At 37.0% G+C, this 115,343-nt stretch carries 104 protein-coding genes (1 of these 104 running past the window's edge); 26 read left to right on the top strand and 78 right to left on the bottom strand.

Annotation, left to right across the window (positions count from 1 at the left end; all coding sequences use genetic code 11):
- The 21 genes from prfB to VIG73_RS12440 all read right to left on the bottom strand — a co-directional run.
- Nucleotides 1–537, bottom strand: a protein-coding gene (gene prfB, locus VIG73_RS12540) for a peptide chain release factor 2 (protein WP_331642506.1) whose coding sequence is annotated in 2 segments (ribosomal slippage) — nt 1–464 and nt 466–537 — 1,101 coding nt in all (it extends 565 nt beyond the left edge of the window). Because the reading frame shifts where the segments join, the coding sequence is not laid out codon by codon here.
- Between the two features lie 113 nt (nt 538–650).
- Nucleotides 651–3,161, bottom strand: a complete 2,511-nt coding sequence (gene secA, locus VIG73_RS12535) for a preprotein translocase subunit SecA (protein WP_331642504.1) — start codon at nt 3,159–3,161, stop codon at nt 651–653.
- Between the two features lie 267 nt (nt 3,162–3,428).
- Entirely contained in the window at nt 3,429–3,578 is a 150-nt protein-coding gene (locus tag VIG73_RS12530; protein ID WP_331642502.1) for a hypothetical protein, read from the bottom strand.
- Between the two features lie 351 nt (nt 3,579–3,929).
- Nucleotides 3,930–4,478: a ribosome hibernation-promoting factor, HPF/YfiA family gene (gene hpf, locus VIG73_RS12525; RefSeq protein WP_331642501.1), complete on the bottom strand. Its 549-nt coding sequence runs from the start codon at nt 4,476–4,478 to the stop codon at nt 3,930–3,932.
- A gap of 107 nt (nt 4,479–4,585) precedes the next feature.
- Nucleotides 4,586–4,936 carry a flagellar protein FliT gene (locus tag VIG73_RS12520; RefSeq protein ID WP_331642499.1) on the bottom strand — a complete coding sequence of 117 codons (351 nt, stop codon included), beginning with the start codon at nt 4,934–4,936 and terminating at the stop codon, nt 4,586–4,588.
- Complete coding sequence (gene fliS, locus VIG73_RS12515; protein WP_331642497.1) at nt 4,936–5,337, bottom strand: flagellar export chaperone FliS; 402 nt, start codon at nt 5,335–5,337, stop codon at nt 4,936–4,938. Before fliS ends, VIG73_RS12520 begins: the two co-directional genes overlap by 1 nt.
- A 29-nt stretch (nt 5,338–5,366) precedes the next feature.
- Entirely contained in the window at nt 5,367–6,842 is a 1,476-nt protein-coding gene (locus VIG73_RS12510) for a flagellar hook-associated protein 2 (RefSeq protein ID WP_331642495.1), read from the bottom strand.
- A 12-nt stretch (nt 6,843–6,854) separates the two neighbouring features.
- Nucleotides 6,855–7,205: a flagellar protein FlaG gene (gene flaG, locus VIG73_RS12505; RefSeq protein WP_331642493.1), complete on the bottom strand. Its 351-nt coding sequence runs from the start codon at nt 7,203–7,205 to the stop codon at nt 6,855–6,857.
- Nucleotides 7,206–7,263: 58 nt separating this feature from the next.
- Entirely contained in the window at nt 7,264–7,515 is a 252-nt protein-coding gene (gene csrA, locus VIG73_RS12500) for a carbon storage regulator CsrA (protein ID WP_331642492.1), read from the bottom strand.
- Between the two features lie 4 nt (nt 7,516–7,519).
- Entirely contained in the window at nt 7,520–7,963 is a 444-nt protein-coding gene (gene fliW, locus VIG73_RS12495) for a flagellar assembly protein FliW (protein ID WP_331642491.1), read from the bottom strand.
- A gap of 15 nt (nt 7,964–7,978) precedes the next feature.
- Nucleotides 7,979–8,551, bottom strand: a complete 573-nt coding sequence (locus VIG73_RS12490; RefSeq protein WP_331642490.1) for a DUF6470 family protein — start codon at nt 8,549–8,551, stop codon at nt 7,979–7,981.
- A 64-nt stretch (nt 8,552–8,615) separates the two neighbouring features.
- Nucleotides 8,616–9,500 carry a flagellar hook-associated protein FlgL gene (gene flgL, locus VIG73_RS12485; RefSeq protein ID WP_331642488.1) on the bottom strand — a complete coding sequence of 295 codons (885 nt, stop codon included), beginning with the start codon at nt 9,498–9,500 and terminating at the stop codon, nt 8,616–8,618.
- A gap of 8 nt (nt 9,501–9,508) precedes the next feature.
- Nucleotides 9,509–10,999: a flagellar hook-associated protein FlgK gene (gene flgK, locus VIG73_RS12480; RefSeq protein ID WP_331642486.1), complete on the bottom strand. Its 1,491-nt coding sequence runs from the start codon at nt 10,997–10,999 to the stop codon at nt 9,509–9,511.
- A 14-nt stretch (nt 11,000–11,013) separates the two neighbouring features.
- Entirely contained in the window at nt 11,014–11,502 is a 489-nt protein-coding gene (locus VIG73_RS12475) for a flagellar protein FlgN (RefSeq protein WP_331642484.1), read from the bottom strand.
- A gap of 29 nt (nt 11,503–11,531) precedes the next feature.
- Nucleotides 11,532–11,795, bottom strand: coding sequence for a flagellar biosynthesis anti-sigma factor FlgM (flgM, locus tag VIG73_RS12470; RefSeq protein ID WP_331642482.1), 264 nt, complete (start codon nt 11,793–11,795; stop codon nt 11,532–11,534).
- A gap of 391 nt (nt 11,796–12,186) precedes the next feature.
- On the bottom strand, nt 12,187–12,615 hold the full coding sequence (locus VIG73_RS12465; RefSeq protein ID WP_331642480.1) for a TIGR03826 family flagellar region protein: 429 nt from the start codon (nt 12,613–12,615) through the stop codon (nt 12,187–12,189).
- A 38-nt stretch (nt 12,616–12,653) separates the two neighbouring features.
- On the bottom strand, nt 12,654–13,337 hold the full coding sequence (locus VIG73_RS12460; protein WP_331642478.1) for a ComF family protein: 684 nt from the start codon (nt 13,335–13,337) through the stop codon (nt 12,654–12,656).
- Nucleotides 13,334–14,719 carry a DEAD/DEAH box helicase gene (locus tag VIG73_RS12455; RefSeq protein WP_331642475.1) on the bottom strand — a complete coding sequence of 462 codons (1,386 nt, stop codon included), beginning with the start codon at nt 14,717–14,719 and terminating at the stop codon, nt 13,334–13,336. The genes VIG73_RS12460 and VIG73_RS12455 overlap by 4 nt, the downstream gene beginning before the upstream one ends.
- Nucleotides 14,720–14,806: 87 nt before the next feature.
- Nucleotides 14,807–15,649, bottom strand: coding sequence for a DegV family protein (locus VIG73_RS12450; RefSeq protein ID WP_331642473.1), 843 nt, complete (start codon nt 15,647–15,649; stop codon nt 14,807–14,809).
- A 109-nt stretch (nt 15,650–15,758) separates the two neighbouring features.
- Complete coding sequence (locus VIG73_RS12445; protein ID WP_331642471.1) at nt 15,759–16,451, bottom strand: response regulator transcription factor; 693 nt, start codon at nt 16,449–16,451, stop codon at nt 15,759–15,761.
- A gap of 58 nt (nt 16,452–16,509) precedes the next feature.
- Entirely contained in the window at nt 16,510–17,649 is a 1,140-nt protein-coding gene (locus tag VIG73_RS12440; protein WP_414648412.1) for a sensor histidine kinase, read from the bottom strand.
- A gap of 246 nt (nt 17,650–17,895) precedes the next feature.
- Here VIG73_RS12440 and VIG73_RS12435 point away from each other — a divergent pair, with 246 nt between their 5' ends.
- Nucleotides 17,896–18,543, top strand: coding sequence for a YigZ family protein (locus tag VIG73_RS12435; RefSeq protein WP_331642467.1), 648 nt, complete (start codon nt 17,896–17,898; stop codon nt 18,541–18,543).
- A gap of 45 nt (nt 18,544–18,588) precedes the next feature.
- Here VIG73_RS12435 and nagB read toward each other — a convergent pair whose 3' ends face one another.
- The 4 genes from nagB to VIG73_RS12415 all read right to left on the bottom strand — a co-directional run bounded on the left by nagB (nt 18,589) and on the right by VIG73_RS12415 (nt 21,408).
- Nucleotides 18,589–19,323 (bottom strand): glucosamine-6-phosphate deaminase, encoded by a 735-nt coding sequence (nagB, locus tag VIG73_RS12430; RefSeq protein ID WP_331642465.1) that lies wholly within the window; start codon nt 19,321–19,323, stop codon nt 18,589–18,591.
- A complete protein-coding gene (gene nagA, locus VIG73_RS12425; RefSeq protein WP_331642463.1) occupies nt 19,323–20,507 on the bottom strand; it encodes an N-acetylglucosamine-6-phosphate deacetylase in 1,185 nt (394 codons plus the stop codon). Before nagA ends, nagB begins: the two co-directional genes overlap by 1 nt.
- Nucleotides 20,508–20,605: 98 nt before the next feature.
- Nucleotides 20,606–20,782, bottom strand: a complete 177-nt coding sequence (locus VIG73_RS12420) for a hypothetical protein (protein ID WP_331642461.1) — start codon at nt 20,780–20,782, stop codon at nt 20,606–20,608.
- A 128-nt stretch (nt 20,783–20,910) separates the two neighbouring features.
- The gene (locus VIG73_RS12415; RefSeq protein WP_331642459.1) at nt 20,911–21,408 is read right to left on the bottom strand and encodes a VanZ family protein; all 498 of its coding nucleotides are present in this window, start codon (nt 21,406–21,408) and stop codon (nt 20,911–20,913) included.
- Between the two features lie 144 nt (nt 21,409–21,552).
- On the opposite strand from VIG73_RS12415, the gene VIG73_RS12410 reads away from it, so the two are divergent.
- The 3 genes from VIG73_RS12410 to VIG73_RS12400 are packed head-to-tail and all read left to right on the top strand — an operon-like array spanning nt 21,553 to nt 25,223.
- Nucleotides 21,553–22,200, top strand: coding sequence for a class D sortase (locus VIG73_RS12410; RefSeq protein WP_331642457.1), 648 nt, complete (start codon nt 21,553–21,555; stop codon nt 22,198–22,200).
- A gap of 12 nt (nt 22,201–22,212) precedes the next feature.
- Nucleotides 22,213–23,154 (top strand): LCP family protein, encoded by a 942-nt coding sequence (locus VIG73_RS12405; protein WP_331642455.1) that lies wholly within the window; start codon nt 22,213–22,215, stop codon nt 23,152–23,154.
- A gap of 32 nt (nt 23,155–23,186) precedes the next feature.
- Nucleotides 23,187–25,223, top strand: a complete 2,037-nt coding sequence (locus tag VIG73_RS12400; RefSeq protein WP_331642453.1) for a penicillin-binding transpeptidase domain-containing protein — start codon at nt 23,187–23,189, stop codon at nt 25,221–25,223.
- Nucleotides 25,224–25,518: 295 nt separating this feature from the next.
- Here the strand turns inward: VIG73_RS12400 and VIG73_RS12395 are convergent, their stop codons facing one another.
- The 7 genes from VIG73_RS12395 to VIG73_RS12365 form a co-directional block, all read right to left on the bottom strand.
- Entirely contained in the window at nt 25,519–25,956 is a 438-nt protein-coding gene (locus tag VIG73_RS12395) for an IDEAL domain-containing protein (protein ID WP_331642451.1), read from the bottom strand.
- Nucleotides 25,957–26,231: 275 nt separating this feature from the next.
- Nucleotides 26,232–27,302: a hypothetical protein gene (locus VIG73_RS12390; RefSeq protein ID WP_331642449.1), complete on the bottom strand. Its 1,071-nt coding sequence runs from the start codon at nt 27,300–27,302 to the stop codon at nt 26,232–26,234.
- A gap of 264 nt (nt 27,303–27,566) precedes the next feature.
- Nucleotides 27,567–28,025 (bottom strand): hypothetical protein, encoded by a 459-nt coding sequence (locus VIG73_RS12385; protein WP_331642448.1) that lies wholly within the window; start codon nt 28,023–28,025, stop codon nt 27,567–27,569.
- A 281-nt stretch (nt 28,026–28,306) separates the two neighbouring features.
- On the bottom strand, nt 28,307–29,086 hold the full coding sequence (locus VIG73_RS12380; protein ID WP_331642447.1) for a hypothetical protein: 780 nt from the start codon (nt 29,084–29,086) through the stop codon (nt 28,307–28,309).
- 19 nt (nt 29,087–29,105) lie between these two features.
- Nucleotides 29,106–29,534: a hypothetical protein gene (locus VIG73_RS12375; protein ID WP_331642445.1), complete on the bottom strand. Its 429-nt coding sequence runs from the start codon at nt 29,532–29,534 to the stop codon at nt 29,106–29,108.
- Nucleotides 29,535–29,880: 346 nt separating this feature from the next.
- On the bottom strand, nt 29,881–30,063 hold the full coding sequence (locus VIG73_RS12370; RefSeq protein WP_331642443.1) for a cold-shock protein: 183 nt from the start codon (nt 30,061–30,063) through the stop codon (nt 29,881–29,883).
- 70 nt (nt 30,064–30,133) lie between these two features.
- Nucleotides 30,134–31,312 (bottom strand): MFS transporter, encoded by a 1,179-nt coding sequence (locus tag VIG73_RS12365; RefSeq protein WP_331642441.1) that lies wholly within the window; start codon nt 31,310–31,312, stop codon nt 30,134–30,136.
- A gap of 231 nt (nt 31,313–31,543) precedes the next feature.
- Here VIG73_RS12365 and VIG73_RS12360 point away from each other — a divergent pair, with 231 nt between their 5' ends.
- Complete coding sequence (locus VIG73_RS12360; RefSeq protein WP_331642439.1) at nt 31,544–33,190, top strand: DASS family sodium-coupled anion symporter; 1,647 nt, start codon at nt 31,544–31,546, stop codon at nt 33,188–33,190.
- Nucleotides 33,191–33,303: 113 nt separating this feature from the next.
- Here VIG73_RS12360 and VIG73_RS12355 read toward each other — a convergent pair whose 3' ends face one another.
- Both VIG73_RS12355 and VIG73_RS12350 read right to left on the bottom strand, forming a co-directional pair.
- Complete coding sequence (locus tag VIG73_RS12355) at nt 33,304–34,500, bottom strand: MFS transporter (RefSeq protein ID WP_331642436.1); 1,197 nt, start codon at nt 34,498–34,500, stop codon at nt 33,304–33,306.
- A gap of 94 nt (nt 34,501–34,594) precedes the next feature.
- Nucleotides 34,595–35,209, bottom strand: coding sequence for a response regulator transcription factor (locus VIG73_RS12350; protein WP_331642434.1), 615 nt, complete (start codon nt 35,207–35,209; stop codon nt 34,595–34,597).
- A 395-nt stretch (nt 35,210–35,604) separates the two neighbouring features.
- Between VIG73_RS12350 and VIG73_RS12345 the strand changes: the two genes are divergently transcribed.
- Nucleotides 35,605–35,847 (top strand): helix-turn-helix transcriptional regulator, encoded by a 243-nt coding sequence (locus tag VIG73_RS12345; protein ID WP_331642432.1) that lies wholly within the window; start codon nt 35,605–35,607, stop codon nt 35,845–35,847.
- Nucleotides 35,848–35,869: 22 nt separating this feature from the next.
- Entirely contained in the window at nt 35,870–37,600 is a 1,731-nt protein-coding gene (locus VIG73_RS12340) for an HD-GYP domain-containing protein (RefSeq protein WP_331642430.1), read from the top strand.
- A gap of 8 nt (nt 37,601–37,608) precedes the next feature.
- Here the strand turns inward: VIG73_RS12340 and VIG73_RS12335 are convergent, their stop codons facing one another.
- The 11 genes from VIG73_RS12335 to VIG73_RS12285 form a co-directional block, all read right to left on the bottom strand.
- Nucleotides 37,609–38,472 carry a MurR/RpiR family transcriptional regulator gene (locus tag VIG73_RS12335; protein WP_331642428.1) on the bottom strand — a complete coding sequence of 288 codons (864 nt, stop codon included), beginning with the start codon at nt 38,470–38,472 and terminating at the stop codon, nt 37,609–37,611.
- Nucleotides 38,460–39,458 carry an N-acetylglucosamine kinase gene (locus tag VIG73_RS12330; protein WP_331642426.1) on the bottom strand — a complete coding sequence of 333 codons (999 nt, stop codon included), beginning with the start codon at nt 39,456–39,458 and terminating at the stop codon, nt 38,460–38,462. Before VIG73_RS12330 ends, VIG73_RS12335 begins: the two co-directional genes overlap by 13 nt.
- Before the next feature lie 31 nt (nt 39,459–39,489).
- Nucleotides 39,490–40,353, bottom strand: coding sequence for an N-acetylmuramic acid 6-phosphate etherase (gene murQ, locus VIG73_RS12325; protein WP_331642424.1), 864 nt, complete (start codon nt 40,351–40,353; stop codon nt 39,490–39,492).
- A 30-nt stretch (nt 40,354–40,383) separates the two neighbouring features.
- Entirely contained in the window at nt 40,384–41,538 is a 1,155-nt protein-coding gene (locus tag VIG73_RS12320) for a DUF1343 domain-containing protein (protein WP_331642422.1), read from the bottom strand.
- 14 nt (nt 41,539–41,552) lie between these two features.
- Nucleotides 41,553–42,392 (bottom strand): carbohydrate ABC transporter permease, encoded by an 840-nt coding sequence (locus VIG73_RS12315; RefSeq protein WP_331642420.1) that lies wholly within the window; start codon nt 42,390–42,392, stop codon nt 41,553–41,555.
- A gap of 12 nt (nt 42,393–42,404) precedes the next feature.
- Nucleotides 42,405–43,280, bottom strand: a complete 876-nt coding sequence (locus tag VIG73_RS12310; protein WP_331642418.1) for a sugar ABC transporter permease — start codon at nt 43,278–43,280, stop codon at nt 42,405–42,407.
- 63 nt (nt 43,281–43,343) lie between these two features.
- The gene (locus VIG73_RS12305) at nt 43,344–44,651 is read right to left on the bottom strand and encodes a sugar ABC transporter substrate-binding protein (protein WP_331642416.1); all 1,308 of its coding nucleotides are present in this window, start codon (nt 44,649–44,651) and stop codon (nt 43,344–43,346) included.
- Nucleotides 44,652–44,734: 83 nt separating this feature from the next.
- A complete protein-coding gene (nagZ, locus tag VIG73_RS12300) occupies nt 44,735–46,267 on the bottom strand; it encodes a beta-N-acetylhexosaminidase (protein WP_331642414.1) in 1,533 nt (510 codons plus the stop codon).
- 279 nt (nt 46,268–46,546) lie between these two features.
- Nucleotides 46,547–47,500, bottom strand: coding sequence for a GNAT family N-acetyltransferase (locus VIG73_RS12295; protein WP_331642412.1), 954 nt, complete (start codon nt 47,498–47,500; stop codon nt 46,547–46,549).
- A gap of 99 nt (nt 47,501–47,599) precedes the next feature.
- A complete protein-coding gene (locus VIG73_RS12290) occupies nt 47,600–49,567 on the bottom strand; it encodes a TRAP transporter permease (protein WP_331642410.1) in 1,968 nt (655 codons plus the stop codon).
- Between the two features lie 74 nt (nt 49,568–49,641).
- The gene (locus tag VIG73_RS12285) at nt 49,642–50,637 is read right to left on the bottom strand and encodes a TAXI family TRAP transporter solute-binding subunit (protein WP_331642408.1); all 996 of its coding nucleotides are present in this window, start codon (nt 50,635–50,637) and stop codon (nt 49,642–49,644) included.
- A 319-nt stretch (nt 50,638–50,956) separates the two neighbouring features.
- Between VIG73_RS12285 and VIG73_RS12280 the strand changes: the two genes are divergently transcribed.
- Nucleotides 50,957–52,954: a methyl-accepting chemotaxis protein gene (locus VIG73_RS12280; protein WP_331642406.1), complete on the top strand. Its 1,998-nt coding sequence runs from the start codon at nt 50,957–50,959 to the stop codon at nt 52,952–52,954.
- 82 nt (nt 52,955–53,036) lie between these two features.
- On the opposite strand, the gene VIG73_RS12275 is transcribed toward VIG73_RS12280, so the two are convergent.
- From VIG73_RS12275 to VIG73_RS12265, 3 genes are all read right to left on the bottom strand, one after another.
- Nucleotides 53,037–54,089, bottom strand: a complete 1,053-nt coding sequence (locus VIG73_RS12275) for a serine hydrolase domain-containing protein (protein ID WP_331642404.1) — start codon at nt 54,087–54,089, stop codon at nt 53,037–53,039.
- A gap of 113 nt (nt 54,090–54,202) precedes the next feature.
- On the bottom strand, nt 54,203–55,291 hold the full coding sequence (locus VIG73_RS12270; RefSeq protein ID WP_331642402.1) for a DUF871 domain-containing protein: 1,089 nt from the start codon (nt 55,289–55,291) through the stop codon (nt 54,203–54,205).
- A 4-nt stretch (nt 55,292–55,295) separates the two neighbouring features.
- Nucleotides 55,296–55,634 (bottom strand): PTS lactose/cellobiose transporter subunit IIA, encoded by a 339-nt coding sequence (locus VIG73_RS12265; protein WP_331642400.1) that lies wholly within the window; start codon nt 55,632–55,634, stop codon nt 55,296–55,298.
- 193 nt (nt 55,635–55,827) lie between these two features.
- Between VIG73_RS12265 and VIG73_RS12260 the strand changes: the two genes are divergently transcribed.
- The 4 genes from VIG73_RS12260 (at nt 55,828) to VIG73_RS12245 (ending at nt 59,207) form a co-directional block, all read left to right on the top strand.
- Nucleotides 55,828–56,133: a PTS sugar transporter subunit IIB gene (locus tag VIG73_RS12260; RefSeq protein WP_331642398.1), complete on the top strand. Its 306-nt coding sequence runs from the start codon at nt 55,828–55,830 to the stop codon at nt 56,131–56,133.
- Between the two features lie 27 nt (nt 56,134–56,160).
- Nucleotides 56,161–57,438: a PTS sugar transporter subunit IIC gene (locus VIG73_RS12255; protein WP_331642396.1), complete on the top strand. Its 1,278-nt coding sequence runs from the start codon at nt 56,161–56,163 to the stop codon at nt 57,436–57,438.
- Nucleotides 57,439–57,562: 124 nt separating this feature from the next.
- The gene (locus tag VIG73_RS12250; protein WP_331642394.1) at nt 57,563–57,871 is read left to right on the top strand and encodes a hypothetical protein; all 309 of its coding nucleotides are present in this window, start codon (nt 57,563–57,565) and stop codon (nt 57,869–57,871) included.
- Nucleotides 57,864–59,207, top strand: coding sequence for a 6-phospho-beta-glucosidase (locus VIG73_RS12245; protein WP_331642392.1), 1,344 nt, complete (start codon nt 57,864–57,866; stop codon nt 59,205–59,207). The genes VIG73_RS12250 and VIG73_RS12245 overlap by 8 nt, the downstream gene beginning before the upstream one ends.
- A 257-nt stretch (nt 59,208–59,464) precedes the next feature.
- Here the strand turns inward: VIG73_RS12245 and VIG73_RS12240 are convergent, their stop codons facing one another.
- The 6 genes from VIG73_RS12240 to VIG73_RS12215 all read right to left on the bottom strand — a co-directional run bounded on the left by VIG73_RS12240 (nt 59,465) and on the right by VIG73_RS12215 (nt 68,301).
- Nucleotides 59,465–61,027 carry a glycoside hydrolase family 10 protein gene (locus VIG73_RS12240; RefSeq protein ID WP_414648411.1) on the bottom strand — a complete coding sequence of 521 codons (1,563 nt, stop codon included), beginning with the start codon at nt 61,025–61,027 and terminating at the stop codon, nt 59,465–59,467.
- A 285-nt stretch (nt 61,028–61,312) separates the two neighbouring features.
- Nucleotides 61,313–61,945, bottom strand: coding sequence for a response regulator transcription factor (locus VIG73_RS12235; RefSeq protein WP_331642388.1), 633 nt, complete (start codon nt 61,943–61,945; stop codon nt 61,313–61,315).
- Nucleotides 61,923–62,972, bottom strand: a complete 1,050-nt coding sequence (locus VIG73_RS12230) for a PAS domain-containing sensor histidine kinase (RefSeq protein WP_331642386.1) — start codon at nt 62,970–62,972, stop codon at nt 61,923–61,925. The genes VIG73_RS12235 and VIG73_RS12230 overlap by 23 nt, the downstream gene beginning before the upstream one ends.
- 102 nt (nt 62,973–63,074) lie before the next feature.
- Nucleotides 63,075–63,632 (bottom strand): DUF1641 domain-containing protein, encoded by a 558-nt coding sequence (locus VIG73_RS12225; protein WP_331642384.1) that lies wholly within the window; start codon nt 63,630–63,632, stop codon nt 63,075–63,077.
- Between the two features lie 33 nt (nt 63,633–63,665).
- Nucleotides 63,666–64,865, bottom strand: a complete 1,200-nt coding sequence (locus tag VIG73_RS12220; protein WP_331642382.1) for an FAD/NAD(P)-binding oxidoreductase — start codon at nt 64,863–64,865, stop codon at nt 63,666–63,668.
- A gap of 382 nt (nt 64,866–65,247) precedes the next feature.
- Nucleotides 65,248–68,301: an efflux RND transporter permease subunit gene (locus VIG73_RS12215; RefSeq protein ID WP_414648410.1), complete on the bottom strand. Its 3,054-nt coding sequence runs from the start codon at nt 68,299–68,301 to the stop codon at nt 65,248–65,250.
- A 209-nt stretch (nt 68,302–68,510) separates the two neighbouring features.
- Between VIG73_RS12215 and VIG73_RS12210 the strand changes: the two genes are divergently transcribed.
- On the top strand, nt 68,511–68,927 hold the full coding sequence (locus VIG73_RS12210; protein WP_331642378.1) for a YmaF family protein: 417 nt from the start codon (nt 68,511–68,513) through the stop codon (nt 68,925–68,927).
- A 111-nt stretch (nt 68,928–69,038) separates the two neighbouring features.
- Here the strand turns inward: VIG73_RS12210 and motB are convergent, their stop codons facing one another.
- From motB to VIG73_RS12195, 3 genes are all read right to left on the bottom strand, one after another.
- A complete protein-coding gene (gene motB, locus VIG73_RS12205; RefSeq protein ID WP_331642376.1) occupies nt 69,039–69,827 on the bottom strand; it encodes a flagellar motor protein MotB in 789 nt (262 codons plus the stop codon).
- Nucleotides 69,790–70,602, bottom strand: a complete 813-nt coding sequence (motA, locus tag VIG73_RS12200; protein WP_331642374.1) for a flagellar motor stator protein MotA — start codon at nt 70,600–70,602, stop codon at nt 69,790–69,792. Before motA ends, motB begins: the two co-directional genes overlap by 38 nt.
- Before the next feature lie 311 nt (nt 70,603–70,913).
- Entirely contained in the window at nt 70,914–72,254 is a 1,341-nt protein-coding gene (locus tag VIG73_RS12195) for a cyclic 2,3-diphosphoglycerate synthase (RefSeq protein ID WP_331642372.1), read from the bottom strand.
- A 195-nt stretch (nt 72,255–72,449) separates the two neighbouring features.
- On the opposite strand from VIG73_RS12195, the gene VIG73_RS12190 reads away from it, so the two are divergent.
- From VIG73_RS12190 to VIG73_RS12180, 3 genes are all read left to right on the top strand, one after another.
- On the top strand, nt 72,450–73,424 hold the full coding sequence (locus tag VIG73_RS12190) for an ABC transporter ATP-binding protein (protein ID WP_331642370.1): 975 nt from the start codon (nt 72,450–72,452) through the stop codon (nt 73,422–73,424).
- Entirely contained in the window at nt 73,417–74,934 is a 1,518-nt protein-coding gene (gene opuFB, locus VIG73_RS12185) for an osmoprotectant update ABC transporter permease/substrate-binding subunit OpuFB (protein WP_331642368.1), read from the top strand. Before VIG73_RS12190 ends, opuFB begins: the two co-directional genes overlap by 8 nt.
- Before the next feature lie 114 nt (nt 74,935–75,048).
- Nucleotides 75,049–75,534, top strand: coding sequence for a nucleoside 2-deoxyribosyltransferase (locus tag VIG73_RS12180; RefSeq protein WP_331642366.1), 486 nt, complete (start codon nt 75,049–75,051; stop codon nt 75,532–75,534).
- A gap of 57 nt (nt 75,535–75,591) precedes the next feature.
- Here VIG73_RS12180 and VIG73_RS12175 read toward each other — a convergent pair whose 3' ends face one another.
- From VIG73_RS12175 to VIG73_RS12160, 4 genes are all read right to left on the bottom strand, one after another.
- Nucleotides 75,592–75,864 carry a DUF1871 family protein gene (locus VIG73_RS12175; RefSeq protein WP_331642365.1) on the bottom strand — a complete coding sequence of 91 codons (273 nt, stop codon included), beginning with the start codon at nt 75,862–75,864 and terminating at the stop codon, nt 75,592–75,594.
- Between the two features lie 80 nt (nt 75,865–75,944).
- Nucleotides 75,945–76,136, bottom strand: coding sequence for a YjfB family protein (locus VIG73_RS12170; protein WP_331642363.1), 192 nt, complete (start codon nt 76,134–76,136; stop codon nt 75,945–75,947).
- A gap of 134 nt (nt 76,137–76,270) precedes the next feature.
- Entirely contained in the window at nt 76,271–77,746 is a 1,476-nt protein-coding gene (locus VIG73_RS12165) for a protein adenylyltransferase SelO (RefSeq protein WP_414648416.1), read from the bottom strand.
- Nucleotides 77,747–77,924: 178 nt separating this feature from the next.
- The gene (locus VIG73_RS12160; RefSeq protein ID WP_331642359.1) at nt 77,925–82,172 is read right to left on the bottom strand and encodes a S8 family serine peptidase; all 4,248 of its coding nucleotides are present in this window, start codon (nt 82,170–82,172) and stop codon (nt 77,925–77,927) included.
- Nucleotides 82,173–82,600: 428 nt separating this feature from the next.
- On the opposite strand from VIG73_RS12160, the gene VIG73_RS12155 reads away from it, so the two are divergent.
- Nucleotides 82,601–83,671 (top strand): SDR family oxidoreductase, encoded by a 1,071-nt coding sequence (locus tag VIG73_RS12155; protein WP_331642356.1) that lies wholly within the window; start codon nt 82,601–82,603, stop codon nt 83,669–83,671.
- Between the two features lie 70 nt (nt 83,672–83,741).
- Here the strand turns inward: VIG73_RS12155 and VIG73_RS12150 are convergent, their stop codons facing one another.
- The 4 genes from VIG73_RS12150 to VIG73_RS12135 form a co-directional block, all read right to left on the bottom strand.
- Nucleotides 83,742–84,800, bottom strand: a complete 1,059-nt coding sequence (locus VIG73_RS12150) for a hypothetical protein (protein WP_331642354.1) — start codon at nt 84,798–84,800, stop codon at nt 83,742–83,744.
- A 174-nt stretch (nt 84,801–84,974) separates the two neighbouring features.
- Nucleotides 84,975–85,796 (bottom strand): DUF2935 domain-containing protein, encoded by an 822-nt coding sequence (locus tag VIG73_RS12145; protein ID WP_331642353.1) that lies wholly within the window; start codon nt 85,794–85,796, stop codon nt 84,975–84,977.
- A gap of 568 nt (nt 85,797–86,364) precedes the next feature.
- Nucleotides 86,365–88,044: an AarF/ABC1/UbiB kinase family protein gene (locus tag VIG73_RS12140; RefSeq protein WP_331642803.1), complete on the bottom strand. Its 1,680-nt coding sequence runs from the start codon at nt 88,042–88,044 to the stop codon at nt 86,365–86,367.
- 84 nt (nt 88,045–88,128) lie between these two features.
- On the bottom strand, nt 88,129–88,437 hold the full coding sequence (locus VIG73_RS12135) for a phasin family protein (protein WP_331642351.1): 309 nt from the start codon (nt 88,435–88,437) through the stop codon (nt 88,129–88,131).
- Between the two features lie 259 nt (nt 88,438–88,696).
- Here VIG73_RS12135 and trpB point away from each other — a divergent pair, with 259 nt between their 5' ends.
- The 3 genes from trpB to VIG73_RS12120 all read left to right on the top strand — a co-directional run bounded on the left by trpB (nt 88,697) and on the right by VIG73_RS12120 (nt 91,841).
- On the top strand, nt 88,697–89,869 hold the full coding sequence (gene trpB, locus VIG73_RS12130) for a tryptophan synthase subunit beta (RefSeq protein ID WP_331642349.1): 1,173 nt from the start codon (nt 88,697–88,699) through the stop codon (nt 89,867–89,869).
- 78 nt (nt 89,870–89,947) lie between these two features.
- On the top strand, nt 89,948–90,151 hold the full coding sequence (locus VIG73_RS12125; RefSeq protein WP_331642347.1) for a hypothetical protein: 204 nt from the start codon (nt 89,948–89,950) through the stop codon (nt 90,149–90,151).
- A 94-nt stretch (nt 90,152–90,245) separates the two neighbouring features.
- Nucleotides 90,246–91,841 carry an aspartate:alanine exchanger family transporter gene (locus VIG73_RS12120; RefSeq protein WP_331642345.1) on the top strand — a complete coding sequence of 532 codons (1,596 nt, stop codon included), beginning with the start codon at nt 90,246–90,248 and terminating at the stop codon, nt 91,839–91,841.
- Between the two features lie 367 nt (nt 91,842–92,208).
- Here the strand turns inward: VIG73_RS12120 and VIG73_RS12115 are convergent, their stop codons facing one another.
- Entirely contained in the window at nt 92,209–93,171 is a 963-nt protein-coding gene (locus VIG73_RS12115) for a P1 family peptidase (RefSeq protein ID WP_331642343.1), read from the bottom strand.
- Between the two features lie 213 nt (nt 93,172–93,384).
- On the opposite strand from VIG73_RS12115, the gene VIG73_RS12110 reads away from it, so the two are divergent.
- Nucleotides 93,385–93,525, top strand: coding sequence for a hypothetical protein (locus tag VIG73_RS12110; protein WP_331642341.1), 141 nt, complete (start codon nt 93,385–93,387; stop codon nt 93,523–93,525).
- A gap of 89 nt (nt 93,526–93,614) precedes the next feature.
- Here the strand turns inward: VIG73_RS12110 and VIG73_RS12105 are convergent, their stop codons facing one another.
- Both VIG73_RS12105 and VIG73_RS12100 read right to left on the bottom strand, forming a co-directional pair.
- Nucleotides 93,615–93,854, bottom strand: coding sequence for an indolepyruvate ferredoxin oxidoreductase subunit alpha (locus VIG73_RS12105; RefSeq protein WP_331642339.1), 240 nt, complete (start codon nt 93,852–93,854; stop codon nt 93,615–93,617).
- 111 nt (nt 93,855–93,965) lie between these two features.
- The gene (locus VIG73_RS12100) at nt 93,966–96,140 is read right to left on the bottom strand and encodes a DNA topoisomerase III (RefSeq protein WP_331642337.1); all 2,175 of its coding nucleotides are present in this window, start codon (nt 96,138–96,140) and stop codon (nt 93,966–93,968) included.
- 454 nt (nt 96,141–96,594) lie between these two features.
- On the opposite strand from VIG73_RS12100, the gene VIG73_RS12095 reads away from it, so the two are divergent.
- Both VIG73_RS12095 and ytaF read left to right on the top strand, forming a co-directional pair.
- On the top strand, nt 96,595–97,545 hold the full coding sequence (locus VIG73_RS12095; RefSeq protein WP_331642335.1) for a nuclease-related domain-containing protein: 951 nt from the start codon (nt 96,595–96,597) through the stop codon (nt 97,543–97,545).
- Between the two features lie 644 nt (nt 97,546–98,189).
- Nucleotides 98,190–98,819 (top strand): sporulation membrane protein YtaF, encoded by a 630-nt coding sequence (ytaF, locus tag VIG73_RS12090; protein WP_331642333.1) that lies wholly within the window; start codon nt 98,190–98,192, stop codon nt 98,817–98,819.
- A gap of 39 nt (nt 98,820–98,858) precedes the next feature.
- Here the strand turns inward: ytaF and VIG73_RS12085 are convergent, their stop codons facing one another.
- The 4 genes from VIG73_RS12085 to VIG73_RS12070 form a co-directional block, all read right to left on the bottom strand.
- Nucleotides 98,859–99,302 (bottom strand): hypothetical protein, encoded by a 444-nt coding sequence (locus VIG73_RS12085; RefSeq protein ID WP_331642331.1) that lies wholly within the window; start codon nt 99,300–99,302, stop codon nt 98,859–98,861.
- 178 nt (nt 99,303–99,480) lie between these two features.
- Complete coding sequence (locus tag VIG73_RS12080) at nt 99,481–100,272, bottom strand: SDR family oxidoreductase (protein ID WP_331642329.1); 792 nt, start codon at nt 100,270–100,272, stop codon at nt 99,481–99,483.
- Nucleotides 100,273–100,288: 16 nt separating this feature from the next.
- Entirely contained in the window at nt 100,289–101,182 is an 894-nt protein-coding gene (locus VIG73_RS12075) for an AEC family transporter (RefSeq protein ID WP_331642327.1), read from the bottom strand.
- 135 nt (nt 101,183–101,317) lie between these two features.
- Nucleotides 101,318–101,608 (bottom strand): hypothetical protein, encoded by a 291-nt coding sequence (locus VIG73_RS12070; RefSeq protein WP_331642325.1) that lies wholly within the window; start codon nt 101,606–101,608, stop codon nt 101,318–101,320.
- A 256-nt stretch (nt 101,609–101,864) separates the two neighbouring features.
- Here VIG73_RS12070 and VIG73_RS12065 point away from each other — a divergent pair, with 256 nt between their 5' ends.
- The 3 genes from VIG73_RS12065 (at nt 101,865) to VIG73_RS12055 (ending at nt 106,981) form a co-directional block, all read left to right on the top strand.
- Nucleotides 101,865–103,070, top strand: a complete 1,206-nt coding sequence (locus VIG73_RS12065; protein WP_331642323.1) for a dicarboxylate/amino acid:cation symporter — start codon at nt 101,865–101,867, stop codon at nt 103,068–103,070.
- Nucleotides 103,071–103,463: 393 nt separating this feature from the next.
- Entirely contained in the window at nt 103,464–105,158 is a 1,695-nt protein-coding gene (locus VIG73_RS12060) for a methyl-accepting chemotaxis protein (protein WP_331642321.1), read from the top strand.
- Between the two features lie 125 nt (nt 105,159–105,283).
- Nucleotides 105,284–106,981 carry a M3 family oligoendopeptidase gene (locus tag VIG73_RS12055; RefSeq protein WP_331642319.1) on the top strand — a complete coding sequence of 566 codons (1,698 nt, stop codon included), beginning with the start codon at nt 105,284–105,286 and terminating at the stop codon, nt 106,979–106,981.
- A 399-nt stretch (nt 106,982–107,380) separates the two neighbouring features.
- Here VIG73_RS12055 and VIG73_RS12050 read toward each other — a convergent pair whose 3' ends face one another.
- The 6 genes from VIG73_RS12050 to glpK form a co-directional block, all read right to left on the bottom strand.
- Nucleotides 107,381–108,832, bottom strand: coding sequence for a carbon starvation CstA family protein (locus VIG73_RS12050; RefSeq protein ID WP_331642317.1), 1,452 nt, complete (start codon nt 108,830–108,832; stop codon nt 107,381–107,383).
- 210 nt (nt 108,833–109,042) lie between these two features.
- Complete coding sequence (locus VIG73_RS12045) at nt 109,043–109,990, bottom strand: threonine/serine dehydratase (RefSeq protein ID WP_331642315.1); 948 nt, start codon at nt 109,988–109,990, stop codon at nt 109,043–109,045.
- Between the two features lie 21 nt (nt 109,991–110,011).
- Nucleotides 110,012–110,620, bottom strand: coding sequence for a response regulator transcription factor (locus tag VIG73_RS12040; RefSeq protein ID WP_331642313.1), 609 nt, complete (start codon nt 110,618–110,620; stop codon nt 110,012–110,014).
- 19 nt (nt 110,621–110,639) lie between these two features.
- Nucleotides 110,640–111,773 carry a sensor histidine kinase gene (locus tag VIG73_RS12035; protein WP_331642311.1) on the bottom strand — a complete coding sequence of 378 codons (1,134 nt, stop codon included), beginning with the start codon at nt 111,771–111,773 and terminating at the stop codon, nt 110,640–110,642.
- Nucleotides 111,774–111,872: 99 nt separating this feature from the next.
- Complete coding sequence (locus VIG73_RS12030; protein WP_331642309.1) at nt 111,873–112,907, bottom strand: fatty acid desaturase; 1,035 nt, start codon at nt 112,905–112,907, stop codon at nt 111,873–111,875.
- Between the two features lie 175 nt (nt 112,908–113,082).
- Complete coding sequence (glpK, locus tag VIG73_RS12025; protein WP_331642307.1) at nt 113,083–114,582, bottom strand: glycerol kinase GlpK; 1,500 nt, start codon at nt 114,580–114,582, stop codon at nt 113,083–113,085.
- Nucleotides 114,583–115,343: the final 761 nt, after the last annotated feature.

The raw sequence follows: 115,343 nt of genomic DNA, 5'->3' as shown, positions 1-115,343 counted from the left end.
GTAACACTTTTCACCCCAGCTTCATCACCTGGTAAATAGTTCAAGACATCCACTTTATAATCTTTGTCTTCAGCCCAACGCTGGTACATTCTTAATAAAATGCTTGCCCAATCTTGCGATTCTGTTCCACCAGCTCCTGGGTGAAGTTCTAATATCGCGTTATTTCCATCATATGGCTCACTGAGTAATAATTGAAGTTCAAATGCATTTGTTTTCTCTTTTAATTCCTTCATGCTTGACTGTAATTCAGTCATCAACTCAGCATCATTTTCTTCTTTGACCAATTCATATGTTACTTCAAGATCTTCTAGTGTTTCGTTAATCTTGTTAAAATCTTCTAGTAAATGTTTTAAGCCGTTCGCTTCGTTAATGACACCTTGGGCTTTTTTTTGGTCATCCCAAAAATGTGGGTCCGCCATTTGAAGCTCTAACTCTTTGATACGCGCTTCTTTCTCCTCTAAGTCAAAGAGACCCCCTAAATTGTGTGATGCGCATTTTAATTTGATCAATTTCGTTTTTTATTTCTGCAAATTCCATCTGTATTCACCTCTAAATTATTATTAACTCTTTTATTGTAAAATGATGAAATTGCCACGTCAACGCTCAAAGAGTGTTAACGGGCAATTTCGTTTATTTTGGTCGCTTTATGATTAATTACCGTGGCAATTTTTATATTTCTTACCACTGCCACAAGGACAAGGGTCATTTCTGCCGACTCGATTTTTCCGTACAATTGGACGTCGCTTTTTCTCCTCTTTCTGGCCACCGGATACGGCTTTTGTATTTTTAACGACCGCTTCACGCTCTAAATTATCGCGCACTTGTGCTTTCATAATATATTTGGATACTTCATCCTCCATGCTGGCAATCATTTCTTCAAACATATTGAAACCTTCTATTTGGTATTCATGAAGCGGATCATCTTGTCCGTATGCCCGTAAATGAATACCTTGACGAAGTTGATCCATCTGGTCAATATGTGCCATCCATTTTGTATCAACCGTACGCAGGAGAATGACCTTTTCGAACTCACGCATTTGTTCTGGTGTCATTTCTTCTTCTTTGGCATCGTATTTTGCTTTTGCCTTTTCTGTAATAAGTTCTGTTATTTCTTCTGAATCTTTACCTGAGATATCTTCTTCGGAAATGTCCTCAGGCGATAAAAGATTAGCATGTACATATTCAATAATGGCTTTTAAATTCCAGTTTTCTTCATCTTCATCTTGTGTATGCAAGTCAACTACACGATCAATGGAAGACTGGATCATGTTTTCAATGATGACACGGATTTCATCTTTTTCGGCATCAATCACTTCAAAACGCTGTTTATAAATAATTTCCCTTTGTTCACGTAGTACGTCATCATATGCGAGAATCGTTTTACGTGCATCAAAGTTATTTCCTTCTACTCGCTTCTGTGCTGATTCTACAGCACGTGAAACCATTTTACTTTCTATTGGTTGCGAATCGTCCATACCGAGTCGGTCCATCATATTTTTCAAGTTATCCGATCCAAAACGACGCATAAGTTCGTCTTCCATGGATAGATAAAACTGAGACATTCCAGGATCTCCTTGACGGCCTGAACGTCCACGTAGCTGGTTATCAATTCGACGTGATTCGTGCCGTTCTGTTCCAATAACCGCAAGACCACCTAGTTCACGGACCCCTTCTCCTAGTTTAATGTCCGTACCACGTCCGGCCATATTTGTTGCGATGGTCACGGCGCCTGTTTGACCTGCTTGTTCAATAATTTCAGCTTCGCGGAAGTGGTTTTTCGCATTTAAGACATTATGTTTAATCCGCGCCTTTTTTAATAAGTCTGAGATAAGCTCTGATGTTTCAACCGCAACTGTACCAACGAGAACAGGTTGCCCTTTTTGATGGCGATCTTTTATCTCTTCAATAACAGCACGGAACTTACCTTCCATTGTTTTATAAATCATGTCTGGCCTATCTTCACGAACAACTGGTTTATTCGTCGGAATCACAATAACTTCCATGTTGTAGATGTTTCGGAATTCTTCTTCCTCAGTTTTCGCCGTTCCCGTCATCCCAGCTAATTTATTATACATTCTAAAGTAGTTTTGAAATGTAATTGAAGCGAGTGTCATGCTTTCATTTTGGATAGCGAGTCCTTCTTTTGCTTCAATGGCTTGATGGAGACCATCACTATAGCGGCGGCCTTCCATATAGCGCCCTGTAAATTGGTCAATGATAACGACTTGTTCATCTTTCACGATATAATCTGTATCACGATGCATCGCCATATGTGCTTTCAATGCTTGATTGATGTGGTGTGTCAATGATACGTGTTCCAAGTCAAATAGATTCTCAACAGAAAAGAAACGTTCTGCTTTATTAATACCCTCTTCTGTTAATAGAACGCCTTTTGTTTTTTCATCATACGTATAATCTTTATCTTTTGATAACGTATTAACAAAAGCATTCGCTTGAATATATAATGTGGTCGATTTTTCAGCTGTTCCTGAAATAATTAATGGTGTTCTTGCTTCATCAATTAAAATCGAGTCAACCTCATCAATGATAGCGAAGTTTAATGGCCGCTGTACCATCTGTTCTTTATATAACACCATATTGTCACGTAAATAATCAAAGCCATATTCGTTGTTCGTTCCATACGTAATGTCAGCGTTGTATGCTTCACGTTTCTCTTCTTTCGATAAACCAGCTGTGTTAAGACCGACAGTAAGTCCTAAGAATTCAAATAATTGCCCCATTTCTGTGGCGTCACGGTCAGCTAAGTAGTCGTTTACTGTAATGACGTGTACGCCTTTTCCTGATAAGGCATTTAAATATGCTGGTAAAGTCGCAGCGAGGGTTTTTCCTTCCCCTGTTTTCATCTCAGCTATATTACCCTCATGCATAGCGATGGCACCCATTAGCTGCACTTTGAAAGGACGCATGTTAAGAACACGTTTTGATCCTTCACGGACAACAGCATATGCTTCAACTAAGAGTTCATCTAATGTTTCACCATTTGCATAGCGCTCTTTAAATTGTGTTGTTTTTTCTGTTAGTTGTTCATCTGATAACTGTTCATATTCTGGTTCAAGTGCTTCAATTTCTTGCACGATTTTTTCAAATTTTTTTAGCTTTCTTTGATTGTCACCAAATAATTTCTTTAAAAATCCGACCATGTTTAACGCTCCTCTATTATTAAATAAACGACTTAATCATAATAAAAGTTTATATTCTAAGTAATTTATATTAATCCATATTTAATCATAACACTTTCGAAGGGGCAATGACAACTTCATTTATCTTCTATTATTTTATAGCGATTTTTTCATAAAAACAAAAAAGAGTAGCCTCGGGGTGACTACCCTTTTAGGGGATTATGAGGAATATGGGAGAATATTTGAGGGAAACAAACCGTGGGCAGATTGTTTTCATTTGGATTTGTGTTATTTAATGGGTTGATGGTTAACGAGTGAAAGATTGATTAGTTGTTGATTTGTAGAGGCTATCATAGCAACCAATTGACTAATGATTTTTTCATGTTGATTGATTTGAATGGTCAGCTCTGTTATTCTTTTCTTTATTTGATCTTCCATCTCCATTTTACCCTCCTTTTCTTTCTTACTTTTATTTATATCATGGAAGTATCTTGTTGACTAATCACCAATTTTAAAATTTCTATTTTTATTCGACAAAAAAAGCAACATCATTTGATATTTTTATCTGATATCTTGCTTCAAAAGACATTTTTATTTATGTAATTATCACTAAACTTAAATTTCGCACTATTCGTCGACATGATGTGACAAACCCTTCGACATTATTTTAAGGATTTTATCCATCATTTTGTTGGATAGTAACACTATGCTTTTAAGCTCGCTGTATTTAAAAAGGGCTCCCTATGCCGAGTTTTATCGACAATAAGGTAGCCCTTTTTTTCTAGCTGATTAACGATGTGGCTCAATTAAGCCATAACGTCCGTCTTTTCTGCGGTATACAACATTCGTATCGCCAGATTCAGCGTTTGTAAAGACGAAGAAATTATGACCGAGCATGTCCATTTGAAGAATGGCTTCTTCTGAGTCCATTGGCTTTAAATTAAAACGTTTTGTTCGAACGATTTCAATGTCATCTGATTCTTCTTGTTCGCGTTTTTCTTTTTCAAGTTCCGCAAAAATATATCTCGGAGAACCTTCTTGACGGAACTTACGATTTACTTTAGTTTTGTGTTTACGAATTTGTCTTTCTAATTTATCAACAACTAAGTCAATTGCAGCATATAAATCTGCGTGTTCTTCTTCAGCACGTAAGAGTAAGTTAGTCATCGGAATTGTAACTTCAATTGTTTGTGCATCATTGTAGACACTTAGATTTACGTGAACATCAGAGGTTGGAGGTGTGTCGAAATATCTTTCTAATTTATTGATTTTTTTCTCCACATAATCACGAATTGCTGCTGTTACCTCAATGTTTTCACCACGAATAGTGTAATTCATGAAAGTGTCCCCCTTTACTTTAATATAAATATCATTATACATTGTTTACCCATAAAAATCTTCTGTAAACGTTATTTATTCATAAAACTGTTGAATTTGATAGTTTACTATTTTTTTCGATCCATGAACATCCCATCAACAGTTTGAACAGCTCGATATGGATTTACATAGGATTGCGTCGATTTTCGTTGTTGTTTCATTTGCTTCATATCTTGCTTTAATTCCAAAAAGAGGCGATTCATTTCTATCTCAATTGTTTTATTCATCAAGATAATCTTCTGTCCGATCTCGATTTCTTGTTTACTATATGGTGGTGATAACTTTTGTAATGCTTGTTCTCGTTTTTCAATTAGGTATGTGATTTGTTCAATCACATCTTGCCTTTGTGTCTTATTTAGATTGTCTAATACACGTATCATTTGCATCGTCAGCTGATAAACTAGTTGAACATCGTGCATTATTTTATTCCTTCAAGAGGAGGTTGAGTTTGTTTCGCTTTTTGTAGCACTTGTTTCCACGTTTCACGAAATTCAATTACAAATTCCAATACTTCTTCTAAATATGTGTTATTGTTTTCAACATTTGCTTCTGTTAGCCGATGATGCATATAGTCGTATAAAGGCATGATCTGTTTAGAGAGTTCAACATTTGGATCTAGTGTGATCATTAGTTCTTGAATAATTCGTTGCGCCTTTTGAATGTTTTTATTCTTACTTTCATAGTCTTTGGTTTCTATATCCTTCATGGCTCGTTTAATAAATTTTACACAGCCATTGTAAAGCATTAATGTTAATTCACCACTAGAAGCTGTCTTAATTGCATTATTTTGATATGCTTGATAGGCATTATTTGGCATCATGATTTCGTCCTCCTAGCCCATTCTTCATGTTATTGTCCACTGAATTGTGACATTAAATATGCCGATTGCTGGTTGGCTCTTTGAACGGCTTTCTCCATAGCGGTAAACTGTGCCCAGTAGCGCTGCTCAATCGTAACGAGCTTTTTTTCAAAAGCGTCAATTCGATTATTTAAATCTTTCATATTTTTTCCGATTGTGTATCCTTCTAACGTAGAATAGCTTTTACCAGCACGTTCTTCAATCCGCTTCACCGTATCTTTCAACGAATCTTCTAAACGATTAATTAAACCACGACTTGATCCTTCTACATTGTTTGAGAACAGTTTTTGTACACTTTCTGGGTCCTCTCGTAAAGCTTCTTTTAATTTTTCTTCATTAATTTCTAATTTACCACCATCAAGATAGCTTCTAGTTGTTGTAATACCAACCTCGGTTAATGATGTGAATTTGCCATCTGTTTCTACCTTACCGTACCAGCTGCGTCTCATAGAATATAAACTGTCGGTAATAATAGATTCCCCACGAAGAAGCCCGCTCTTTGCTTTTTCTTCCCATAGTTCGATTTGCTTCTCTGACATGTCTTCTTTTTGTGCATCTGTTAAAGGGGGGAAGTTACGATGACGTTCTTCACGCTGTGTTCCATTTAATTGTTCGACAAGTTCATTATATTTCTCAACAAACTCTTTAATCTTATCAAAAGCCTGATCAGCATCATGAGATACCGTTAAGATAGCTGGCTCATCTACTAATGTCGTCTGTTTAAAATCAAAAGTAATTCCATTTAAAGTATAACTGTTCGTTTTAGATTCTAATTCTAGATGATCATTATAGGTAAATTTGGCATTTGTACCGCCTTTTTCTTCTCCCATATCTAAATGGAGGAAGTTTGTGAAAAAGGCGTTCTCATTTTCAGAAAATACAATTTCCTTGCCTGTTTCATTATATTTCCCTGTACGTGTTGTTTCCATTACGACTCGTTGTGATTGCTCGTCATAAAACATACGAACATGATTATCATCATCTGATATACGTTTTAATACATCTTTTAACGTATCGCCTTGATTGATCGTAAAGGAATGTTCTACAAGTTTTTCTTTTTCAGGATCAAACGTTTCGAAGGAAAACTTTCCCGTATAATTGCTGGGAATCTCTTCGTCCAGCTTTAGCCCAATTTCTTTTGTACTTATATTCATCGCTGACGTTGCAAGCTGTGTGACTGCGATTTTATACGTTCCATTTGATGCACTTGTCGTTGCACTAGCAGATACAGCATCTGACTTCGATGATGATACGGATTTACTTTGATAAGTGGTGCTCATTTTCATATCAAGAATCATATCATCTAATTCTTTTAGTGACAGGTTGATATCACGAAATGCATCACGTTTCCACGTTAGTTTTGTCCGGTCTTGGTGCATCCTGTCGAGAGGCATTCGCTCGGCTGACATTAATTTTTCAATGATCTCATCGACATTCATCCCTGATGCTAGTCCACCAATACGCATGTTCATCACTCCTTATATTTTCTTGTCGATTAGAATTCCCATAAAATCAGCCATTGCTGCATACATATCGAGCAATTTCTTAGGTGGGATTTCTCGAATCACTTCTTCTGTCATCGGATTAACAACTTCTACATAATATTCATTTAGGTCTTCATGGTATTGAAATTTTAGATTCGTCTGTAATGGTTCGATAAATGTATTTAAGTTGTTTACCGCTTTCTTAACATCTTTAACATGAATTTGTTTCTCATCATATTGTTCCGTTTGAGAATTATGTTGTTTTGTAAAAGCACGGTCTCCTGATAGCGGCAATTGGCTTGCGTTACGACTAGTTAAATGTTGAGTCACATTCTCAATCCGCATATTTACGCATCTCCCATACGTTCTTTTCTTTTTATATCGGATCCATTTAGATAAAAGTTTAGTCTTCTAGAGAATCTGTCTGCTTATTTTCATTACTTTTTTGTAATAATTCAAGAACATCAATAGAAATCGTTGCTGCCTGATTATTTTCTTTCAGGATATCTTCATAGAGTTCTTTCCGATAAATTTCAATATCGGATGGCGCAGCAACTCCTAGCTTAATTTGATCACCTTCTATAGCTAGGATTTTTACTTCAATATCTGAACCAATCAATATCGATTCGTTCTTTTTTCTAGATAGGACAAGCATCGGTTTATTCCCCCTTTACTTTCTGAGAGGATGTCATCGGGGCTTTAATTGGATAATCTACATCATTTAAAATATATTGTTTTCCATATTTTTTCCTAATATTAAAAATGAGTGGAGCTTTTAAGTTAATTGTACTTTTTGAAAAAGGTTCGGCTATTGTCACGATTGAAAGAACATCTACATCTGATTCTGTTTCAATTTGTAATCTATCAATTATCGATTGGCTCAAATCAAAAGCATACGATGAATAAAAATGATATGGGCTCGTCACGATAAATGCGAGATCTTTTTCCTGAATAGACTGTAAAATGTTAAAAACAGGGTTTCCTGGTAACTCAAGTAAAATAAATTGCTTATGATTCGGAAACCCTGGCAACCCATCAGGGAATTGGATGACTCGATCTTCATGAATGGATAAGTCTCCTAGATATTTTGTTTTTATTTGCATATTACATTCACCTTCCTAATTTACCTCTGAATATAAATGACTGACAGCGAATTTGATTGATTCATAGCGTTTCAACGCGACTTCTACTTTTCCAGGTGTATAATGATGTTCGGGTTGTCTTATTTGTACGGTCATTTGGGGTTTATTCTCTTTGCTCAATATGTTTAGTTCACCTGGTTCATAATCGACTTTAACTGCGAAAACTGAAGGAATAAAAGTAATCTGAGGCGATGTATACGTCTCACCACTGTTTGTTATCGCTTGTTCAACCATCGGAGAAACTTGTTGTTCAATTTTCATCAATTGTTGCCCTTGTTCAGCCCGCCTAGCAATCCCTTCTAGTACACTACTATTCCCCACTTCAGCTGCGATTTCTGTCATTCGTAATGGCGAAATTAATTGCATGTCCTCCCAAGCTTGTGTCTGATCAATTGTTAACTTTCCTGGTGTTGTGTCAATCCTTAACTCTGCCTTTGGTTGTTCGATTGACATATCAGCACTTGGCTGTCTAATTGTTTGTTGACCAGGTGTTTGCCTTATGTCAATTTGGGCCATTTCTGTTTTTATCTGTATTTGTGGTAGTTTCATATTTGAATCACCTATCAAAAGCTAAAGCCCTGCCCTTTTCTCTTTAGGACAGGGCTCGCCTGTTTTATCTTAAAAAGTCTAATAATGTCGGTTGTATCGTTCTTGAGCCTGCTGCTAGTGAAGCTCGTAAAATACTTTCTTGTGTGATTAAATCCGTAATTACTTCTTCATAATCGACATCTTCATTATCTGACATCATCTTCTTTGCAACAACTTCTTGGTGGTCTAACCGATCAATAATGAGCTCAAGACGGTTCATACGTGCACCGATATCTGCTCGGGCATTAACAACTTGATCTGTATGTGTTTGAATGTCACCAATGCTTTCATTAATTTGCGCTTGATCACTATTTTCTAATGCAGTGATAAAACGATCAATTGTTGAGAACAAATCATTATTATCAGCATTAAACACACGATTTGGTATCGCATTAACTGCTAATTTTGTTCCTGGTGCAACTTCAATCATAACGGAATCATTATTGTATAGATTATTAAATGAGCCATCCTTATTGACTGGTGGTTGATCGGTTTGCCGACCATTAAATATGTATTTTCCACCAACAGAGGTATTAGCAATATCGATGACATGTTCCTTTAACTGTTTCACTTCACTCATCATGTTGATGCGATCTTCTTCATTATAGGAGCCTGTACTACCTTGAACGGCTAAGTCATATATACGATGTAGTGCTTTTGTCATTTTATCTAATGCTTCATCTGTGTTCTCGAACCAGTTATCAGCTTCACTTGCATTATTTTTAAATTGCTCAATTTTACTTACTTCTGCTCGGTAACCCATTCCCTTCATAGCAACAACGGGATTGTCAGACGGGCGACGAACTTTCTTTCCAGTATGTAACTGTTCTAAATATTGATCGAGTTTTCCATAATTACTTGAAAGATTACGTAACATTTGATTTGAAAGCATATTTTGTGTCACACGCACTTATATCACTACCTTCCCACAATTCCCATGCCGTTAATAATGCGATCGATTAATTCATCAACCACGGTCATATTTCTAGCCGCAGCATTATATGCATGTTGGAATTTAATTAAATTAGCAATTTCCTCATCAAGAGAGACTGAACTGACTGAAAGACGTTGATTTTCTATTTGTGTCTTTGAAATATCTGTGTTGGCTGACATGGCATTCGCCTTTTCCGCCTTCACGCCCATTTGTCCGATTAACGCTCTGTAAAACCCATTAATAGATGTACTTTGGCCAAGAGCTGAGTTAATCGGTTGATCAAGGAGGTCGGATAAATTAGAGGCATTGCTGCCGTCCCCTACCAAGTTGGCTTCCGATGCAGCAGCGATTAAATCTGGATTTGTTAATATCGCATCTCTAACTGCTATATCTCCCGCATTCGTCCCTGTAAAAAAGGCTTGTCCTGGATTACCTGTTATGTCAAAGCCATTGCGATGGATAGCATTAAATTCTGTAATAAATACATTCGCCAATTTATCCATTTCAGCTAACATTCCTGGGTAAAGGCCCTTTAACTCACCATTTTCTTCAAATCCATACGCATGAACGAGTGCATTTAATGATCCGTTATTTTCTGAATATGGAAGCTGAATGTCACCAACAGAAACAGTTGATGGTTCTCCTTTTGAATATGTTAAATGCTCAACCGTCATAGCTCCCGCTGTTCCATCAACTAGCTTTACAGTCGGTTCAAATGGGGACCCATGATCATCAACTAATTCGATTGTAACGATTCCATCAGCGATATCCTTACTGCTCGACGCACTTTTACGATAACTTACTTCTATGTTAACGATACTAGACAGTTCATCAATTAATCGATCACGTTCATCATACAAGTCATTCGCTAAATAACCATGGGGTTCAATTTCTTGAATTTGTTCATTTATTTTATGAATCCGGTCAATTAAAGAGTTCGCATTTTGAACAGTGACATCAATCTGGTAGTCTATATCACTGCGAATCGACCGTAATGTATTAGAGATATAATTAAATGTATCAGCAACTGCCTCCCCACGTCGTGCAACAACAGAGCGCGCTCCTTCGTTTTCGGGATTATTAGCTAGTACTTGTAACGCATCCCAAAACTGATTCATCGTGTGAGCCAAGCCGTTTTTTGATGGTTCATTCATTAATGACTCCATCCGTTCTAACGCATCTGATGTTGTATGCCAGTAGCTCGATTTACTATTTTCTGAACGATATTGCTCGTCTAAATATTGAGTGCGAATTCTTTCTACTGAACCAGCTTGTACCCCTGTTCCTATTTGTCCAGGAATTTGTGGTTGATTTCTACCTGGCACGGGATATGGTGTTGTTGTTTCAAAATTAACGCGCTGTCTTGAATACCCTTTTGTATTAGCATTAGAAATATTATGCCCTGTCGTATGGATGGCGGATTGCTGGGTAAACAACGCGCGTTTCGCCATTTCTAATCCATGAAACGTACTCATTTATAACACACTCCTTATGCTTTTGAATCAAATACCGAACGTTTTGGTAACGACGAATCTTTACTTTTTCCATAATTGATATGACTCATCGACGGATTCATCATATTTAAAGATAGGTGAACAAATTGAAGTGATTGGACTAATAATTCTTGATTAAGATGTTCTTGTTTTTTAAATTCGGTGATTAATTCTAGTAACCGTGTCGATAATTGCTCAAGTTGTTGCTTAAAAGGTTCGTCTTTTAGTTTTGATAACATCATTGTAATTGTCCGATCTGTTGTAAGAAAATCATTTGCGTCGAACCAAGATTCAACCGCTTGGTGACGCTTTTTCTCAGCCTTTTCAGTTTGTTGTATGAGTTTTCGCTCGGTTACTAATAATTTCTGTAATGGTTCAAGTTGGTAATCCTTAATAGCCTCTGTTTTCTTCTCTGATGTCTGCAAGAGTTGTTTATATAGTTCTACTAAAGCTCTTAAAGAAGCGATAATGACATGATTGGCCACTTCAGCTCATCCCTTTCTGCAAAGGCTGGTTATTTACCTGTCCAAAAGTCTATCATTTTCTTTGCCGTTTTTCTGTAATCAATCTCATATTTCCCCGAGTCAATCGACTGTTTAATCTGTTCAATTCTTACTTCACGATGATAATTCGTTTTATTTTTGTTCTGGAGTTTTTTTGCTTCTGATGAAATTTCAAGTTGATCTTCTTGGTTGTTCAGCTTTTTTTGTTGCGATTGTTTTTTTAATATATCTTTATACGGGTTAAAGTTCGTTTGATTCGTACCATGGATTTTCATTCTTACACCCCACTCGCATAGTATGTTTTGGCGTTAATTTTTGCGCCTATTCAATCTAACTAATTTATAAAAATTATCCAAACCAAGTTACTTGAAACGGAAGGCGACGTCTCCTGCGAGAACAGCACGAGTCTTAAGGCCCCGCAACGAGCGATTTTTGCGTGCAAGGAGGCTCAAACCGTGCCCGCGGAAAGCGTCCGCCTACAGTGAAAAGTAACGGTTGCACGATCAAATACAAATTTATGAGTTAGTAAAGTCCTTAATAATATGTCACTTGTCTTGGACGTCCGTGATGTTCCAAGACAATTTTCTTAATTTAAGCATTTGTTACCTTAATAACTTAATACACGTTTATTTTCCACAGTGCATATCACTGCAAGTCTTATAACGCTTATTTCTCTTTATGTTTATCAAGTGTAAAATACGTCCGTTCTTTTTCTTTCAAGCGGTCCCTCAGTTTAGCGTGCATTGTTTCTTCATGTTCATGTACTTTCAAATCACGCTTTAACTCTTTACCACATGCTTCACATAAATTTCCGGAGATAATCTGTTTTCCACAACGTTCACAAGGATAGGTTAGCTTAGGAAACTGTGACTGCCGTAGTCGTTTCTCTTTAATAAATTTTATGATTAGTTCTTCCTCAACGCCAGTAGCCTCAACAATTTCGATTAATGTTGCTTCACGATTTTTTCGTTGTTTTAAAAAATCATAAACGATTCGAAATGATTTTTCTTCTTCCTTAAAACACGCGTGGCAAATATCACGAATATCCTTGACGTAAACTGCTCCACAACGAGAACAATTTGCTAATTCTGGCATTTGGCATTCCCCTTAATATCATTATTGTAGCACAGGTATTAGCCTCTGACTAACGTGTATCCGTATACTTTCGGACAACCTTGACGTCTTAATAACGTAGCGGCATGACGTAGAGTCGTACCTGTTGTATATATATCATCGACAAGAATAACTGGTTTGTTAATAGTCTCGACCAAATTAAATGGATTTTTTGATTGGATTCGTTCATATCGGGATTTTTTCGCCTGTTTTTCGCTATGAAGGCGTTGTAATATGGATGGTTGGTAACGGGGCAATAATCTAGCTAAAGCATCTGCTTGGTTAAAACCTCTCTCGTATAATCTCATTTCACTTAGCGGAATCGGTATAACGGCGAAATCCTTTAATTGTGTTGAGAAGTGCTTGTTAAACATTTTAACGAATACATGACGAAATGCATGAACAAGTTCATAGTCACCACGATATTTCCATTTCGCTATCATCTCACGCATCTGTTCATTATAGGAAAAAACAGAGATATTCGCTGTTAAGGGATCTGTATCTAGTTCCTTGATCCAATAATGACAATCCAAACAAATATCCGTTTCTGATTCGCGACTACACTTTTGGCATTGTTTACCAGTTAGTAACGTAAGCTTCGTTTGACAAGGCTCGCAAAGTGTTGCTCTTTCCATAAGTGTTAGTAAATGACGCCATGTAGCTTGATATGTAATCGCTTGATCACACCATAGACAGTGACTCATGTAAACCCTCCCCGTTTATTCATCGCTTCGATGGCGTAAATTGCTTGTACCATCGCTTCGGTTTTTCCATCATGAAAGAAAACGACTTCACCATCTGGATCATCTGGGCTTCTACCTGCTCGTCCAGCAATTTGGACGAGTGCAGCTTCATCAAACACATGATGGCCTGCATGAAGGATAGCAACATCAATAGCAGGAAAAGTTACACCACGTTCCAGAATGGTCGTTGTAAACAAAATATCAATTTTCTTTTGTCGATATAAATAGACTTTTTCTTCTCGGTTGGAATCTTCAGAATGAACGGCTGAACTTTTTATTTCGGGATATATTGTGTTAAATGTCTGCTCTAATGATTTAGCTAATTGAATGGTTGGTACGAAGACAAGGACTTGACGTGTATCATGTTTGCGCGTAGAGTACCATCGCAAAAATGATTTCGGAAATTGATTGTTAACGAGGTTTTTTTGCAATGAAAAAGCAAATTTCAATTTTGGTACTGGCAATGGATGGTTGTGATATCTTCTTGCTACAAAGATATGTGGCAATTGCTGTCGCTCTATTTTCTTTTTCTGTTCATCTCTGGGAGTTGCTGTCAAATAGACCATTGTACCTGAAGGTTTTAATGCTCGCTTTGTTGCGATTGGTAAGGACATATCTTTGTGATATGGAAAAGCATCCACTTCATCTACCATAACAACATCGAACGCATCACTATAACGAAATAACTGATGTGTTGTCGAAATAATAAGCTGTGCTGTTCCTGATTTATCCTGGCTTCCACCATATAACGCTTGAATCGAAACAGATTGAAAAGCTTGTCTTAAACGTGGTGTCAATTCACGGACAACATCAGTTCTCGGTGTTGCTATACAAAGACGCATCCCTTGCTGTAAAGCATAAGACATACCAGGAAACAACATTTCTGTCTTTCCGGAACCGCAAACAGCATAAGATAATATTTCTTTTTCTTTGAATTGAATCGCTGTTACAATACGTTCGGCCGCTTTTTTTTGTTCTAATGTTAGTTCACCATCCCATGTACATGGTTGTTCGTGGATAGACCAGATTGGTTCTGGACCATGCCATTCATATAATCGCTCACAATCACTAACTCGACCCATCGCAATACATTTACGGCAATAACGATGCATTCTATTACAAAGCGCACACGGATACATACCGAACAGAGAGCGTTTCGTGTTGTGACAACGTTGACATTCATAATGAAAGGCTTTTTTAACAATCGATTGAATAGGTTGGAGAATGTTCATCTGGATGAGGGAGCGATACGTTTGTTCATCGAGTGGTAATTCTTTTCTTAAAAGACGTTTACCGGCAATTTGTTTAATCACCTTAGGGTTTAGAGAAAGTTTTTCATTCATACAAACATCTTTCACCTCCGTTTGAAAATAGCTGCTAGGGAGTCCTAGCAGCTTTGTTTAAAAGAATATAACATATATAATAATTGCTTATTTCTTATACCAACACACACCGAGAGCACCTTCACCAAGATGCGTACCAATAACTGGTCCAAAATAACTAATTGATGTCTCTATATCTGGATACTTCTGTTTAAAACGTGCTTCAAGGTCACGAGCTGCTTGTTCATTATTCCCATGAATAAAGACAACTTCTAATGGATGACCAGAAGCTGCGTCTTCTTCTAACATTGCTATAATCCGGTTGATCGCCTTTTTACGCGTTCGGATTTTCTCAAATGGAACAATTACTTTATCAACAAAATGCAAGATTGGTTTGACTTGTAATAGGCTTCCAAGCAATGCCTGGGCACCTGTTAATCGACCACCACGATGTAAATTCGTTAAATCATCAACCATGAAATATGCTCGCATTGTCTTTTTCATTTCATCGAGCCGTTCAATAATTTCTTCAGGTGTTTTATTTTGCTTTGCTAAGCGAGCCGCTTCTAAAACATAAAATCCTTGTCCCATACAACTAAGCTCCGAGTCAAATGGATAGACCTTCAATCCCTCAATCATTTCTCCCGCACTTGCTGCTGCGGAATATGTTCCACTGATGCCACTCGATAAATGAACGGAGATAACGGCATCGTATTCTTTTGCTAACTTATAAAAAGTCTCGGAAACATCGCCAATAGAAGGTTGTGATGTTTTCGGTAATTCTTTGGCCTGTCTCATCTTGGCATAAAATTCTTCTGTCGTTAAATCAAGTTCTTCTCGATAGGCTTGTTCATCAAATACGACACTAAGAGGCACCATATGTATATCATGCTGTTTGCGAATTGTCTCCGGAATATAAGCCGTACTATCTGTCATTACAGCTACTTTCATGACGTTCCTTCCTTTCCCATCTTCCTTTGCTTCTTATTTGTGTCTATTTTACATGAAATCCCGAGAAATTGCATTTATATCATCAACTTACAATACCTTGCTGTCTTTTTTAGCCGACATCAACCCAACCTCGACGAATAGCTATAACGACTGCATGTGTACGGTCTTTGACATTCATTTTTTGTAAAATACTACTCACATGATTTTTGACCGTTTTTTCGCTAATATATAACGCATCTGCTACCGCCTTATTGTTTTTCCCCATGGCAACCAGTTGTAGAACTTGGCACTCACGTTTCGTTAATAATAGTAATGGATCTTGAAAATCAGTTGTTGGATCATCTGTATTAGATGGCATTTCTTGTGCTAAACGTCGATACTCTTTAACTAGATTATGGGTTACCTTTGGATGCAAGTATGATCCACCAGCTGAAACGACTTTTATAGCTTCAATTAAGGAATCAGAGTCAATTTCTTTTAATAAATAGCCTTGAGCACCTGTTTTTAAAACATGTGTCACATAGTTTTCATCATCGTGGATGGATAGAATAATAATTTTTACATCTGGAAATTCTTCAACTAATTGCGATGTTGCTTGAACCCCATTGACATTCGGCATATTAATATCCATCAACACAACATCTGGTTGATGTTCTTTAACAAGTTCCCCTGCATTAGAACCATCACTGCCTTCCGCAACAACTCTAAACTGTGGTTCGAATTCTAAGATCCGTTTGACCCCTTCCCGAAATAGCTTGTGGTCGTCTATTAGTACAATTTTAACGATTTTATTTGTATCCATTTCTCTACTCCCCTTTACTTCTATTGGAACTGTCGTTTTATATCTTTGTTCTATCTTATTAATGATCTGAGCAAGGTATCCGAACGATGACTTTTGTGCCCTGACCGTTCTTTGAGTTTATAACGAGTTGGCCTGAAAACATATCGACCCGTTCTTTCATGCCGACAAGCCCAAATGTATCTTCGTTTTTATTCGTTGGATCAAAGCCTTTTCCATTATCTGTAATAACCGCTGTTAAGTAATTATCTGTAATCTCTAATTTCACATGAATCCATGAAGCCTCTGCATGTTTTATTGAGTTTTGAACAGCTTCTTGAATGAGCCGGAATAAAGCAACTTCATATTTAGACTCAAGACGTCTATTTATGCCTAGTTCTGTGAGGTCAATGGTTATATTATGAAATTCCGCGACGGTTGATAAATACTTATTCAAGGTCGGAATTAATCCAAGGTCATCGAGTGCCATTGGTCTTAAGTCATATATAATTCGTCTGACATCATGCAACGATTGTCTAATAAGTGAACGGACAATTTTTATTTCTTTAATTGCATCATCTAACGTTCGTTCACGCATTGTTTTTTCAACGACTTCTGAACGAAGCAATATATTTGCTAGCATTTGTGCTGGGCCATCATGTATTTCCCGCGATATCTTCCGGCGTTCTTCTTCCTGTGCTTGAATGATTTTCAACCCGAATTTATGTTTTTCCTTGGCTTCTTTAATAATTTCATTAACTTGTTGAAAATCATTGTTTAAATAATTTAAGACGACAGACACTTTACCAACTAAACCATCTGCTCGATTGATTGTCTGTTCCAAAGAAATAATTCTTCTTTCAAGGTCATCTCGCTTTTGTCGAAGCGCTTTCTCTTCTTGATGCAACATAATAAGCTTCGTTTGTAATTGGTGAGTTTTTTCATATACTTGTCGAATTTCCTCTTCACTATATTGGTCAAAATACTTACTTACAGTCGATAATCTTTTTTTGGAAGCTTGTACTTCTTTACTCAGTATTCCTTCGGCTTCAATGTAATGTAATACTTTTTCCTTAGTTGCATTTAATTCTATGACAAGTTTCTCATATTCCGTACGCGCATCTTCACTAATGTGGAATATTTCGTCTTTACTTTTTTCAACAACATCAACCATTTTATCAATAATTTTGTCTAAACTTTCTTCTCTTGTACTCATAACCATCTTCTAACACCAACCTATGATATAATCATACGCAGAAACTCATCTTTTTTATAGGGGCTAAAGTTCTATTTCTAAAGGACTAGCGTGACTTTTTGTCACATTTATATAAATTGTTCTGTATTTAGCTCAAGTTTTATTCTTAATGCTATTGATTTCATGCGCTTTTATGAAACTTTCCTATATTTTCATAAAGATTCTTACAAATTTAATTCTATTACATATTATACCATTAAAGGAGTAATAATCATGTTACCATGCTATTTTACTGTAAAAAAAGAAGGTTTTGATGAAATAATCATCCAAAAGTCCCGGTTCATTGGATATGTTAAACGTGTTGAAACAGAGGAGGCCGCTCAACAATTCATCCAAATGATCAAGAAAAAGCATCATGATGCGACACATAATTGCTCGGCCTATGTCATTGGAAAAAATGATCAAATCCAAAAAGCAAATGACGATGGTGAACCGAGTGGAACAGCCGGTGTACCTATTTTAGAAGTCATTAAAAAACAAAACCTAAAGAACACGGCTATCGTTGTTACACGATATTTCGGGGGTATTAAACTCGGTGCGGGTGGTCTTATTCGTGCATACAGTAGTACAGCATCACAAGCTATAAGAACAACGGGCATTGTAAAAAGGCAACGGATGCAGGGCTTTTCAATCACGGTAGAATATCCACTCCTAGGCAAACTAGAAAATGCATTGAGAAAGTCCAATCATATCTTGGAAGATATTCGCTACCTAGATAAAGTTGAATTAATTGTTTATGTGAAGGAAGGTAATGAAGAGTTATTTTTGGAATGGATCACGGAACAATCTAGCGCACAAGCAGATGTAAAACAAACAGACAAAAAATTTATTGAAATTGATGTAGAATCAACGAAGGAATAATTTGAATTAAAAAAGTGCAAGGGATGAAATCCTTGCACTTTTATCTTATATGTCTTTTACTTTGGATAATGCAGCTTCGTCAGCAATAATTGTTACATGTGGATGTTGCTGCAATACAGATGCTGGAACTTTCTCTGTGACTTCACCGTGAATGACTTTAGCAAGAATATCAGCTTTCTTCTCACCTGAAACAAGTAATATAATTTTCTTACTCTCCATAATTGTTGTAATACCCATTGTAATGGCTTCTGTCGGCACTTCGTCAATCGAATTGAAGAAACGCGCATTTGCTTGTCGTGTTGATTCATCTAGTTTAACAACATGTGTGCGACTTGCAAATGGTGTGTTTGGCTCATTAAACCCAATGTGACCATTCAAGCCAATTCCTAAAATTTGAATATCGATATAACCTGCTTCCTTAATTTTCTGTTCATAACGTTCGCATTCCGCTGCAATATTTTCTGCCTTGCTGTCTGGAAGTAACGCTTGATTTTCAGGAATATCGATATGTTTAAATAGCTTATGGTTCATATAATAATAGTAACTATTTTTATCATCTTTATCCAATCCGACATATTCATCGAGATTAAATGTTTTCGTTTGTTTAAATGAAATATTGTGATTGTTATATTTTTCAATTAAACGATCATATAATCCTTCTGGGGTTGAACCTGTTGCTAATCCCAAGACTGTTTCTACATTTGATTGCATTTCATTAACTATGATGTCACATGCCTTGTCACTCATAGCGTCATAATCTTTGACTCTAATAACTTGCATCATTTACCATTCCTTTCGTACGCAACAACACCTCGACAAATCGTATATGAAATGTCCAACATGTCATCAACGAGTAGAATATCAGCATCTTTTCCAATAGTTAAGCTGCCTTTCCGATCAAAAACCGACAATTGTTTAGCAGGATTAACTGATGCCATGTTAATAATATGTCGTATTGTAACTCGGTCTAATTTTAACATATTTTGGGCGGCATTGTACATCTTTAAAATGCTCCCAGCAAGTGTATCATCATGGAGAACAGCCCGATCATTCGTTACCTTAACAGGTTGCCCTCCCAACTCATAATCACCTGGTGGTAAACATTTAGCGCGCATCGCATCGGTAATCAGCATCAGCCGCTCACTGCCCATCTGATCGTAAATAAGTTGCATCATTTCATCTGATACATGAATACGATCAGCAATTAATTCAGCACGTAATTCTTTAAGAAGTAATGCCGCACCGACAACACCAACATCACGGTGATGAATCCCGCTCATCGCATTACAAATATGTGTCACCTGACGAACGCCATGTTTAACAGCTCGTTTCATGTCAAGAAAAGTTGCTGCTGTATGCCCCGCTGACACATTAACCCCTTGGTTTACTACATGGGAAATAAACGATCCATCTTGATCATGTTCTGGGGCCATTGTAATCGTTTTAATCTTTCCACCCGACTGTTGTTGCCATTTATCAAACTGCTCAATATTTGGCGCCATAATATGTTCCAATGGTTGAGCACCTTTCTTACTTTTTTCAATAAATGGTCCTTCCAAATGGACTCCAAGCACCTCAGCATACCCTTGTTTATTCGGATAGTTTGCTACATTTCTTAGAGCATGTGAAATATTTTCGGCGGATTGAGTAATCGTTGTTGCAAGAAAGCTCGTTGTTCCTTCTGTTGGTAACGTCTTTGCAATCGTATCAATCGCTTCTTCTGTTGCATCCATCACATCTCGACCATTAGCACCATGTATATGTCCATCAATAAATCCAGGAATAGCATATTGACCTTGACCATCAATCACTTTAAAAGATGACGGATACTTAGGTAGTAGTTGTTCGGCTGTTAATATTCGAGAAATTTTACCATCTTCAATGAGTAATGTTCCACCTTTAATGACGTCGTTTTCTGTATAAATATGAACATTTTTAATTATGAGTGCTTGATAATGTTCCAATTTTAAAATCCTTTCATTGTATCAGTATTAATATTGAGTAAAATAAGACGAAAAAGACTAATGATTATGATTGAGTTAATAATCAATAGTCTTTTTGTTTATTTGTATGAATCTATAGCATTTGTGACTTGCTTTTGTTGTCGGCCTATACGCTGGTTATCAGATAGCTCACAAATCATTGTTTCAATCATCTGCTCTGCACTTTTAATTTTATCATTTTCTGTATCAGTAATTAATTTCTTTAACATCTGCTTCAAATTCTCGCGTTCAATCATACTTTCACCTTCTCCATATGATACGCTCGACATACCGAGCCGAAACAAACTTTCCAAGCAAAGATTATTAGAATTATATCATAAAATGCTAAAAAAATGTACGTTCTTACAAAAATATCCTATTTATGTCATGTCTTTGTCATCTTTTTTTGACTTTTGACGTAATATATGAACCAAATCAATGCACCTGCAAGAATTGCCCCAATGCTATCAATAATCACATCACCAATATAGGCGGTGCGGTTTGGCGTAAAGCTTTGGTGATATTCATCTATACCAGCATATGCAACCGATAATAAAAAAGACACCCATAATCGCGCTGAAAATAACCAACGCGTTGTCATCACCATGGCATAATAAAATAGAAGCATTAAAATAAAAAACACTGTTACATGAGTACCTTTACGGATAATAAATTCGATAAATTGTTCTATTCCTAAAGAGTCGACACTGATTTCCTTGTTATGATATGTAAAATGAATCCAAGATAAATAAGGCTCTAAAAACGAAACATCGAGCCATTCAGCCATCATCGGTTTAATATCTTGTTTTTCATAAGGTTGTGATGACGCATAAAAGATAACTCCCATCCAGCTGATGGGTAGCAACCAGTAAGCTATTTTCATATTTATCACCTTTTCTTAGCAATGTCACAACTATAAACATTATGTTACACCATGTCTACTTTAACATGATTGTGACTTTTGACTCTTTATTTTTTTGACTTTTTTTTATATACTATACCCAAAGCCTTCGAGGGAGGAATTCGCTTGAGAAAACTGTCCATTTTGCTAATTATTGGTGGGATTATTTTTCTTGGATTTGGTGGCTATCAACTATATCAAACGAAAATGAATGAACAACGAAATTTAGAGGAAGCTAAATCATTAATCAATAACAATACTCCGAAAAAAGGCTCGCAATCGCTAAGTCCTACTTTCCCACTTGATTTCAACCCTTCAACCGGTGAAACAGTAGGTATTTTACAAATCCCTAAATTAGAATCAGAGCTACCAATTGTTGAAGGGACAGATGAAGATGAGTTAGCTCAAGGAGTCGGTCATTATGCTGGTACGAGCTATCCCCTTCAAAAAGACCAGATTGTATTATCGGGACATCGTGACACTGTATTTCGTCGAATGGGCGAATTGGAACTAGGGGATATCTTAACCGTGCAATTACCTTATGGAGAATTTTCTTATGAAATTTTTGAAACAAAAATCGTCGATGCAGATGATCGTTCAATTATTGTCCCCACAAAACCGAATGAAGTTCTTACAGTAACAACATGTTATCCATTTTCTTTTATCGGTAATGCTCCAGACAGATATATCATCAATGCTCGTCCAGTAGACAATAAGAAAACGAAGGATAAAACAAAAAATAACAATTCAAAAGATAGTGAGCCGAAGCAATAGAGGAGAATTCGAATGCACTCGAGAGTTAAACTAAAAAAACAAAAGAAAAGAAGTTGGAAAAAATGGATTTTAATTTTCGGCCTCATCCTTCTATTCATTAGTGGAGGATGTATTTATTATGTATGGGATAAAGTAAGCAGTACCATAGAAACAATGCATAACCCACTGGTAAGAGATAAAGATCCAGAGCGCCAAAAAGAGTTAAATAAGATATTAAAAAACACAAAGTCAATTAATATCCTTTTACTCGGGGTTGATGCTCGTGCAGGGGACCGCGGGCGCTCAGATACAATGATTCTCATGTCACTAAATCCCAAAACAGATAGGATGATTATGATGAGCATCCCTCGTGATACGTACGTCAATATTCCTGGGCGTGGCATGGACAAGATTAATCACGCCTATGCATTCGGCGGTACTGAGTTATCAATCAACACGGTCGAAGAGGCATTCAATGTACCGTTACATTTCTATGCTCGAGTAAATATGGAAGGTTTTCAACAAGGTGTAGATGCTATTGGTGGTGTTAATGTCAATAATGAGTTCGAATTCTCACAAGGCGGTAAGCATTTCCCTAAAGGAGAAATCCACCTTAACGGGGATGACGCTTTAAATTATATCAGAATGCGTAAGAAAGATCCACGTGGTGATATGGGACGAAATGACCGCCAACGTCAAGTGATTGCAGCAGCTATGAAAAAAGGCGCTAACGTATCGAATATTACAAAATTCGGCGAGGTCTTTGACATTTTAGGAAATAACGTAGAAACAAATATGGACCAAGACCAAATGCAGAAACTTTTTACAAGTTATCGCCATACACAAAACAACATCGAAACACTTGAAGTTAAAGGAAGCGGGCAAATGATGAATGGTGTCTGGTATTATGTTGTACCTGATGGAGAATTTCAACAATTAACAAAGACAATTAAAGACCATATGGAAGCGAAATAAGCCTGCTTTTTAGAAAGAGGGGGGAAACATTGATGAAGCGTGTCTTACTAATAATAGCACTGCTGGCTATGACATTGTTTAGCGCTTGTTCCGATAATAATATATCGTCTCTGAATGATCGCTTTAATGAATATGTCTCAGCATGGGAGAAACAGCAATTTGATCAGATGTATTCAATGCTTGATTCAGAGACAAAATCTACATATCCAACTGATCAATTCGTTGACCGCTATCAAAAAATTTATCAAGATTTACAGATTACTAAACCAAAAATCACCTTCAAAAAGTTAGAGAAGAAGGAACTAAAGCAGGCACAAAAGGACGGCAAAATAAACATTCCTTTTAAAGTCGAACTTAACAGTGTAGCTGGTCCGATTACATTTGAGTATAACGCTCCATTCATTCAAGAGGTTGTGGATAAGGAAAAAGAAAAAAAAGAATGGTTTATAAAGTGGGACCCTGGATTTATTTTTCCGGAAATTAAGGATGGCTCCAAAATAGGTATGGAAATTATTGAACCAGCTCGTGGTGAAATTTTAGATCGAAATAAAATGCCACTAGCCATGAATGGTGCCCTCGTGGAAATTGGCATTATTCCTGAAAACCTAGGGCAAAATAAGGATGAAAATAAACAGCGGCTGGCAAATCTGTTAAACATGTCGGTTAAAGCCATTGATCAACTCTTAACCCAAAGCTGGGTACAGCCAGAATATTTTGTACCGATTAAGAAAGTCTCTACAGACAATGACGCACTTATAAATCAAGCTTTAATGATTGAAGGAGTAACAAAACGTGATGTAACTGGAAGAATTTATCCAGCAGGTAAAGCAGCAGCACATTTAATCGGTTATATTAGTCAAGCAACAGAAGAAGAACTTGAAAAGTTAGACAAGAGTCGTTATCGTCCAGGTGATATGATTGGTAAAACTGGCCTCGAAAAACTGTTCGAGGATCAATTAAAAGGTGAACGTGGTGCTAAAATATTCGCAAAAAATGATAAAGAAGAAAAAATAATTGCTGAAAAGCCTGTTAAAGATGGCGAAAATGTTTCAGTTACAATTGATATAAATCTACAAGAACGGGTTTATAATTCATATAATGGTGCAGCGGGTACAACAGCCGCCATTCATCCAAAAACAGGTGAAACATTAGCCCTTGTAAGTAGTCCAGCATATGACCCAAATGATATGGTATATGGCATTAGTCAGGAAAAATGGGATGCCTTACAAAGTGATCCTAACACACCCCTATTAAATCGCTTTGCTGCAACATATGCACCCGGTTCAGTGATTAAGCCTATCACAGCTGCGATTGGAATAAAAAATGGAACACTTAAACCTGAGGAAGGGCTCACGATTACAGGTCAAACTTGGAGTAACGGAAAAGGTTGGGGCGACTACAAAGTGAGGCGTGTGTCAACAACAAGTGCCCCTGTTGATTTAGATGATGCACTCGTTCGTTCAGACAACATTTATTTTGCAATGCAAGCGGTAAGAATGGGAGCGAAAGCCTATGTTAAAGGTCTTAAAGAATTTGGCGTTGGTGAAGAGTTCCCATACACATATCCAATTCAAGATTCGTCAATATCCGCAAGTGGCAATATTGACCATGAAGTATTACTTGCCAATACGAGTTATGGACAAGGTGAAATTGAGTTCAGCTCACTTCATCTCGCAACAGCTTATACTGCTTTCATCAATGATGGCAATATCATCCAACCGACATTACTTTTATCTGAAAAAACAAGTCAGATTTGGAAAGAAGATGTTTTGCCAAAAGAACATATTGATGCTATTCAAGATGGACTACGACATGTTGTTACAAAAGGTACTGCACGAATCATAAAAGATTCAAATGTAGATATATCAGGAAAAACAGGAACTGCCGAACTAAAAGTATCAGCCGATCAAAAAGGCGATGAAAATAGTTGGTTTGTCGCTTATCCTACTGATAGTCAGGATTTTCTTATTGCTATGATGATGGAGAAAACCCAAAGTAAAGAAGGCGGAATCGTTACAAAAAATGTAGCCGAAATCATCGAATATGTGAAGAAACAAAAGAAAGATTAAACAAACCGAAATTATAGTGTTTCCTAAATGTTAAACATAAGGACACCTCCGATAATATTGTTTGGGTACTTTAATTTTATCGGATGGTGTCCTTTATTATAAAATTATATATTTAAGTCAATATCATATTTAGTTGTCTGAAAGTGTCTGAAGCTGTGCCCACGGAAAGCAGCCTCCTGTAGAGCAAGTCATAGCAAGATCTATCGTTTGAAGCACGAGAATGTTTTTCATTGTGAAATTGATTGACTTAATTACATACACTGGTGTTTTGTCCCAATCTCTTATATTATCTTGTTTAAAGATATTTTACTAACTCTTCAAATAATGCCTCATCTCTCATATCTAGTGCATGATCAATTCGGCGTTTTAGATTTTTACGTTCTAATTCGTAAATGATTCGGTCCACTTCATTCATTTGCTCAAGACCGACTTGAGATGAGTTGAAATAAGGCTTTACAATCAGGTGTAAATGAAAGATAAAGTCAGGAAAAGTGATTAATTCATACATTGTTTTATAAAGAACATCTTTTCCTTTTTGAAAGGCAAACTTAGCTCGGATATTTTCAATCGCCTTCGTACGCCGATTCACTAATATTTCATTAGCTTCCAACGGCACAAATTGATAGACCTGATTGTCAATTAAAAGTGAGAAATATTGATAAGCCAACACAACGCGGACTATTTTTTTATCTACCTTTAAATAATACGGCCTAAGCATTTTAACGGTAATCATCTTCTTTTCCTCCCCTATCTATTATTAGGGTCCCACGTTTTGAATGTTATCTGATCAACCACACTCCATTTAAAGGTTGTAAAAAAGTCACCATATTCGGCGACTCCTATAAAATAGACTTGGTTCAGATGATTTTTTTACTCCAACTGAACCTTAACCGCACTTACGACTTATAGGACGTACAAGTGCAAAGGCATTTCGGTGAGACGAGAAACCCGGAGGCGTTGCGACAGGACGTCGCGCATTTAGCCTGCCTTCCCCTTCATGTGAGAGTCTTAGTAACGCTGCGGAGATAAATGTTTTAGTTCATACAGTAACTCATCCGCTATTCTATCGACATCTGACTTATTAAATTTAAAACGTTCTTCACGATCCTCCAACAATTCGCCTGCTTCTTTTATATACTGCATACCTTGTTTCATATGTGTTTGATAAATCTCAGTCACTTCTTTTATCTGCTTCATATATTGTTCATCAGTACCCTTTTTTACGGTTTCTTGATACATATCGATAATCTCTTGACCTTCTCGTCTCGGAAAATATTCATGTGGATCTGTACTATCAAAAATACAGAAATCAAGTTCTGGTACCAATACCATATCAATACTATCTGGATCAAAGCTACAGTGATATAGCTCAACATCATACCCATATTCTTCACATGCCACTAAAATTTTTTTCATTAATGTCGACTTCCCTGTTCCTGCTCTACCTTTAATAAAATAACCGCGACTGACTCGATTTAATAATTCAGGTACAACATTAACAGCACCATTTTTTGTATTGGTTCCAAACAGCCGGTGATAAACATGTGCATTTCTTTTCCGTTTAGGTACATCGTGTAAAATATTTTCTATAAACTCAGAAGCGACTTGATCTGCTTTAGAAAAATCCATCTGACTAATGAAAATCGCTTCTAATTGATCATGAACAGACAATCCCTTATTAAATTGTTCATATGCCTTTTCCATATTTTTCTGATAGTCTCTTTTCAAACGATTATCTTCAGCTTCAGTCAAATATGAAAACATCCCATAACGTGATAAGTCCCTTTCAATATATTCTCGCTGATGGAGAGGTGATGATACATCTTCAGTTATAATGGCAATAGATTTTTCACGAATAATAAGACCATCTTCATAGTCAGTGCCGGAAGAACTACATAATATTTCGAGTGGAGTTTTAATGTTTATTTTTTTACTTACTTGATTTAATACAGCGGTTTTTAAACGATGTGAAGGATGCTTTAAAACAAAGATATGCTCTAATCCTGTTACATTGGATGATAATAGATTAACAAATCCTGCTCCAGTATTGCCGGTGACATAGTATAACTGTTTCTTCAATATAACACATCCTTTTCTACAATATCCTTATCATAATCTATGTTACACAAAAGAAGCATGTGACTGCGAACAATAAGCTAAAATAATTTTGATTATTAAGTTGAATAAAAAAATTCATCCTAATCCCTTAACTCACTACAAATAGTTTTAAAAACAAATGTCCATTCATTATGTATTTATTTAGAAAGCTTATTTAACTTATAAAATAATAGAGAAACCAAAAATCACGCTAAACATAAATTAAACATTGGTTTCTCACATATTTTAATCTTCTATTTGGATTAATTGATTTAAATCGATTTTTATCGCATCCATTTCCGAAATCGCTTGATTAACAATTTCCATTAATTGACCCTTAACCTCTTCTTCTTTAGCAGTCTCATCAATTGTAAATGTTTCTAATATGTCATTAGCATGTTGCTCTAATTCTGAAATACGTATTTGCTTTTCATTTTCAGTAAATGAATTAATCCGTTCTTCCGCCTCAGTAATCGTTTTTTGTAATTCGTCTTTTAATCGATTAATCTGCTTTTCCCGCTCTGATGTAATAGTTATTTCAAGCGCTTCGACAGACTCTATTTCCTTTCGCTCAAACCAGTCAAATAATAATGAGCGAATGTTTTCATCCGCAAAGACGACATGCATGCTACTACCAATCAATACCAACATAAATACAGTTATGAGGAAGAGTCGTATCTGCTTTTTCAACTTTTGTCTCCACATCAGATTATCTCTCCTTAGAATTAAGGTACTGGGACTAAAGTATTTTATCTAAGAAAAAATCCGAACGCAGTGCATATTCACTGCTTCGGAAATATACTTCACTTTTTAGCGGGTGGCTGGTGAGCCTCTTCGCGCTAACGCACTTTGGGGTCTCACCAATGCCTTTTCCCGCTATGGACAGGACGTCCTAGTGTTGGCTAGGTATATTTCCTCCGCTAAAATAATACTATGTTCGACTTTAAGTTGAGCATAATACTTTTGCCTGGCCACCTCCATTACTATTAATTAGTCAGATCAGAAATAAGCTGATCCATTGCTAGCTTAGCTTCGTTCTCCATTTCATCCGCTTTTAATACGATCGCATTTTCAATTTCAGCTGTATAACCAACGATAATTGAACGAACTTCACGTCGAAGTTCATCAATTTTATGATCAATACGCGTCTTTAAATTTGACACTAATACATCTGACCGTGAATCTACTTCAGCTTCAATTTCAACTTTTGCCGCTTCAATAGCTGCTTCAAGATCTGAAAGTGCTTCATTTTTGACTTGAGTTAACTCATTTTCAATATCAGCTAATGTTGAATCACGCTTATTCCCAAAATGATCAGCTAGGTCTGATTGCACGAATAGAGATGCTTCAGAACCTAAACGCTCAATTTCCTGAGCCCCTTCTACAAACACTTGGAAAAACTGTAAATCCATCCCATCCAAAATGTCAGCTTTTGCATCTCCTAACGATTCCAAGTGAGCATCTTTAGCTACTTTAATCGCTTCAGTACTTTTTCCTAATTCATATGCTTTTTTTCGGTCGATAATGCCTTCAGCATGTGCTTTCTCATCAGCGTATTCATCAAGTAATCCCGGCATCAAACTTTCACCATATTGATTTGCTTCATCCATGGCCATATCAACTTTTTGATTAAATAAATGATTATACCAATCTTTCAATGCTTGACCTGCTTCAGTATTTGCTAAAGCAAACGTTAAGCCTGAGAAAAGCGAAATAGCAAGAACACCTACAATTATTTTCTTCTTCGTCATTTTAAATAACTTCATTAATTAATCCATCTCCCTTTTATTCGCTCAATAACCCGCTTAAATAATCCGTCACTTCCTCATAGATGTCGTGTTCAATCTCGATTTCTGTTAATTTTCTAAATTCCTCAAGATAATTGAGTTCTAGTATTTTTTGCTTATCCTTGTCTAGATTTTTTATGTGATGTTTCTTATAGGTTAATAAATCATGCTTTATTTCTTTTAGGACTGCTATCATATGATCCATGTCTTGCTCAGTTAGAGCATTTCCATACTCTTTCTGTAAGTCTGTCAAATGACTCGTCCAATATTGGATTAAAACATCACCATCTTTGGTTTGAAAATGTCGCTCATCTTTTTGCAAAGCAGTTAAGTTCTTCTTTGACTTTGTAACCCCAAAAACTGTCATGGCACCTACAATAGAAATAGCGATGACCATACTTAATATGATTCCTCTTTTCAGCATCACCTTACCTTCCCTTCTTAATATTCACGATCCATTTATCAATGTTGCCCATGTGCTAAAATGCTTTATGTGAGTAATGAATTATGACGAGGACCGTATAATTCATGATGTCAGAAAAATGTAATATCTATATCATTGTTTAAATTATATTGAATCTATTAAATTTTGTAAATAATACTTAAGTAGCATTTATCTTGTAAGAAGCATTAATTTTAGGAGTTTGTAACTAGTTTATTTTAGTTTTATTATTAATTGAGAAGAAATAATGGGTGAAAATAAAAAAAGAGAGGAAATAATCCTCTCCTGTAAATATGAAAGACGCTTAACATACGATTAATTATCATACTGATTATTCAAGTTCTGTAATCGTCCGAATCTCTTGTTGCATCGATGAGTGGCACAGTGGACATTCAGGTTTTTCCTTAAAACTAAGAGAGTCGCGCATCCAGCCATTGCACTCATCATTTGTACAAGCCCATACTTTAGTATCTACTTTTGGCAATGGTTCTTTTCGTCCACGAGAGAAAGCCATAATTAACATATCCCCTTTCAAGGTTCTATCACTATTATACCCCTTAATACAAAACTTTAAAAGAGACGCTTTATTTGCTATGTTCCTCTAAACCCTCTTTTAAACCTCGATCAAAAATACCTGTTGTCATAAATGGTATGAATAAAATAAATAACAAGATGAAAAATAACAAATGAATATTAAAATAGTCAACAATTAGTCCACCAAGAATTGGGCCAGTCATTCGCCCTGCTGCTGCAACACTATTAATGAAGCCTTGATAAAATCCTGAGCGTCCTGGTGGAGCCAGATCATTAGCAATGGTCGGTATAGCAGGCCATACAAGCATTTCTCCAAATGTTAATATAGCCATGGAAACAGCGAACATGATGAATTGGTCGGAAACCATCGCTAACGCAAAAGATAGCAAGAAAATAGCGTTCCCTACATAAATATAAGTCTTCTGCGACTGCCATTTAAATAATTTCATAATCGGTTGGCCAGCGACGATCAAAAAGCCATTAATAGCCCATAACATGCTATATTGTTCGAGTGGAATACCAATATCCTGTGTATGCGATGCAATCGTCGACTGCCATTGGCTATATGCAAACCAAACGGCAAAGAACCCGACTGATAAAATAATTAAAGCTGTAAAACTAGATTTATTCTCTATTTCTCCCGTCTGTTCAATAACAGTTGTATGCATGTGACGGTCTCGTATTTCATCCATCCCTTTAAATGTGAATAATACAATTAAGAAAAAGAGAAAGAAAAAGATTGCATTAGCGATAAATATATAGTTAAAGGAAATACTTGCTACATAACCACTAAATGTAGCACCAAGAGCAACACCTAAGTTTTGCGCGACATACATCGCATTAAAGGCGCGACGTCCACCTTCAGGCCAAACGGAACCTGCCAAAGCAAACATGACAGGCCATGTTGCACCACTGCCAAAGCCAATTAATAAAAGCATTATAGAGTACGGTACAATGCTATGATTAAATGATAGAAAAACCGCAGCAAATAGCGATAATCCAGTCGAATATATTAATGTTTGATAAGCGCTAAAACGATCGAATAAAGCACCGCCAATTAAATTTCCAACAATAGTTGCACCTTGATTTAACATTAAAATAAAGCCAGCGAATGCCAGGCTTTTACCTAATTCATTATGCATATAGATCGTATTTAATGGCCATAAAAAAGAAGCGCCGATAACATTAATTGTAATCGATACAGCTAATAACCAAATAGATTTAGGCATTCTATCATCTCTTTTCTACTTCTACATGTCTGTCGTTAGTTTTTCAATTGTAATATATTTTCTATACCTAATCAATCATTTCATTCAAACCGTAAACAGCTAAGGCTTTTCCATATTATTAGAAAATATTCCATTTTAAATATGCCATACTTATTATTTTTGTGCTATACTATTTACATGACATTGACTGTTATAGCACACAAGAATATTAGTTTTATGGGGGAATTTATTATGTTTTCTGCGACATGGAACTGGTTATGGGATAAACATGACCAGGTAAAAGAAACATTTCGTTTTTTTACAAAGGGTGATCCGACTTCGGCTACGAAAATGGCAACTGGTAAATCAATTGATCCCATTCGAAAGTCTGATAATGGGAATAACAATCGGAAATATAAACCGATTCAATTGATTGGATTGATTGCAGGTCCACTCTTTTTTACTCTAACATTACTATTCTTCTCACCAGATGATCTATCAAAAGAAGGGCTTGCAGTCCTAGCTAGTACAATTTGGATTGCGATTTGGTGGATGACTGAAGCGATTCCGATTCCAGCTACATCATTACTCCCAATTATTCTGTTTCCACTTACTGGTGGACTCGATATGGAAACAACGACTTCATCTTATGGTAGTGGAACTATTTTCCTATTCATGGGTGGATTTATGGTTGCGTTAGCAATGGAAAAATGGGATTTACATCGTCGAATTGCATTAAGTATTATTTCAGTCATCGGGACAAACACAGATCGAATTGTTCTCGGTTTTATGGTAGCAACAGGTTTTCTCTCTATGTGGATTTCTAACACAGCGACTGCTATGATGATGGTTCCTATCGGTCTTGCTATTATTTATCAAATTTCTGAAGCTTTAAAAAATGACCCTACTATTGATACATCTAAAGAAAATTTCGGATTCGGAAAAGCTTTGATGTTAGCGATTGCATATTCTGCATCAATTGGCGGAATTGCAACTTTAATAGGAACACCGCCAAATGCTGCACTTGCTGGTGTTGTAAAGGAGTTATATAACTTTGAATTGTCCTTCGCAACATGGATGTTATTTGGGGTACCGATTTCTGTTATATTCATTTTTATTACATGGATTTATCTTGTAAAAATAGCCTACCCACTTAAAGTGAAAGAAATGCCTGGTGGACGTAAAATTATCGCAAAAGAAATGGAAAAGCTCGGCAAACCTTCTTATGAAGAAAAAGCGGTCTTTATTGTGTTTTTCTTAACTGCTTTAGCTTGGATTACACGATCATTTCTTTTGGTAAAAATTTCTCCAAATATAAGTGATGCCATGATTGCGATGGTTGCTGCTGTTGTCTTATTCATTATTCCGTCCAAAAATAAAAAAGGTGATTTCTTATTAGATTGGGATACAGCAGTTAAATTACCGTGGGGAATTCTCTTATTATTCGGTGGTGGATTAGCGATTGCAGCTGGGTTCTCTAATTCAGGATTATCTGAGTGGATTGGAAACCAGTTGCAAGCCCTTGAAGGTGTGAACACACTTGTCGTCATCTTAATTGTTACAGGTCTTGTTATTTTCTTAACAGAAGTTACATCGAATACTGCAACAGCTAATATGATGTTCCCTATTATGGCTGCTTTAGGTCTAGCCCTTGGTGTTCATCCATTTGCTTTTATGGTCGCTGCAGCAGTAGCTGCATCATGTGCCTTCATGTTACCTGTAGCAACACCACCAAACGCAGTTGTTTTCGGTTCTGGTTATTTACGTATTCCTGATATGGCCAAAGCTGGATTTGTACTAAATCTGATAGGTATTGTTCTTGTAACGATTGCTGTTTATGTGTTATTACCAATTGTTTGGGGAATTGATTTAACGAGTGTTCCAGAAGCATTTAAGTAATGATTGATTTTCACTAAAAAAGAGTGTCCTACAAGTCCTTCATGGCTTTTGGGCGCTCTTCTATTTTTGGACTCAATATACCCACTGCTACAATCTAGCAGATACTTTACTAGCTAATAAGCGTGGCGCTTTTTTATAACGAATTGGGCAAAGATGACATAAATCAAAGGAACAAGTCCTGAAACAAAAATCAGTCCGCGCCATCCAGCAAAACTCCACACTGGACTAAGTAGTGTACTACCAGATGCCACTCCGATATAATAAGCGACTAAATATAAGCTCGCTGCACTTCCTTTATGATGTGTCGCTTGCTCACCCACAGTCGTTGCAGTTAACGAATGAGCAATAAAGAAACCTAAACATAAGACACAAAGCCCAACAATAATGACATATAATGATGAACTTAATGTCATAAAAGCACCCATTGACAATACGATAATCGCGATGATTCGCATAGGCGTTAATTTCATATAACCAACCATCCAGCCTGCTATCGGAGAAGCGATTACTCCAATCGCATAGGCGAAAAACAAATATGAAATAAGTTTTAAAGATAAATTGAAAGGTGGTTCTTGTAAATAAAATGGTAGATATGTCCATACCCCAGTGAAAGATAACTGAAGTACAGTACCTAAACCGAAAATGACGAGTAACCGCGGATTTTTCAAATGATGGGCAAATCCAATAAAATCATTTCTGACCGGTAACTGACTCGGTTTAAAGAAACGTGATTTCGGTAAAGAAATGAAAACGATAACGAAAATAACTAACCCGATAGCTCCGAGCAAATAGAAAGCTGTTTGCCATGAATAATAATCAGTAACATAGCCAATGACGACGCGTCCAGCCATCCCTCCTAAAGCGTTGCTAGAAATATAGAGACCTGTCGCGACCCCTACACTTTTCCGGTCCATTTCTTCACTTAAATACGCTAGGGCACTAGCAAGTAAGGCTGCTGATGCGAGCCCTTGTAGAAAACGAAGCGTGATAAATAGTGAATATGATTGTGTTTGGGGGATCAAGATAAATGGAATAATAGTTCCAATTAATGACAACTTAATAAAAATTGTTCGTCCAAAACGGTCTGATAAAAATCCAAATATTATTAATCCGATAATGAGACCAATAATTGTTAAAGATAGTAATAGACTTGAAGCGGATACAGTAATTCCATAGTCTTCTACAAACACCGGTAATAAAGGCTGAATAGCATAAATGGAAGCAAAAACAAAAAAAGACGCCAACGCTAGACTGATAGATATTTTCCAAAAGTAAACATTACGTAAAGTATATGGCTGCCCCTGACTCAACATATCACACATCCTATATCGTTATATATCCTAATTCTAATATACCATAATATAACTTGACCTTTGCTGTTGCCATACAAAAGGATGGATTCCATCATAATGAAATCCATCCTTTTTTTACTGCTAATAGTGCAGCTCCTGTTCGATCCTGTACACGAAGTTTACGTATAATTGAACTAACATGATTTGTAACGGTATTTCTAGATATGTATAAGTTCTTAGCTATGGTACAGTTTTTATGCCCTAACACTAATTGTTCAAGCACATTCCATTCCTGTTCTGTTAATAAACCATTTGGACGTTCTGTTTGATTTAGAACCTTAGATTGATAGACTTGTAACAACATTTCCGACCACTCCGGATGGACATAAGTTCTTTTCTCCAACATCATCCTGATTGCATTAATAACTTCATTGATTTCCATTTCCGTGTATAAATAACCTTGGAGTTTTAATCGGAATAATTCTTCCAATCGTGCTTGACTTGGATTGTACATATTTACAGCAACATTACTACAATTATCATAATATTCAATTACATTTTTCAATAACGGTTCATCAACAATAACTAAGTCATATACCTCTTCACTTTGCTTTAAAAAGGCCCCACTAAATACATGAAATGTACAGCCTTCAATTTCTTCCTGCAAAATATTTGCTATTCCTTTAGCACTAACTAATATGTTGGTAATCATTGCAATATGGTACAAGGCTCTCAACTCCTTTCTATATTATGCGACTTTATTAATAGAATAGCAATATGCCAAATCGCCTATTTTTCATTCTATTCGACCTTTTATTTCATATTGCTCTATCAATTCCAACGTGTAAACGGGCATACGTAATTCGTAAATAAATAATACAATGACAAGGAGTCTATCTAATAATTAGCAAGTCATATAGAGTCACAAAATTCTGCTTATATGTCACTTAAATCAGGTGGAAATGAATGATTATATTTGTAATGATGAAATAAAGTAGTTCTTTAGACCTAGTTAATATTTTGTTTCTCCTCACCTCATTACACTTTCGAGATATACCGGATGGATATCAAGAGATTCATTTCATCAAATGATTAAAACCGAAAGTGAGGTGATTACTAATTATGTCTTACGATGATTCGGATTTATTTTTTTTGCAACAAATCGGTTTACATCTAAAATACTATCGAATCCATCAAGGACTAACACAAGAGGAGTTAGCTGAAATAGCTGGTTTTTCACGGTCATACTACACAGAAATAGAAACAGGAAAACGGAATATCTCAATCTTGAATCTACATAAATTATGTCTTGCATTAGATATCCCTCTTGTCAATGTCCTGGATTTTAAGTCGTTTCCGGTTTAAAGAGGAAAGGAGAGTCATCAATATGATAGAAAAGGAAATAGAAGATGTGCATGTAGGTGATATTCTGGGTAAAGATATCATCCATCAAGACATCTTACTCATTAAAAATAACACACCATTAACAGAACGATTAATTCGACAACTAAAATCTAGAAATATTCGCAGAGTATATATTAAGATAAATCAATCGCTAGACAGTGAGCTAACAATGCATCATAAAGAAAACGAAACAACAACAAAGATCACTGATGAAGACAAACAAACTGATGATGAAGTACGGTTTATTCAATCATCCAATTTAGGAAAGCGTGTACAAAGTAAACAAGCCGTTAGCAATAACAAAAGGGATGTACAAACGATATTCATACAATCTTTACAAAAAGTTGGTGAAGAACAACGATATGGCAAATTACTTAATAACCGTGCTAATATTCGATTACTTTTTAATCAATATCGCCGACTACATGAGCATGGGGTAATTTCGCAATTGATAGATCAATTATATATTTGGGATTATGATACATATTTTCATTCGTTTGATGTGTTTATCATGGGTACAATTATCGCCAAAGCATATCAACTTAATAATTTAAAGAATATTGCGGCAGGATATTATCTGCACGATATCGGTAAACTAGCAATTGATCAATCACTCATCAAAAGTAAAAAGAAGTTTACCCTTGCCCAGTATGAAACAATGAAGGAGCATACTATTAAAGGTGAGGCCATCTTAAAGTTAAAAAAGGTGGCCCATTTAGCTCCATTTGCAAGACATCATCATGAACGTCTTGATGGTTCTGGATATCCTGATCAATTAATGAAACATCAACTACCACTTGAACTTCGTATCCTTCAAGTTGTTGATGTTTACTCGGCACTCACCCTAGAACGCACTTATAAACAAGCGCGACCAGCCCATGAAGCATTAAATATATTGCGGAGTGATTCTAAAGCATATGACAAATCAGTTGTTGAAAAGTTAATGTATCTTCTCGGTATTTTCCCCGAAGGATGTTCTGTTAAATTATCAAATGGCGTAGATGGTATCATTACAGACGTATCACAGCGTATACCACAATTTCCTTCATTGAAGTCTTTAAAAACTGGTGAAGTCATCAAATTACCAAATGATTATTCAATTACTATTGAGAAAATCATAGAATTTCATTCAACTACATTTAAAAACAAGCACGAAGCCTTAGTTAATCGTCTTATTGAAGGAAAACGTGACCAAGCAATCCAATTATACAAAGACTATAGTGATGGATTAAAGATTGAAGAAACATATACGCGCATCCTATTACCTTGTTATTTTCGTCTGGTGTCAATCAAACAAAATCACCCTATTAAGCAAGCTGGACAAATACTAGATCAACTTTTTGAAAGACAGAAGTTAGAAACCCCTACAATTAAATTAGAACGTGAGATGCTACTAATTGTTCCCGAAGAACAAAAGGACAGTTTTCCTATACGAGTTTTACGTCAGTTGTTACATTTAGAAAACATCGATACGATTGTACTTAAATATGCTCGAATTATTAAAGGGTGGCATATTTTCTATAAATACGGTGTTCGTGCTGCTTGTTTAATCATTAGGGAGCATGAATCTGAATATCATTTCATAAAAGACAATCGCCACATCCATGTGTCAACTTTTCACTGGAATACATTTCTTACCTTTTTAAAACAACTTACCTATATAAAAGCAAAACGTTTAAATATCTACCAACAAATGTTTAAAGATAAAACATAAAAATAATATTATGTTTTATCTTTTTTTATAAATGTTATGGCTTCTCGGGTTTTATCTAAATATTTGATAACACGTTCATACTGCATTGACGCAACGCTCATAAATAAAATATCAATAATGTGGAGTTGAGCAATACGTGAGGATGTTGCCGCACTACGGAATGTGGCTTCTCTTGTTGCAGAAGTATAAAGACAAATGTCTGCATAATTAGCAACAGGGGATGGGCCATATCTCGTAATGCTAATGGTTGTTACACCATTTTGTTTAGCAAGCTCTAATAATTTTGCAACTTCATATGTCTCTCCAGAAAACGAAATCCCGACAACGACATCTTTCGGACCTTTATTAGCAATGACGGTCGCTCCCATATGCACATCTGAATATGAGTTAACATTTTTATTAATTCTTAAAAACTTCTGTTCGGCATCAGAAGCAGCAATATACGACGCCCCATTGCCGACGAAAACGATTGAATCAGCTTCTATGAGCACATCAACAGCTCGCTCAATATCCTCAATGTGCATAATATCCATTGTCTCTTTTAATGTTCGAATTGTATTAGTCGTCACCTTATCAATAATCGCTTGGCAATTCTCATTCGGTTCAATATCGCGATAATCAACAACTGTTTGTCTCTGGATATCACCTGCAACACGAAGTTTTAACTCTTGAAACCCACTAAAACCGAGCGATTTACATAAACGAATAACGGCGGCACTACTTGTATTACTTTGCTTAGCAAGTTCACTCGTTGTCAAAATAATCGCTTCTTGTGGTTGCTCTAAAATATATTGTGCTATTTTCCTTTCGGATGGAGGCAATTGCTCAAACATTTCTTTTAAAATAATGAGTCCACCTTTTAAATGCGACATGATCCATCACCTACTTTTAAAGATTGTTTTAAATTATTAATAATCTTATTTGAAAGAATAGATTGATGTTCGAACTTTAAAGCCCCGATAACTGAACCTCCGACAGGCGATATACGAGGTAAGTGCAGTGTTAACTTATCTGTTTTTGAAGCTATTTGCTCTTTAATTATCGCCGGTAGAACGTTTTCATCATAAAAAACACCGCCACATAAAACAACCTGAACCGATGATTTTTTTTCGAACAATTTATTTGCTAAAGTTAAAATACTTATTGTGATATCATTCGCTGCCTTAAGGATAATCTTGTGAGCAATCGGGTCATTTTTGTAAAATGCTTGGAATACAAGTTTTGCTACAGGGGATATTTCATTTTTAGGTACAGGAGCTTGATAAATTTTTTCTATTAAGTGACGAGCTGAATTCACTCGAAAATGATTGAATACTAAATTTAATAATAATGTCTCTTTTCCACGACCATCGGCAGCATGAAGTGCAGCTATTATTCCATTTCTACCAATATCATAGCCACTTCCTTCATCACCAAGGAGATACCCCCAACCACCAACACGTTCGTGAACGCCTGCTTCATTGATGCCATAAGTAATCGAACCTGTACCACTAATTTGTACAATACCTGCTTCCCCATATGTACCGGAATAGAGCGCATTAATTGTATCAGGCTCAACATATGTTGTTACCGTTTCCGACAGTCTCTTTGTTATAAATTGTTTTATTGTTTGTTGAGTGTATTTGCCACCTGCCCCAGATATACCCGCAAACACTGTTGAAACATGATTAAATTCTTGTGGATGCTTATCCTTTAAGAGTTGAAACAATATAGAGAATGCTTCTTCTACATCTTGTTCAGAAGTGGTATTAATATTTGTTGGGCCAGCTTTAGCAACTTCAAGGACATTTCCTAATTGATCTGCTAAAACCGCCTCCGTCTTTGTACCACCACCATCAATACCAATAACATATGTCAAATCCACCCACCTCCCCAAGTCTGAGACTCTATTATTCACTTTGTAAGTGTTTGATTGCAGAACGTAAATTGCCTTGACAAGATTTAATCGTTTCGCTAGCTGTTTGAAAATCAATGGCAAATTCACAGACTAATACAGCTGCTTTTAAATTTCCTTGACACGCTTTAAGTGCTGCTATAGCAGTCTCTTCTGATACATCGGTTAATTCACAAACGATATCAACCGTACGCTTACGTAATTTTTCGTTTGTCGCTTGGACATCGACCATATAATTTTGATATACCTTTCCTAATTTTACCATGGAAGTTGTGGAAATCATATTTAATGCTAGTTTTTGTGCTGTTCCTGCTTTCATTCGTGTCGAACCTTTAACAACTTCTTCACCAACGATAAGTTCTACTGGATAATCAACAAGTTTACTTAATTCGGAATTGGGAGCACATACAAGCGCAGCAGTTGGAACATTTCTTTCTTTTGCCTTTTCAATGCCACCAATAACATAAGGTGTGCGTCCACTAGCAGCAATCCCGATTAAGAAGTCTTTGTCTGTTAACCGTTCATCAGCCTCTAATCGCCCTGCGTCGATATCGTCTTCCGCATCTTCTACAGCAAAGCGAATGGCTTTTTCACCACCAGCTATTAAGCCTGTGAATAAATCGGGCCTGACACCAAATGTCGGTGGACACTCAGAAGCATCAAGGATCCCTAAACGACCGCTTGTTCCAGCTCCCATATAAATTATCTTTCCACCTTGTTCAATCGTCTGAATCACTTGCTTAATGACACGTTCCAATTGTGGGAGCGCTTGTTTGACAGCCAGTGGCACCGTTTGATCTTGTTTATTTATTTCCATGAGAATTTGCTCAATTGTCATCTCATCTAAATGTTGTACCAAAAAAACCTCTCCTTTAAGAACAAATCACCCTTAATGATAGAGTAAATAAGCTTCTCTTATTCTAAGAAACGCCTGTGTATCATGTTTCATTTGTTGTATAAATGGTGCAATGTTCTGTGTTAGTAATTGTTTTCTAAGTTCATCTGTCCCAGCTAATAAATCAATAAAATACCGATTATTAAAATCAGCACTGCGAATAAATTGGGCTTGTTCAGGATACCGAGTAAAAATGACTTCCAGTAATCTCACACCGATTTGTACAGGTTGTAGATGGTTGCGGTCAGTGATATGAAGTGCGACACCTTCACAGACTTTGTTGGCGTGTTTAGATGTATACGGCTTAAAGACGGTTGGGCGAAATAAAACGCCTGCTAAATTTAACTGATTCATTTCATCTGCTAGCTGTCGCCCATTTATAAACGGTGCACCAACCACTTCAAAAGGTTTCGTTGTTCCACGGCCTTCTGATAAGTTCGTTCCTTCAATTAAACATGTTCCAGGATATAAAAGACACATATCAATCCCAGTTGTATTTGGAGTCGGTGATACCCATAATAAATCGGTATCAGAGAAATAATCGGTTCGTGACCATCCTTCCATATGAATCACTTCTAGATCACATTTTATCTGAAATTCATCATTAAATAATGTAGCAATCTCACCAATCGTAAACCCATGGCGAATCGGAATCGGATATTTTCCAACAAATGATGTAAAACCTGTTTGCACACAATTTCCTTCCACATCTATCCCATTAATCGGATTAGGACGGTCTAGGACAACGACCTGTTTTCCTTGGTCACTGCATAACCTCATCATATTCGCTAACGTGTAAATAAATGTATAGTAACGCGAACCGATATCCTGTAAATCACAGAAGACAACATCGACATCTTTTAGCATGTTGGGATTCGGCTTTTTATCCTTGTTATATAAACTATAGACTGGAAGCCCTGTATACGAATCAATGGTTGAATCAATCCATTCCCCTTCTTTAACTTCACCGCGCAGCCCATGTTCTGGTCCAAATAGTGTTGTTAATTGAATGTTTTTATGATGAAAAAACAAATCAATCGTTGACTCTAATTGTTGATTCACACCCGTTAAATTCGTTAATAAGCCAATTCGTTTGCCTTGAAACTGTGTTACATATTTTTCTAAAAAAACTTCAACACCGAGTTGCAAAACGCTCACCTCTTTTAACCTTTGATAGCCCCTTTCATTGCACCACCGATAAAGAATCGTTGTAATGCAAGGAAAATAACGATAACTGGAATCATCGAGATAATAGCACCTGCTGCAATTAAGCGCCAATCAGAAGTAAATGTTCCTGAAAGCATGTTTAACCCTAATGGTAATGTAAACATATTTTGATCATTCACGATGATTAATGGCCACAAGAAATCGCCCCATGCTGACACAAAAGTAAAAATCGTCAATGTAACGAGTGATGGTTTTACAAGTGGCATAAGTACTCTCCACCAGATTTGGAAACTATTCGCTCCATCCATTCTTGCTGATTCATCTAACTCATATGGTACCGTCATAAAGGCTTGACGCATTAGAAAAACACCAAAAGCTGTTGTCACATGTGGTAATACCATTCCTAAATACGTATTTTGTAACCCAAGATTTAATGAAAGAATATAAACCGGAATCATCAGTAACTGAAACGGGATCATCATCGTGCTTAAAATTAAGATGAATACCGTATTTTTTCCTTTGAAATTCATCCGTGCTAACGGATATGCTGCTAATGAACAGAACAAAACGTTTAAAATAACTGTCAATCCGGAAACAATCGTACTGTTCAATAAATATCTCCAAAACGGAAACACATCCATTACCTTTCCGAAGTTACTTACTGTTGGCTCTTCAGGTAATAACTTAGGAGGATATTGGAAAATATTTTCACTAGCAGATTTTAAAGCGGTTGACAAGAGCCATAGAAATGGTCCAATCATAAAAAGCGTAATAGCAATTAATAATAAATAGAGTAATATTTTTTTAATGATAGATGTTCCTTTTTTAGCTGCCATATGTTATCCCTCCTATGCGGTTTTATCTTTACCCATTACTTTTAAGTTTATTAATGAGAATATTAACGTCAATATAAAGAGAACAACCCCTGCTGCACTTGCATATCCCATATTTAACCTGTCGAATGCTTCTTTATAAATATAAAATACTAACGTCTCAGATGAATGTAGTGGGCCACCACCAGTCATAATGTATATTTCTTCAAATACTTTCATCGCTGCAATCGAAGACATAATCGTAACAATTAAGACAAACGGCATTAACATTGGAATTGTGATTCGTGTATGCTGTTGCCACCAGTTTGCACCATCAATTTGTGCAGCTTCATAAAGACTAGTTGGGATAGATTGTAAACCTGCTAGATAAATAATCATATAGTACCCGAGACCTTTCCAAACAGTCACAACCATCACGGCAAAAATAGCTGTATCCGTTGATGTTAACCATGGAATTGGTTCAGCAATAATACCTAAGAGATCAAGAACATAATTCAAAAGTCCATTTTCCTTATAAACCCAATCCCATGCAATCCCTGCAACAACTAAAGATGTGACAACTGGAATATAGTAAGCTGAACGGAAAAAGCCAATCCCCTTTAATTTCTGATTAACTAATACAGCTAAAAAGATTGGAACAATAACAAGGGCCGGTACAACACCAATCAAATAAATAAAGGTGTTTTTAAGTGTCTTCCAAAATAATTCATCTTGAAATAGATTTTCATAGTTATCGAATTTAATAAAATCTGGTTCAGAAACCATATTATAATTTGTAAAACTTAACCATATTGCTTGTAACATCGGATAAAAAATAAAAGCCCCTAAGATGACACATCCAGGAAGTAAAAATAAATATGGTGTTAATTTATTTGTTCTCAAATAATCCACCCCATTCTTTCAGAAATATTTCATATAAAAAAGAGGGGAGGGTTCCCCCTCTTTTCCCCTAATTTATTTTGCTAAAATGTCATTCCATGCTTTTTCTGCTTTATCTAAAGCTTCTTGTGGTGTTGCTTCACCAAGCATGGCTTCAGAAATCGCATCGAACATCGCTTCTTTTAATTCATCATAGTTTTCCATTGGTGGTACAAGTAATTCAGCCTCATCCAATTGACCAGCCGCTGTAATGCGTACTAAATCAGTTGGCTCTGCGTCTTCACCAGCTTCTGTGAAATACGGATCTTCAAGAGCTTCAACTGCAGATGGTAGAATTGGTGTTAATTTAGTAAATGCTAATTGATTTTCTGCATTTGTTAAGAATAAAGCAAATTTAACAGCTGCTTCTTCATTTTCAGTTTGTTTCGGTACAACAATGTTTTGTACACTCATTGTTTTCTTACCTGTGTCACCAGTAATCGCTTCAGATGGTTTTGTATTTTCATAGATTTCTGGTGCGTTCTCTTTTATTTGTGAAATAAAGTGTGATCCAGCAAAGAAGGCAACTTGTCCAGCTTGGTACATATCAATTGTGTTTCGTTGATCACCTGATAATGCTTCTTTCGGAATTAAATCTTCTTGGTATAATTCTGTAAAGTATTCGAATGCTTTTAATCCTTCAGGTGTGTTAAAGGCTGCTTTTGTACCATCTTCATTTGTTAATTCAGCGCCCATTACAACCATATGTTGTAGAACTAGAGATAAGTCAAGTGATGGGAAGTAACCGTATTTCCCTGTTTTCTCTTTAATAACTTTTGAGTATTCTTTTGCTTCTTCATAAGTTTTGGCAGGTTTTTCTGGATCTAGCCCTGCTTCTTCATAAATCTTTGTATTGTTTAATGTTACTTCAGTAGATAAGTACCATGGAATCGCAAATGTCACATCCTTAAGACGGTTCGCTTCCCAAGCACCTTTTACATATTTCTTTTTATCTTCATCAGAAACAGCTTCTTCCATATTAACTAGTGCATCAAGTTCTGCTAATTTAGAAGCAAATGTTGGATTTAAGTTAACAACGTCTGGTGCTGTGTTTGAACTCACTGCTGTTAAAATTTTCTTATCTAAATCAGCAGCTGGAACATCTAACCAATCAATTTTAATATCTGGATTTTCCTTTTCAAAATCGGCGATAACTCCCTCAATATATTCTGTAAAAGTAGGTTTTAATTGCATCGTCCAAAATTCAATCGTTGTTTGTTCTGTTTTCCCTTCGCTATCTTTGTTATCTTTACTATCTTTTTTCGCATCGTCATTACCACATGCCGATACAAAAACCATCGCAATAACTAAAATCATTGCTAAAAGCAAATTTTTCTTTTTCATTTTATATTTTCCCCTTTCATGTTGTAAAAAAGTAATCCCACTACTTCAATATTGAACACATCACCTCCCAAAAGGTCCCTAAACTATATCGTAACCGGAAGCTTGCCACTCGCTTGTTCTTTACCAAGAATGACATTTAACACAGCGTCAACAGTAAACGAATTCGGTTCATAAACAGCAAGTTGGGTTACTGATTCTGGTACATCGGATAAAACGTACGGGCTTTTTAAAGCAACAAAAATAATTTCTTGATGTTCATTAATCAGTTCACCGATAAAATCGAGGTGATGATGTGACAACTTCTGTGCATTGGTAAAAATTATATGCGTATCGGCTTGTGTAACAGGCACATCTGTAGGCATATGCCATGGAAGAAAGACATGCTCCCAATTGAGCATTTTAAAAGGTTGTACCATTTTATGCTCATTAGGTCGTATATCTTCAGCAATCGATTCGTTTTCCTCCATGAACCAAAACACGTTCACTTTTTTTGTTCGTTTAAGTGGTGTTAACGGTTGGGCATCTGGGCGAATCGTTACTCCTTTTTGAAATGCCTTTCTTGCTAATGTTTGATGTTTTTCTTGATCATAGGTCACTTGTTTTTGCATTTTAATGTTTTGTTTTAAACGGTTAACACGTTCAAGTGACTGATTGATTCGCTCGACGGAAATTTCTCCATTGATGACAGCTTGTTCGATGCGATCGAGCGTAGCCATTTGAACGTCGTATGTTTGGGAAACAATTAAGAGATCCGCCCCTGCTTGTATCGCTTGAACAGCCCCTTCAGGTGTCGTCACTGTATCTGAAATAGCCTTCATTTCTAAACAATCCGTCACCACAACACCATTAAACTGTAGTTCTTCACGTAATAGGTCGGTTATAACTGTTTTTGATAAAGTTGCTGGTACGGCTTCTTCCTCAAACGCTTTATAATACACATGATTGACCATCACACTATTTAAGCCATGTTTTATTGCTGTATGAAATGGTGCGATTTCATGATGAAATAAATCTTCTCGTGATGAATCAACAATAGGTAACGCCAAATGGGAGTCAACCGACGTATTTCCATGACCTGGGAAATGTTTCCCGCTTGTTAGTACATGTTCATCTTGATGGCCTTTTATAAAGGCTCGGCCATGATTACTTACATGGTCTACTTGTTCCCCATATGAGCGAACACCTATGACCGGATTTTTCGGATTATGATTCACATCTAAAACCGGTGCTAAATTCATATTAATTCCTAATGTCTTTAATTCTAACGCTGTCGCACGGCTTATTTCGTATGTCAGGTCAGTGTCGTCACAAGCACCTAATAACATATTTCCTGGAAATACAGTGTTTTCTTCGTTTAAGCGACTAACAATACCATTTTCCTGATCAATTGCAATAAGCAAAGGAAATGGATGTTGAGCATCCTTAGCAGTCTGTTGCAATTGCATTGTCAGTGCTTTCGTTTCATCCTGAGAACCGATATTTCTTGCGAATAAGATAACAGAACCTATTTTCTCTTTTTCTATTAAATTGAGTATTTGCTTTGACGGCGTTTTTCCATGAAAACCGACCATCATCAATTGAGCAATTTTTTCTCGTAGTGTCCATTGTTTATTCATCGGACAATATCTCCTCTATTTATGTATATAAGATGCTAGATTGTAATCCCTTTCATATACTAACTCATGAAAATTATATTAAATATTATTCCAGTAGTCAATGATTTTTCTGAAATTTTATTTCAAATAAGACATCTTTTTGAGATTCATACCAAATTATTCATAAAATGGGATTTGTTTGTAGTCGTAGGTTGAGTACTCTATGAGATTTTAACACGTTAAAGCAATCACGAAATTCCCCATTAAAAAAGGGCACCTAAATATCAGGCACCCTTTCCATTAATCAATTTGTTTAAAGTATGTCGTGTATCCTTTCCACGGTTTAAAACCTAGCTTTTTGTAAAAGTCGATTAAACTTGTCCAATCAATGATCATCGTTTGAATGTCACGTTCGCGCAGAGTATTTATGGCTGCTTTAACAATCGCTAAACCGTAACCGTGGCCACGTTCATTTTCATCAATGCCTAGTGGTCCGATACCACCAATTGGCTCTGAAAAAAGTGGCTGCCAATAAACATTTTGTGCTATAAATGGAGAATGTTGATCATTTATCCGACAAAAACCAATCATACGGTCTTTATCTTTTAGTACGACAAACTCTCTCCCCTGACCACCTTTTTCAAAATACTTAATCGCTTCATATTCCCAACGTCCTGGAAAACAGCGATTTAGAAACGTAAGAAAATCTGTTTTTTCTTCCTCTTTTAATAATGCGAATGTCATATGGTCTGGTATGTCGAAAAACACCTCATTTTTATGATAAGTTGCTAATAAATCATACTCATCGCTTTGCTTCTTATATCCACGATTTTCAGCCCATTGAACCGCACTTTTATAGATATGTGGTATCCCTGGGAAGTAATGCCACACATCACCTGCCAAGCGTATTCTTTTTACTTGTTTCTCTTTTAGCTTTGTTTCAGCATGGTTTAATAAATGTGATCCGATTCCATTTTGGCGATAATTCTTTTTAACTAATATAGCTTGAACCCAACCAAGCTCGTGGTCCATTGTAACATCAAGGTTTTCTTGCCATCTTTTCACAATGATAAAACCGATCAATTGACCTTGTTCATTTTCAACAATTAATGATGCATCGGTTAATATGTTTTCATCTAAAAAACTATTTTGTTCAAATAGGGATGTCCGCATCGGAAAATCGTCACCTAGTTCATCATTCCATAGCGTGACGATTTCCGTCAGACGCTTTTCATCCCATTTTAAATAGCGCATACCGTTTCCTCCAATTTATTTCAATTTCTTTTTGAACTATTATTTCATTCTATTAAAAAATGATGAAATAATAAAGCGTATTTTTACGGTACGCAACGTTTAAGCTTGAGCATTGACATTTGGTTTCCCCATCATCTTATCGTCATGGCGGCTCTTTTGGATATACCAAATCACACCAATCACGATGACGCCAATGATATTCGTATACATTTCTGGAATAATCATACATAAGCCACCGATAAATAACGCAATTCGCTCCCATACATACGAATCAGCTTTAAAGTAACCGATCATTGCACTACTTACAGCCATCATTCCAATGAGTGCTGTTAAAATAGCAGAAATGAATTTAAGTGGTGTCACATCAACCATTAAAAGAATAGGATCCGCCACAAAAATATAAGGAATAATGAAGGCGGCAATTGCTAATCTTACAGCATCAAGCCCAGTTTTAAACGGATTTGCTCGGGCAATCCCTGCTCCTGCATAAGCCGCTAAACAAACAGGTGGTGTAATATCAGCAACGATACCAAAATAAAACACAAACATATGAACAGCTATTGGTTCTACGCCAAATGAATTAATCAGTGCTGGTGCTGCAACAGTTGCTGTCACAACATAGTTAGCTGTTGTTGGTAACCCCATACCTAAAATTAGACAGGCAACCATTGTGAAGAATAAAGCAAGTGGCAAGAATCCACCAGACAAGGAAATAATGCCTGAAGCAAACTTAGAACCGAGTCCTGTTATACTAACAACCCCAGCAATAATTCCTGCAGTTGCTACGGCAGCAATAACTGGTAAAGCAGTTCTTGCACCCTCTATTAATAGAAGAACAGTTTGTTTGAAGTTCAATCGTGTTTCTTCCCTTAACAGGCTGATTAAGTACGCTGATACTATCCCTAATAAAGCAGCTCTTTGTGGTGTGAATCCCGCTAAAATCGTACCAATAATGATGAGCAAAGGAAACAACATATAACCGTATTTTTTCAGTAGTATTTTCAAGTTCGGTAGTTGAGACTTTGGTAAACCGACAATTCCACGTTTTTTCGCCTCAAAATGTGTTCCAATAAAAATACCCGCAAAGTATAGGCTAGCTGGAATCATCGCAGCTAACATAATGGTAGAGAATTTTACCTCTAAATATTCCATCATGATAAATGCCGCTGCCCCCATTAAAGGTGGCATGATTTGTCCGCCTGTTGAAGCAGATGCTTCAGTTGCCGCAGCAAATTCCGGTTTAAATCCTGCCTTTTTCATCATTGGAATGGTAAATGACCCTGATGCAACGGTGTTTCCAACCGAACTTCCTGACACCATTCCTTGTAACGCACTTGCTGCTACAGCCGCTTTAGCTGTTCCGCCAGTAAAACGACCAGTTAAAGCAAAAGCTAGATTATTAAAGAATTTCCCTATATTTGTATGGACAAGAACAACACCGAAAAACAAAAAAAGATAAATATATTTTGCTGAAATTTGAATCGGTGTACCAAATACACCACTTTCTTGATACCATAAGTTGGTTGTAATTCTCTCAATTGAAAAACCAGCATGTGATAAAACTTGCGTTGGAATGTATTTACCTAATACAGCGTATAAAATAGCAATACTTGCAACAATAACAATCGCAATTCCGACTGTACGACGTGTTGCTTCGAGGACTAATAATATACCAATCACTGATACGATTGTATCAAATGTACTATATCCGGTAACACGCGCGAGCAAAATATCATCAAAGAAAATAATCTTATGATAAGCAACATACATCGCTAGAAAAGCTAAAAGGACATCATACCAAGGCACTGACCTTTGTACACGGTGCAACCCCTTCTTGATCGGAAACAACAAAAAGATAATTCCCAAAGCTGTACCAAGATGAATCGCACCCTGTTTTTGTGATGGTAATGTCCCAAAATATCCTGTATATAAATGAAATATCGTTAGTGAAATGCCAAGAAAGCCAACAACCCAAGCCCATCTTCCAATATTTATGCGATATTGACTTTCTCGGTCATATTTTTCCAATACTTTCTGAGCATCAATTGATTGTTGATCTTTGCTCATACAATCACCTACCCTTTGAAAATAAGGGGAAGAGATGACAACGCATCTCTTCCTCATGAATCTATGAAACTATCTTACTTCTTTAACTCCTCTAAACTCTTAATGTCTGTACTTTTTCGCGTAACAATTTGTGCTGCTTCTGGATAAATATGCCCGATAAAGGCAGCGTTTTCAACTTGATTATCTTTAAACTGACCTTCTCCGTTAAACGCATCCAATGCAGGAACATGAACAGTCATTCCTAAATCGATATTCCCATCACGAATACCGGCTAAGTTTTCTAACGATGCCCCTGTCTCCTGGTTTGTCACATTGATACCGTCAATATGGTTATTAAAGACAATCGCCATCTCTCCACCTAACGGATAATACGTTCCTCCAGAACTACCTGTCCCTAAAACGAGTTCACTCTTTTCATCATTTATATCTAACTCGGCAATTGGATTATCAAATTCTAGCCCTTGTTCCTCATAATACTTAGCTGCTCCTGGATGAATTGGTAATCCTTCTGCTCCGTTAAGCGCATTTTCTAATGTCATTTCTTTTCCTTGAGCGTGTGTAATTTCATTAGAATGCTCAACCATAGTTTTAGCTAACTCATAGCCTTGTTCTTCTGTAATTGTATTTGTATTTCCCATTAACACGGCATAGGCTGTTACAGTTTGAATATCTTTATCTAAGAATTCATATGTGTCCGCTGGAATCGTATGGCGACGATAAGCACTATTTTCCTCAATAAAGTCAATCGCCTCATCCGAAAGCTCTAACATAACTACATCTCCTGTTGAATTATGTAGGCTTTCGATACTTCCAGCTGGTAGTCCTAGAACACCGATTAATAGATCGATATTTCCATCTTGAACTTGATCAGCTGCATCACTAAAACCCTCTTGGAATGATTTATAATCTCCATCTTCTAATCCATAAGCTTCTAGTAATAAACGAGATGCTGAATTCGTTTCACTCGCAGCAGGTCCTATCGCAATACTTGGCTTGTCACCACCACAAGCTGTCATTAGAAGTACAATTCCAATCATTATGCTAAGTATACTAAGTTTTTTATCCTTCATAATACGCCTCCTCATACTACTATTTTACTTTGTTTAATAGATTGCTAACGCTTTCATAAATACTAAAAGACAATCAAAAACATGCCCCACATAATCTAATTGTTAGGACCATAAGTAAGCTATTTCTTTTGAATTTAATTGAAATGGTGTTTTAAGAAAAGTGTGGTCATATGGTGGGGGGGGTAAACATTATAGCAATCTATCCGATGTATTCAATATAGGTATCATAACATATCTTAGAAGCAAAATGCCACATTATAACAAAACTGCCATAAATTATTCATCTATTTGTCTAAAAAACACGAAGGAGGACTTCATAATGAAAGGCAAGTCACAACGGAAGACATCACTTTTTATTGAAATATTTGTTCCTGTCATTATCTTAATCGTTATGACGGGCATCTCTATTGGAATGACTAACTATATGATTAGTAAAAATACGATCATGGAAGAAAAAACACTTTCTGTTAATCGTCAACTTCAAACAATGAATAAAACATTCGATTTGTTTTTTGAAGAAGCACATAGTATTCTTAATCGTTTTGCTGAAGACGAACATATTATTAACTACAAAGATAATAAACCACATAATTTACTTACATATTATAAACGAACAGTTGACCAAACAGAAATAATAGGCAATGCTCATACGAGTATAGATGATACAGGTGAAATTATTCTCTACCCTGAAGCTGATTTAGGTGACTTTGATCCGCGGACAAGAGAATGGTATCAAATGGCAGTTGAAGCGGAAGGCGAAATAATTTGGTCGGATCCATTTATAGATGTATCAACTGAAAAAACAATCGTCACTGTGGCAAAGGCTTTTTATCAAGATGGTAAATTAAAAGGAGTAACAGCACTAGATGTGTTTGTTGATACACTCATTGACTTAGGTAAAAATATTGATGCAGGTAAATCTGGCTATGCTCTTATTCTCAACTCAGAAGGTGAGTTTATTGCACACCCAGATGCTAAGCAAATTGGTAAAAGCGCAAAAAAACTCCCATTTTTTAAACAATTACAACAAGGTAAGAATCATGGTACAATATCCTATCAAGAAAACAAAGAGAAAAAGCAGTTAGCGTTTGTAACAAACAATACGACAAATTGGATGGTCGGTGCAGTCGTCTTTGAAAGTGATTTTTCTAAACAGGCTCAGGCTATTTTGCTACCAATTATCGTGACATTAGTAATTATTATCATCTTAGCAGGGAGCGTATCAGTATTCATCGCACGCAAGATTACAAAGCCTGTTAAAACTTTACAAGAAACGATCGAACGAGTAGAGGCGGGAGATTTAACTGTTACAATCAAAACAAGTGCAACGAATGAAATAGGTCAACTGTCTCAGAGTTTTTCACAAATGACAGATCGATTAAGAGAAATGATTACTCATATAAGTAAAATATCGCACCATGTTTCTGGCGCATCGCAAAATCTCGTAGCTAGTGCGGAAGAAAATACCGCCGCAACGAATGAAGTTGCCACCACAATGGAACAAATTGCTTCTGGTGCAAGTAACCAAGCTGAAATCATGGAAGGTAATGCAAAAGCGACTGACGAGTTATCTCAATCGATTCAGGAGATTATTGCATATAATAATGAAATGTTCTCACAAGCTCAACATTCAAATAAAGCATCTGAAACAGGCTTAAATACTGTCTATACATTACAGAACCAAACGAAAGAAACACAAGAAGCGACAAAAGATGTCATTCAAGCTATTCAATCTTTAAATAAAAAATCAACGCAAATTGGAGAAATCGTCACAGAAATTACCGATATCTCTGAGCAAACAAATTTATTAGCATTAAATGCCGCTATTGAAGCATCACGTGCTGGAGAAAATGGTCGTGGATTTGCAGTAGTTGCTGATGAAGTAAGAAAGTTAGCTGAACAAACAGAAGAAGCACTTCAAGGCGTATCGCTTCTCGTAACTGATATGCAAACTGAAATGGAAAAGAGCACAAAATTAATCGACCGTACAGGTCAGATTTTCTATCAACAAATAGAAACTGTTAATGAAACTAAGAAAGCCTTTGAAAATATCCAACAAGCTATTAAAGACAATAACACGATGATTCAAAAAATCAATCAATTAACAGAAACAATTATGTCACAAGAACAAACGATTACAAATCATGCACAGAACATTGTTTCTATTAGTCAGGAAACAGCTGCTGGTACTGAAGAAATAACAGCATCTGTAGAAGAACAACACGCATCTATGGAACAACTATCCCATATTGCTGAACAGCTCGACTCCGACGCTATCAATTTGCAAAACGAAATCAATCAATTTAAGGTGAAGTAAATTTAATCGGGCTATCCAAAAAATCATGATTAACTTTTGGATAGCCCTTATCTATCTTTTGGACATTTTAATCATTAACATGTCATTTATTGGAGACAATCGAAGCTGTATGAATCGCTTCTCGCATAGAATTAATCCATATAGGATTGCGACCATAATGAACATAATTTGTTAATAATATAATGTGGATTTTCTGTTTAGGATCAAACCAAATACTCGTTCCTGTAAAACCAGTATGCCCGTATGCTTTTTTAGAGAAGAATGCTCCGCATGAACAATCTGAATGAACATTTAATTCCCAACCAAGCCCACGTGATAAGCGATCATTTTGAGTAAAGTTCTTGCGTGATAACTCAATGATTTCAGACGAAATAAACTGTTTATGATTGATGGTGCCGTTGTTTTCTATCATAGAAGCGAACTTTTCTAAATCAGCACATGTCGAAAACAGACCCGCATGCCCACTTATACCACCCATCGTTTCCGCATTCTCATCATGGACAATACCGCGTTTATATGTTTTTGCTGCAGCATCGAATTCAGTAGCAGCATACCTGTTGAGCGGAAAATCAGGATTAAAACATGTTTCGTTCATACCAAGTGCTGTAAATATTTCGTTTTCAACAAAGTATTCAAAGCTCTGTCCAGTAGCCTGTTCAACAATCGCTGACAACATAATGAATCCTAAATCACTATATATCACTTGTTTGCCGACAGGAGATTCTATAGCGCTATGACAAATGGAATGAATGACTTCTTCTTTATTTAATTGCTCTTTAAAAAACGGCTTAAATGCAGGTAGACCAGAAGTATGGGTTAATAGATGCTCAATCGTCACAGATTCCTTTCCATTCCAGGAAAATTCCGGTATAAATCTTGCCACTTTATCCTCCAAGTGAATCTGTTTCTGATCCATTAATAAGAGCAGCGCCGGTAATGTGGCAACTACTTTCGTTAATGAAGCTAAATCAAATACAGTATTCATATCCATTGACTCTTTTACCGGAAAAACTGTCCGATTGCCAAACGATTCGCGTAATAATAATTGACCATTTTCGGAAATAGAAATTAGCGCACCCGGAAGATTTTCTTCTTCAATTGCTTTTTGTAAAATGTTCATGACTGCTGTTTTCACGTTGATCCCTCTTTACAATTTTTGCTCGGTTATATATTAACGATTATTTATTTTAGCATAAAATTTCCGGTTTTAGTTTTCAAAAATAACTATTCTGAAAGTGCTCCATGTTCTCAATTCCACTCTTTGAAGACAAACATTTCCCACGGCTGTAAATAGTCAATTAAGAAAATCTCTTCTTCACGAATCCGACCAACGACATTCGTTTTACCAGAGTTCGGCATATCTTTTAAAGCAATTTGTAGCTCACCTTTATATTGTTTATACAAATCATTTTCAATTACAATATCGCCTCGTTTTATGTCACGGGTATTATGTGGTGCGATTGAATGTTCACGGTATTTGACCCGACTCTGTGTTGAACGAATCATATAATCCGATACATCCCCACGATAAAAATGTGGTTCATTTAAGATAATCGCGCGTTCAAGCTCGCTCACATCATCTACTATTTCAACATTAAAAGTCATTTTTTCTCGATTTATTTCACTTAATATTCGCATTTCCACATCCGAAGCATATGCATTACTGATAATAATGTCATCAATAAGTTTTGTAGCAAGTAAATGTTTTGCCTGAACATCAATTGGTAAATTGCGATGCATTTCTAGAGTTGGAAGTCCTTCTATAATTGGCCAAGGTCCAAATGTAGCGACAGATGAGGAGATAAAAGCAGCTGTTCGCAGTCCATTCGTATTAAATTTACGACTACTTTTAAGAAAGAAATCATAGGATAAACCAGAGAAGCGATGTGGGTAAAAATTATGACAGCCGATTAATTGTTGACGATTCGGTTGGTGGTTTAAAATGTTTTCTAAATAATGGGTCGCTTGGCTCATATTGATTTCAATTTTTAACCCGTATGGATTAAATGTCATCTGAGCTTCTTCAAGACCTGTAAACCCTAAATCTAAGCGAATGCCATCTACACCTAACTCATGAAAAAAGCTCAAATCATCATAAGATATATTTAATGCATTTAAAATCCTAGGGCTTATATCACAGATGACTTCCATGTTTAAGTCTTTAGCAAACCGCGTTGTCTGTTTAAATTCATGTAATATTTTTTCCTTATCACCATCAACTGATAATAGGCACGTAAAAATACGCTTAAATCCATAGTCATGAGCTTTCTGAATATAGGCTTGATCTTCTTCTAAGTTCGAATGGTTGGGATATATTGAAATACCGAGAACACCCATTTTATCAACCCTTTCCTTGTAAATTTTTCTCTAATTGATATATTTTCTTCAACATCGTAATCATTTTTTCAATTAACGTCATTTCACTAATAGCTGCCATCAGATGATCTTGTGCATGAACCATTAGTAAAGACATTGATACTTTCTCACCATTAATCTCTGCTTGAATGAGTTTCGTTTGTGTATTGTGGGCTTTAACTAATGTTTGATTGGCTTTTTCTAGTTTTTTCTCAGCTTCGGAAAAATTGTATGCATGGGCTAACTCAAGAGCCTCATATGCAATCGCTTTAGCATCACCACCATGAGAAATAATATTAAAAATTTTTGTTTCCATATCTAACATGGCATTCCCTCCATTTCGTTCACTAAAATGACATATTAAAATTTTCTTTTAACACTGCATGTTCCATATTGAGTAAATATTTCCTATATTTTATAATACAATTAAAATGAAAGCCCTTTCAAGTTTAACGTATGGCTGTTTTAACGATTCAATGATCAAAAACAGAAAAGAATAAAAATAAGGAGGTGAAAACATGCGTGTCTTATTCGTCTGTTCTGGCGGTATGTCAAGTGCCATCGTTGTCAATGCATTAAAATCGGAAGCAAAGAAAAACGGGCAAGATTTAGCTGTCAAGGCTATTGGCTCTAGTGAAGTTGCTTTCGAATTAGAAAGTCCATGGGATGTCGTTATGGTTGCTCCACAAATTAGACATCGTTTCGACAGTATTAAAAAAGAAGCGGATGAAAAAAATGTTCCCTGTGGTGCAATACCACCTCAAGCATATACGCCTTTAGGTGGACCTGTTTTATATGAAACGTTACAGAAGCTCGTTAAATAATCTAATATTTTTAGGGAGGTTCGTTCGATGAGTAAATTCACGGAGTTCCTTGATAAAAAAGTTTCTGGCCCAATGGCAAGATTAGCTGAACAGCGCCATCTACTTGCTATTCGTGATGGGGTTATTTCCGCGTTACCGTTTATTATCGTAGGTTCATTTTTCCTTATTATTGCTTTTCCGCCACTGCCTGAATCATGGGCCATTACTCAATGGGCAACAGAACATGCGGGTGAAATTTTAATCCCGTATCGCATGACAATGTTTATAATGTCTTTATATATCGCCTTTGGAATTGGCTATAATTTAGCCCAATCATATAAAGTTGATCCATTATCAGGTGCACAAATCGCAGTCGCATCATTGTTACTTACCATCACACCGACCGCTTTAGATGAATTAGGTTTTGTTTTACCGATGCAATATCTCGGTGGAAATGGTTTATTCGTTACTATTATCGTATCAATTATTTCCGTCGAAATCTTTCGTGTCTGTAAGCAAAGAAATATTACAATTAAACTTCCAGAGCAAGTCCCCGCATCCGTTGGTCGATCATTTGAAGCACTCATTCCAGTCACCATTGTTATTTTATTAATGACTTTGATTACGGTCGTATTGGGAATCAGCTTACACGAGATTGTTCAAGAATTAGTTGCGCCCCTTGTAAAAGCTGGTGATAGTCTCTTAGGTGTCTTAATTCCTGTTTTCTTAATTACTTTTTTCTGGTCGTTTGGAATTCACGGTGTCTCGATAGTCGGAACAGTAGCACGCCCGCTTTGGGAAGTTTATTTTGCTAATAACGGAGAGGCTGCTGCAGCTAGTGAAGCCTTACCACATATTGCTCCAGAACCACTCTACCAATGGTTTATTTGGATTGGTGGATCAGGTGCAACATTAGGTCTTGTCATTGTCATGTTACTATTTGCAAAAGCAGATTACTTAAAAAAGGTAGGAAGAGTTTCTCTCGCACCGAGTATTTTTAACATCAATGAACCAGTTATTTTTGGTGTCCCAATCGTCTTAAACCCGCTTTTAATCATTCCATTTGTTATTACACCCTTGATTACAGCAACAATCTCATACATGGCAACATCCGTAGGGTTGGTGTCGGCAACATTTATTAAACCGCCATGGACATTACCAGCGCCAATAGGGGCCTATTTAGCAACGGGAGGAGATTGGCGAGCGATTATCTTAGTCCTGATTAATATTACGATTTCTGCATTGATTTACCTGCCATTTTTCAAAATTTACGATAAGAAAATGCTGGCAATGGAAGAAGGAGAAGATACAGCTAAAGCATCATAGTATTTTCTAACGATTCATGCTTTATTGCCATATCCTAACATAATCGTTCTACTTAAATTGTGACAAATATCATATTGGGAATCCTTGTGATTCCCTCTTTCTTATCTTTGAGGAGGAAATAACAATGACCAACGATACAAGACTTATTCCGAGAGTTAGTTTTAAAGGTGTCTTTATTTTTATGATTATTTTATTTATCGGTACACTATTTATCCCTCAATTTTTTCTACTATTAGGCTTATCACTTAGACTAAGTTATTTCTTAGCGGCCGGAATTTCCGCATCAATTGGGCTAATTTTTGTTTTGACAAAAGTTGATGCGACACCAGGGGAAAAGCACTTTTTTAAAAAGCGAATCATCATTTCAATCATTGTTGGGTTTGCAACAAGTGCCTTAATCACGTTTGTTTTCGGGAGGGATCTCATTGGCTAAACCAGGTGTAAAAATAGTAACGATTGGCGGTGGGTCAAGCTATACACCCGAATTTGTTGAAGGTCTCATTAACCGATATGACGAAATACCTGTCCGCGAACTTTGGCTTGTAGATATAGAAGAAGGAAAAGAGAAGCTAGAGATTGTTGGCAATCTCGCTAAACGGATGGTTGATAAAGCGAATCTCCCAATCGATATTCATTTAACATTAAATCGTCAAGAAGCGTTAAAAGATGCTGATTTCGTCACGACGCAAATGCGTGTTGGCCAATTAGATGCCCGTGTTAAGGATGAACGTATACCACTGAAATACGGCATGATCGGTCAAGAAACAAATGGTGCAGGCGGTTTATTTAAAGCGCTACGTACCATTCCGGTTATGCTTGACATTGCTAAAGAAATGACAACTTTATGCCCAAATGCTTGGCTCATTAATTTTACAAATCCAGCTGGTATTGTTACCGAAGCTGTATTGAAGAAAAGTCCCCACAAAAAAGTTGTCGGTGTCTGTAATGTGCCCATTAATATGAAAATGACGATTGCTAATTTATTAGATGCTCCATTAGACACGCTTGAAATCACCTTTGCTGGGCTAAATCATATGTCATATGGGATAGATGTCATTGTAGATGGTGAATCGAGATTAGATGATGTCCTCACTTTATTAGCCGACCCTGAAAAACAACTATCGATGCAGAACATCACCCCTCTACCGTGGGAAACATCGTTTATTCATGCTTTAAAACTTATTCCTAGCCCATATCATCGCTACTATTATAAAACAAGTAACATTTTAGAACAGCAACTCACTGAATATAATAAGGGGATCACTCGTGCTGAAGTCGTTAAACGTTTGGAAGCCGGTTTATTTAACTTATATAAAAACCCCGATTTAAATATTAAACCACCCCAACTAGAAAAGCGAGGTGGTGCGTACTATAGTGATGTTGCCTGTAACTTAATTTCTTCTATTCATAATGACAAAGGTGATATCCAGACTTTAAATGTTGAAAACAATGGAGCCATTTCTGATTTGCCAAACGATGCTGTTGTAGAAGTGAACTGTGTTGTTACGAAAGGCGGCCCCATTCCATTAGCGATTGGCGCATTACCTTATACGATTAATGGCTTGGTGCAACAAATAAAATCCTTTGAATTAGCAGCAATCGAAGCGGCCATGACGGGATCATATGAACAAGCTTTACTGGCGCTTTGTTTGAATCCACTCGTAACCGATGATCAATCGGCAAAGTTCATATTAGATGACATGCTCGAGGCTCATCGTGATTATTTACCACAGTTTTTTAATGGGAATTTAGCGAAATATATTGTATGAATGATTTTTCATAAGAGCATCGACGATTCAACGTGATGTCTCATGTCGGTTTTCCTTCATGAGGGGTTGCTTTGAAGCTTCAACGTGTTGTCTCATGACTTTTTTACAGTGCGAGAGAACGCATTGAAGACTCAACGTGAGGTCTCAGCTAGCTTTTGCACCACGAGAGGGCGCATTGAATAATCCCAACGCGCTATCTATCATCTTCTTGAAACAAAAAGGGTGTCTCGTATAGCGACAAGACACCCTTTTCATGTTTATTTATTTTTCGTCCTTCTTTCCTTTGCTCCTTTACTTTCAATTCCTGTAGGTGAAACGGAAGTTACTCCGTACGTATAGCGCCTGTTTGGATCCCGGTCTTCATCAACAAAGACAGCCTGTCCATCGCGATCATAGACAACCCCGATAATATGTTCTGGGTTTCCATAGTCGCCATGTTTATTGTCTTCAAAGCGATAAATAATATATTTTCTTGCATCTGTTCGCTTTTTATTGTTGATAAGGACCGTAACAGCGTCATCCATTTCTTCTAACTTAACGGAAATTGGTTTCTTAGGAACACCATCACCATTCCAAGGTGTTGCAGGTGTTAACGCTTTTGTATGATAGATTTCATCCTGTAAAATATCGGCATAACCTAACGCATTACGAAAGACGTCCTTCGCTGAAAAATGCATTTGCCCTTGGGCAATACCATTGACGCGATTATCTAAAATCTGTTCTGGTAATTCATATGGGTTATCCCAAGCCTTATCAAAGTTGTCATTCACTTTATAGTCAGCCATCCCGATATATAGATTTACTGGATGAACTTCACTATAAGTAGTCACTTCCCTGCTCCACCAATCTAGTAAAATGGAATAGTTGGCTACCGCAAACTGTCTAGACCAATAGATTTGTGGCGTTATATAATCAATCGAACCATCTTTTATCCATTGACGTGTATCGGCATATAGATGATCATAATTCGTTTGTCCCGCTTCTGTATCACTGCCTGTTGGGTCATCAGCGATATTTCGCCATACACCAAATGGTGAAATACCGAACTGGACCCAAGACTTCATCTCTTTTATCGCTTCATCAATTTGGTAGACGAGCTGATTCACATTATTTCTCCGCCAATCTTCAATATCTGAAAAGCCTTCACCGTATTCCGCAAATGTCTCTTCATCTGGGAATTCTTCTCCCGCTATCTTATACGGATAGAAATAATCATCCATATGGACGGCATCAATATCATAGTTCGTTACTAATTCTTTCACCGTTTCAATCAAATATTGTTGAACTTCTGGAATCCCCGGATTGAAATAGTATTGCTGACCATATTTCACAACCCAATCTGGATGCTTTTTGGCAATATGATTAGGCGCCAAATCATCTAAATCTTGACTCGGCATCGTCAGCCGATATGGATTAATCCATGCATGGAGTTCCATGCCATGACCATGGGTAATATCTAACATAATTTGTAATGGATCATATCCCGGATCGGTTCCTTGCTCCTTTCCAGTGATGTATCTTGACCAAGGTGCTAATTCTGAAGGGTATAACGCATCTGATGTTGGTTTCACTTGATAAATAACAGTGTTAAAATTCATCTCAGCTAGTCGACCGACCGTATCCGATGCCCATTTGGTATACTCAACTTCACTCATCCCAGCTGGCATATCAATATTGACGACCGTAGCAATCCACGCTGCCCGCATTTCAACTTTTGGCTGACTTGTATTTTCTGCAAAAGTCGAAGCGCCTGGTAACAAACTCATAGCGAAAAGCATAACGACACCAACGATAAACAAGCGTTTACTCAATTTTTCCACCTTCCCCTCGGTTTATTGTAATCGCTTACATTTTTTTAAAGATGAATAGAATGATATGCCTCCTTTCCTAATCTATTAAAACTCACTTTTATTCTAGCATGAAGTATATCGTTGATAAATCTATCAAAAGTCCCAATTTTACAGAAGTAAATTTAATAAGTACAGGTTGTTCTACCTTTGTGCCTATTAGAAAAGCCTCCATTTAAAATTTCAGTAATTATAAAAAAATGGAGAGCGTTTTCATGTTTGTAAAATTAAATTCACCACAGAAAAACGCTCACCATTTTATATCAAATCAACATATTTATTTTTCAATGCGTATTGCACGAGTTCGTGTTGCTCTTTTAAATCTAGTTTTTGCATCATGTTTGCTTTATGCCGTTCAACCGTTCGCGGACTAATATTCAACTGTTCGCCAATCTGAATGTTTGTAAACCCTAGCGAAACGAGACGGATAACTTCTTGTTCACGCTGGGTTAAGACTGAGCGTGTTTCTTTCTTTTTCATTAGTTGCTTTAACTGTTCTTCTGGAATTGTTGTCCGATAAAAATATTTTCCTTGTCTAACCGCTTGAATCGCCTGTTCAATTTCGTTCGATTCGCTATTTTTTAATAAGTAACCAGAAACATCACAGTCAATTGCCTTTTTGACATAGGCTTCTTCATCATGCATCGTAAGTACGATAACTTTTGTTTGTTCTGTTGAGGATAGGATATTTTTAGCTGCTGTAAAGCCATCCAAACCATCTGGCATCGACAAATCCATCAGGACAATTTCGGGTTGATGCTTAATGGCTAAGCGAATTGCGTCTGATCCATTATCTGCTTCCAAAATTTCTTCAACATCATTCATTTCTTCTAATAAAAAACGAATTCCACGACGAATTAAGATATGATCATCGACGATTAAGACTTTCATCTTGATCACTCTCCTTTAGTGGAATTTCTAATGTAATCGTCGTTCCTCTTCCTGGTGATGATTCAATCGTTGTTGTTCCATCCAATTGAGAAATCCGTTCTTTCATATGCAACAGTCCGAGACCAGATTTCTTCATTTTTAAATCAAATCCGACACCATCATCTTTAATCATGACAATTAATCGTTCATCCTGCTTATTTAATTCAATACAGCCATTTTCAGCACGGGCATATTTTAACATATTGTGTAATCCTTCTTGTATAACACGATATACGTTAATTTCAATCATTGGCGCAAGACGCTCATCGAAATTATGAGAGAAATGAAACGCTGTACGTGGTAATTGCTTTTTCATCATTTCAATTAAAGATTCAACTGTTGCAATTAAACCTAATTGGTCGAGAATTTTTGGACGCAAGGCTTGTGAATAAAATTTAACATCGTCCATGACCTGTCCTAATTCGAGCCGAACATCGTCAATATATTCATTAAGCGTATCATCTTCAATCCGCTTCATAATGTTATCCATCGCAATAGAAATGCTATATAATGATTGTCCAACACCATCGTGTAGTTCCTGCGATAATCGTTTATGTTCAGCCTCTTTAGCATTGGTTAGCATTTTAATCATCTTTTTTGATATTCGTGCTTCTTCTTCCTTTTTCTTCAAAGTCTGGTCACGTAAAACGAGTAAGTAATATTTCTTATCCGTTTCTTGATCATGATAAATCATCACATTACTCATCTCGACATCGAGCATATATTCTCCAAATGTCGGCATTTCAGATGAAAAGTAAGGAATTTCTCCCTTATGCGCCATTAAATAGCATCGTTCTTCACCTGGCTTAACGTCACGCTTAGCACAATATGAACAATACGGAACACGTTCACCAATTCCCCAACCGATTAATTCTTTAGCAGCGCGGTTCGCTTTAACAATTTTTCTAGATGCATCCATGACAATAATGCCATCTTTTATATATTGAAATAATTTATCCGAAAAAATTTGATCCAATTCATCATTCATTTTGAGTAATCCTCCCAAACGCATACCTTTCCTTTATTATAACTATACTTCTATGAAAAAAACGAGGATGACAACTCTTGTCTCCTCGCTTACATCATATAGTTATTGCGTGCGTTTGTTTACAACATATAGGAAAGATTGTAGATATTTTAAACCATGTTGAATGGTTGGATCTTTTAACATGCGTAATAAACCAAACAGGGAAACAGGTGCCATGTCTTCATTTGCTTTAAAATGTTCATTTGTTTCTTCGATAATCTCGGCACCTTGTTTGATAGGTATAACATCATTTACCCCTGCAACAATCGCTTCAAATGTTCTTTCATCGCCCCATACATCCTTAGCAAAGTCCATGATGTTTTCCATTTGTTTCACAACTGGAACAAGTTTTGGTAATGTATGAACCAACTCTAACATCGCCTCAAAATGTTCTTCATTAATGCGCAGTTGTTCAATCTTCCGCTCTGTATCAGCAACAACCATACTTAACGATTGTTGATCACTTAAAGCTTCAACCACGAAGTTTAATTTATCTTCAAGCACTTTAACAGATGACACAAATTCAGGAAGTTTTTCCACAAGATATTGAAGAGATTCGACTTGTTCTTCTTTTTCGAGTCCTTTTAAAACATTTGATACTTCAGGACCTAATGTTGCCATGTTGATTCGCCTCACTTTCTCCTATTTTAAAGCTTACATCGTCCCTTTGATCATGCCGTTCCAATACATGGTTGGTAGTAAATGTTTTTTCATTAAGAACATGCTTTTTCTACGTTTTCGCTGATCGAATGGGAATGATTCTTCTGCTTCATATCCGTAGACGAATTCTGCTAACATCACTGTGTCATAACCAGTGACAACTGGACACGATGAATAGCCATCATATTTTGCCGTCATTTCTCTACCGTTCATTTTAGCAATCAAGTTGTCGACTGCTACAGGTGCTTGCTTTCTAATCGCTGCACCAGTACGTGATGTTGGGAGGCTTGTACAGTCTCCAGCTCCAAATATATTATCGTATTTATTATGACGTAATGTATACATGTCTAAATCAACCCAGCCTGCTTCATCTGCAATTGGGCTGTCAGCAATAAATTGTGGCGGTCCCATTGGTGGTGTAACATGAATCATATCAAAATCACGAGTAATCGTTTCATCTTTACTGACGTGTTTAAATGTTGCTTTTTTATTTGGACCGTCAATTTCTACTAAGTCCATGAAATATGTTTCATCAATACCTTTATCTTTAACGAGTTGTTTTAATGCTGGGTAATAACGTTTTACTGGGAATAAATCGTCCATCCCTGAGATAAACTCGATGTTTGTTTTATGACGGACACCATTTTTTCTAAAGTATTCGTCTGCCAAATACATGATTTTTTGTGGTGCGCCCGCACACTTAACTGGTGAACTAGGCTGAGTGAAGATTGCCTTCCCACCTTTTAGCATACGAATAGCTTCCCATGTACTCTCCACATAGTGTTCAGAGTAGTTACTACATACACCGTTTTTACCGAGTGTTTCTTTTAATCCTTTTACTGTATCCCAATTCAACTGAATACCTGCTGCAACGAGAAGGTATTCGTAAGTTAAAATCGTACCTTTATCTGTTTTAACCTGGTTTTCTTCAGGTAAAAATTCAGTCACAGCTTCTTGGAGCCACTCTGCCCCTTCAGGGATAAGCGTTTCTTGTTTACGAACGCTTTCCTCTAAAGTCGCGTCTCCACCACCAACTAATGTAAAAAATGGTTGATAGTAATGATTTTCAGATGGATCAATTATCGTTACCTCTCCGTGTAGATAGGGTGCCTTTCTTAATAATTGTGCTGCCATCGTTAATCCGGCTGTTCCTGCCCCCACAACGACTATTTTTGATTGAATCTCTTGAGCCATGTCCATTTCTCCCCTCTTTGTGAGTGTTAAATATTGCTTACTCTTATTATTCTACTCACAATATATCCCGTTTCATATACGGTGAAACCCCCATTTGTTAAATCAAGTCCACAATAATTGTTTAATAGAGCGGTGTTAGCGCATCTTTCAACAATTTATTGACAGAGAGCAGTTTTGTTTAAAAATTGTGGGATATGAGAGATTTTGGTGATAGGTTATTGCTAATCATGACTATTACATAGGTCTACTCGTTGTTTAAACAGAAATCTACGCATTTGTAACAAGAACTTCATCGCACTTCACTTAATTGTATTCCATAGTATTATTGTGAAAGAAAAGACCTTTCTCTCCACAAATGAAAGGAAGGTCGTGTCATATGTGATTAACTAGCACTGTCTGGTTGGGCTACATTTTCCTTTTGCGTCTCTACTTTTCGTTGATGTGCTTTTGAAAAGGTAAATAAACGGTAAATAGCAGGAATGAGTAAGAGCGTAATCAATGTTGCAAACAGTAATCCCGATATAATGGCAGTCGCCATTGGGCCTTGATAATTGCCGGAACTGCCTGAGGCAATCGCTAATGGGAGCATCCCTCCAACAGTTGTTAATGTTGTCATAAAAATCGGGCGGATTCTATTTTTTCCTGCTTCAATCAGTGCTGCATTAACAGGCATACCTACTTTTCTCAACTGATTTGTTCGATCAATGAGTAAAATAGCATTATTTAGAACAATACCGATTAACATAATGATCCCCATACCTGACATCATACTTAGCTCCATTTGTGTTAAAAATAATCCGAAAATCACTCCGACAATTGTCATCGGAATGATCGACATGACAATCAATGGATGACCAAAATGGTTAAATTGTACCGCCATGACAACATAGACTAAGAAAATGGCGATTGCAATGACAAGGAGCATCTCCATCATTAACTCTTGTTGTGCTTCTAAGTCTCCAGCAAGCGTTATAGAATAACCAGACGGTATGTTAAATGCATCAAGCTTTGCTTGGATATCACGATTGACAGCACCGAGGTCACGCCCTTCAATATCCGCTGAAACGGTGATGTACCGTTCTCCATCCCGATGTGAAATAACATTTGGCGTAGTAACTGTTTCTAATTCAATAAATGAAGCTAATGATTTTTCACCTGTTTGCGTGACAATCTTCGTATCTAATAATGATTGTTTAGTTGTCGTTTCATGTTGCCATGTTAAGATAAGGGGTACCTTTTCCTCATCGATTGTTGCTTCACCAATTGGCATATTTAGAAAATGTTGTTCAATTCGCTGTTTAATATCTAACTGTGAAAGACCAGCCTTTTCTATCTCTTTGCCTTTTAAATATACAACCTCTTCAGAAGATGTTCGTTTCATAGAATGATTGACACCGACAATCCCATCAATCGTCCTTAATTCTTTAATAAATCGGCTTGCTACTGCTTGAAGTTCACCAAAGTCATCCCCCTTGATGTCGATTTGAACAGGATATCCAGAACCTCCACCAGAGATGGCACTTTGTACTGTTTCGATTGGTTCATTGTCTTCTAATGACCGTATCGAACTCATGATATTTTCGTTAACCGTTTTTTGCTCTGTCGTAATCGCGTCACCTTTCGTCATATTAATAATAGCAAAAAACATATCGCCAGAATCCATCAGATAAATTGATTCAACATCATTAACAGCACGTGTTTTCTCATTTATCTTTTGTGCGAGCTTTTCTCTTTCAGCTGGTGACAGACCAGGTTCTGTAGCAATCATTAATTCTGTATAACGATTTAACATATCCGGCATAATGGTCATCGGAACTTTTGGAATAAGGAATAGTGATCCAACAAACATGATAACCATTAGGGCAATAACAACTAAACTATGACGTTTCTTTTTTATGACCCATGATACCATTCGTTCATATGCTTTAAGAATAGGACCAGATCTCTTTGGATTCTTCGTTTGCCGTAATGTCAGTAATTTATCTGCTAAACTAGGAATCAATGTAAAGGCGACTATGACCGAACTAATAAGCGTAACCGCAACGACCACGGATAACATCATAACAAATTTCCCGCCATCACCACCGATTAACCCAATTGGTAAAAAGACAACAATTGTCGTTAACATTGAGGCAATAACGGCTGAAGCGACCTCCTTCGTTCCTTCTAGCACAGCTTTTATCCCCGTTACGCCTTGTTCACGCCTTTTATAAATGGCTTCTAATATGACAATCGATGAATCAACCATCATCCCGATTCCAAGGCCAAGTCCAATCATCGTCAGGATATTTAAACTATAACCCATCATCCACATCGTAGTGAATGTGAGTAACACAGATGTCGGAATCGATAATCCGATAATAAAGGTGGCACGGATATTTCGTAAAAAGAGAAGGAGAACGACAATCGCAATTAATCCTCCGACAAGAATGTTACTTGTTACTCCATCAAGCGATTCTTGAACATAATCAGCCTGAGCTACGATTTCATTTAATTCAAAACCATTAATCAGGTTTTCTTTACGTAGGTTATCAATTTCTGCTCTAACCGCTTCAGCCATCTCAATTTGTGTCACATCATTCGCACGCCCAACCTGAGCAAAGACAAAATCTTTCGTTCCATTTTTCCAAACAAATGACGCGTTTTCTTTTTCCTGTAACGAAACAGTCGCAATATCTGTTAGATTAATAAATCCTGTCTGCGTCGGTATGCGCGTCTTCTTTATACCATCTACACTATCTAATGACGTATCCCAACGGACAGATGGTGAACCGACTTCCTTCGTTAAATCACCTAACGTCGCTTCCGAATGGGCATGATCCAAGAGATGAATAACCTGTGTTACATCGAGGCCATTTTCTTCTAATTGCTTCTGATTAAATTTAATCATGACTTCATGTTCTAACAGGCCACCTAGGAAAACATCCCTAACTTCTGGCAAAGCTTCTAAACGAGGCTCAAGCACTTCTTTCGCAAATGTCGTCATCTCCGCCATATCGCCACCGGACAAGTCCATAAAAAATTCATAATCTTGATTTGTACCGAATTGACCTACTTCCACATGTTCTATCGTTGATACTTCAGCTTTTGTTACCTGTACAATCGTTTCGACATCTTTAGCTAATTCATTTCCACGATGTCTCTCAAACATGACTTGTATCGAACTTTGACCAATATTCGTCGTTGAGTATATATTCTCAACGCCATCTATGGCTTGAAGTTTTTGTTCTAATGGTGTTGTAATTTCACGTTCGACTTCTATAGCTGGCATATCTCCAGCCATGATTTCAATATATGCTCCATCTAACCCGACTTCTGGGAGTAGCGCCTTATCTAACTTCCAAATAGAATAACTCCCGAAAGCGACAACCAATACAAACATCAATCCGACTAATATTTTTCTTTGAACAATAAACCTTAATAGCCTCACAATCATTCTCCTTTTTTACTATTCAGTTTTCTGCGGCGATTCATATCGTGAATTCATTTAAATCATAGCTTTTTCTTTCACAGTTCGTAATGAGCCAGAGAAGTATTTTGAATAAGTCTAAAGGCTTAGCAAATAAAAGAGTGGGATGATGTCGTACCATTTTGGGCCTATGACGCATAAACTACTTATGTTAAATATTATGTGGAGGGATTTTCATGTATCAGAATCAAAAATCAAATCCATACGGTGCATATCCTTCTATGCATGCATATGGAAATACATCTTATAGCGGTGTGCAAATGCCACAATCAATGAGTAATGAAAAGTATGGAGGTTCTAAAAAAGACGGGCATACCCATGCACATTATGGAGCAACAACATGTGAAGATGGGCACACCCATTTACATCCAGGTGTCACAGGTAAACCGATCCACACACCACAAGGACACGTCCACAAAATAAGTGGACACACGACATTTGATGATAAGCATATTCACTCATACGAAGCTTATACAAGCCCACCAATTCCATTGCCAAATGGTTACCACACCCATTATGTCGAGATTCGCACAACTGAAAATGATGGCCATGTACATGTGATTAGAGGATTTACTGCTGCATCAAAAGATTAATAAAAAGAAGTGGGCCCTCTACTCCAGATGGACCCACTCCTAATCAAAACATAATCATTAAAAAAGGAGATGTTAGGGAAACCATTATTATTGGTAAGTAAACGATAACCTTCATCCCTTTTCTGTATCTATTTTATAGTTTGGCAAAATAAGAACTTCTACTCTTCTGTTTTTAGCCCTATTCTTATCTGATATGTTTGGTACAATCGGATGGTTATCTCCATATCCCTTGGAACTGAAAAATATTGGATTGAGTTTATCATTTTGTAAAATAATTTTCATAAAATTAACAGCACGGATAACACTTAATTCCCAATTTGAATCGAACTCTTCATTAGAGATTGGTCTGTCGTCTGCATGACCACTGACAACTATCTGATGAGGGGGATCAATTTCAAAAAATGTCGATATTTCTTTCGCAATTTTGACACCTTTTGTATTGACCTCTGCACTTCCAGTAGCAAATGTAACATCCGTTAAAATAGTAATCATTAACCCCTCATTTGTTAGTATCGTGTCAATTGATTCTTCTAAATCATTTTTATGAATATATCGATTAATATTCTGTTGCATGTCCTTTAATTGTTGAAGTTCTATACTACTCCGATTTTCAGTTTGATCATTTTCTTCCTTACTATCTTGATTTTCCTCATCTGGAGTTTCTTTTTCTTGATTCTCCGGTTCATTCACCGTAGTACTAATCGTTTCATTCAATGGTCCTCTACCATTAGAAAACTCACTTTTAAATACTTGTGCTAATTCCTCGTACTTTTTGGCATCAATTTCACTCATTGCAAATAATACAATGAATAGTGCTAGAAGTAACGTTAATAAGTCTGCATACGGTAAGAGCCAAGACTGATCAGCTTGATAATCCTGGTTCTTGTTTTTCCGTTTCATTGAAAGCCTCCCTATTATCTATCATTTCGTCCTCTGATAAATAAGTACTTAATTTTTCTCTAACAACACGTGATGAGTTGCCATTTGTGATAGACAAGATACCTTCCACCATTATTTCCTTAATTTGAACTTCCCTTTCTGTTTTTTCTTTCAACTTATTTGCAAACGGATGCCATAACACATAGCCTGTGAAAATCCCTAATAGTGTCGCTACAAAAGCCGCAGAAATAGCTTCTCCTAAAACCACCATATCCTCCATATTTTTCAAAGCAGCAATAAGACCTACTACAGCTCCTAATACACCTAGAGTCGGAGCATATGTACCCGCTTGCGAAAAAACAGCCGCTCCTTCTCGATGACGTTTTTCCATAGCACTTATCTTTTCAAGCATGACATCTCGGATAAATTCAGGTGATTGTCCATCAAGCATTAATTGTAGTCCAGACTTTAAAAAAGGATCGTCATGTTTTGCAATTTCTTTTTCAAGTGATAACAGTCCTTCCTTACGTGTTTGGTCAGCCATTTCTGAAAACATTTCAATAAGTCTATTCATATCAATACTAGTTTCTTCTTTAAATATGACTTTAAATAAATGAGGTATTTTTTTTATTGTTCTCATCGGAAACGAAATTAATACTGTAGCAACAGTACCTAGCAAGATAATTAAGATAGCTGCTGGATTTAACAAAGCAACAATGCCAACCCCTTTTAAAACCATACCTAAGCCGATAGCAATTATTCCCAAAATGATACCTATAACCGAAGCCTTATCCATATAAATCCTCCTTTAAATTTTTTACTAGGTCTTTATACCTATATATCCGCCAAAAAGTTAGCTATATTCATCCTATCCTTTCTATCATTTAACAAAAAAAGTATTTCACCTATTGTTATCGGAAAAAATAACAACTATATAAATAGGAAATAGGTACTATTTAATGGTAATAAAACACCTTATTACGAGTATTGTTTCTAATTATATAGAGGTTCGAACAATGCATTAAAGTAAAAGACTAATAAACGTTCATAAAAAAAGATGGAGACAATCCTCCATCTTTCTATCAAAAAAGTTTTCTAAACTTCTATTTATTTTTTCAAATCGTGTTTTACAATAAAATCATCCAAAACTTCTTTTAAATCAGGACTTCCAATTTCCTCTAAATCATAGTGGACGCGTGTGTACGGTTTATTGATGTTGATTACTCTCGATAAGTCAATTGGTGTTCCAATAATCACCGCATCACAGTCTGTTTGATTAATCGTTTGCTCTAAGTCTTCTAATTGTTGTTTACCATACCCCATGGCTGGAAGGACATTTCCGAGATGTGCATATTTTTCAAATGTGTCAGTCAATGTACCAACTGAATATGGACGCGGATCGACAAATTCTTGAACACCTAGACGCTCAGCAGCAACAGTCCCTGCCCCAATCGTCATTTCACCATGTGTTAATGTTGGTCCATCTTCGACAACTAATACCCGTTTGTCCTTAATCAATCCAGGATGATCTACCGTAATTTTTGATTCAGCTTTAATAATCTTGCTATGTGGATTCGCTCGTTTAATATTATTTTCGACAATTTCAATCGATTCTTCATCAGCACTATCTACTTTATTAATAATCGCCACATCTGCTGTCCGCAAACTCACTTCCCCTGGATAATATGTTAATTCATGCCCTGGACGATGTGGGTCTAAAACGGTAATGGCTAAATCAGGTTCATAGAAAGAAAAGTCATTATTTCCACCATCCCACAGAATCACATCACAACCATCGGGGTCATTTTCTGCTGCTTCTAAAATAGAAGCATAATCAACTCCGGCATAGACAATATTACCACGGGCAACATGTGGTTCATATTCTTCCATTTCCTCAATCGTACATTCATGCTTCTTCAAATCATCAACCGTTGCAAAACGTTGTACACGCTGCGCAACTAAATCACCGTATGGCATTGGGTGACGAACGGCAACGACTTTTAATCCTTTCTCTAACAATGTCTCAATAATTTTACGTGATGTTTGGCTTTTGCCAGTCCCAGTTCTAACCGCACAAACTGCTATGACTGGCTTCTTACTTTTTATCATCGTGCTTTTCGGCCCAAGTAACTTAAAATCTGCACCTGCCGCATTGACAATCGCACTGACGGCCATCACTTCTTCATAATGAACATCACTATAGGCAAACACACATTCATCAACTACAAACTCTTTAATTAATGTAGGTAATTGATCTTGTGGATAAATTGGAATTCCTTCAGGGTACAATTCCCCTGCTAATTCACTCGGATACTTCCTGTCATCTATATCAGGAATTTGAGACGCTGTAAACGCCACAACCTCATATTCTTTTTGATCACGATAATACGTATTAAAATTATGAAAATCTCTACCTGCTGCACCGATAATGATTACTTTTTTCTTCATGATCTTCTCTCCTAGCATTCTAGTATATAGCTATTATTATACATATATTTGTATATTAATACAACGGAAAGCGATAAATTATTTAGGCGATTGAAACCTTTTCACTTGCTACATGTTACAATCTATGTCTACCATTAACTAAAGCATCTCCGTCATGAAAAAATCCCAATTAAAAATATAGGAGCGTAAGAATCCATGATTACATTTGAACATGTTTCAAAAACATATCCCGATGGTACAACCGCTGTTCGTTCAATTAATTTGGACATTCAAAAAGGCGAGTTTTTCGTTATTATTGGACCTAGTGGGAGTGGTAAAACGACTGTACTAAAAATGATTAATCGATTGATTCCGTTAACAGACGGTTCAGTCTATATAAATCAGAAAAATATTAACGACTATGACATCCATGAATTGCGTTGGCAAATTGGTTATGTATTACAACAGATTGCTTTATTTCCCCATATGACGATTGAAGAAAATATTGCTATCGTCCCCGAACTGAAAAAATGGCCCCACAAAAAAATAAAGCAAAGAGTCGAAGAGCTTTTAAAAATGGTCGGATTAAATCCAGAAGACTATTTACATCGTAAACCTGCTGAACTATCAGGTGGTCAACAACAAAGAATTGGTGTCATTAGGGCTTTAGCTGCGAATCCGGATATCGTTCTAATGGATGAGCCATTTAGTGCATTGGACCCGATTACACGTGAGAAACTCCAAGAAGATATTAAACAAATCCAAAAAAGTATTCAGAAAACGACCGTATTTGTCACACATGATATGCAAGAAGCGCTGAAATTAGCGGATCGCATTTGTCTGATGAAGGATGGCGAAGTCGTTCAAGTCGGAACACCCGAAGAACTGATAAATAAACCGGCAAATCAATTTGTTAAAAATTTTGTAGGAGATCAAGCGACCATATTTAACAGCAACATTCAACTCGTTGACCTCATTCAACCGATACAATATGAGACAAATTTAATCAAACCGTCGAGCCCGATAATCAACAACGATACTGCAACATTAGAAGAGATTTTAGAACAACTGAAAACAAGCGAACAAATTATTATTGAAAAAAATGGTGAACCACATGGCATGATTAATAGACAAGCCATAATCGGCCATCTTGCAAAACAACTCCGGAATGGAGGCAACATAAATGAATGAATTTATAAATATATTTAAAGACCGTCAAGACCAGCTGATACAAGCACTGTTAGAACATGTCCAGATTTCATTTATCTCGCTTTTCTTTGCTGTTTTGATTGCCATTCCATTGGGGATCTATTTAACAAAGAAACCGAAAATTGCCGAATCGATTATTGGAGTAACTGCTGTTTTACAGACCATACCATCTCTAGCACTTCTCGGGCTCTTAATCCCGTTATTTGGAATTGGTAAAGTTCCCGCTATTATTGCCTTAGTCGCTTATGCCTTATTACCTATTCTTAGAAATACATATACTGGGATAAACGAGGTGGATGATTCTCTAATTGAAGCTGCGCGCGCAATGGGTATGAATCAAGGAAAACGGCTTATAAAAGTTGAACTTCCGTTAGCTTTACCTGTTATTATGGCTGGCATTCGCACAGCGATGGTATTAATTGTCGGTACTGCAACATTAGCAGCACTTATTGGTGCCGGTGGATTAGGTGATATTATCTTATTAGGGATTGATCGTAATAACACAGCACTCATTGTATTAGGTGCAATCCCTGCTGCTTTATTAGCACTTCTTTTCGATTTTCTATTAAAACGATTTGAACATATGTCATATAAGAAGTCATTTATTACTCTAGGGGCAATTGCCGTGATTGCCTTTTTCTTTCTCATCACACCATTTGTTTTGAACAGTCAAGATAACGAAATCGTCATCGCTGGTAAACTCGGGTCCGAACCAGAAATACTCATTAATATGTACAAGCTACTTCTCGAAAACGATACAGATTTAACGGTGCAATTAAAGCCCGGATTAGGAAAAACCTCTTTCGTCTTCGATGCATTGAAATCAGGAAGCATTGATATTTACCCAGAATTTACCGGAACAGCAATTGCCGAGTTTTTAAAAGAAACCGCGAATAGTACAGATCGCGAGGAAGTTTATCAACAAGCTAAAGACGGCCTAGCGGATACATTTAATATGACTCTTTTAGAACCGATGCAGTTTAATAACACATATGCTTTAGCTGTACCAACTGACTTTGCTGAAACAAATGATTTAAAAACAATATCTGATTTAATAAAGGCTGAAGGGTCGATAAAAGTTGGCTTCACATTAGAATTCTCTGACCGTGAAGATGGTTATCGCGGGATTCAAAAACTGTACGACATTCATTTTGATAATCTCGTTACGATGGAACCGAAGCTAAGATATAGCGCCATTGAATCAGGCGATATTCAATTAATTGATGCTTACTCCACAGATAGTGAACTAAGGGAATACGAACTGACTGTGTTGGAAGATGATAAGGAACTCTTCCCACCTTATCAAGGGGCACCATTATTAAGAAAAGAGACAGTCGAGAAGTATCCAGAAATTGAAACATCGCTTAATAAACTCGCTGGAAAAATAACCGATGATGAAATGCGCGAAATGAACTATCAAGTGAATGTCGAAGGTAAAATCCCGGCAGAAGTAGCTAAAGACTATTTGGTGAAAGAAGGGTTATTGGAATAAGCGTCTGAAATAAATCTTTCTTTTATTATTGAACCTAAAGATACTTAAATAATATCGAATTATGCTAAAGTATTAATAGATTCATATCAAATAACAACTTATGAGGTGTACACAATGAAAGCATATTTAGCAAATGGATTATTTAGCGCAGGTGATCGACTACTAAATGAATTACTAGCTGAAAAGGTTAGAAACGCAGTCCCGGATATCAATTTATATGTACCACAAGAAAATGCCGCTATCAATGATAAAAATAGCTATGCCGATTCAGTCACGATAGCAAAAGCGGATATGGATAAGCTGAAGGAGAGTGATTTTCTCATAGCTGTCATTGATGGTGTTGAGATTGATAGTGGTGTAGCAGCTGAGATTGGTGCCTTTTATATGTTAAACAGGCCAATTTTCGCCTTATATACAGATGTCCGCCAGCAAGGACGTCATAACGATAAAAAAATCCAAGCGTTAATTAACGACGGAACAGAGAATCAATTTATGTATCGCAATTTATTTGTTGTTGGCTTAATTAAACAGACAGATGGTGGGATTTATTCGTCTGTTGAAGAGTTAGTTGAGGCTGTTGAAAATTACACGACTAAATAGAAATCAAAAACCAAGAGGATGTTTTCAATCCTCTTGGTTTTATTCAGTCTAATGATATTATTTTTTCGCCTTTAGAATTTCTTGCCAAATTAATAATGCAATTGGTTGACATGTTTCATTTGTAAATTGTTCTGTTCCAAACATTTTATTAAAGGTATCTTGAATGACTTCAGCTAAATCATTTTCATTTTGGATTTTCGAAAGCTCTTTCACAATCATTTCTACCTCGGTTTCATACTCATCATCTGGTGCACCAAGATATAATAAATCGAACGGATCCCAACGATTAATATGACGTTTAACAATATCAGTAGCGATTTTATTAATCATCATAACCTCCCACAATTGTCTATTTATTTGAATACCAAGTATATCAAACAAGTAGTAACAAATTTTTGTCTAAACATTCCTTAAGCTTTGACATCCATTTGCTTTCCTAAAAAGGGATGTGCCACTTGTTGTTGAGTTGAATCTTGCATCATTTTTAATAGTCCTGCTGCATTTGTTTCTTCAGTTGACAAAGCTGATTTCATCACAGATAGACTCGCTTGTTGTTTGACCTGTGCTTGTTTCATGACAGTAGATAAAACAGCAATATCCATTGTATCCCACCTTTTATATATGTAGAAATCTATTATTAATTGCAAACATATCTAAAAAAAATTGCTTTAATCTAGCGTTGATAAATGAGTATCATTCAAAAACAGTGAACCTCGGTCTGTTTTACGCCTGAAGCTTAAGTGCCACAAAATGTCTGATATGGAAAATTGGATGGTGGTGGAAGTTCAGTATATGGCTCTTGTTCTTCTGTATGTGCATAAGGTTTTGATAGAATGTCTAACAAACGCTCCATGTCACTGTAATCTGCTCTTTCCACCGCAGCTTCAATTGCTTCTTCGACTCGATGGTTACGTGGAATGACCGCAGGATTATGTTCTATCATGAGCTGTTTGGAATGAGCTTTCGTATTCGGCTGTCTCTCTAGTCGTGCTTGCCAGCGCTTGTACCACTTTATAAATTCCTCGCTAATAGATAAATCTGTCTCATCTAGACGGTCAAATGTTAAATATCTAAACGTATTCGTATAGTCTTCCTTATATTGTTCCATTAAGTGAAGAAGGTCCTTTATAAGAATCTCATCTTCTTTTTCTTCGTTGAATAAGCCTAATTTTTTTCTCATTCCATTAAGCCAAAAAGTGACATACAATTTTTCAAATTTACGCAGCGATTGTTGCGCTAAGTTAATTGCTTTTTTCTCATCGTCATCTAAGAGAGGTAGCAATGTTTCGGCAAATCTCGCCAAATTCCACTCACCAATACCTGGCTGATTACGGTAAGCATAACGAGCTTCTATGTCAATCGAACTAAACACGGTCGCTGGATTATATTGATCCATAAAAGCACACGGACCATAGTCAATCGTTTCACCGCTCAATGTCATATTATCCGTATTCATGACACCATGAATAAATCCGACGAGTTGCCATTTCGCAATCAGTTCCGCTTGACGCTTAATCACTTCTTCAAGGAGAGTAACATATTTGTTCTCACTTTCTTCGACATATGGAAAATGACGCTTAATCGTATAATGAGCCAATTCCTTCAATTCATCGACTGGCCTCCAAGCAGCAACATATTCAAACGTCCCGACGCGTAAATGACTGGATGCCAAACGAGTTAAAATCGCCCCGGATAATTCTGTTTCCCTTATCACGCTTTCACCTGTTGTCACGACCGCTAAACTTCTAGTCGTTGGAACGCCTAACCCATGCATTGCCTCACTAATGATGTATTCCCTTAACATCGGTCCAAGCGTTGCCCGACCATCACCACCACGTGAATACGGGGTTCTCCCTGAACCTTTTAGTTGTATATCAAACCGCTCACCTAAAGGAGTGATGTGCTCACCAATTAGAATCGCTCGACCATCTCCTAACATTGTAAAATGACCGAATTGATGTCCTGCATATGCTTGGGCTAAAGGTGATGTGCCTTCTGGAATTCTATTACCTGCAAGGACTGATACACCAACATCACTTTTTAAAGCCTTGACATTTAATCCTAACGATTTTGCTAAAGAATCATTAAAAACAATTAATTTTGGTAAACGTACTGGAACTGGATGTTGTTTAGTGAAAAGTGCCCCTGGTAATTGCGTATAACTATTATCGAAATGCCATCCTATATTAACTTCGCCATTATTATTTTTCATTGGATCACCTTGTTTTTTCATTTATACTCTTAACGAATACGTGATGCACTTAGTTTTTGTTCCTAATCATTTATTATACCATGGATGAATGTTAGGGTGGTTCAACCATTGGGGTTGTCATTTTGCCTGATTTTAAGTATAAAAGGGATGCGTTTTACTCAACACACCCCTTCTAAGCTTAATTTTCTACATTAATAAACAATTTCCCATCTGCCTGTTTCCGTACTTTATCATTCGCTCGATTCTTTGCCCGAACTTCGATAATAGCACCTTCTGTATAAGAATTTTTCCTAGCTGTCCAGAAGCCAACATAGTTCCCGCTTTTCATCTCCATCATCGGTACTTCAACAGGTCCTTCATTAAGATAAATAACAAATGACGCTCTTAATCCTGGTTCACTATCAAATGATATCTTGACACTTTTACCAGTATCTAAATATACATCTTCTTTCGGCATGATATTTTCGATTACGAAAGCCTCTTCTTGGTCTTCTTCAATATAAACTGTTATCTGTTTCTTCGTTTCATTGCTTGCCTTATCAAAAGCAATCACTTCGATTTGTTGTTCACCGAACTCGAATTCAATATCCTGTGTAAAATAGCCTTGTTCATCAACCATTGTTTCTTGCCCATTAATTGTCACACGGTCTAGGTGTTGATCTTTGGCATGTCCTTTCACTGTTACTGTTTTTTCACCAATCGTTTCGCCGTCTTGCGGGCTAATAATTGTAACAACTGGCTTATTAGTATCTAATGTAACGGTAACGATTTCAGATTCGGCTATCTGCTTCCCATCGATGAGCGAAATGGCTTGAAGCTCATTATTCCCTTCGGCTAATTCAACAGGAATAGCAAATTCTCCATTTGGGCCGACTTCTTCTACAGCTATCTCTAACTCATTATGCATGAGCTGAATCATTGAACCTGATTCTGCTGTACCTCTCACGGTTATCATTTTTTCATTCGTTATCAATCCAGATTCTGGTGATGTAATGACTGGTTCGACTACTTCTGATGATGCACCGTAGTCAACGAGTGCTCGAATCATATAGTTTCCGGCACTTTCATCAGCTTTAAACCAATAACCCGCTATATAGTCCCAACTTCTTCCCGCATTTTGGCGAGCATCTCCATCTGAAACAAATCCAGGAATATAAGGATAATCATCTGCTTGTAAATAAACAATATAGAAATCACCTTCAACAATTATACCTAAATGTGACAAATCAACTTCTGTCCACTCGTTTAAATCTCTTTTAGCTTTTGCTTTAATTGGACCTGCTAATTTATTTCCAGGTGAACCGTCTTTACCTGTCGCATCATAAATGGCAATTTCTATATCATCGCTACCTGGAACTGGGATATGGCTAGCCCAAAACTGTAACTTCGCACCTGTTAATAAAGCACGTTCCTTACCATCATCTAATGACATCTTTACAGCAAAACCATTGCCTTTTTTACCGAACGCATAATTTTTACTATATCTTCCATTATCATACTTGATCTCTGTTTGTTCCGTCGAACGGAAAGGTTCAAGTTCTAAATCGATCATTAAATTTTGACCACGTTCGACTGTTATGGCTTGGGAGGTGCCGACAAAACCAGGTGCATATACTTTTAACGTATACGTTCCTTCGTAGGCATCTAGTTCGTATATGCCATCATCTTCAGACTGCGCATGTTTCTGCTCCTTATCCTCTAATAACATGATACGAGCTCCTTCAATCGGTTCACCTGTTGTACTTTTTATCTCACCGGATATCGTTTGTGTTGGTAAAGCCGTTAAACTGATTGTTGGGCTAACTATGCCGTTTTCGTCTAATGTCACCTGTTGTGTAAATGGTTCATAACCATACGCTTTAACTTTTAATGTATACTTACCTGGTGGATGGTGAATGGAAAAACGCCCGTTCTTCGGATTTGTTTTTGTTTGCCAGCCGGTTTCTTCTATATTAATTATCGCTTCCATTGGTATCATGTCTGCATTATCTACTGGATTGAAATCGACGCTTGCTTGGAGTACCTCTTCCGCTTTTGCTGGTATTTTCAACGTGACATCTTTATCAAAAATTTGCTGTTTAGATACATTTGCTTTTGATTGACTGTTAACGACTTCAACATCATCAATATACCATCCATCATTTTGACTATCAGATGTTTTCAAATTAAAGGCAATATATACTTTTTCATTCGCATAGTCTGATAAATCTAGACCAACTTCATGCCAACGCGTATTTTCTTGCCTCACTTGATATAATGGTTCCCAGGCTTCTCCATCTGTTGAAATAAAGACCGTTCCTGTGTCTTGACCAAATAAACTTAATTTATACCATGTTTTAAAACGGAGCATCGTATGTTCTTCGACTAAAATCGGTGGCATGACTAATGTCATATCTGAATTTCGCTCATATTGTCCCCGTAAATGTGTACCCATGACGTTTTCCCCAGAAGCTGCCTGTTTGGGACCGTATGTTGGCTTTCCCCATTCCCATGAGTTGTTGATACCAAATGAATACCAGCCATCAGGATATCCTTCAAAGTCTTCAAAGTATCCTCGTTTAACCCCTTCTTTTATTTGGACTTGATATACATCTGTTTTCGTTTTCTTACCGGAAAAATCGTCAATCTCCCACCAATACTCAAATGACTCAGCTGTTAAATGATCTGCTGGAATAACCGATTCATATATGCCATCTAAATGATTACCTAATATTTGCTTTCCTTTATACACTTTTGTTTCACCATTTATTGAAACATGTAAATTTACCGTATTCACACTTACATCATCTTGTGCTCGTATCTGAAACAGTTCATCTCTACCTTTAAAAACTGCTTTTCGAGCAAGATGTTCATAGATTGGTTTTTCCTCGTCTTTTCCTGCAGCAACTACTTGTCCTTTGATTGTCCCGATACCTTGCTGAACAGCTCGAACCGCTTCATTTGCTTGCAAGAATCCATATCCGTATCCGTTATTTGGATAATCTGGATAAGCATTGTCTGTTTTCTTTTGTGCGGTTACTTTTAAAATATCATCTACTTCCTCAAATGTAAGTGACGTATCTAATTGCTTCATCAATAATATCGTTCCAGCAACATGTGGTGCTGCCATCGATGTCCCGTTAAAAGAACGATATGAGAAGTCATTCCAAGAAGCACCTGGAACAGATGAACGTACACTTACACCTGGTGCAACGAGGTCTGGTTTAATATCACCATTTTCGGATGGTCCTCGGAGTGAAAAGTCTGCTAAGTTCCCATCTGAATCAGTCGCTCCTACAGCAATAACTTCTTTATAATTTCCTGGAGCCGAGGCAGAACCCGGATCAGGTTTTAGAAAAAATCCAGCATTCCCCACTGAAAAAACTGGAATGATCCCTGCTGATCGCCACGCTTCAACCATCGGTAAAAACCAATCATTATGAATCGGATTTCCGCCCCAAGAATTGTTGACAACATCTGGAGCTTTTTCTGGATGTGGGACACCATTTTCATCTGTTGGTGCTAGCACCCATTCTGCCGCTTCTAATATATAAGAGTCGTAGCCTTCATTATCAAAAAATGCCCTTGTGGCAATCCACTTTGCCCCTGGAGCAATACCGACTTTATTTTCACCATTTTCTTCTTGTCCGACCATCGTCCCCATTGTATGTGTTCCATGTCCATCAGAATCCATTGGGCTCTTACGATCAAAGACCGCATCATGCCAATTAAATTCATGTGATGGATTTTCAGGGTCTTCTGGATTGTATCCCCGATATTGACGCTTCAACGCAGGATGATTTCCTTCTACACCACTGTCGATATTTGCTATAACAACACCTTCACCTGTAATGCCTTCTACCCAAAGTTCAGGTACACCGATTTGTTCAATATTCCATTCTATTTCTTCAGATGATAGAGACTTAGAATCAGTGATAGGTAACTGTTTCATTTCATCTAATAAGATAGACTTCACTTCAGGCAAACGTGCAATGTCTTCAACAGATTGCTTAGTACCCGTTACTGCGATACTATTAACGATAAAAAACGGTTTAAATGTTTTTATCTCCTGCTCACTCGTTTTTAAATATGAAAGTAGATTTTTTTGTGTCGTCTCCGCCTTATTTTGTAAAGACGATACAACTGCTCTTTGTAATTGCTTTTTCGTATTTTGGCTTGACAGACCATTCTTTTTAGCTTGTATGCTTGCTTGTTGTGCAACTTGGTTCGTGTCTACTTGTTCTTCTAATATAATTAAATATCTGACATGCTCTTCCTCTTTAAAAGCATCTAGCAGTTTTGCATCAACTTTTTCACTAGCATTATTTTCTTCATTGTGCCCTGTTTTTTGGGCGAAAATTTGCAACGGTAGTAAAGTTGATAACAGCATCAAAACAACGACAAACTTTGTCACAACACTAACGTGTCGCTTTAATTTCTTCCCCATCATCTCACCTCTAAGATTTTTTTGGTTGAGGCTATTGCATCTGAATATTCTTCGTTCTATGCAGTGCCTTCTACTTGATTTAGGTCATAGATTACCAGAGAAGAATCGCGAAGTTTGTCGAATCTTGTCGCAGTTATCGTAATTTTGCTAATTTGATAAAATAGAACTATGATATTTTTAAAATAAACAGGAATTTTATCCTATTTATCCATTTCTCATTCACAGCTAATGAAAAAACTTATGACTTGATGCCAGCACGGTTTTCTTTTCATTAGGAGATTATTTTATAGTTGGCTTAACTAAAATACAGTACAAACAGTTCGAATGTATCACGGCAATACATTTCTTTCCTGATTGGGTAAATACTAATGATAAATAAAAAACCGCTAAATTCTTTATTTATATTAGTTATTCAAGGAGGTTATTTCATGGAACGAGAAATAGGCAGTCGGGAAAAAGGCATCTGGCAGATATTGAACGGAACAAAGAATATATATTTAAAGAAATTAAGTAATCAGGTCATTGTCATTACAGGAGCATCAAGTGGAGTTGGTCTTGTAACTGCAAGAATGGCTGCTGAGATGGGTGCAAAAGTGGTTGTAGCCGCAAGAAATGAAGAAGCACTAAAAGAACTCGTTAATGAATTACGACAAAAGGGCCATTCTGCCATCTATGTAAAAGCAGACGTTGGAGTAGAGGAAGATGTTAAAATCATTGCGAAGACTGCAATAAGAGAATTTGGACGTTTTGATACATGGGTGAATAATGCAGGGGTAACCATCTTTGGTTATGCAATGGATGTGAGTAATGAGGATATGAAACGGATGTTTGATACGAATTATTGGGGAGTTGTATACGGCTCAAAGGAAGCGGTGAAACATTATACAGAAAGAGGAATTCCGGGTGCACTTATTAATGTTGGAAGTTTATTTGGGGATCGGGGGACCCTTATTCAATCGACGTATGCTCCTTCCAAATTTGCAGTACATGGATGGACGGAAAGTTTAAGAATGGAGTTAGCAAAAGAAAATTTACCTGTTTCAGTGACACTCATCCATCCTGGCAGAATCGATACGCCTTACACTGAACATGCGACAAGCTATTTAAACAAGCAACCGGTCCATATAGGAATGCTTTATCCACCTGAAGCTGTAGCTGAAGCAATCCTGTATGCCGCAGAACATCCAAAGAGAGATATGTATGTCGGCTCACAAGCAAAACTTATCCAATTTATTAGTGCAATCTTTCCGCGCTTGACAGATAAACTAATGGAATATATTATACCGCCAACTCAATATGACCCTAATAGACCATCCAAACCCCGAGAAGAAAGTAATTTATATCGTGCTGCTTACGGTATGCATGAAAGAGGAGCGAATATAGGTTGGAAGCGGTCTACCAGCATGTTCGTTAAGGCATCTAAGCACCAAGCCCTCTTCAATATAATAGCAGTTGGATTAGGAATACTGGCTTTGACTAAAATAACGCGAAGTAAATAGATTTAATCAAAGATATTTATATCCTACATAGAAAAACTCCCACGCACATTGCATAAGAGTTTTATAGTTATTAACTATTCTTTTTATGTTTTGCCATCTTAAACGGTGCATAAATCAATGCCCCGACCAAGAATAAGCCGAGATAACCAATTAATGGGTAGAAAAATGCAACTAAATCAGTAAATCCGACAAAGCTTGCGATAAATCCAATCGTAGCAACAATAACAATGAAGATGTTCGCTGTTTTAGTGCGCATTTCTACAAACCGAGCGGTAAACGCATAAAACATACTCACACCTGTATTAAAGATCATTCCGAATAAGACGAATGACATAAATACTGCTAAGCCCGGTGAAATATCATCAATGATTTTTAGCATCGGCATGTCAAACGCCGCGACAGTATCAACTTTTGAAAAAATCGCTAAATGACTGAGTAAAATGAGAATACCTAAACCTAAACCGCCAAGAAATCCACCAATTGAAGCGACCCGCTCATTCTTTTCTGCTCCACCCATAACGAGCGACATCGCAGCACCGACCGCAATATTAAACGATACATAATTCACGGCTGAAATAAACCAGTTTGGTAATGTCGTGTCTACTTCTTTTGCAATTGGATTTAACTGAGCAAAAGATGAATCCATTGTTAACAAGCTGTACACACTTATGATAATGATCGCCACAATGAGGAATGGCGTGATACTTCCTATAACAGCAATGACGCGTTGGACGTTTAACATGACTGTTAAGATAATAAGAATCGTCAAAATCAAACTTCCAACAAATGGTGATAAGCCGAATTGCTGATGTAAAATTGATCCCGCCCCAGCAATCATGACAACACCAACACTAAATAACGTGAAAATAATGACGTAATCCACAATGATGCCAATATAGCGACCACTTATCCAGTAAATAACTTCTTTATGTGATGTTGTCTGTGTACGACTACCTAGTTTCGTCAAAGTCATCCCTAAATAAGCAAAGAAAGCGGTTGCAACAATTGCCGCAGCTGTCCCCATATAGCCAAAACTCGTGAAGTATTGTAATATCTCTTGTCCTGATGCAAATCCTGCCCCGACAATGATGCCAATAAATGCACTAGCGATTTTCAAAACCCTTAACATATAATCCCCCTAAAGTAATAACCCCAATTATCCGACAATTTTCAGACAAAATTTTATAAGATGTTACATATTGTAACAGATTTCTAGCCTATTAGGAAATATTTCTATTATTTTACTTTTAAAAACAAGCTGTTTTCACTTATTTCGGGGGATTAAGTTAGGATTGAAAAATCATTACTCTATCTCGAAATTATTCTCTTCTTCTCTCTGTTCACCCTGTAAGGTTTGTTCAAATAGATCAATAATCTCTAAAAATCGTTCAGCTTCTCTAAACGTGTGATCAGCTAATAATGGATGAATATTACTTTTGATTCGACAGGCTTCAATCAATTCACGGGCCGTCTTTTTAAAATCTCTTAATGACCGAACAGATACACGATTTTCGTCTAAAAACTGGCTTAGCAGTGGGTCTGTTTCGGATTGTGGACGCATTGAATCGAGATCAATTGCTTGGAACACGAGTTGATCAAAATCATGGCCGAACTCCCTTGCTTGTTCTACTAATTGGCGTTCAGATGGATCTAAAAGATGACCGATAAATTTAGCATGATCAGCCATAATTCTAAGAAAGAACACATTTTCGTCAATAATGGAATCACGTTGATTAGGCAATTTCCCTTCATTTAATTCTTTTAACCGATTAGCAAAATAAGCCGCTTCACGACTAATATGATCAACGAGCAAAGGATAATTATTCGTTAGGATCTCACAGCGTAATATGAGTCCAAGTACTTTGCGTTTATAATGCCATACAGCTACAGCTGCTTGATATACCTCCGAATTAAAACGATAAATCTGATTAAACTCAGCATCGCTTGGAAAACGCCGTGCTCTCTCCTCGATTGTTTCAAACAGATGAATGAAATATTGAGCTTCTTCAATTAAACGTTGCTGTTCAAACGTAAATCCTAAACTGAGAAAAAACGCATGTTCCTTCATAATCCGTGACCAAAACAAAATCTCATCTAAAGACTGTTCAACTAGCGATTTTTCCAAAAAGGTCTCCTCCTTTAGTGAGCTTCTTTCTGATATATATGATAAGAAGGAAGTTCGCATACCTTTTTATTGGAATGGAGACAATGTATTGTTTGTGTTATGAATAGGAGATCCAGACGGTTGTTAATATAATAAATAAACCGCCTCATTTCAAACATTTTAATTAGAATGACATGCCAATACAAATGAAAAAGGACCGTCTATTGACAGTCCACTGTTAAAGCACCAGTTAGTGTAATAAAACCTCATAATATAATTTTAATTATTTAATAAACTCTATGATTAAAACCATTAATAGCCCTATTATTATCCCGATGTCTGGAGCAATATTTTTAGTTTCTTTTCTCTTATCAAATATAGTTATTATCTTGCCGAGTATGACTAAAATTTGATTTGATTTAAACTCTAAGTCTGGAATTTTCTCAATCATACTTTTTGTGTTCGAGGATGGCGCGATTTTAGCCTTGGGATTGAGTAAATTTCACATGGGATTGCGCGATTTCACACTGGAATTGAGCGATTCTACTCTATATAACCCCATACTCACATAAAAAATCTGGGCATGTCACTAAAAACGCCCAGATTTTAAAATGGCATATAAGATCCATAAAAACATAACGGTTGCCACGACAAAACCTATTTCAATGACTGGAATGTCCCAGAGGAGTGTTGATTGGCGAACCAAGGCTGAACCGATAATGAGACCGGCCATAAAAATACTAAAAGCAAGTAACACAATACTGAATGACAATCGGTTACTAATACGGTCTAGTTTTTTTAATGAGCGTTCCAGTTCTGGAGATGTGATTTCCATGCGAATTTTCCCTTTTTTAATAATAGATTTTAATTGTTTGATTGAAAAAGGTAGGTCAGAAATCAGCTCTTTATACTCGACAAAACTTTGGTACATATCGCTCGCTATTTTTTTGGGATGATATTTTTCTTTTAATAATTCACGGCCAAATGGTTCCGCCATCTTCACGATGCTTAATTCGGGATGTAATTTCTCCACGATTCCTTCGGTTGTTAGCATTGTTTTCCCTAACAAAGTCAACTCGCTCGGTATATAAATATGATGTTCATAGGATACTGAGAATAGGTCTTGAATCGCTTCACCTAAGTGAACTTCACTTAATGGAACATCGTAATATTTTACTCTGAGATGTTCCATGTCGGTATGTAGTTCACGCATATCGACATTCTCAGGTACCATCCCCATTTCGGAAATAGCTTTAATAATATCGTCAGTCTGTTGTCGCATCAAGGCAATGACAAATGAGGCTAAATGCTCTTTCAGCTCTGGTGTTAAATGACCAACCATGCCAAAGTCCATAAAAATAAGCTTTTCTCCGGGTAATGCTCGAATATTACCAGGGTGTGGATCACCGTGGAAAAATCCTTCCTTGAAAATCTGCTGGAACATCGCTTGAACAAATCGCTCAGCAATTACCTTACAATCAATCCCATTTTCACGCAGTGCTTGGACATCATCCAATTTGATGCCTTCTACATATTCCATCGTCAAAACTTTATCCGTTGTATATTCCCAATAGATGGAAGGAACATGAATATTTGAGTTATCTTGAAACGCCTTCTTAATTCGCTCAGCATTCCGACCTTCTTGTTTATAATCTAATTCCTTCATAAGTGACTTGGAAAATTCTTTAATAATCTCTTTTACTCGATAACGAGCAGCGATTTCTAAGCGCATTTCTGCTAAAACCGCTAAATCTTGGAGGATTTCTAAGTCTGTTTTAATGGTTGATTGAATGCTTGGTCGCTGAATTTTTACAGCGACGCGTTCACCTGAACGAAGAATCGCTTCGTGTACTTGTCCGATTGATGCTGCAGCTATCGGTGTTTCGTGGAAAAATTTAAAATGCGTATCTAATGTAACACCTAATTCATTTTCTATTATTTCTTGTACATCATTGTATGGAAATGGGGCGACATTGTCTTGTAATTTTTTTAATTCGCTTATGATTGAATCCGGTAAAATATCAGAGCGCGTACTTGCAAATTGACCTAACTTAACAAATGTTGGGCCTAGTTCTTCTAAAAATAAGCGGATACGTTCCCCAGTCGTTTTCCGTTCTCGTTCGGGTGGTTCTTTTGTAAACATACGTTTCGGGAGGGAAACTAAATCATAAAGCCCTAATTCATCAGCGATATACCCAAAGCCATTTCGTGAAAAAGCTTTGACAATATCGCGATATCGTTGGATATGTCTAATACGTTTTTGAAAAATAACAATCCCTCCCTATATTTGTACCTGGCCTCATCAGCATAACGAATGAGCGCCCATCTATGACAGTATGTTTTTAGCTAAAAATTATTTGGATTCAGTCTTTTCTCGTGCTTCTTCTAATTGTTCAACGCGTTGTTTTAGTGCGTCGACTTCTTCTTTCGTAGCTAAGTTGAGTTCATCTAATAACTGTTTTACTTTTTGATCAATGCGTTCATCTAAATCTTTTTTCGCTTCTTCACCTTTTACAACTAATTCATCGACAAATTCTTTTGACTCTTGCTTTGTCAATTCCCCTTTTTCAACGAGTTCATTAACAATTTTTTCAGCTTGTTCTTTCGTTGTTATTGCAAGTCCCAACCCTAATGTTAAACCTTTTTTAATCATGTTTTTCATTGTGGTTCGCTCCTTTTTGGAATTGAAATTCTTGAGTCTATTTATCATTCCAACAGAAAGACTGTTGTATCACTTAGTATAACATCTTTCTTTTCGAACTGGCGATTGACAAATGACAGATCACTAACAATTAAATTCCCGATTCAATGATCATTACAGTCAATCGTTTGACAGATGTTGAAAGTTTTCGTAGTATGTACTAAATAAAAGTAGGTTCCATTCTACTTTTAACAAATGAATAGAGGAGAGATGAGTAGAGATGAGAGTAAAAGAGCAAGTAGCTGAGAAAGGTTTTTTTGGTGAGTTTGGCGGGAGTTTCATACCAGAAGATTTGCAAAAAGTCATGGCACAGCTTGAAGAAGCATTTGAGTTGTATAAAGATGATGCTGACTTTCAGGCAGAGTTCCAATACTATTTAACGGAATATGTTGGACGCGAAAACCCACTGACATTTGCTAAAAATCTAACCCGAAAAATTGGTGGCGCCAAAATTTACTTAAAACGCGAAGATTTAAATCATACTGGCGCTCATAAAATTAATAATGCGATTGGCCAAATATTATTAGCGAAACGTATGGGAGCAAAGCGAATTATTGCCGAAACAGGAGCAGGACAACACGGTGTTGCAACAGCGACAGCAGCGGCAATGTTCAATTTACCTTGTACCGTGTATATGGGAAAAGTTGATGCTAAACGCCAAGCGTTGAACGTCTTTCGAATGGAATTACTCGGTGCAGAAGTCGTTGCCGTTGACAAAGGTGAAGGCCGTTTAAAAGATGCTGTCGATGTTGCGCTCGAAGATTTGGTGCAAAACTATAAAGACACATTTTATTTATTAGGGTCTGCTGTTGGACCACATCCATATCCGACGATTGTTAAGCATTTTCAAGCTGTTATTAGTGACGAAGCTAAACGGCAAATTTTGAAAAAGGAAGGTAAATTGCCGACAGCTGTTGTTGCCTGTACAGGTGGTGGTAGTAATGCGATCGGAGCTTTTGCACATTTTATAGATGAAAAAGATGTTCGCCTAATCGGTGCCGAGCCAGCAGAGGCCGCATCATTAACAAAAGGAAAAACAGCTGTTTTACACGGTTTTAAAAGTTTAACATTACTAGATGAAAACGGTGAGCCAAGCCCGACTCACTCCATTGCTGCGGGGCTTGATTACCCTGGAATCGGTCCAGAACATAGTTATTTAAAAACAACTGGACGCGCTGAATATGTAACAATCACAAGCGAAGAAGCATTGAATGCTTTTCACACATTGTCTAAAACAGAGGGCATTATACCAGCCCTTGAAAGTTCCCATGCAGTAGCTCATGCAATAAAACTAGCAAAGAAATTGGACAAAGACGATTGTATTCTAGTTAACTTATCTGGCCGTGGCGATAAAGACGTCGCGCAAATTTTTGATATGATGAAACAAAAATAATAAATACAGTTCAGAAAGCCTTGCAAAGTCCCAATGATGGATTGCAAGGCTTTTATGATGATTTATTGCGGGGTTAAGATGGCGCTCGATTTTGCGGTGTTGGCGCTCGATTCTGTGATGGTGGTGCTCGATTTTGCGGTCGCAGCGCTCGATTTCTGGGCGGCAGCGCTCGATTTTGCGGTCGCAGCGCTCGATTTCTGGGCGGCAGTGCTCGATTTTGCGGTGACGGTGCTCGATTTCTGGGCGGCAGCGCTTAATTTTTTTAACCAAGCGCGCTATTAAAATAAGTCCTTTATTCAGTCATTAGTCGAAAATCATAGCTTTATTTTGTACACTAATAGATAGGACAAACAATATTTAGCCTAAGGAGTAACAGATGAAACAGATTATTGAACTATTGAATGAACCACTTATTTTAGTTTTTGTCATTTTATTTCTTGGCTCTTGGCTTGGACAAATAAAAATAAAAGGACTCAGTTTAGGAGCAGCAGGTGTATTACTTGTTGCTATGGTGTTCGGGCATTTTGGCTATGAGGTTTCGCCGATTATCCAAAACCTTGGACTCAGTTTGTTCATTGTCGCCATTGGCCTTCAAGCCGGACCTAGTTTTTTCCGGATGATGCGTTCAAAAGGGATGATTTTTGGAATCATTTCCTTGCTCATTGTAACCATTTCAGTTGTTACGACGGTTATTGTAGCAAAAGCATTTCATATCTCACCTGCTTTGAGTGTCGGATTAATGACTGGTGCATTAACAAGTACACCTGGGCTTGCAGCGGCACTTCAAGCGACGGGTGATCCGCTCGCATCGGTTGGATATGGGATCGCCTATCCTTTTGGTGTATTAGCTGTCGTATTATTTGTTCAGCTTTTACCACGTATAACTAGAATAGATTTGAAAAAAGATTTAAAAGCAGCGAAAGACCCGATTAAAACAGATCAATCACCGGAAATGATTAAAGTCGTCGTCACTAATCCACAATTCCATAAAAAAACGTTACACGAGTTGGCTTTTAGTAAAAAATCAATTGTTATTAGCCGAATTATCCGTAACGGCCAAACAATGATTGCTCTAAGTGATAGCGTTATTTTACTCGGGGATAAACTAGTCGCTGTTGGTGTTCAACCTAATCTAAATAGCTTTAGTCGTGAAGTTGGAGAAAAAATTGACCTTGATTTAGAAAACCCAGACAACATTAAACTACGAAAAATAACCGTTGAGGCCGATGAGATGGTTGGGAAAAGTTTAAAAGAACTTAACCTTCGTCAAGCATATGGAGCAACTGTCACACGAATTGTTCGTAATGGAATTGAGATTAGACAAAATCCCAATATGCCCCTTATTCGCGGTGACGTTCTTACTGTTGTCAGTACAGAAGATCGCTTGAAAGAAATTGAAAAGCTCTTTTCAAAGAAAAAACTAACCGTTACAAACGTCCATATCTTTTCAATTAGTACAATTTTACTCATCGGTATATTAGTTGGCACGATACCTATTAAATTACCAGGCTTTGGGACAATTACATTAGGTGTTGCTGGCGGACCGTTATTTGTCGCCTTAATCATCGGACATTTTGGGCGCTTAGGCCCCATTCATGTGCGTTATTATGGACCAGCAAATCAGGTCATTCAAGAATTAGGGCTTGTCCTCTTTTTAGCTGGAGCCGGAACGACGGCGGGTCAAGGATTGATTGATGTGATTCAAACAGAAGGACTAAAGCTCGTTTTTGCAGGAACACTTATTACCATCATTCCAATTGTTCTAGGCTACCTCATCAGTAAAAAGGTCTTTAAATTAAGTGTCGTCCACTCATTAGGGGCTCTAAGCGGCGGTATGACAAGCACGCCTGCACTTGGTGCACTCAATCAACTAATTGACTCGGAAGATCCCGCGATTGCCTATGCAGCTGCTTACCCATTTGCGCTTATTTTTGTCGCTGTCGCTTCGCAGTTGATTGTGTTTTTTATTTAATTACTTATCTTGAATGATTTCTCCCACAGATGACAGACTGGGAAAAGAACTAATCTTTTCCCTTTAGTCAATTTCTTACTGTTTGGTAAACTCATGCCGAAAAAATGGGAGTTAATATCTTATAAAAATGCCTGGGTGAGTTCTTAGATAAAAATCGCGTTGGGATTGTATATTACTTATTCTACTCTTCACATTTTTATCAGATGGAACACTCCACTCGTTGTGGTTTTCAATTTTTCACCGAGTTTACATTGAGTAGAACTCCCCCACTCGCTGCGTTTTTCAATTTTTCACCGAGTTCGCATTGGGTAAATAGCAGACGAAGTTACTTAGTCTTTTTTCCTTGCGTACCAATCATTTAGATTAATTACCTAAAACTCTTATACGCCTGAATCCCAGCTGCTTCCTCAGCTGAAGTAATTGCGCGAACAACCGCCTCTTCCATCACTTTAACAGCCATACTACCAATTAAATCGACCGAAGCGGTTTGATTACCTGTACCAAGCGCGAAAATCGTGTCACCGTCAAACATCGTATGAGCTGGGTAAATTGTTCTAGCGAAAGCATTGTGAGTCATTTGGGCGATTTTTTTCGCTTCAGCTTTTGTTAAAGTAACATTAGCGGCTACGACACCAATTGTCGTATTGGCCCCAGCCTTTGCAAACGTATTCGGATTTGATTGCATAAATTCAATACTATCCATGATTTCTTTTGTCTCAGGGTCAATTGGCCCTGCTAAAATTGTTCCGGTTTTTGGGTCACGAATATCACCGACTGCATTCACGGCAACGATGGCCCCAACAACAATCCCGTTATTAAGATGGATTGATGCACTGCCTAATCCGCCTTTCATACAATGCTCCATGCCACGTAACTTTCCGACGGTCGCACCACATCCAGCACCGACATTACCAAATGGAAAAGAGCCCTTTCTTGCTTGTTTAGCAGCTTGATACCCCATCGCTTTATCGGGGCGAATCTCAGCATCACCTACTGCCAAGTCAAACAGGACAGCACCTGGTACTATCGGGACTTTCGCAACACCGACATCAAAGCCTATCCCCTGCTCCTCTAGATATTGCATGACCCCATCTGCTGCTTCTAAACCAAATGCACTTCCGCCAGATAAGGTGATTGCATGAACCTTGTCCACTAAATTAATTGGGTCCAATAAATCGGTTTCACGTGTCCCTGGTGCAGAACCGCGTACATCCACACCACAAACAGCACCTTTCTCAACCACTACAACTGAACAACCCGTCATTGCCTTCGTATTTTCCATATGTCCTACTTTAATACCAGGCACATCTGTAATATTTTCGAAAGACATGAATAACACCTCATTTTTCCATGCTCTTATTCCATTTTACAATTAAATCAAAAAAATGGCATACATTTGAAAATAAGTTGAAGGATTGGAAGTTTTGTTTCTCTTTCATATCAACTACTTAACAAATTTGTTTCATTTAGTCCTCACGAATTAAAAAACATGTCATAACCTGTTATAATAAAAGTGAGATTTGTTTCAAAGGGGCGATTTTTTATGGTAAAGGTTAAGATGAATGTTCAAACGGCATATCGAGGACAGTTACTTCGTTCTGGAAAAGTTTATGAAGTGGAAGAATCAACAGCTAAACGTTGGATTGCTGCTAAATTAGCCGAAAAAGTTGAAGAAGAACATTAAGTCAGCCCGTACATATAAATAAAACCGCTAGCCCATTTGGTTAGCGGTTTTTTGAATGCTCTTGCTGTTCGATTATATATGAGAGCTGTCTACCTATTTGCGAAGAATTCCTCTGCCTTCTCAAGATAAACTTCTTGTTCGGGTGTGAGATCATATTCTTCAACGATAGCATCAACTGGACATACAGCTAAACATGCACCACAGTCAATACATACGTCAGGATCTATGTAAAATTGATCAGGTCCTTCCTCAATACAATCTACTGGGCAGACACTAACACATTCTGCAGCTTTTTCATTTCGACACGGATCTAAAATAACAAAAGCCATCTATATTATACCTCCCTAATTTCGAAGTTTGTTCCTACACTTTATAATGATACACGACATAGCCGCTGCAAGCAATTAGCTTGCAACGGCTATTGTAATATAATGTCGGTTTTAGTCATTCTTTTTTAATTTCGCTAATGCCTCAGCAAATGGATTATTTTTAAATCCTTCATCCTGTTTCTTTAAATAGCGATTGACTTCTTTACGGGAGACATGATGTTTTTTCGCATGTTGACGCCGTTTATTAAAAGTTGAAAGCTTTTCACGATGGCCACAACGGCAATAAAAAGTTTGCCCTTCACCTTCACCACGTAGTTCCATTCGTTTGTGGCAATTTGGACAACGCGCATTCGTCGTTTTCGCGATATTTTTTCGCTGGCCACATGAACGGTCCTGACAGACGAGCATCCGACCGTGTTTGTTTTTTATTTCTAACATGAGCTTTCCACAGTCTGGGCACTGAGTACCAGTAATATTATCGTGCTTAAATGTCGCATCGCTCGTTTTAATTTCATGGACAATCTCTTTCGTATATGATTTAATTTCTGAAATAAACGCCTGTTTAGGTAGTATTCCTTTAGCAATTTGATTTAATTTCTTTTCCCATTCAGCGGTCAATGCTGGTGAACGTAAATCTTCTGGAACAAGCTCAAGAAGTTGCTTTCCTTTTGATGTTAAATGTATATATTTTCCACGCATTTCCATTAACGCACTGTTGAACAATTTATCGATGATATCCGCTCTTGTCGCAACTGTTCCAAGACCACCTGTTTCGTGTAATGTTTTTGCGAGATGCTTGTCCTCTTCATCCATAAAACGCGCCGGATTTTCCATTGCTTTCAGTAAAGTTCCTTCTGTAAAGCGCTCTGGTGGCTTCGTTTCTCCTTTATCCATCCGAATGGTCATATGCTCAACACGGTCACCTTTTTTCATCATTGGAATCGGCTTTTCTTCTTCAGCATCTTCATCATACGAACGATCATATAATGACTTCCATCCATGTTTTTTAACAAAATTCCCTCGCGCAATAAAGATTTCACCATCAATTTGTCCTGTTAGCGTTAATTGTTCATATTCATATGGTTCGGACAAGACAGCTAAGAAACGTTTAATAACGAGGTCATAAATTTTACGTTCTTTCGCATCTAAGTCCTCTAAAATCACCGGCTCTTCTGTTGGAATAATCGCGTGATGGTCAGTTACTTTCGTATTATCAACAACTGATTTCGGTAATGTCCATTTTTTTCTTTTTAATCGACTAGCTGTTGATGCATATTGATCAATCCCACAGGCATCTAGTCTTTCATTTAATGTCGGAACAATATCTGTTGATAGATAACGTGAATCGGTTCGTGGATATGTGAGCACTTTATGCCGTTCATATAAGCGCTGCATAATGGACAATGTTTCTTTCCCTGAAAAATTAAAAATCCGGTTCGCATCACGTTGTAATTCGGTTAAATCATATAATTGAGGTGCATATTTTTTTCGGTGTTTTTTATTTACATCCGTAACGATTAATGGCTTGTTCTTTAACTTTTGGACGGTGCTTTCTGCTTTTTCTTTTGAAAAAATTCGCGTTTGCTTTTGTTTATTTTGCCATGTCCATGTCACTGTACGCCCTGTTTCAGCCTTAATTTCATAAAATATTTGCGGCTTGAATGAGCGAATTGTTTCCTCGCGCATCGCCACCATCGCCAAAGTCGGCGTCTGTACTCGACCACTCGATAGCTGGGCATTGAATTTTGTTGTTAATGCTCTTGTCGCGTTTAAACCAACATACCAATCCGCTTCAGAACGTGCCACAGCTGATGCAAATAAATCTTCATACTTTTTTCCTGGTTTTAAGTTGTTGAATCCATCGCGAATCGCCTTATCAGTAACCGATGAGATCCACAATCTTTTGATAGGTTTTTGGACGCGCGCTTTTTCAATAATCCAGCGAGCCACGAGTTCACCTTCCCGCCCTGCGTCTGTGGCAATGACAATCTCATTGACATCTTTACGATTAAGCTGCGTCTTCACCGTATTGAATTGTTTTCCTGTTTGTCGAATGACAATTAATTTCATTTTATCAGGAAGCATCGGAAGCTCTTCTAACTTCCATGTTTTATACTTTTTATCATAAACTTCAGGCTGGGCCAGTGTAACGAGGTGCCCTAATGCCCATGTAACAATATACTTTTTCCCTTCGAAAAAGCCATTTCCTTTCTTATGGCACTTAAGGACACGGGCAATATCTCGTCCGACTGATGGCTTCTCCGCCAACACAACTGTTTTACTCATAAAAAAATCCTCTCTTTAAGTTGCTCTCCTTAGTTTATCATAAATGAAGGATGATAATCGATTCTATAAGTTATTAGTGGAAGCGCCTAGTGTGGATAACTCCGATCTTTGGGATGGACTTATCATTGAAGTGCTCAATCCGAGGCAACTTCACCCACGACAACGGACTTACTTAATATTGATGCACTTAATACGAGCTTACTCTTGTCTCGATTGAGGACTTGTAAATCATTGGAAAACCAATTACGATAAAAATTCATAAGCATGTTCATTGTTTCTATTAGATTACTTCCTACAACCTTTCAAAAAACTACATTTAGATTATCATCATTGCAGAATTTTACATAAATTATCATCTTTAACTTATTCACCTAAAATAACTTGATTTGCACTAAGATATGTCATAGTATTTATGTAATAAAGTCTATTAAAAATTCAAGAGAGGGTTGATACAGTGTTTCATGAGCATCGAAAGCCTATTAAGCCAAAGGAACTCCAAATTCTCCAATTACTATCTCCACGCAAAAAATTTTCTTACAAAGAAAAACAAACCTATAACAATCTTATGAAAGGTTACAATGGTGAAAAGCAATTTTACACTCTACTAAAAAAACATTTATCTTCTTCAGGGATTATCCTCAGCGATTTACTTCTTGAGATTAACAATTCTGTTTTTCAAATTGATAATGTCCTCGTCCGCAATAAGACCATTTTCCAATTTGAAGTAAAAAATTATGATGGTGAATTTTATATTGAAAATGGGGACTGGTATATAGCAGGAACAAGAAAAGAGATTAGTAACCCATTATTACAATTAAAGAAAAGCAATTATTTATTACGCCAGTTATTACAAAAACTAGGATACAATCTCCAAGTAAGACCATATCTCGTTTTTATCAATCAGGAATTTACTTTATATCAGCTTCCACTTAAACTCCCTATCATACTTCCAAATCAATTAAAACGTTTCATTAAGAATTTAAATAATACACCTGCAAATCCCCATAAATACCATACTGACATAGCTAGAGATTTGGTTGCTTCGAATATCAAAGATTCTTCGTATGAAAACTTTCCTGAATATGACTATCATCAATTAAGAAAAGGTATGACTTGTCCGAAGTGTTACACTTTTTTAATTCGCTATAACAAACAACATGTTAAATGTGAAAATTGCGGTCATATCGAAAATATTCAAAGCGCGATTTTAAGAAGTACATGCGAGTTCAAGCTCTTATTTCCCAATAAAAAAATTACAACAAGTATTATCTTTGATTGGTGTGAATTAGATCTTTCTAAGTTCACGATTAGACAGGTTCTTTCGAATCATTTAAAACAAATCTACAAAGGGCGTTATACGCATTATGAATTTGTTAATCAACAGGATAAGTTAAGAATACTGTGATACTCACAATCAAACTATTAGATAAATTTTAGGCGTCAAACACCATGTCGTGTTCCAGACGTCTTTTTTTCTGCGAAGTAACTTCAACCACGATGGCTGACTTACTTAAAATTGAAGTGCTTAATCCGAAGTAACTTCAACCACGATAACAGACTTACTTAACATTGATGCGCTCAATCCGAAGTAACTTCAACCGAGATGACAGACTTACTTAACATTGAAGTGCTCAATGCGAAGTAACTTCAACCACGATGGCAGACTTACTTAACATTGAAGTGCTCAATGCGAAGTAACTTCAACCGAGATAACAGACTTACCTAGCATTGATGCGCTCAATCCGAAGTAACTTCACCCCCGATAACAGACTTACTTAACATTGAAGCACAATCAAAAAACTTGTCCCCACAATTTTTCCATCTTGCCCATACCCAGTATGACATTCCACCATACACTATAGGTATATCGATCAAACTCCTTCGTGACAGCAAATTCCAGCCCAAACTCAAATTTATTTCCTGAAAACTGTCACACCATATAATTTCTAGCGTATGTTACTAGTTATAACCTACGATTAGCTTAATCATGACACAGCGTATGTTTCAAATATGGTGTGACTGTAAATTTGAAATAAAAGGATTGGTTATATGCTATATATTATGGGTTTTTTGTTCTTAATCATCGCAGTAAGTATCGATGGATTTGGAGTCGGCATGACGTATGGCATGCGCCAAACAAAAGTACCATTAATAGCTATATTTATTATTATGTGTTGCTCTGGAGTAACCGTATTCGTCGCAATGATGATTGGTGACTTCTTGAACCGAATCATAACGACTCAACATACGGAGATGCTAGGAGGAAGTATTTTAATCGGGTTAGGACTTTTTTCTCTATTCCAAATCCTCCGTTCAAAAAAAGAACAACAACTTAAAACTTCGTCAACAGCAGCAAAAGGGACGCTCCACGATGTTAAAACGGTGCTAACTACACCAGAAAGAGCCGACCTCGACCAATCTGGCAATATATCATCTGGAGAAGCTCTATTACTTGGCTTTGCTTTAGCAATGGATGCCTTTGGTGCAGGAATCGGTGCAGCTATGTTAAATTACCCGCCTCTGATAACAGCATGCTTAATTGCAATGATGAGTGGACTCTTTCTCATATTCGGAATTTATATGGGGTATATACTCATAAAAAAACAATATTTCCAACAGCTATCTTTTTTACCAGCTATTCTTTTAATTACAATTGGGTTAACAAATATTTTATTATAAGAAAAGAGTGGCATGTTGCACTACATCGCCACTCTTTTTTCATTTATCATCCGCTATTTCTTCTTCATACGGATTACCGTTCATTTTTACTGTTTTATCGAACTGCCCAATATCGTATTTATTTCCCCCAACATTTACGACAATATTATAAATTGTACATTTAGCTCGTTTGGCCCCGCAATCAAATGATTCATAACCCATTTCATTTAATGATGTTTTCATCAAATCATTAATTTCTCCAAGACTTAACTCAGCGAATTCATCTTTAGCATTAGCCATAATCGTATAATTCAAATAGTAATAATCCCCTTCACGTCGCGTATCTTTCATATCAAAACTAATCGTACCTAAATAAGGTGCTAAACTCGTTTGCTTGATACGCTCAACTTCTAATTCAACGAGTGCCTCATCTGGATCTGTCCCAGTACAAGCTGTTAGAAAAATAATGAAAAAAATACTACATAAAGCAAATACCCGCTTCATATAATCCCCTTCCTCAAGAGCTTCTATCGTTGTCTTTCCTTACTATTTGTACCATAGTTAAGGGGAAAGTGCCACCGATTTATCCAACTTACAAGACGAGAATGTAGCTTGAAACTGTTCTCGAGCAAGTACGGGTTAGTATTTCCGGTTATTCATGACATATTTGTGATAAAAAACCTTATAACCCTTTAACCATACCACCATCGACAATTAATGATTGACCGGTAATATATGTGTTAGCACCAGAGGCTAGAAAAACAACGGCCTTCGCAAATTCCTCTGGCTTACCAAATCGTTGAAAAGGAATGGCCGATTCTTTTTCTTTAATAACTTGCTCAACTGGAACCCCACGACTTTCAGCATTCATTTCATTCAACTCTATAATGCGATCTGTCATAATTGTTCCCGGACCAACAGTATTAATGAGAATTTGATGAGGACCAAATTCCTGTGAAAGACTCTTCGTTAACCCTAAGACACCCGGTCGCATTGTATTCGATAAAAGTAACTGGTCAATGCTTTCTTTTATCGATGAAGAACTTAAGTTAACAATTCGCCCACTCTGTTGTTTTTTCATAAATGGTAGCACTTCACGAATCGTCCGTACAAAGCTTAATAAATTCAGCTCAAACGCGTGGTACCAATCGTCATCTGTCATCTCTTCAAACAATCCTGCTGGTGGACCACCTGCATTATTAATTAACACATCAACCGTTCCATATAATGTGACAGCTTGTTGTACCATCTGTTTAATTTGTTCTGGATTCTTCATATCACAGACGATATAATCCACCGATTTTTGACCACTATTCTGGATTATCTCTGCTTTCGTCTTTTTTAATGCTTCTTCATCACGGCTACTGATTAACACATTTGCCCCATTCTTGGCAAATTCCATCGCCACTGCTTTTCCCAATCCTTTACTTGCAGCTGTTACAATGACTGATTTCCCTTTTAATTTTAAATCCATTAAAACACCCTCCACTCTATAATAGGTTTAATAAAACAGTTAGCGTCACAACACTCATGATCGTTGTTATGAGTGTAATCGTTGAAACAAGATTCGGTTCCGCATCAAACTCCACAGCAAACAGTGTCGTTGTTACCGCTGTCGGCATGGCTGAGATAATAATCATCACAGATCCAAGTAGAGGCTCTACTGAAAAAATATGTACAAATAAGAAAGCTAAAGTCGGAGAAACAATCATCTTAAGCAAAACGGATGTGGACACGACTTGCCAGTTCATCTCTAGTCCTTTAATGGATGCCAATTGCATGCCTAGAACAACCATCATCACTGGTATCGAACCGTCAGCTAAAAGGCTAATCATTGAGTATGTCGTATCAGAAAGCTCAATTTGGCCTTTTTGAAATAAAAATGCAAAAATCGCTGCATAAGTTGCTGGCATTTTAAAAATCGTTAATACAGCTTGTCCAATCGAACGTTTCCCCCGTGATGCATAATAGACACCGAATGAATTCATTAATAGAGATTGAACAACCATAAAAAAGATCGCATAAGGGAAAGCTTCTTCCCCGAGGCCAAAATAAATAATCGGTGCACCATAATTTCCAGCATTCATGAAGACAGATGCTAACATCGAAGCACTCTCTGTCGCTTTTGACCAGCCGAATAATGTAGCGAGAATTTTGTTTAAAGTAATTAAAACGATTAATAAAAAAAGAGCAAACAGAAATAAAGTCATAAATTGCTGATCAAATGTCGATTCGTACAAATTTTTAAAAACAAGGGCTGGGAGAAAGATGTATATCGCCATTGTCGATATCGATTTGACATCTAAAAATCGGATCCGTTGTAATACATAGCCAATTAAAAACACGATTGTCGTCGGCAAAACAGCACTAAAAAACACATCCATGATGACAGCTCCCAAATTTTTTCTCTACATATTATTTAGCTTACCATATTTTTGTAAAAATGATTACTGTTCAGTTAATTGACATGATTTTTACCAAAAATAAAAAAGAGCGTTAAATCGCTCTTTTTTCGTTCATTATGCTGCTGCTTCTGCACTTTTATAAGCATCAATAATAGATGTTAGAATAAAGCCAATTGATGAAGAGAACATAAATGCAATGCCCCAGCCACCAAGGCCTGCTCCTAAAATTGTCACTTTTCCTACAATCGTTGGGATCGTTGCTAAAATGACACCAGACGCGAAAATAACCATTCCTGGATAATATGGAAGGTATTTAGCACGTGATGACGCTTTTAATAGGCCGACTCCAAGTAAGACCAAGACTATAGTCATGACAGCACCAATTAATAGCACTGATTGTACCATCAAATCACCTCATATAATCATATGTAATAGACCTTCTCAATTACATTATTTTAGCCTTTCCATCAATAAAAGTCAATCAAAACACTATTTACATAGTGGAAAGGTGCTTTTTAGGTTAACCTGGAATGATTTCATTTTTTAATGAATACATTTAAACCAAGCATCTTTTAATAGATATTGAGAAACGAAAGGGGGAGCTGGACACTGAGAAGAAGAAAAAAATATAAGCAACATTATTTTGAAAGGAGGATTTTTCATGAAAAAAAGTTTTATTTGGCAAATTATTGGCGCCTTTATTTTGGCACTTATCGTCGGGCTTCTATTCAGAGAAAAGGCTGCCTATGTCGAACCGCTTGGGGATCTCTTTTTAAGACTCATTAAGTTTATAATTGTCCCACTTATTTTAACGACTATCATCGTCGGAATGTCCAGTACGAATGACTTAAAAAAGTTGGGTCGTTTGGGTGGAAAAACGATTTCCTATTATTTAATTACCAGTTTTATCGCGATATCGATTGGTATTCTTTCTGGCATCATCTTTTCACCTGGAAGTGGTACAGATATTAAATCTCCTGATACGAATGTTGAAGCAGCTGAAACCGATGGGATTCTACAAACAATCTTAAACATCATTCCAACAAACCCACTTGAATCACTCGCTAATGGAGACATCTTACAAATTATCTTCTTTGCGATTTTTATTGGAATAGGGATTGCCTTAATCGGTGAAAAAGCTGCACCTGTTCAAAACTTTTTTGATGGCTTTGCCGAAATTATGTATCGGATCACAGGCATTGTGATGACTCTTGTTCCCTTTGGTGTATTCGGGTTACTTGCACCTGTTGTTGGAACTTATGGATTATCCGTTTTATTACCTCTCATTAAATTAATTGCTGCGATGTTAATCGCCAGTCTTATTCATATCTTTATTATTTACGCTATTGCCGTCAAATCGCTCGGAAAAATGAGTCCACTTCATTTCTTTAAAGGTATTTTTCCGGCCGCTTCAGTCGCATTTAGTACATGCAGTAGCTCTGGAACACTTCCTGTCACAATGAAGAATACCGAAGAAAATCTTGGTGTATCCAAAGAAACATGCAGTTTTATTCTCCCACTCGGTGCCACAATTAACATGGATGGAACAGCCATTTATCAAGGTGTCGCTGTCATGTTCATTGCTCAATACTTTAATACAGAACTTACCCTCACTCAATTATTAACTGTCGCTCTTATCGCCACACTTGCTTCAATTGGTACAGCGGGCGTTCCAGGTGCAGGTATGATTATGCTAACAATGGTTCTTGCTGCTGTCAATTTGCCATTAGAAGGGATTGCATTAATTGCTGGAATTGATCGGATTCTAGATATGATTCGTACAATGATTAATATTGTTGGTGATGCTTCGGCAAGTGTCGTTATAGAAGAATCAGAAAGAAAATGGGCTGAATCAACTACATCATAATACCGTAAATTATGATTAAATTGGAACGTGTAAATGGCTTTAAAAATGAAGCAAGTGGAGAAGTAGGCGACTATTTCTCCACTTGTTTTTTCCGTTAAATGTTGTGAGTGTTTTAATCATATAAATGTCTCGCACAAAGGGCTGAGCTTTAGTATCACAATTGATGCTCCAATAGTATACACGTGCGGCTCCACGTGTAGTGTTAAATTTCTCTCCGTTCACAAAATAGATACATTCTCGTTAAAATAGGCCTTTAGTTCCACTTTGTTAGTACCGATATAACATACAGTAGTTATTTTATCCTTTTCTCACTAAAAGGAGTTTTATCTTAAAAAAACATTCAGTTTCAATGAGTCAACTTCTTTTGGAATATATAGAACGAGGTGGCAACTAATGAAGGGATTATTTAATTTCAAAAAAATACGTTCTAAAATTTTATTAGCTTTTTCAATTATTCTCGTATTAATCGTTATTCTTGGAATCATTAATTTAACAACTATTAACAAGATGAACAAAGAAACAGAGGATATGGTAGACAGACATCTTCCATCCCTCATCGCAAGTCATGACATGTCTTATAATGTCGCTCAGCGTCTTGGATTTTTAAGAGGTTTTTTACTGTATGGTGATGAATCATATCGAACGCTTTTTAATGACTACACACAAGAAGTAATGGAAATTGAACAAAAATTACGTGCTGAGTTTTCGAATCAGGACTTAGAAGAGTTATTTCAATTGGAAAAACAGTGGCTTGATCATGCGAACCAAGCATTTCTTCTACATGATGAAGGAAAAAAAGATGAAGCCGTCGATTTTTTAGCGGGAGAACCAACAGAACTCGCTCGTGATATCATGGAGCATTTAGAAAGCTTTTCTAAAACATCAAATGAAAATATCATTACTGATGGACAAGCTAATATGAAACAAGGACAGAATTCCTTTATTTATATGACCATCACGTTTATCGTCACGCTTATTGTTGGATTTTTAATCGCATCATATGTTTCTAGGCTTATTGCAAACCCTGTTCAAAAGGTTATGGAACGCTTAAAACTAATTGCAGATGGTGATTTAACAGAAAATGATTTAGCGATCACAACACGTGATGAAACAGGGCAACTAACAGAAACAACAAATGTCATGAATAGTCAATTACGTAATCTGATGCAGGAAGTGAATCAAGTTTCTGAGACAGTGAGTGCCCAAAGTGAAGAATTAATGCAAGCAGCAGATGAAGTTAAAGTGGGGACTGAACAAATTTCCTCAACAATGCAGGAACTCGCTTCTGGTGTTGAACAACAAGCGAATCACGCAAGCCATGTTTCATCATTTACGCAGACGTTTTCAGATCAAGCTAAAGCAGCGAATGAAACAGGTACGGATATAAAGGCAGCAAGTTCACATGTTCTAAAGTTAACAAACGAGGGTGCGGAATTAATGCAAGGTTCTTCAGACCAAATGCAAAAAATTGATCAAATCGTTCAAGATGCCGTAAAACGTATGAGAGGGCTTGATTCACAGACGAAAGCTATCACAGAACTTGTCGCAGTAACACAAGACATTGCAGAACAAACGAATTTACTTGCGTTAAATGCTGCTATTGAAGCAGCACGTGCTGGTGAACATGGCAAAGGTTTTGCTGTTGTAGCTGACGAAGTACGAAAATTAGCTGAAGGTGTAGCAAATTCGATTTCTAATATTACAGGGATTGCTTCCAATATCCAAATCGAGTCAGAAAATGTAACGAAATCACTAGAGGATAGTTATAAAGAAGTCGAAAACGGGACGAAACAAATTCAACATACGCATCAGATGTTTGAGCAAATCAATGATGCCATTACAGATGTCGCTGATAACATTGAAATCATTTCAGACACATTAGCAAACTTTGCATCACGAACTCAAGAGATGAACACATCAATTGAGGAAGTGGCATCCATCTCTGAACAGTCCGCAGCTGGAGTTGAACAAACATCTGCATCATCCGAGGAAGTTGCCAGTTCAATGGAAGAAGTCGCTGGTAGTGCTTCTCAGCTTGCAAAACTCGCTGAACAATTGAATGATCTCGTCCGACAATTTAAAATATAGTCGATTCACTTAGTTTTCGGTATAATATAGATATAGGAAGAAGTAGTTCTATCCTTCCTATATCTTTTTTTTGCAGGATTTTACAAATTAATAGCGAATAAAAATAATACATAAGGGGGAATTTTATGTTAAAGTTTTCAGATTATGCTTATGAACGTCCAGATGTTAAAGCCGAAAAGGAACAAGCATTACAATTAATTCAAGCGTTTAAAGAGGCAACCTCGGTTGAGGAACAAATGAAGGCAGTTGAAGCGATTAATAAATACCGCAATCGACTATCTACACTAAGTAATCTCGCATTTGTCAGAGCATCAATTGATACAAATGATGAATTTTATAAGGAAGAACGTGATTTTTGGGATACTTTTTCGCCAGAAATCCAAGAATGGGATACGTTATTCTATAAAGAATTATTAGAATCACCTTACCGGGAACAATTAGAAGAAAAGTGGGGCACACAATTATTTAAGCTAGCAGAATATGAATTGAAATCTTTTTCACCGGAAATTATTCCATTATTGCAAGAAGAAAATAAATTAGTATCCGAGTATTCTAAGCTAGTCGCTTCTGCCCAAATCGAATTCCAAGGAGAAATTTATACATTAGCTCAACTTGGACCATTTTTACAACATGAAGACCGTACAGTTCGTAAAAAAGCACTCGATGCTAGAACGAGTTTTTTTGAAAAGCATAGTGATGAATTCGATTCAATCTATGACAAGCTCGTTAAATTACGTCATAAAATCGCTAAGAAGCTTGGCTACAAAAATTTCGTTGAACTTGGTTATGTTCGTATGTCACGAATTGATTATAATCAAGAAATGGTCGCCCGTTTTCGTAAGCAAGTTGAAGAAGTCGTCGTGCCACTTGTTACAAAGTTATATGAACGACAAGCGAAACGAATTGGTGTATCCGATTTTAAATTTTATGATGAAAGTTATCATTTCAAAACGGGTAATGCAACACCAAAAGGATCGCCTGAATGGATTATTGACAACGGAAAGAAAATGTATGAAGAACTTTCTCCTGAAACAGCAGAATTCTTTAATTTTATGCTTGAACGTGAATTGATGGATTTAGTCGCTAAAAAAGGGAAAGAAGCAGGCGGATATTGTACGTTTATCGCTGATCATAACGCACCATTTATTTTCTCAAACTTTAATGGAACATCAGATGATATTGATGTATTAACACATGAAGCTGGGCACGCCTTCCAGTTTTATTCTAGTCGCGACTTAGGTGTTCCAGAATACTTAATGCCAACAAGTGAATCGGCTGAAATTCATTCCATGAGTATGGAATTTTTCACATGGCCATGGATGGAACTGTTTTTCAAAGAGGATACCGAAAAGTATCAATTCTCGCATCTAGCGGGTGGCTTAATTTTCCTCCCTTATGGTGTTGCTGTCGATGAATTCCAGCATCTTGTCTATGAAAATCCGGATTGGACACCTGTGGAAAGAAAAGCTGCTTGGAAGAGATTAGAAGAGAAATACTTCCCACACCGTGACTATGATGGTCAACCTTATCTTGAAGCGGGTGGCTTATGGCAACGTCAAGCCCATATTTACCAAATACCATTCTATTATATCGATTATACATTAGCACAAATCTGCGCATTCCAATTTTGGAAGAAATCACGTGAAAACCATGAAGAAGCGTGGAAAAATTATCTTAACCTATGTCAACTAGGCGGATCTAAACCGTTTCTTGGTCTCGTCGAAGCAGCAGGTCTTGACTCCCCATTTGAAGAAGGAACAGTTGAATCTGTTGTTCAATCGATTGAAGCTTGGTTAGATCGTGTTGAAGATGATAAACTGTAATTGATGAAAAAATGTAATAGAAATAGCACAAACTGATAACACAGTTTGTGCTATTTTTTATTAGGGAGCTGGCCAACTGTAGCAGTCGATGTGATATAAATTGGGATAGTAGTGAAGATGTATAGAATAGTTGAAATCCTAATGTGATATAACTCGAGAAGAGAGAAAGGACTTGGAGAGCATTGAAGTCCCCAATGTGAAATGTGAGCGAAGACTTACAGGGCATTGGGGAAATAAAAGGAATAATATGCGCTCTAGGAACACGGTCTTGTGTAACATTGGAGTGGCAAACATGGTCCAACACCAGTAACAGCTATATAAATGCGTACAAAAGTAAACAAGCGGAAAAGTCATTTACGACTTTTCCGCTTCCATCATATTTTAATAATTCAGCATCGTTTAAACTGCATCTTGCCAACTAGCAACTTGCTCTTCTAGTGGAATATTTTCACCGCGTTTCCTTCGGGCATAATAGAAAAATAGTGCCACAAGAACAATTGAAATAATCGTCGCTAATAAATAGGATACATCGAGTGGCATACTGAATCCAATTGGCGCATTTAAAATATAAGTCGTTGTCGCCATCAGCATGAATACACCCGGAATTAATGAAATCCAGTAATTTTTTCGGGCCAAATATAGATACATAGCTCCGACAAAAAGGGCGATGACCGCTGTTGATTGATTTGCCCATGAGAAATAACGCCATAAAAGGGTAAAATCAATTTGCGTTAAAGCGATTGAAATCGCAAATAATGGTAAAGCAATCCAAATACGATTTTTAATTTTTTCCTGTGAAATATTCAGATAATCAGCGATAATCATGCGTGCACTTCTGAATGCCGTGTCACCAGATGTGACTGGTAAAATAATGACACCTAAGATAGCTAGTGTACCACCGACTGCTCCTAGCATTAAGGTTGATGCTTCACTGACAACCGCAGCTGGTCCGCCAGCCGCTAATAATTCATTTAACCCGCTCGAACCGTTAAACATGCTCATCCCTGCAGCTGCCCAAATCATTGCAATAATACCTTCTGCAATCATCATCCCGTAAAAAATCCTTCGACCTTGCGATTCGTGCTGTGTTGTTCTCGATATAATTGGTGTTTGTGTCGCGTGAAATCCTGACAATGCCCCACAAGAAATCGTTAAAAATAGTAACGGAAAAATAGGTACTTTCTCAGGGTGCAAATTGGCTAACGTCAATTCTGGAATCGGTGCTTTCGTAACAATCAATCCAATCCCAACTCCTAGCGCACTAATAATAAGTAATGCACCAAAAATAGGATAAAACCGTCCGATAATCTTATCAATCGGCAATAATGTCGCTAGGAAATAATAAATAAAGATTGCTGCAATAATCAAACCAAGTGAACCCCAGCCATTCATTAAATTATGCAATAGTTCTGCTGGCGCTGTAACAAAAACGGTGGCAACAAGGACTAAAAGTAAAATAGCAAAGGCATTGACGACATGCTTCATAAATTTACCAAGAAATTTACCTGCTAACTCTGGTAAATGAGCACCGCGATTTCGAATAGAAATCATCCCTGTTAAATAGTCATGAACCGCTCCGGCAAAAATAGCTCCAAACACGATCCATAAAAACGCAACTGGCCCATACAGTGCCCCCATAATCGGTCCAAAAATAGGTCCGACACCTGCAATATTTAACAACTGAATGAGTGAGTTTCTCCCAGAACCCATCGGTAAATAATCGACATCATCTCGACTTGTGTATGCGGGTGTTTTACGAGACTGATTGACCCCAAATGTTTTCTCCACAAATTTACCATACGTAAAATAACCGACGATAAGTAAGACGATTCCAAGTAAAAATGTGTACACCATGTTCCCCCCCTTTGTGATTTATGATTCTCTTTACGGACATGTCCAAAGAACGCTGCCCTATCCCTTGTATCCGCTTACAACTATTTTAGTTGATATCGTTGAATATTTCAAATATAAAATATTGGTTGGTAATTATATACAATATATAATAATAAAAAAGGGCGCCCTCTAGCCCTAAAATAGACTTATGGTCACCCACTACCCTAATCAAAACATCATATCATGTAATTGACTTACATCGACATTACCACCAGAAATAACGGTCACAATGTTTTGGTCTGTCGCTTGAATATGCCCAAACATTGCGGCTGCTAGTGTCACAGCGCTTGATGGCTCAATTATTTGTTTCATACGTTCCATGACGAATAACATCGCTTGACGAATTTCTTCTTCGCTAACGAGTACAAGGTCATCAATATATTTTTGGACAATCGGAAAAGTTAATTCGCCTGGTTGACTCGTTCTTAAACCGTCAGCAATTGTTGACGTTTGACCAATCGATGTGATTTCGCCATTTTTTAATGACAGATATGTATCTTTAGCTAGCTCTGGCTCTACACCAATAACTTTAACGCTTGGCTTCGTTTCTTTGATTGCTGTTAAAATACCAGAAATTAAACCGCCACCACCAATAGGCACAACGACAAGGTCTACGTTTTCGACCTGTTCTAAAATCTCTAAACCGATTGTACCTTGGCCAGCCATGATTAATGGATCATCATACGGCGGAATAAATACCCCCGCTTTTTCTTCCGCTAAAGCTTTGGCACGAGGAATACGCTCCCCTGACGTATACCCACATTTTTCAACGCGGCCACCATAAGCTTCAATCGCTGCTACTTTACTGCGATTAGCATCCTTTGGTACAACAATCGTTGCTGGAATGCCTAGCTGATGAGCAATGTAGGCAACGGCTTGTCCGTGATTACCAGAAGATGCCGCTGTTACCCATGTTGCCCCATCTTTTACAGCATGTTTTACCTTATTTGTTGCACCGCGAATTTTAAAAGATCCGGTTTTCTGTAAATGTTCCGCTTTTAAAAACACATGATTACCACAAGCTTCAGATAATTTCGCCGATGTCATAACCGGTGTTCGATGTATGTCTCCTTTAATCATCTCACGTGCTGCTTGAATTTGTTCTAATGTCAGCATCGTTGAAAATCCCCCTTTTCTTCATTTCAACTGTTTAAACCAGCCCTTTTCTTTATAATGTGAGACAGCTTCAATTCGATTACTTACTTCAAGTTTATCCAAAATGACAGATACATAGTTTCTTACTGTACCATAGGTTAAATGGAGTTCATTTGCGATGTCTTTCGTACTTTTCCCTTCAGCTATTAAATAAATCACTTGTTGTTCTCGTTCTGTAAGCGGATTACCTGTATCAAACGCTAAATCGATTAACTCTGGGGCGTAAATTTTTCTGCCATCCATAATAATTCGAATAGAATTAGCCAGCTCCTCACTTGGACTATCTTTTAGTAAATAGCCACTCACTCCAGCATCTCTAGCACGCTCAAAATATCCACTACGCGCAAATGTCGTCAAAATAATGACTTTACAAGAATCGTCCTTCAAATGTTCTGCGGCATCAAGCCCGCTCATGACTGGCATTTCTATATCCATAATACAAATATCCGGCTTAGATTGTCTAACTAAACGAAGTGCTTCTTCCCCATTTTTCGCCTGACCGACAACTTCCATATCCTCTTCTAAATTCAGTAATGCAGCTAGAGCACCAAGTAACATCGTTTGATCCTCAGCAATCACAATACGAATCACATGACGACCCCCTCTGTAATTAATCAGATTGTTTAATAACATTTGGTATTTGAATCGTTAACTGGGTTCCGTGTATTGAAGCAATTTTTAAACTACCGTTAACAAATTCTAAACGTTCGCGCATTCCTTGGATACCATTATTTCTAAGCGATATATTTTTCTTCGTAATACCTACACCATCATCTTCAACTCGCATCAACCATTGTTCCGGAGAATGGTTAATCCTTATTTTACAAGACGTCGCCTGACTATGTTTCACGACATTTGTAATAGCTTCCTTTAAACACATTACTAACGTGTTTTCCACAAGTAATGGCGTATTTGTTAATGTGACATCCCCTTCAATTTCACATGAAATTTGTGCCGCTTTCAATAATTGTTTTACGCGAATGAGCTCTTCTTGAAGCTTTTCTCCCTTCATATTGTATACCATTTCACGGACTTCTTTTAAGGCAATGCGTGCGGTTTGTTGGACATCTGCTATTTCTTCTATCGCTTGCTCAGGTTTTTTCGTAATTAAACGTTTCGCCAAATCACTTTTTAAACCAATCAATGAAAGCTTTTGTCCTAATGTATCATGTAAATCCCTTGCAATACGCTGTCTTTCTTCTAATACCATCAGTTGGGAAATCTTTTCACGCGCTGCTTTTAGTTCTTCTTCCAGTCGTTCACGTTTATTCCTGCTATACATATTTAATGGTAAAAGAATCACACCTAATATACTGAAGATAATAAATGGCCATTGTGAAAGGAGAATGTCTCTTTGAATAAAAAAGCCAATCCCTACGGCTATGACGGTCGTGACAAGATGGGTAGTATAAAAAGTGATAAAGCGACGTTTTTCTTGAATGTTTCCGATATAAAACGCAAGAAACAAAGAGAAGTAAACATAACCTAGTAAAATGGTCATAATGATACTTATTGCCATTTCCACACTTAGAGCAACATGTACGGTCCATCCACTCGATAAAAATGACAGTCGATAAGCAGTAAAAAACAAAACGACCATCATTATTCCAAAAATAATCCCAGCTGTTGAAGCTGTTTTAAAAACAAAATATAACGGGAGGATACAGAAAATAACCCATACATAAGCACTTAACCCCGTGTTTTTCGGGATGATATGATACCAATTTTGCCTTTTATTTTCCATATGGTTCTCCCCTTTCTCCTATTTTAACGAACATTATCATAGTATCAGTATATCACGCACATATCATACCGAATGAAAAAACCTCCCGATTAGGAAGGTTTATTTTTCTTGCAAGCTTGATTTTAACGCTATACCTTTTTGCATCGCTTTCAGTTCTTTAAATGTGATAAATGAACGGTTTTTCTCATCGTATAATCGAAAGCGAATCGCCTGTAAGCTCGACTTTAGCGTAATTGTTGTTGCCTTTTGCAATGGTGGAATCGTTTCATGAGCCTTCTCTAAATGATAGTTCGGCACTCTAGGGCTAAGATGGTGAACATGGTGAAAACCAATATTTCCAGTTAACCACTGTAAAATTTTTGGAAGTTTATAGTATGAACTTCCATCAACAGCTGCCTTAACAAAATCCCATTCTTCTTCATTTTCAAAATAAGAATCTTCAAATTGATGTTGCACATAAAACAACCAAATACCTAATGTTCCAGCAATAAACATAATTGGTAATTGAATCATTAAAAATGCTTGCCAACCGATTAACCAGATGAGTGTCGCATATAATAACACAACTAATACATTGATTAAATACGTATTGAGGCGTTCACGACGATTCGCACCTTTACGATTAAAACGGTTTGAGATGAAATATAAATATAATGGGCCAAACCCAAACATAATAATCGGGTTGCGATATAAACGATATGCCATCCGTTTCCATGGTGATGCAGATAGATATTCATCGACCGTCATAATCCAGACATCACCAGTTCCAATTTTATCCAGGTTACCACTTGTCGCATGGTGGATCGCGTGGTTTCGCTTCCATTTTTCAAAAGCAAAAAGCGTCATTACTCCTGTAAACGTCCCAACGATTCGATTCCATTTACTACTATTGAAAAACGAGCCATGGGTACAATCATGAAAAATAATAAAGGTACGGATCAAAAATCCAGCTGCAATAATTAATATCGGCAGTGTGAGCCAATAGGAAATCGCCAAACTTTCATATGCTAAATACCAAAGCAAAAAAAACGGAACAACGGTGTTTAACAATTGAAAAATACTCGATTTCATATTTGCATTGGTAAAAGGTTGCACACTTTTTCTCAATTGTGCTTGTTTTTGTTTATGTTTCATCTTATGACTTCCTCCTAAACGGATTCTACTCCTAGTATAGGGAATAAAACAGAATGAAATAAGTCATAAATGTCAGAAGTTAATATGACAAATGTCATATCCCAGAATACCCAAGACGTTATTTCGAGTTAAAAAAGTCGCATTGAAAATTCCAACACGACCAAATTAAAAAATGTTATTTATATTTAAATTTACGAGTCGCATTGACTGCTTCAACCCAACCGTTATATAAATGTTCCCGTTCATCTTCACTCATTTTCGGAACAAAGGTATGATTGACTTTCCACTGCTCACCAATTTCAGCTTTATCTTTCCAATAACCAACAGCAAGTCCCGCTAAATAAGCAGCACCAAGAGCAGTCGTCTCTTGAACAACGGGGCGGTCTACTCGGACACCGAGCATATCGCTTTGAAATTGCATCAAGAAATCATTTTGGACCATACCGCCATCAACACGTAACGCTTTTAAATCAATATCCGAATCAGCTTTCATCGCATCAAGAACATCTTTCGTCTGATAAGCGATTGCTTCTAATGTCGCACGAATAACATGCTCCTTCGTTGTTCCTCGTGTTAATCCGAACATAGCGCCTCTTGCTTCACTGTCCCAATATGGTGTTCCTAACCCAACAAAAGCTGGGACAACATAGACGCCTTGAGTCGAGTCGACACGTGTCGCATATGTTTCACTTTCTGACGCTTCTCTAAACATGCGCATCCCATCTCTAAGCCATTGTACAGCTGAACCAGCAACGAAAATACTACCTTCTAAAGCGTATTCGACTTTTCCATCCAATCCCCAAGCGATCGTTGTTAAAAGTCCACTTTTTGAGGCGACAGCTTTTTCACCTGTATTTAAAAGCATAAAACAACCAGTTCCATACGTATTTTTCGCCATTCCACTTTCAAAACAAGCTTGCCCGAATAAAGCAGCTTGCTGATCACCTGCAATCCCTGCAATCGGAACTTTCTCACCAAAGAAATGATAATCGATTGTCTCTGCATATATTTCGGAAGACGCTTGAACTTCTGGAAGCATTGATTGAGGTACTTGCAAAATCTCAAGTAGTTCATCATCCCATGTTAAATCATGAATATTAAACATTAATGTTCTAGAGGCATTCGAATAGTCGGTCACATGTGCTTTTCCACCAGATAATTTGTAAACTAGCCACGTATCAATCGTACCAAACATTAAGTCACCGTTTTCAGCCTTTTCCCTAGCCCCATCAACATGGTCTAATATCCACTTCGCTTTCGTACCGGAAAAATACGGATCCAATAATAATCCCGTCTTTTGGCGGAACGTTTCTTCATAGCCTTCTTCACGTAATTGCTGACAAATTTGTTCTGTTTGTCTTGACTGCCAAACAATCGCATGATAAATCGGTTTTCCTGTATGTCTATCCCAGACAACTGTTGTCTCTCGTTGATTCGTAATACCAATTGCTGCTACTTGTTTCGCTTCAATATCTGCTATCCGTAAAGCCTCAGCCATACAAGCTAACACCGATGTCCAAATCTCATTCGCATCGTGTTCAACCCAACCAGGATGTGGAAAAATTTGCTCGAATTCTTGTTGAGCTACCGCTTTGATAGCACCCTGATGATCAAATAAAATCGCTCGCGAACTCGTCGTCCCTTGATCCAACGCTAAAATATATTGTTCACTCATCTATACTCCCTCCAATGATTTTCGTTCTATCTAGAATTAACCTATTTTCTATTATACGCCGATTCATCTGTACGACCAACCAAAGTTTACATTAGTTGCTAAAGGGCAGTTAATAATTGACTTTTATAAAGGAAATGCAGTCTGAACCAAGCAGTATTTATTTTTCAATAAAACTAAGGTATATAATATTTAGAAAATGATAAAAGACCGAACCTCATCAAGAGGGGTGGCGCTAAGAGAAAATAATCCCACAGGCCCAACTAAAAGCACATGACGGGTTATTTTTTATTGTGATGATTGGATGTCATATACGCCACCAGCATCCCAAATCAAATTATCTGTAACACATGGCCGTGCATTCTCAAACATCAAGGCGCCACATGTTTTTTTGGGGTAACCTTTTTTCAAAATAGTCCTTATTAACCTAACATTTATGTTTATTTTATGATAATATTAAGGTATACTATATATAGAAAATCATAATATAATAAAAGATTGATCCATGCTGGAACATGGAACGGTCCCCAATAGACCGAACCCCATCAAGAGGGGTGGCGCTAAGAGAAATAATCCCTCAGAGCCTCGCTATAAGCACATGAGGGATTATTTTTTATTGTTATGATTAGACATCATATACGCCACCAGCATCCCAAATGAAATCATTAGGGACATATGGATGGATATTCTCAAACATCAAAGCTTAACATGTTTTTTAATAACCTTTTTCAAAATTGTCCTTATTAACTTAACATATCTGTTTA

The organism is Cerasibacillus sp. (assembly GCF_036516575.1).
GTDB lineage: Bacteria > Bacillota > Bacilli > Bacillales > Amphibacillaceae > Cerasibacillus.
The sequence above is the reverse complement of the archived record's forward strand: the minus strand, read 5'-3'. Positions and strand labels throughout refer to the sequence as shown.

What these genes read in the sequence shown, in the direction of transcription:
- secA (WP_331642504.1), bottom strand. Translation starts at nt 3,161, where the DNA reads ATGGTCGGATTTTTAAAGAAATTATTTGGTGACAATCAAAGAAAGCTA.
- VIG73_RS12530 (WP_331642502.1), bottom strand. Translation starts at nt 3,578, where the DNA reads ATGGAAGATCAAATAAAGAAAAGAATAACAGAGCTGACCATTCAAATC.
- hpf (WP_331642501.1), bottom strand. Translation starts at nt 4,478, where the DNA reads ATGAATTACACTATTCGTGGTGAAAACATTGAGGTAACAGCAGCAATT.
- VIG73_RS12520 (WP_331642499.1), bottom strand. Translation starts at nt 4,936, where the DNA reads ATGCACGATGTTCAACTAGTTTATCAGCTGACGATGCAAATGATACGT.
- fliS (WP_331642497.1), bottom strand. Translation starts at nt 5,337, where the DNA reads ATGATGCCAAATAATGCCTATCAAGCATATCAAAATAATGCAATTAAG.
- VIG73_RS12510 (WP_331642495.1), bottom strand. Translation starts at nt 6,842, where the DNA reads ATGCGTATTGGTGGACTAGCATCAGGGATGAATGTCGATGAGATCATT.
- flaG (WP_331642493.1), bottom strand. Translation starts at nt 7,205, where the DNA reads ATGCGGATTGAGAATGTGACTCAACATTTAACTAGTCGTAACGCAAGC.
- csrA (WP_331642492.1), bottom strand. Translation starts at nt 7,515, where the DNA reads ATGCTTGTCCTATCTAGAAAAAAGAACGAATCGATATTGATTGGTTCA.
- fliW (WP_331642491.1), bottom strand. Translation starts at nt 7,963, where the DNA reads ATGCAAATAAAAACAAAATATCTAGGAGACTTATCCATTCATGAAGAT.
- VIG73_RS12490 (WP_331642490.1), bottom strand. Translation starts at nt 8,551, where the DNA reads ATGAAACTACCACAAATACAGATAAAAACAGAAATGGCCCAAATTGAC.
- flgK (WP_331642486.1), bottom strand. Translation starts at nt 10,999, where the DNA reads ATGAGTACGTTTCATGGATTAGAAATGGCGAAACGCGCGTTGTTTACC.
- flgM (WP_331642482.1), bottom strand. Translation starts at nt 11,795, where the DNA reads ATGAAAATCCATGGTACGAATCAAACGAACTTTAACCCGTATAAAGAT.
- VIG73_RS12465 (WP_331642480.1), bottom strand. Translation starts at nt 12,615, where the DNA reads ATGCCAGAATTAGCAAATTGTTCTCGTTGTGGAGCAGTTTACGTCAAG.
- VIG73_RS12460 (WP_331642478.1), bottom strand. Translation starts at nt 13,337, where the DNA reads ATGAGTCACTGTCTATGGTGTGATCAAGCGATTACATATCAAGCTACA.
- VIG73_RS12455 (WP_331642475.1), bottom strand. Translation starts at nt 14,719, where the DNA reads ATGAATGAAAAACTTTCTCTAAACCCTAAGGTGATTAAACAAATTGCC.
- VIG73_RS12450 (WP_331642473.1), bottom strand. Translation starts at nt 15,649, where the DNA reads ATGAAAGTAGCTGTAATGACAGATAGTACGGCTTATATTCCGGAGACA.
- VIG73_RS12445 (WP_331642471.1), bottom strand. Translation starts at nt 16,451, where the DNA reads ATGGATACAAATAAAATCGTTAAAATTGTACTAATAGACGACCACAAG.
- VIG73_RS12440 (WP_414648412.1), bottom strand. Translation starts at nt 17,649, where the DNA reads ATGGTTATGAGTACAAGAGAAGAAAGTTTAGACAAAATTATTGATAAA.
- VIG73_RS12435 (WP_331642467.1), top strand. Translation starts at nt 17,896, where the DNA reads ATGTTACCATGCTATTTTACTGTAAAAAAAGAAGGTTTTGATGAAATA.
- nagB (WP_331642465.1), bottom strand. Translation starts at nt 19,323, where the DNA reads ATGCAAGTTATTAGAGTCAAAGATTATGACGCTATGAGTGACAAGGCA.
- VIG73_RS12420 (WP_331642461.1), bottom strand. Translation starts at nt 20,782, where the DNA reads ATGATTGAACGCGAGAATTTGAAGCAGATGTTAAAGAAATTAATTACT.
- VIG73_RS12415 (WP_331642459.1), bottom strand. Translation starts at nt 21,408, where the DNA reads ATGAAAATAGCTTACTGGTTGCTACCCATCAGCTGGATGGGAGTTATC.
- VIG73_RS12405 (WP_331642455.1), top strand. Translation starts at nt 22,213, where the DNA reads ATGCACTCGAGAGTTAAACTAAAAAAACAAAAGAAAAGAAGTTGGAAA.
- VIG73_RS12400 (WP_331642453.1), top strand. Translation starts at nt 23,187, where the DNA reads ATGAAGCGTGTCTTACTAATAATAGCACTGCTGGCTATGACATTGTTT.
- VIG73_RS12395 (WP_331642451.1), bottom strand. Translation starts at nt 25,956, where the DNA reads ATGATTACCGTTAAAATGCTTAGGCCGTATTATTTAAAGGTAGATAAA.
- VIG73_RS12385 (WP_331642448.1), bottom strand. Translation starts at nt 28,025, where the DNA reads ATGTGGAGACAAAAGTTGAAAAAGCAGATACGACTCTTCCTCATAACT.
- VIG73_RS12380 (WP_331642447.1), bottom strand. Translation starts at nt 29,086, where the DNA reads ATGAAGTTATTTAAAATGACGAAGAAGAAAATAATTGTAGGTGTTCTT.
- VIG73_RS12370 (WP_331642443.1), bottom strand. Translation starts at nt 30,063, where the DNA reads ATGGCTTTCTCTCGTGGACGAAAAGAACCATTGCCAAAAGTAGATACT.
- VIG73_RS12365 (WP_331642441.1), bottom strand. Translation starts at nt 31,312, where the DNA reads ATGCCTAAATCTATTTGGTTATTAGCTGTATCGATTACAATTAATGTT.
- VIG73_RS12360 (WP_331642439.1), top strand. Translation starts at nt 31,544, where the DNA reads ATGTTTTCTGCGACATGGAACTGGTTATGGGATAAACATGACCAGGTA.
- VIG73_RS12345 (WP_331642432.1), top strand. Translation starts at nt 35,605, where the DNA reads ATGTCTTACGATGATTCGGATTTATTTTTTTTGCAACAAATCGGTTTA.
- VIG73_RS12340 (WP_331642430.1), top strand. Translation starts at nt 35,870, where the DNA reads ATGATAGAAAAGGAAATAGAAGATGTGCATGTAGGTGATATTCTGGGT.
- VIG73_RS12335 (WP_331642428.1), bottom strand. Translation starts at nt 38,472, where the DNA reads ATGTCGCATTTAAAAGGTGGACTCATTATTTTAAAAGAAATGTTTGAG.
- VIG73_RS12315 (WP_331642420.1), bottom strand. Translation starts at nt 42,392, where the DNA reads ATGGCAGCTAAAAAAGGAACATCTATCATTAAAAAAATATTACTCTAT.
- VIG73_RS12305 (WP_331642416.1), bottom strand. Translation starts at nt 44,651, where the DNA reads ATGAAAAAGAAAAATTTGCTTTTAGCAATGATTTTAGTTATTGCGATG.
- nagZ (WP_331642414.1), bottom strand. Translation starts at nt 46,267, where the DNA reads ATGAATAAACAATGGACACTACGAGAAAAAATTGCTCAATTGATGATG.
- VIG73_RS12295 (WP_331642412.1), bottom strand. Translation starts at nt 47,500, where the DNA reads ATGCGCTATTTAAAATGGGATGAAAAGCGTCTGACGGAAATCGTCACG.
- VIG73_RS12290 (WP_331642410.1), bottom strand. Translation starts at nt 49,567, where the DNA reads ATGAGCAAAGATCAACAATCAATTGATGCTCAGAAAGTATTGGAAAAA.
- VIG73_RS12285 (WP_331642408.1), bottom strand. Translation starts at nt 50,637, where the DNA reads ATGAAGGATAAAAAACTTAGTATACTTAGCATAATGATTGGAATTGTA.
- VIG73_RS12280 (WP_331642406.1), top strand. Translation starts at nt 50,957, where the DNA reads ATGAAAGGCAAGTCACAACGGAAGACATCACTTTTTATTGAAATATTT.
- VIG73_RS12270 (WP_331642402.1), bottom strand. Translation starts at nt 55,291, where the DNA reads ATGGGTGTTCTCGGTATTTCAATATATCCCAACCATTCGAACTTAGAA.
- VIG73_RS12265 (WP_331642400.1), bottom strand. Translation starts at nt 55,634, where the DNA reads ATGTTAGATATGGAAACAAAAATTTTTAATATTATTTCTCATGGTGGT.
- VIG73_RS12260 (WP_331642398.1), top strand. Translation starts at nt 55,828, where the DNA reads ATGCGTGTCTTATTCGTCTGTTCTGGCGGTATGTCAAGTGCCATCGTT.
- VIG73_RS12255 (WP_331642396.1), top strand. Translation starts at nt 56,161, where the DNA reads ATGAGTAAATTCACGGAGTTCCTTGATAAAAAAGTTTCTGGCCCAATG.
- VIG73_RS12250 (WP_331642394.1), top strand. Translation starts at nt 57,563, where the DNA reads ATGACCAACGATACAAGACTTATTCCGAGAGTTAGTTTTAAAGGTGTC.
- VIG73_RS12235 (WP_331642388.1), bottom strand. Translation starts at nt 61,945, where the DNA reads ATGAAAGTCTTAATCGTCGATGATCATATCTTAATTCGTCGTGGAATT.
- VIG73_RS12230 (WP_331642386.1), bottom strand. Translation starts at nt 62,972, where the DNA reads ATGAATGATGAATTGGATCAAATTTTTTCGGATAAATTATTTCAATAT.
- VIG73_RS12225 (WP_331642384.1), bottom strand. Translation starts at nt 63,632, where the DNA reads ATGGCAACATTAGGTCCTGAAGTATCAAATGTTTTAAAAGGACTCGAA.
- VIG73_RS12220 (WP_331642382.1), bottom strand. Translation starts at nt 64,865, where the DNA reads ATGGCTCAAGAGATTCAATCAAAAATAGTCGTTGTGGGGGCAGGAACA.
- VIG73_RS12215 (WP_414648410.1), bottom strand. Translation starts at nt 68,301, where the DNA reads ATGATTGTGAGGCTATTAAGGTTTATTGTTCAAAGAAAAATATTAGTC.
- VIG73_RS12210 (WP_331642378.1), top strand. Translation starts at nt 68,511, where the DNA reads ATGTATCAGAATCAAAAATCAAATCCATACGGTGCATATCCTTCTATG.
- motB (WP_331642376.1), bottom strand. Translation starts at nt 69,827, where the DNA reads ATGAAACGGAAAAACAAGAACCAGGATTATCAAGCTGATCAGTCTTGG.
- motA (WP_331642374.1), bottom strand. Translation starts at nt 70,602, where the DNA reads ATGGATAAGGCTTCGGTTATAGGTATCATTTTGGGAATAATTGCTATC.
- VIG73_RS12195 (WP_331642372.1), bottom strand. Translation starts at nt 72,254, where the DNA reads ATGAAGAAAAAAGTAATCATTATCGGTGCAGCAGGTAGAGATTTTCAT.
- VIG73_RS12190 (WP_331642370.1), top strand. Translation starts at nt 72,450, where the DNA reads ATGATTACATTTGAACATGTTTCAAAAACATATCCCGATGGTACAACC.
- opuFB (WP_331642368.1), top strand. Translation starts at nt 73,417, where the DNA reads ATGAATGAATTTATAAATATATTTAAAGACCGTCAAGACCAGCTGATA.
- VIG73_RS12180 (WP_331642366.1), top strand. Translation starts at nt 75,049, where the DNA reads ATGAAAGCATATTTAGCAAATGGATTATTTAGCGCAGGTGATCGACTA.
- VIG73_RS12175 (WP_331642365.1), bottom strand. Translation starts at nt 75,864, where the DNA reads ATGATTAATAAAATCGCTACTGATATTGTTAAACGTCATATTAATCGT.
- VIG73_RS12170 (WP_331642363.1), bottom strand. Translation starts at nt 76,136, where the DNA reads ATGGATATTGCTGTTTTATCTACTGTCATGAAACAAGCACAGGTCAAA.
- VIG73_RS12165 (WP_414648416.1), bottom strand. Translation starts at nt 77,746, where the DNA reads ATGAAAAATAATAATGGCGAAGTTAATATAGGATGGCATTTCGATAAT.
- VIG73_RS12160 (WP_331642359.1), bottom strand. Translation starts at nt 82,172, where the DNA reads ATGGGGAAGAAATTAAAGCGACACGTTAGTGTTGTGACAAAGTTTGTC.
- VIG73_RS12155 (WP_331642356.1), top strand. Translation starts at nt 82,601, where the DNA reads ATGGAACGAGAAATAGGCAGTCGGGAAAAAGGCATCTGGCAGATATTG.
- VIG73_RS12150 (WP_331642354.1), bottom strand. Translation starts at nt 84,800, where the DNA reads ATGTTAAGGGTTTTGAAAATCGCTAGTGCATTTATTGGCATCATTGTC.
- VIG73_RS12135 (WP_331642351.1), bottom strand. Translation starts at nt 88,437, where the DNA reads ATGAAAAACATGATTAAAAAAGGTTTAACATTAGGGTTGGGACTTGCA.
- trpB (WP_331642349.1), top strand. Translation starts at nt 88,697, where the DNA reads ATGAGAGTAAAAGAGCAAGTAGCTGAGAAAGGTTTTTTTGGTGAGTTT.
- VIG73_RS12125 (WP_331642347.1), top strand. Translation starts at nt 89,948, where the DNA reads ATGGCGCTCGATTTTGCGGTGTTGGCGCTCGATTCTGTGATGGTGGTG.
- VIG73_RS12120 (WP_331642345.1), top strand. Translation starts at nt 90,246, where the DNA reads ATGAAACAGATTATTGAACTATTGAATGAACCACTTATTTTAGTTTTT.
- VIG73_RS12115 (WP_331642343.1), bottom strand. Translation starts at nt 93,171, where the DNA reads ATGTCTTTCGAAAATATTACAGATGTGCCTGGTATTAAAGTAGGACAT.
- VIG73_RS12110 (WP_331642341.1), top strand. Translation starts at nt 93,385, where the DNA reads ATGGTAAAGGTTAAGATGAATGTTCAAACGGCATATCGAGGACAGTTA.
- VIG73_RS12105 (WP_331642339.1), bottom strand. Translation starts at nt 93,854, where the DNA reads ATGGCTTTTGTTATTTTAGATCCGTGTCGAAATGAAAAAGCTGCAGAA.
- VIG73_RS12100 (WP_331642337.1), bottom strand. Translation starts at nt 96,140, where the DNA reads ATGAGTAAAACAGTTGTGTTGGCGGAGAAGCCATCAGTCGGACGAGAT.
- ytaF (WP_331642333.1), top strand. Translation starts at nt 98,190, where the DNA reads ATGCTATATATTATGGGTTTTTTGTTCTTAATCATCGCAGTAAGTATC.
- VIG73_RS12085 (WP_331642331.1), bottom strand. Translation starts at nt 99,302, where the DNA reads ATGAAGCGGGTATTTGCTTTATGTAGTATTTTTTTCATTATTTTTCTA.
- VIG73_RS12080 (WP_331642329.1), bottom strand. Translation starts at nt 100,272, where the DNA reads ATGGATTTAAAATTAAAAGGGAAATCAGTCATTGTAACAGCTGCAAGT.
- VIG73_RS12075 (WP_331642327.1), bottom strand. Translation starts at nt 101,182, where the DNA reads ATGGATGTGTTTTTTAGTGCTGTTTTGCCGACGACAATCGTGTTTTTA.
- VIG73_RS12070 (WP_331642325.1), bottom strand. Translation starts at nt 101,608, where the DNA reads ATGGTACAATCAGTGCTATTAATTGGTGCTGTCATGACTATAGTCTTG.
- VIG73_RS12065 (WP_331642323.1), top strand. Translation starts at nt 101,865, where the DNA reads ATGAAAAAAAGTTTTATTTGGCAAATTATTGGCGCCTTTATTTTGGCA.
- VIG73_RS12060 (WP_331642321.1), top strand. Translation starts at nt 103,464, where the DNA reads ATGAAGGGATTATTTAATTTCAAAAAAATACGTTCTAAAATTTTATTA.
- VIG73_RS12055 (WP_331642319.1), top strand. Translation starts at nt 105,284, where the DNA reads ATGTTAAAGTTTTCAGATTATGCTTATGAACGTCCAGATGTTAAAGCC.
- VIG73_RS12045 (WP_331642315.1), bottom strand. Translation starts at nt 109,990, where the DNA reads ATGCTGACATTAGAACAAATTCAAGCAGCACGTGAGATGATTAAAGGA.
- VIG73_RS12035 (WP_331642311.1), bottom strand. Translation starts at nt 111,773, where the DNA reads ATGGAAAATAAAAGGCAAAATTGGTATCATATCATCCCGAAAAACACG.
- VIG73_RS12030 (WP_331642309.1), bottom strand. Translation starts at nt 112,907, where the DNA reads ATGAAACATAAACAAAAACAAGCACAATTGAGAAAAAGTGTGCAACCT.
- glpK (WP_331642307.1), bottom strand. Translation starts at nt 114,582, where the DNA reads ATGAGTGAACAATATATTTTAGCGTTGGATCAAGGGACGACGAGTTCG.